This is a genomic window from Asticcacaulis sp. P2_C5, assembly GCF_056404555.1.
The window spans coordinates 57,672-173,014 of the sequence record NZ_JBFUDU010000003.1 but is presented as its reverse complement, the minus strand read 5'-3'; the positions used below and the strand labels follow the sequence as shown (position 1 = coordinate 173,014).

80 protein-coding genes and 1 tRNA gene (2 of these 81 cut by a window edge) are annotated in these 115,343 nt (G+C 60.5%); 35 read left to right on the top strand and 46 right to left on the bottom strand.

Features of this window, described 5'->3' with window-relative positions; all coding sequences use genetic code 11:
- Positions 1-240 carry the final stretch of a DUF1501 domain-containing protein gene (locus tag AC1DXO_RS06745; protein WP_476977349.1) on the top strand. 1,182 nt of this gene lie to the left of the window's left edge, so 240 of the gene's 1,422 nt are visible here — the last part of the coding sequence; its start codon lies off the left edge, out of view; it ends in the stop codon at positions 238-240.
- Positions 241-246: 6 nt separating this feature from the next.
- Here the strand turns inward: AC1DXO_RS06745 and AC1DXO_RS06740 are convergent, their stop codons facing one another.
- On the bottom strand, positions 247-1,884 hold the full coding sequence (locus tag AC1DXO_RS06740) for an ATP-binding protein (RefSeq protein WP_476977348.1): 1,638 nt from the start codon (positions 1,882-1,884) through the stop codon (positions 247-249).
- 118 nt (positions 1,885-2,002) lie between these two features.
- Here AC1DXO_RS06740 and AC1DXO_RS06735 point away from each other — a divergent pair, with 118 nt between their 5' ends.
- Positions 2,003-2,218, top strand: a complete 216-nt coding sequence (locus AC1DXO_RS06735; RefSeq protein ID WP_476977347.1) for a flagellar basal body rod C-terminal domain-containing protein — start codon at positions 2,003-2,005, stop codon at positions 2,216-2,218.
- A gap of 160 nt (positions 2,219-2,378) precedes the next feature.
- Here AC1DXO_RS06735 and AC1DXO_RS06730 read toward each other — a convergent pair whose 3' ends face one another.
- Positions 2,379-3,092 carry a DUF1013 domain-containing protein gene (locus tag AC1DXO_RS06730; RefSeq protein WP_476977346.1) on the bottom strand — a complete coding sequence of 238 codons (714 nt, stop codon included), beginning with the start codon at positions 3,090-3,092 and terminating at the stop codon, positions 2,379-2,381.
- A gap of 161 nt (positions 3,093-3,253) precedes the next feature.
- Between AC1DXO_RS06730 and AC1DXO_RS06725 the strand changes: the two genes are divergently transcribed.
- Positions 3,254-3,964: a DUF6348 family protein gene (locus AC1DXO_RS06725; protein WP_476977345.1), complete on the top strand. Its 711-nt coding sequence runs from the start codon at positions 3,254-3,256 to the stop codon at positions 3,962-3,964.
- 11 nt (positions 3,965-3,975) lie between these two features.
- Here AC1DXO_RS06725 and AC1DXO_RS06720 read toward each other — a convergent pair whose 3' ends face one another.
- From AC1DXO_RS06720 to AC1DXO_RS06695, 6 genes are all read right to left on the bottom strand, one after another.
- Complete coding sequence (locus AC1DXO_RS06720) at positions 3,976-4,353, bottom strand: hypothetical protein (RefSeq protein WP_476977344.1); 378 nt, start codon at positions 4,351-4,353, stop codon at positions 3,976-3,978.
- Positions 4,354-4,415: 62 nt separating this feature from the next.
- A complete protein-coding gene (locus tag AC1DXO_RS06715; protein ID WP_476977343.1) occupies positions 4,416-4,727 on the bottom strand; it encodes a type II toxin-antitoxin system RelE/ParE family toxin in 312 nt (103 codons plus the stop codon).
- Positions 4,724-4,978: an antitoxin gene (locus AC1DXO_RS06710; protein WP_476977342.1), complete on the bottom strand. Its 255-nt coding sequence runs from the start codon at positions 4,976-4,978 to the stop codon at positions 4,724-4,726. Before AC1DXO_RS06710 ends, AC1DXO_RS06715 begins: the two co-directional genes overlap by 4 nt.
- Before the next feature lie 95 nt (positions 4,979-5,073).
- Entirely contained in the window at positions 5,074-5,517 is a 444-nt protein-coding gene (locus AC1DXO_RS06705) for a zinc-binding dehydrogenase (RefSeq protein ID WP_476977341.1), read from the bottom strand.
- Between the two features lie 417 nt (positions 5,518-5,934).
- Positions 5,935-6,519, bottom strand: a complete 585-nt coding sequence (locus AC1DXO_RS06700) for a DUF1989 domain-containing protein (RefSeq protein ID WP_476977340.1) — start codon at positions 6,517-6,519, stop codon at positions 5,935-5,937.
- On the bottom strand, positions 6,516-7,493 hold the full coding sequence (locus tag AC1DXO_RS06695) for a hypothetical protein (RefSeq protein WP_476977339.1): 978 nt from the start codon (positions 7,491-7,493) through the stop codon (positions 6,516-6,518). The genes AC1DXO_RS06700 and AC1DXO_RS06695 overlap by 4 nt, the downstream gene beginning before the upstream one ends.
- Before the next feature lie 261 nt (positions 7,494-7,754).
- Here AC1DXO_RS06695 and gntA point away from each other — a divergent pair, with 261 nt between their 5' ends.
- Complete coding sequence (gene gntA / locus AC1DXO_RS06690; protein ID WP_476977338.1) at positions 7,755-8,453, top strand: guanitoxin biosynthesis heme-dependent pre-guanitoxin N-hydroxylase GntA; 699 nt, start codon at positions 7,755-7,757, stop codon at positions 8,451-8,453.
- Here the strand turns inward: gntA and ligD are convergent.
- Together ligD and ku are read right to left on the bottom strand one after the other, a co-directional pair.
- Positions 8,450-9,394: a non-homologous end-joining DNA ligase gene (ligD, locus tag AC1DXO_RS06685; RefSeq protein ID WP_476977337.1), complete on the bottom strand. Its 945-nt coding sequence runs from the start codon at positions 9,392-9,394 to the stop codon at positions 8,450-8,452. The two genes, gntA and ligD, sit on opposite strands and share 4 nt — an antisense overlap.
- Positions 9,395-9,407: 13 nt before the next feature.
- Positions 9,408-10,226 (bottom strand): non-homologous end joining protein Ku, encoded by an 819-nt coding sequence (gene ku / locus AC1DXO_RS06680; RefSeq protein ID WP_476977336.1) that lies wholly within the window; start codon positions 10,224-10,226, stop codon positions 9,408-9,410.
- Positions 10,227-10,432: 206 nt separating this feature from the next.
- Between ku and AC1DXO_RS06675 the strand changes: the two genes are divergently transcribed.
- The 5 genes from AC1DXO_RS06675 (at position 10,433) to AC1DXO_RS06655 (ending at position 23,211) form a co-directional block, all read left to right on the top strand.
- Positions 10,433-15,271: a beta strand repeat-containing protein gene (locus tag AC1DXO_RS06675; RefSeq protein WP_476977335.1), complete on the top strand. Its 4,839-nt coding sequence runs from the start codon at positions 10,433-10,435 to the stop codon at positions 15,269-15,271.
- A 177-nt stretch (positions 15,272-15,448) separates the two neighbouring features.
- Positions 15,449-19,165 (top strand): beta strand repeat-containing protein, encoded by a 3,717-nt coding sequence (locus AC1DXO_RS06670; RefSeq protein ID WP_476977334.1) that lies wholly within the window; start codon positions 15,449-15,451, stop codon positions 19,163-19,165.
- Between the two features lie 138 nt (positions 19,166-19,303).
- Positions 19,304-19,474, top strand: coding sequence for a hypothetical protein (locus AC1DXO_RS06665; protein ID WP_476977333.1), 171 nt, complete (start codon positions 19,304-19,306; stop codon positions 19,472-19,474).
- 185 nt (positions 19,475-19,659) lie between these two features.
- Positions 19,660-21,975 (top strand): TonB-dependent receptor, encoded by a 2,316-nt coding sequence (locus tag AC1DXO_RS06660; RefSeq protein ID WP_476977332.1) that lies wholly within the window; start codon positions 19,660-19,662, stop codon positions 21,973-21,975.
- A 147-nt stretch (positions 21,976-22,122) separates the two neighbouring features.
- Entirely contained in the window at positions 22,123-23,211 is a 1,089-nt protein-coding gene (locus AC1DXO_RS06655; RefSeq protein WP_476977331.1) for a glycerophosphodiester phosphodiesterase, read from the top strand.
- 15 nt (positions 23,212-23,226) lie between these two features.
- Here AC1DXO_RS06655 and AC1DXO_RS06650 read toward each other — a convergent pair whose 3' ends face one another.
- From AC1DXO_RS06650 to AC1DXO_RS06630, 5 genes are all read right to left on the bottom strand, one after another.
- Positions 23,227-23,817 (bottom strand): PIN domain-containing protein, encoded by a 591-nt coding sequence (locus AC1DXO_RS06650; protein ID WP_476977330.1) that lies wholly within the window; start codon positions 23,815-23,817, stop codon positions 23,227-23,229.
- Complete coding sequence (locus AC1DXO_RS06645) at positions 23,807-24,031, bottom strand: hypothetical protein (RefSeq protein ID WP_476977329.1); 225 nt, start codon at positions 24,029-24,031, stop codon at positions 23,807-23,809. Before AC1DXO_RS06645 ends, AC1DXO_RS06650 begins: the two co-directional genes overlap by 11 nt.
- Before the next feature lie 101 nt (positions 24,032-24,132).
- Positions 24,133-24,651, bottom strand: a complete 519-nt coding sequence (locus AC1DXO_RS06640; RefSeq protein WP_476977328.1) for a GNAT family N-acetyltransferase — start codon at positions 24,649-24,651, stop codon at positions 24,133-24,135.
- A 1-nt stretch (position 24,652) separates the two neighbouring features.
- Positions 24,653-25,414, bottom strand: coding sequence for an ABC transporter permease (locus AC1DXO_RS06635; protein ID WP_476977327.1), 762 nt, complete (start codon positions 25,412-25,414; stop codon positions 24,653-24,655).
- Entirely contained in the window at positions 25,411-26,349 is a 939-nt protein-coding gene (locus tag AC1DXO_RS06630) for an ABC transporter ATP-binding protein (RefSeq protein ID WP_476977326.1), read from the bottom strand. Before AC1DXO_RS06630 ends, AC1DXO_RS06635 begins: the two co-directional genes overlap by 4 nt.
- Before the next feature lie 197 nt (positions 26,350-26,546).
- On the opposite strand from AC1DXO_RS06630, the gene AC1DXO_RS06625 reads away from it, so the two are divergent.
- Together AC1DXO_RS06625 and AC1DXO_RS06620 are read left to right on the top strand one after the other, a co-directional pair.
- On the top strand, positions 26,547-28,253 hold the full coding sequence (locus AC1DXO_RS06625) for an alkaline phosphatase D family protein (RefSeq protein WP_476977325.1): 1,707 nt from the start codon (positions 26,547-26,549) through the stop codon (positions 28,251-28,253).
- 66 nt (positions 28,254-28,319) lie between these two features.
- The gene (locus tag AC1DXO_RS06620; RefSeq protein ID WP_476977324.1) at positions 28,320-29,840 is read left to right on the top strand and encodes a tryptophan halogenase family protein; all 1,521 of its coding nucleotides are present in this window, start codon (positions 28,320-28,322) and stop codon (positions 29,838-29,840) included.
- Between the two features lie 77 nt (positions 29,841-29,917).
- Here AC1DXO_RS06620 and AC1DXO_RS06615 read toward each other — a convergent pair whose 3' ends face one another.
- The 5 genes from AC1DXO_RS06615 to AC1DXO_RS06595 form a co-directional block, all read right to left on the bottom strand.
- Positions 29,918-31,342: an HlyD family type I secretion periplasmic adaptor subunit gene (locus tag AC1DXO_RS06615; RefSeq protein ID WP_476977323.1), complete on the bottom strand. Its 1,425-nt coding sequence runs from the start codon at positions 31,340-31,342 to the stop codon at positions 29,918-29,920.
- Between the two features lie 18 nt (positions 31,343-31,360).
- Complete coding sequence (locus tag AC1DXO_RS06610) at positions 31,361-33,118, bottom strand: type I secretion system permease/ATPase (protein WP_476977322.1); 1,758 nt, start codon at positions 33,116-33,118, stop codon at positions 31,361-31,363.
- A 121-nt stretch (positions 33,119-33,239) separates the two neighbouring features.
- Positions 33,240-36,512 (bottom strand): hypothetical protein, encoded by a 3,273-nt coding sequence (locus AC1DXO_RS06605; protein ID WP_476977321.1) that lies wholly within the window; start codon positions 36,510-36,512, stop codon positions 33,240-33,242.
- Between the two features lie 299 nt (positions 36,513-36,811).
- Positions 36,812-39,394, bottom strand: a complete 2,583-nt coding sequence (locus tag AC1DXO_RS06600; protein WP_476977320.1) for a calcium-binding protein — start codon at positions 39,392-39,394, stop codon at positions 36,812-36,814.
- A gap of 264 nt (positions 39,395-39,658) precedes the next feature.
- Positions 39,659-43,576 carry a beta strand repeat-containing protein gene (locus AC1DXO_RS06595; RefSeq protein ID WP_476977319.1) on the bottom strand — a complete coding sequence of 1,306 codons (3,918 nt, stop codon included), beginning with the start codon at positions 43,574-43,576 and terminating at the stop codon, positions 39,659-39,661.
- 255 nt (positions 43,577-43,831) lie between these two features.
- Between AC1DXO_RS06595 and AC1DXO_RS06590 the strand changes: the two genes are divergently transcribed.
- A complete protein-coding gene (locus AC1DXO_RS06590; protein ID WP_476977318.1) occupies positions 43,832-44,743 on the top strand; it encodes a peptidylprolyl isomerase in 912 nt (303 codons plus the stop codon).
- Between the two features lie 163 nt (positions 44,744-44,906).
- Positions 44,907-46,898, top strand: a complete 1,992-nt coding sequence (locus AC1DXO_RS06585; RefSeq protein WP_476977317.1) for a putative bifunctional diguanylate cyclase/phosphodiesterase — start codon at positions 44,907-44,909, stop codon at positions 46,896-46,898.
- Between the two features lie 273 nt (positions 46,899-47,171).
- Here the strand turns inward: AC1DXO_RS06585 and AC1DXO_RS06580 are convergent, their stop codons facing one another.
- Positions 47,172-48,806, bottom strand: coding sequence for a long-chain fatty acid--CoA ligase (locus tag AC1DXO_RS06580; protein ID WP_476977316.1), 1,635 nt, complete (start codon positions 48,804-48,806; stop codon positions 47,172-47,174).
- Between the two features lie 447 nt (positions 48,807-49,253).
- Complete coding sequence (locus tag AC1DXO_RS06575; RefSeq protein WP_476977315.1) at positions 49,254-49,928, bottom strand: DUF4197 domain-containing protein; 675 nt, start codon at positions 49,926-49,928, stop codon at positions 49,254-49,256.
- A gap of 152 nt (positions 49,929-50,080) precedes the next feature.
- Here AC1DXO_RS06575 and AC1DXO_RS06570 point away from each other — a divergent pair, with 152 nt between their 5' ends.
- The 4 genes from AC1DXO_RS06570 (at position 50,081) to AC1DXO_RS06555 (ending at position 53,192) form a co-directional block, all read left to right on the top strand.
- Complete coding sequence (locus AC1DXO_RS06570) at positions 50,081-50,893, top strand: OmpA family protein (RefSeq protein WP_476977314.1); 813 nt, start codon at positions 50,081-50,083, stop codon at positions 50,891-50,893.
- 96 nt (positions 50,894-50,989) lie between these two features.
- Positions 50,990-51,412 carry a hypothetical protein gene (locus AC1DXO_RS06565; RefSeq protein ID WP_476977313.1) on the top strand — a complete coding sequence of 141 codons (423 nt, stop codon included), beginning with the start codon at positions 50,990-50,992 and terminating at the stop codon, positions 51,410-51,412.
- A gap of 105 nt (positions 51,413-51,517) precedes the next feature.
- Positions 51,518-52,231, top strand: a complete 714-nt coding sequence (locus tag AC1DXO_RS06560; protein ID WP_476977312.1) for an OmpA family protein — start codon at positions 51,518-51,520, stop codon at positions 52,229-52,231.
- A 118-nt stretch (positions 52,232-52,349) separates the two neighbouring features.
- Positions 52,350-53,192 (top strand): hypothetical protein, encoded by an 843-nt coding sequence (locus AC1DXO_RS06555; protein ID WP_476977311.1) that lies wholly within the window; start codon positions 52,350-52,352, stop codon positions 53,190-53,192.
- Positions 53,193-53,537: 345 nt separating this feature from the next.
- Here the strand turns inward: AC1DXO_RS06555 and ilvD are convergent, their stop codons facing one another.
- On the bottom strand, positions 53,538-55,397 hold the full coding sequence (ilvD, locus tag AC1DXO_RS06550) for a dihydroxy-acid dehydratase (RefSeq protein WP_476977310.1): 1,860 nt from the start codon (positions 55,395-55,397) through the stop codon (positions 53,538-53,540).
- 461 nt (positions 55,398-55,858) lie between these two features.
- Positions 55,859-56,818 (bottom strand): alpha/beta hydrolase, encoded by a 960-nt coding sequence (locus AC1DXO_RS06545; protein WP_476977309.1) that lies wholly within the window; start codon positions 56,816-56,818, stop codon positions 55,859-55,861.
- A 331-nt stretch (positions 56,819-57,149) separates the two neighbouring features.
- Here AC1DXO_RS06545 and AC1DXO_RS06540 point away from each other — a divergent pair, with 331 nt between their 5' ends.
- From AC1DXO_RS06540 to leuB, 10 genes are all read left to right on the top strand, one after another.
- Positions 57,150-57,293, top strand: coding sequence for a hypothetical protein (locus tag AC1DXO_RS06540; RefSeq protein ID WP_476977308.1), 144 nt, complete (start codon positions 57,150-57,152; stop codon positions 57,291-57,293).
- A gap of 124 nt (positions 57,294-57,417) precedes the next feature.
- Positions 57,418-57,993, top strand: coding sequence for a hypothetical protein (locus AC1DXO_RS06535; RefSeq protein ID WP_476977307.1), 576 nt, complete (start codon positions 57,418-57,420; stop codon positions 57,991-57,993).
- Between the two features lie 101 nt (positions 57,994-58,094).
- Positions 58,095-59,102 (top strand): ketol-acid reductoisomerase, encoded by a 1,008-nt coding sequence (ilvC, locus tag AC1DXO_RS06530; protein WP_476977306.1) that lies wholly within the window; start codon positions 58,095-58,097, stop codon positions 59,100-59,102.
- A gap of 229 nt (positions 59,103-59,331) precedes the next feature.
- Positions 59,332-61,032 carry an acetolactate synthase 2 catalytic subunit gene (gene ilvG, locus AC1DXO_RS06525; RefSeq protein ID WP_476977305.1) on the top strand — a complete coding sequence of 567 codons (1,701 nt, stop codon included), beginning with the start codon at positions 59,332-59,334 and terminating at the stop codon, positions 61,030-61,032.
- A complete protein-coding gene (locus AC1DXO_RS06520) occupies positions 61,010-61,291 on the top strand; it encodes an ACT domain-containing protein (RefSeq protein ID WP_476977304.1) in 282 nt (93 codons plus the stop codon). Before ilvG ends, AC1DXO_RS06520 begins: the two co-directional genes overlap by 23 nt.
- Entirely contained in the window at positions 61,288-62,895 is a 1,608-nt protein-coding gene (locus AC1DXO_RS06515) for a 2-isopropylmalate synthase (RefSeq protein ID WP_476977303.1), read from the top strand. The genes AC1DXO_RS06520 and AC1DXO_RS06515 overlap by 4 nt, the downstream gene beginning before the upstream one ends.
- The gene (locus AC1DXO_RS06510; RefSeq protein ID WP_476977302.1) at positions 62,892-63,836 is read left to right on the top strand and encodes a branched-chain amino acid transaminase; all 945 of its coding nucleotides are present in this window, start codon (positions 62,892-62,894) and stop codon (positions 63,834-63,836) included. Before AC1DXO_RS06515 ends, AC1DXO_RS06510 begins: the two co-directional genes overlap by 4 nt.
- A gap of 218 nt (positions 63,837-64,054) precedes the next feature.
- Entirely contained in the window at positions 64,055-65,476 is a 1,422-nt protein-coding gene (gene leuC, locus AC1DXO_RS06505) for a 3-isopropylmalate dehydratase large subunit (protein ID WP_476977301.1), read from the top strand.
- Between the two features lies 1 nt (position 65,477).
- On the top strand, positions 65,478-66,068 hold the full coding sequence (gene leuD / locus AC1DXO_RS06500) for a 3-isopropylmalate dehydratase small subunit (protein ID WP_476977300.1): 591 nt from the start codon (positions 65,478-65,480) through the stop codon (positions 66,066-66,068).
- A 2-nt stretch (positions 66,069-66,070) separates the two neighbouring features.
- Positions 66,071-67,138 (top strand): 3-isopropylmalate dehydrogenase, encoded by a 1,068-nt coding sequence (leuB, locus tag AC1DXO_RS06495; protein WP_476977299.1) that lies wholly within the window; start codon positions 66,071-66,073, stop codon positions 67,136-67,138.
- Positions 67,139-67,199: 61 nt separating this feature from the next.
- Here the strand turns inward: leuB and AC1DXO_RS06490 are convergent, their stop codons facing one another.
- Together AC1DXO_RS06490 and AC1DXO_RS06485 are read right to left on the bottom strand one after the other, a co-directional pair.
- Entirely contained in the window at positions 67,200-67,469 is a 270-nt protein-coding gene (locus AC1DXO_RS06490; RefSeq protein WP_476977298.1) for a DUF167 domain-containing protein, read from the bottom strand.
- Positions 67,470-67,474: 5 nt separating this feature from the next.
- Positions 67,475-67,780, bottom strand: coding sequence for a YggT family protein (locus AC1DXO_RS06485; RefSeq protein WP_476977297.1), 306 nt, complete (start codon positions 67,778-67,780; stop codon positions 67,475-67,477).
- 122 nt (positions 67,781-67,902) lie between these two features.
- Here AC1DXO_RS06485 and AC1DXO_RS06480 point away from each other — a divergent pair.
- Positions 67,903-67,978: transfer RNA gene (locus AC1DXO_RS06480), tRNA-Ala, on the top strand.
- Positions 67,979-68,059: 81 nt separating this feature from the next.
- Here AC1DXO_RS06480 and AC1DXO_RS06475 read toward each other — a convergent pair.
- The 8 genes from AC1DXO_RS06475 to AC1DXO_RS06440 all read right to left on the bottom strand — a co-directional run bounded on the left by AC1DXO_RS06475 (position 68,060) and on the right by AC1DXO_RS06440 (position 81,145).
- Complete coding sequence (locus tag AC1DXO_RS06475; protein ID WP_476977296.1) at positions 68,060-69,568, bottom strand: tryptophan halogenase family protein; 1,509 nt, start codon at positions 69,566-69,568, stop codon at positions 68,060-68,062.
- A 3-nt stretch (positions 69,569-69,571) separates the two neighbouring features.
- Positions 69,572-71,032, bottom strand: a complete 1,461-nt coding sequence (locus tag AC1DXO_RS06470; protein WP_476977295.1) for a tryptophan 7-halogenase — start codon at positions 71,030-71,032, stop codon at positions 69,572-69,574.
- 4 nt (positions 71,033-71,036) lie between these two features.
- Positions 71,037-72,578, bottom strand: coding sequence for a tryptophan halogenase family protein (locus AC1DXO_RS06465; protein WP_476977294.1), 1,542 nt, complete (start codon positions 72,576-72,578; stop codon positions 71,037-71,039).
- A gap of 65 nt (positions 72,579-72,643) precedes the next feature.
- Positions 72,644-73,393, bottom strand: a complete 750-nt coding sequence (locus AC1DXO_RS06460) for a DUF6445 family protein (RefSeq protein ID WP_476977293.1) — start codon at positions 73,391-73,393, stop codon at positions 72,644-72,646.
- Between the two features lie 4 nt (positions 73,394-73,397).
- Positions 73,398-73,964 (bottom strand): CC0125/CC1285 family lipoprotein, encoded by a 567-nt coding sequence (locus AC1DXO_RS06455; RefSeq protein ID WP_476977292.1) that lies wholly within the window; start codon positions 73,962-73,964, stop codon positions 73,398-73,400.
- Positions 73,965-74,049: 85 nt separating this feature from the next.
- Positions 74,050-77,346: a TonB-dependent receptor gene (locus AC1DXO_RS06450; protein ID WP_476977291.1), complete on the bottom strand. Its 3,297-nt coding sequence runs from the start codon at positions 77,344-77,346 to the stop codon at positions 74,050-74,052.
- Between the two features lie 875 nt (positions 77,347-78,221).
- Positions 78,222-80,090 carry a glycoside hydrolase family 97 protein gene (locus AC1DXO_RS06445; protein WP_476977290.1) on the bottom strand — a complete coding sequence of 623 codons (1,869 nt, stop codon included), beginning with the start codon at positions 80,088-80,090 and terminating at the stop codon, positions 78,222-78,224.
- Positions 80,091-80,134: 44 nt separating this feature from the next.
- On the bottom strand, positions 80,135-81,145 hold the full coding sequence (locus tag AC1DXO_RS06440) for a zinc-binding alcohol dehydrogenase family protein (protein WP_476977289.1): 1,011 nt from the start codon (positions 81,143-81,145) through the stop codon (positions 80,135-80,137).
- Positions 81,146-81,328: 183 nt separating this feature from the next.
- Here AC1DXO_RS06440 and AC1DXO_RS06435 point away from each other — a divergent pair, with 183 nt between their 5' ends.
- On the top strand, positions 81,329-83,995 hold the full coding sequence (locus tag AC1DXO_RS06435; RefSeq protein WP_476977288.1) for a glycoside hydrolase family 31 protein: 2,667 nt from the start codon (positions 81,329-81,331) through the stop codon (positions 83,993-83,995).
- Positions 83,996-84,138: 143 nt separating this feature from the next.
- On the opposite strand, the gene AC1DXO_RS06430 is transcribed toward AC1DXO_RS06435, so the two are convergent.
- The 5 genes from AC1DXO_RS06430 to AC1DXO_RS06410 form a co-directional block, all read right to left on the bottom strand.
- The gene (locus AC1DXO_RS06430; protein ID WP_476977287.1) at positions 84,139-86,565 is read right to left on the bottom strand and encodes a glycoside hydrolase family 95 protein; all 2,427 of its coding nucleotides are present in this window, start codon (positions 86,563-86,565) and stop codon (positions 84,139-84,141) included.
- Between the two features lie 144 nt (positions 86,566-86,709).
- A complete protein-coding gene (locus tag AC1DXO_RS06425) occupies positions 86,710-89,373 on the bottom strand; it encodes a glycoside hydrolase family 3 protein (RefSeq protein ID WP_476977286.1) in 2,664 nt (887 codons plus the stop codon).
- Positions 89,374-89,399: 26 nt separating this feature from the next.
- Entirely contained in the window at positions 89,400-91,487 is a 2,088-nt protein-coding gene (locus tag AC1DXO_RS06420; RefSeq protein ID WP_476977285.1) for an alpha-L-arabinofuranosidase C-terminal domain-containing protein, read from the bottom strand.
- A gap of 92 nt (positions 91,488-91,579) precedes the next feature.
- Positions 91,580-92,143 (bottom strand): DUF3237 domain-containing protein, encoded by a 564-nt coding sequence (locus AC1DXO_RS06415; protein WP_476977284.1) that lies wholly within the window; start codon positions 92,141-92,143, stop codon positions 91,580-91,582.
- Complete coding sequence (locus AC1DXO_RS06410; RefSeq protein ID WP_476977283.1) at positions 92,143-93,168, bottom strand: alpha/beta hydrolase; 1,026 nt, start codon at positions 93,166-93,168, stop codon at positions 92,143-92,145. Before AC1DXO_RS06410 ends, AC1DXO_RS06415 begins: the two co-directional genes overlap by 1 nt.
- 512 nt (positions 93,169-93,680) lie before the next feature.
- Between AC1DXO_RS06410 and AC1DXO_RS06405 the strand changes: the two genes are divergently transcribed.
- From AC1DXO_RS06405 to AC1DXO_RS06395, 3 genes are all read left to right on the top strand, one after another.
- Complete coding sequence (locus AC1DXO_RS06405; RefSeq protein WP_476977282.1) at positions 93,681-94,652, top strand: alpha/beta hydrolase; 972 nt, start codon at positions 93,681-93,683, stop codon at positions 94,650-94,652.
- 530 nt (positions 94,653-95,182) lie between these two features.
- Positions 95,183-95,794 (top strand): YceI family protein, encoded by a 612-nt coding sequence (locus AC1DXO_RS06400; protein WP_476977281.1) that lies wholly within the window; start codon positions 95,183-95,185, stop codon positions 95,792-95,794.
- An 84-nt stretch (positions 95,795-95,878) separates the two neighbouring features.
- Positions 95,879-97,141 (top strand): cytochrome b/b6 domain-containing protein, encoded by a 1,263-nt coding sequence (locus tag AC1DXO_RS06395; RefSeq protein ID WP_476977280.1) that lies wholly within the window; start codon positions 95,879-95,881, stop codon positions 97,139-97,141.
- Positions 97,142-97,197: 56 nt separating this feature from the next.
- Here AC1DXO_RS06395 and AC1DXO_RS06390 read toward each other — a convergent pair whose 3' ends face one another.
- The 7 genes from AC1DXO_RS06390 to AC1DXO_RS06360 form a co-directional block, all read right to left on the bottom strand.
- Positions 97,198-97,344, bottom strand: a complete 147-nt coding sequence (locus AC1DXO_RS06390; RefSeq protein WP_476977279.1) for an SDR family NAD(P)-dependent oxidoreductase — start codon at positions 97,342-97,344, stop codon at positions 97,198-97,200.
- A gap of 2 nt (positions 97,345-97,346) precedes the next feature.
- The gene (locus tag AC1DXO_RS06385) at positions 97,347-98,183 is read right to left on the bottom strand and encodes an IclR family transcriptional regulator (RefSeq protein WP_476977278.1); all 837 of its coding nucleotides are present in this window, start codon (positions 98,181-98,183) and stop codon (positions 97,347-97,349) included.
- A 99-nt stretch (positions 98,184-98,282) separates the two neighbouring features.
- Positions 98,283-100,682 carry an alpha-L-rhamnosidase-related protein gene (locus AC1DXO_RS06380; protein ID WP_476977277.1) on the bottom strand — a complete coding sequence of 800 codons (2,400 nt, stop codon included), beginning with the start codon at positions 100,680-100,682 and terminating at the stop codon, positions 98,283-98,285.
- Positions 100,683-101,081: 399 nt separating this feature from the next.
- Entirely contained in the window at positions 101,082-103,373 is a 2,292-nt protein-coding gene (locus AC1DXO_RS06375; RefSeq protein WP_476977276.1) for a TonB-dependent receptor, read from the bottom strand.
- Between the two features lie 322 nt (positions 103,374-103,695).
- Positions 103,696-107,079 (bottom strand): glycosyl hydrolase, encoded by a 3,384-nt coding sequence (locus tag AC1DXO_RS06370; RefSeq protein WP_476977275.1) that lies wholly within the window; start codon positions 107,077-107,079, stop codon positions 103,696-103,698.
- Positions 107,080-107,240: 161 nt separating this feature from the next.
- Complete coding sequence (locus AC1DXO_RS06365; protein WP_476977274.1) at positions 107,241-108,926, bottom strand: carboxylesterase/lipase family protein; 1,686 nt, start codon at positions 108,924-108,926, stop codon at positions 107,241-107,243.
- Positions 108,927-109,325: 399 nt separating this feature from the next.
- Entirely contained in the window at positions 109,326-110,384 is a 1,059-nt protein-coding gene (locus AC1DXO_RS06360; RefSeq protein WP_476977273.1) for a LacI family DNA-binding transcriptional regulator, read from the bottom strand.
- Positions 110,385-110,823: 439 nt separating this feature from the next.
- Here AC1DXO_RS06360 and AC1DXO_RS06355 point away from each other — a divergent pair, with 439 nt between their 5' ends.
- The 3 genes from AC1DXO_RS06355 to AC1DXO_RS06345 all read left to right on the top strand — a co-directional run.
- Positions 110,824-113,043, top strand: a complete 2,220-nt coding sequence (locus AC1DXO_RS06355; RefSeq protein ID WP_476977272.1) for a beta-glucosidase — start codon at positions 110,824-110,826, stop codon at positions 113,041-113,043.
- Positions 113,044-113,112: 69 nt separating this feature from the next.
- Positions 113,113-113,670, top strand: coding sequence for a DUF3237 domain-containing protein (locus AC1DXO_RS06350; protein ID WP_476977271.1), 558 nt, complete (start codon positions 113,113-113,115; stop codon positions 113,668-113,670).
- A 507-nt stretch (positions 113,671-114,177) separates the two neighbouring features.
- Positions 114,178-115,343 carry the 5' portion of a glycosyltransferase family 2 protein gene (locus AC1DXO_RS06345; protein WP_476977270.1) on the top strand. Its footprint extends 1,549 nt past the window's final position, so only the first 1,166 of its 2,715 coding nucleotides appear in the window; its start codon is at positions 114,178-114,180; the stop codon falls past the right edge of the window.

The window sequence follows — 115,343 nt, the reverse complement described above, 5'->3', positions numbered from 1 at the left end:
GGCTCGCACCACTTCGTCGTCGGCGGCGCGGTCAAGGGCGGGCGCTTCTACGGCACGGCGCCGCATGTCTCCGTCGATACGGATGACCAGGTCGGCCAGGGCCGCCTGCTGCCGTCAACCTCGGTCGATCAGATGGCGGCGACCCTGGCGCGCTGGTTCGGCATGTCGAACTCGGACCTGCCGCTGATCCTGCCGCGGATCAACAACTTCGCGACGTCCGATCTGGGCTTTATGGTTTAGTCCACTTCAATCCGCCAGAACGCGGTGAAGCTTCCGCGCCAGTTGGTCCGGCGTAAACGGCTTCTGCAGCATCTCGACTCCGGGCGCCAGTTGGCCGTTCTGCACCACGGCGTCGTACGGGTAGCCCGATGTATACAGCACCTTGAGCTGCGGCCGCAGGGTGACGGCGCGTTGCGCCAATTCGCTGCCCATCATGCCCGGCATGACGACATCGGTGAACAACAGGCCGATATCAGGATGGCCGGCCAGCAGATCCAGCGCCGCTGCGCCGCTCGATGCCTCGATCACGGCATAGTTCAGGTCCTGCAGGGTTTGGACCGCGACCGCGCGGACGCCCTCCTCGTCCTCGACGACAAGCACCTTCTCAACAGGGGTATGGGCGGCGATGGCCGGCGCCTCCGTTGCCATGACGGGCTTGGCGGCATCCGCTCCCGTATAGCGCGGCAGGTACAGTTGGACGCGCGTGCCCTCGCCCGGCTTCGACGCGATATCGGCGTGCCCGCCCGACTGCTTCAGGTAGCCGTGAATCTGGCTGAGGCCCAGACCCGTACCCTGGCCCACCGTCTTGGTCGTGAAGAAGGGCTCGAAGGCGCGGCTGAGCACCTCTTCGGTCATGCCGGTGCCCGTATCGCTGACGACAATAACCGCATATTCGCCCGGGCTGACATCCGGCCCCGCATTCTCTGCGGCACTGAGGTCGGCATTGTGCGTGGCAATGGTCAGCCGGCCGCCCAGCGCCATGGCGTCACGACCGTTGATCGCCAGGTTGAGGATGGCATTTTCGAGTTGGCTGGGATCGATCCGCGACGTCCACAGGCCGTCCGAAAGCTGCAGGTCGACGGCAATATGTTCGCCGAGCGTCGAGCCCAGCATGTCCGCCATGTGGCTGATCAAGGCATTGATATCGGTGACGGCCGGTTGCAACGGTTGCTTGCGGGCAAAGGCCAGCAGGCGCCGGGTCAGGGTGGCGCCGCGCCGCGCACCATCAAAGGCCGCGTCGATATGCTGCCCGATCTGCGTATCGCCGCGCGCCACGCGACGTTGCGCCAGGTCGAGATTGCCGATGATGATGCTGAGGAGATTGTTGAAATCGTGCGAGATGCCACCGACCAATTGACCAACCGCTTCCAGCCGTTCGTACTGCGCGACTTTTTCTTCCGCCATGTGGCGCCCCGACATTTCCTCACGGAGTTTCGCATTGGCGGCGACCAGTTCGGCGGTGCGCGTCTCGACCCGCTGCTCCAGGCCGCGCAGCAGATCCTCGCGCGCCGCCTCGGCACGTGTCATGCGCCTATAGGCGCGGAAGAAGGCGTCGATCAGCCAAACCAGGGGAATGCCGACCAGGAAATAGACGAACAGCGCCACCGCGCTCGACGACCATGGAAATCCGAATTGTCCGGCCGCGGGAAACAGGAAGCGCCATGCCAGGATGCCCGACACCGCCATGGCCAGCAATCCGGGGCCGCGGCCGCCGATATAGGTCGTAATGAAAATGGCAGGGAGGAAGGTCAGAAAAGGCAGGCCGTGCTGATGCGGCAGGATGAGCAGCCGCAACCCAAGGCTACCACTGGCCAGCAGGACCGCTGCGGCATAGGCCCAGGCCGGTCGGGCCTCAATCCAGTCTTTCGCATCCCCGATCCGCATGAGCCAATGTTACCTCATGGTCCGGCCGAAATAAAGCGGGTTGCGTTAACCCTTTTCGTGCAACCGCTCTTAAACAATTCCATATAATCTGAAATTTGGATTTTTACGGAGTGCGTCCATGTCGATGCTCACCACGGCCATTTCCGGCGTCACCGCCGCCAGCGCACGCTTCGACAAGGCTGCGACCAGCATGGTGAACGACGCAGCCCAGGGCAAGGACATCGTCTCCGACCTGGTTGAACAGATCGACTCGCGCAACGCCTTTCACGCCAGCGTCAATGTCGTCAAGGCGGCCGACGAGATGATGGGCCGTCTTTTGGACATCAAAGCTTGATGCCGCTCAAGCGCCGCTAGGCTCGCGCAAACGTGCGCGACGGGCCTTGCCCTTGCCAAATTTCCAGGAAATTTGGAAAAGTTTCTCCCTGAAGCCTGTAAAAAGCCCGCCGGTTTGCACCGACGGGCTCTTTTTTTGACTTTGAGGTCCGGGTCCCGGATCAGTAGTCTTCATCTTCCTCGGGTTCGGAACGCTTGCCGCCACCGGCACCAAAGACGTCTTCCAGCGACAGTTCCTGCTTGCGGGCATAGGGGCTGTCGTCTTCGTCCTCGATCGCAGGTTGGACGGTCACCGCCGGCTTCAGCGACGGATCGTCCAGCGGGATGCCCAGCTTTTCGGCCTGCTTGCGCTTGGCGTCGGCGGCCTTCTTGACTGCGGCGTCGAGTTCGATCTGGCCGATCAGGCCGAGCGTCACCGGGTCGACCGGCTTGATATTGACGGCATTCCAGTGGCCGCGCGAACGGACTTGCTCGATGGTCGACTTGGTGGTGCCCAGCAGCTTGGAAATCTGCGCATCGGTGATTTCGGGGTGGTGCTTGACGAACCAGGCGATGGCGTCCGGACGATCCTGGCGGCGCGACACCGGTGTATAGCGCGGCGCCTTCTTGGCCGGCTTCAGCAGTTCGGCGTGACGGCTGACCAGGGCCTTCATCATATATTTGTCGTTCTTTTCCGCCTTGTCGAGCTCTTCACGGGTCAGCTGGCCATTGGCGATCGGGTCGGCGCCGCGGATATCACGCGCCACTTCGCCGTCGGCAATGCCCTTCACCTCAAGCAGGTGCAGGCCGCAGAAGGCCGCGATCTGTTCGAAGGCCAGCGAAGTATTGTCGACCAGCCACACGGCAGTGGCCTTGGGCATCAGGATGTCGGACATCGTCTTTTTTCCTTATAGGGCTGTCCAGAAATAGCTACGCCCGGCTTTTGCAGCCGGGCGTGTGGGTTGGCCAAGGGTATAAAGCGATTTTTCACCAAAGGGAAGAGGGTTGTGAAATGGCCTTGTCCGGCTATGAAAGTCGCGGTACGGGAGGGGACGCTATGTTCGGCTGGTTCAAGAAGAATCAAATCGAAACGCCACTGGTGGCTCCACCACAGGTATCAGCGCTGCAGGAAGGTTTGCTGGGTGTCATTACCGGCCATGGTCTGGATGTTCATGTCTATCACGACTGGTGCCTTGTCGACAACGCCATGCCAGGTCTGCGCGCCATTCAGGGACCTATCGTGCCGAATAGTGCGAAGATCACCAACAGGATCGACATCGAACTCAGATTGAAGGCCGATCGCGCCATCTACGAATGCTATGGAGGGGTAGGAGAAGACGAACACGCAGCGATGGGCGACGTTCTGTACACCTTCTGTTGTGGTACATTTCACGTATACCTTTCGGCTTTCTGGGATCACCACGAGCCCGGCCAGGTCGATATCGAAACCTGGTCGATCCATGGACAGGAATGGATTGTCTACGTGGGCAACGCGATCTTCAAGACCTATAACAACCAGGCGTTCGGGCTGGCTCCCGACTATGGCGAGACCATCAGGCGTCTTGCCAGCGGCCTGCCATTAGGCGAGGACTATCACTGGATATCGGTCTATATCCATGCGCTGAACGGACAGGTCGGCGCCGACACTTCTCTCGACAACCAGCCCTGGCCAGAGCTGAACGAGAGTCTGGCTCACCTTGCCTGGCCAGCGCCGGCGACTGGGTTCGCCAGCAGCCGCAACTTCATATTGTTGAAGCGGCAGGCTTAAGCGACTTCCTGTCACGTATCGACATTGATAGCGTCCGCGCGCCAACCGATGGCGATGCCCTTGCCGCCTTCAACAAAAACGAAGACATCGCCGTCGTACATAAATTTCTGAATGCGGTAGACCTCGGCCAAATCTCCGGGACGGCAGGCCACGCTCTCCCTGACATAGCGCTCGCACGCGAAGGGACCGTCATCACGCAGCCCCTTGTTGATAAGGCTCCGTTTTGCCTGTTCCCGACTGTCCCCTATGTGGACGCCGAACCTCGAGCCTGAACGGATATAACCGTTATATGTGCCGTTCGTGCCGAGCGGAATCGGAAATGTCGTCCCTGCAAGGGCTGGCGTTGCCAGCAAACCCAACAGAACGGCCGGCAAGCGCAGGAATATCATTGTCGCTTTACCTCCAGCACCACCTTGCCGCAGTGGCTGCGGTCCCCCCACCACTTGCGGCCTCAGGTTAAACGGCTCTTGAGCCGCGTGATGATGTCCATCCGATCATGCAATATCGCCAGAATAACCGGCACAGCGTCGGCACGCGGCAAACAGAATATGTAATGCCGTCCGCTCTTCGCCATGCGCAGTTGAGGATGTACCGCACTTAGGTCTCTAAACAGCCCTTCACCTCTGGCGACGGCCGATGCAGCATCTTCGAGTTGACGGATATAGGTCAGGCATTGCGCCTCGCCCCATGTCCTGTGGGTATCGCGCGCGATCCCTTTCAGATCGCCGGACGCCCCCTTCGCCAGCACATAATCCCGGCTCACGCGCCAGTGCCGGGATTCAACTCGGCTTCAGCAATCTCGGTGAAACTGCGCGTATCCACCTCGCCTCTGTCGGCTTCCGCGATACGCTGTTCAAGCAACCCTCTCAATGCCGCCAGCGCCGCCTGCTCACCGGTATCGGATGGAAAGAGCCGTTCAATGGCGTACTCGCGAATGGTCTTGCCTTGCAGAGCTGCCAAGGCCTTGAGGCTTTGGTGCTGCTGATCGGTTACATCGATGGTCAATCGGCTCATGATTATCAAGCCCTTGGTATACTAACGGCATGGACCATACCACAAATGTGAGTCTGCATATAAGCACATTTGTGATCCGATGTCATGGCCACGTTCTATCCCACCTCCAGCACGATCTTGCCGCAGTGGCTACCATCGGTCCATTCGTGCGCACGAGATGCATCGGCGAAGTCGAACACCTCCGCCAGGACAGGCTTGATTAACCCCTGCTCGATCAGCGGCCAGACCCGCTCGTGGACCTTAGCGGTCAGGCGCGCCTTTTCATCCGCCGAGCGTGGTCGCAGCATCGAGCCCGTAATCACCGCCTGCTTCTGCATGATGCGGCGTAGATCCAGCTCGACCACCGCCGAGCGGCCAACGCCGACCTGGACCATTCTGCCCTTCATATTGAGGCACAGGAGGTTTTTCGCCACAAAGTCGCCGGCGACGATATCGAGCACGACGTCGGCGCCTCCGAACGCCTTCACGCCGCCGACAAAATCCTCGTCCGCTTGCGTGTCGATGACCAAGTCGGCGCCAGGTCCCTTGCGAAGGCGCATTTGTCCGCTCCGCGCGCCGTGGCGATGACTTCGGCGCCGACTTGGTCATCTGGATGGTCATGGCCCCTGTTCCCGAATTGCCGCCGTGGACCAGAACGGTCTCACCCGCCTGCAGTGCCCCGTATTCGATCAGATTGGCGTAGACGGTGAGTGCGGCCTCTGGCAGGGGCGCCGCCTCTGCTAAACTCCAGCCCTTTGGCACCGGCAGCAGATGGCGCATGTCGACGGCGACAAATTCGGCATATCCACCGCCGTTGACCAGGGCGCAGACCTCATCACCGACCTACCAAGCCACCTCATCGCTCGATCCGCCCCGACACCTCGAACCCCAGGCCAGGCGCTGCGCCCGGCGGTGGCGGGTACAGGCCACGCCGTTCCAAGAAACGTCCGGGAGCCCAACTGCACCAGATCCTGATGCTATCCCTCGATCCGGTAGTGGATCGGCTTGAAGGCGTAGTTGTTCGATTGCAGCGCCGAGCACGCCGTCAGGGCAACAATCAGGTCCATCGCGGCTTCGAACAGGATATGGTCGCCCGCCTTGCTGAGTGGCGGATCGACCGTAAGCACGCCCGTCTCGCCATCGACCTGGACATTCATGAAGATGTTGAAGGCCACAGGTATCTGGTCCGGCTTGATACCATAGGGCGCCAGAGCGTTGGACAGGTTGCCGAAACAACCGTGGTGCGGATGTTCGTCACCATAGATGATGCGAAACGTATCCTTCGAGCACGGCGTCAGCAGGAAGTCATGGCGGCCGACCGTGTCCTCGACAATGCGCATCATGACGGTGCTGCGGTTGGAATAGAGCGGATCACCCGTGCTCAGGAACAGCTTGCTGGCATAGTCGAGCGTACGGCCCGACGAGATGACCTCATCCGTGTCGTGCGCGTTGAAAGCCAACATGTCCGACACCTGTTCGCCATTCGGATCGATGACGCGCAGGCGCTGGCCCTTATTGAGGCGGAAGGCGGCGCCCGAGCGCGCCGGAATCTCGGTGATCATTGGTTTTCCTCTATCAGTCGGCGCAAAGCCGCACCCAGGCGCGTCATGGAGCGGATCTTGTCGCGCCATGACAGGGCGATGACCGGGCCGACGTCGGTTTTGTTGACGTCAACGATATAGATGCGACCGTCGTTGCGATCGCGCAGAATATCCAATCCGCCGCAGTCCAGCCCCATACGGGCGTTGAAACGGCGGATCTGCTCGATTTCGGCCGGAGAAAACACCTCGGTCGGCTCCGCCAGACGGGCGCGGCGGTTGTTGATCGAAAACCGGCCTTCCGGCGTCTTGGTCTTGATCCATACCACGACGGGTTCACCACCGACGCACGGCGTGCGCAGGTCGTTGCAGCAGTCGTGGTCGTCCCGCGTATCGACCACGCGCTGATAGACCTTGTCGTTCAGGGGCGTCAGCGGCGCCATGACGATACGGCCGTCATGGACGCCATTTCTATCCGACTTTTCAACGATTTCGCCGTGAACAGCCGTCGGATCGACGGTCAACGGATAGCCGAAAACCTCTTCGAAAACCCGGGCAACACGACTTTTCGAAATGTCCGTGCAGCCGTGGTTGATGCGCAGCGGCAGCAGGGACGGCGCAGGTTCACCCTGGGTGACGTCCTCGAAATAGAAGGCGGCGTGAGCATCGCCGGGTGATGTCGCGAGGTCCATGCCGCCCCACATGGCGATGCCACGCGACATGTACCACGGCCCAGGACAGTCGGGTGCATACCAGATGCTCAGGCGTTTGGCGGATCGCGCACGGACGACGACGGTGCCCACCACCAAGATGGCGAGATAGACGGCCCAGCTGGCAATTTCGCTGATGACGGCGCGCGTCGGTTTAAGGTGGATGCCGGTCTTGCGGACATAGAAGCCGCCATCGCGCCAACTGAATTCTTCAAGCCAGCCGCCCTGGCGGACCGACTTTTGTGGCACGTCTTCGCGCAGAGGAAGGCTTTGCTCCGCTATCGCCATGGGCACTTGCCCCGTCTGCAGGTTTGCCCATTACAAGCTTGCATGTCACCGTCCCTGGCCAGCCCGATTGAAAGACAGTAGGAAGATACGTATAAGGACGGCGTCACGAAACTGCCGCAATATGTAAGCATCTTATAAACAGACGCAGCCGTTGTCACCCACCGTGTTCTTATCGCCTTCTTGCAAGCGTCCCAGTCGTTTCCGAGTTCCCTCTTACCGGTTGTCCACTAGGTTAAGCTTCCAGCAAAGGAAGGCGTATCTGTGTATTTTTCCTCGACTTCCCCGGAAGATTCCGTTGGCGCCGAAAGCGCTCTGGTGGAACGATTCGAAGCCTATATCCGTGACAAGGCCTTCCCCTGCGTAGGGGCCAAATCTGCCCTTTCCCGCCATCAGATGCAGTTCTTCGTCGCCGGCGATATGCGCTGTCCGCGCGACGACGTGGCTTTGTATGAGTCGCTTCGCGACTTTGCCCGTGCGTTCAAAAGCGATGGAAAACCTTTCCAGAGTTTTGTCGCCCTGTTCGAGACGGCGGAGACACTGGACGAAGCGGCGTTCGAGCAGGCCATGTGGCGGCGGTTGCAGGCCCTGGAAGCGATCGATGCATTACGTGGCGAGATTTACGATCCGAGGGTCAGCCCCGACGTCGACAATCCACATTTCTCGCTGAGTTTCGGTGGCGAAGCGTTCTTTGTCGTCGCTCTGCATCCGGGCGCCTCACGACCTGCCCGGCAGTTCGAAGTGCCGGCCCTGGTGTTCAATCCGCATGCCCAGTTCGAAACCCTGCGCTCAGAAGGCAAGTATGAAGTCTTGCGTGACAGCATTGTCGAGCGCGACATCGCCCTGGCGGGCAGCGCAAATCCGATGCTGGCGCGGCACGGCGAGGTGTCGGAGGCACGGCAATATAGCGGCAGGACGGTCGAGGACGGCTGGAAGTGTCCTATGCATCGCACACATTCTTAAACGTCGATGTTCAGCGCTTCGAGATAGGCACGCCTGATCGACTGACGGACCTTGAAGAATTCCGCCCACACATCCGCACGGCGCTCAAGAACGGTCTCCATGGTGAACTGCGACGGCTTCAGGGCCGGTGTCAGTTCATCCCAGGCGAGCGGCGTCGATACATGAGCGCCAGGCCGGGCGCGTACCGACCAGGCCGAGACGGCGGTCGCCGTGTGATCGTTGCGCAGATAGTCGACGAAAATCAGGCCCTTGCGCTTTTCCTTGCTCATGGTGGCAATAAAGGTCTCCGGCGCGTCGTGTGCCATGGACTGGGCGGTGGCGCGGGCAAAGGCCTTGACCGTCGCCCAGCTATAGTCGCGGTCCAGCGGCACACAGACGTGCAAGCCCTTGCCGCCCGTGGTCTTGAGAAAGCTGTGCAGACCCAGTTCGCTCATGCGGTCGCGAACCTCGAACGCGGCGTTCACCAGAGTATCCCAGGCGACCTCCGGATCCGGGTCGAGGTCGAAGATCATCCGGTCGGGACGGTCGGGGTGTGACGCCAGGCAACCCCAGGGGTGGAGCTCGATCACGCCCCACTGGATGAGGCTGATCAGGCCCTGCTCGTCCTTGATCATCAGATAGTCGTCATCGCGGCCTCTCACCGGAATGCCAGTGTCGTAGATATGTTCCGACGGACCCGTCGCCATGTGACGTTGGAAAAAGCAGGCCTCGCCTATACCTTCGGGACAGCGCAGCATCGATAATGGCCGGTTGACAAGGAAGGGCAGGATGCGGTCCGCGACCCTGTGGTAATAGTCCGCCAGGTCGAACTTGGTGATGTCGGTGTCCGGGAAGATAATCCGCTCGGGATGCGATATGCCTATGCCGGCGACCTCGGGCCGGTTGCGGGGTGACTTTGCTGCCGCAGGCTTGGCAGGTGTTTCGGCGTCCTTGACCTCCATATCGGCCTCCTGATCAACTTGCCTTCTTGTGGTGGACGGGCTTTTCCTTTGCGGTGGCCTCAGGCGCCTTCAGGCTGCGGCGGAGTGCATCCATCAGGTTGACCACCTTGGCCGGGGCGCGTTCTTCTTTCGGTGCTGCGGGTTCTCGGTGCTCGACCCGGGCATCGATCAATTCCTGAAGTGCCTCGCGATAGTGGTCATGGAACTTGCCGGGATCGAACTTCGCCGCCTTGCGTTTGATCAATTCCAGCGCCAGGTCCAGTTCCTCGGAATCGCTTTCCTTGTCCTTGATGCCTTCGAAATAGGGATCGGCGTCCTTGATCTCGTCCTCGTAGCGCAGGGTCTCGATCATCAGGCCGCTACCATGGGGCTTGATCGCGCACAGACGCTCGCGACCGCCGATGGCCAACTGCCCCACACCGACCTTGCCGGCCTTGCGCAGGGCGTCACGGATGACCCGGAATGTGGCCTCATCGCCCCTGGCGGCCGGGGCGACGAAATAGGGGGATTCGAAATAGACCGGATCGATGGCGGCGGCGTCGACAAACTGGGTTATGTCGAGCGTCTTGCTGGACGGGATCTTCAGTTCCTTGATCTCGTCCGGATCGATCAGGACATATTCGCCCTTCTCGACCTCATAGCCCTTGACGATATCGTCGCGCTCGATCGTCTTGTCGCCGGCCACCAAACGCTGGTGGACGCGCTCGCCGGTCGGCTTGTAGATTTCGTGAAAGGCGATCTGCTTGCTGCGGTTCAGCGCGGCATAGACATTGACCGACAATGTAACCAGCGACAGGCGGATATTGCCGCTCCAGTAAGGGCGCAGGGCCATGACGATCTCCCGATAGGTAAGGCCACAGTGTGCTGACTGCGCCGTAAGTTTTCAGTAGGAATTCGAAGCCTGCAGGCGGTCGGAAACCGTTCTGAAAATATTGTGAGGGGCAAGACGGGAAAACATATTGAAGCTGTCCGTAGCATGGGGCATTCAATAGCTACGGCCGGTGGGGATGCCTGTCCGTTTTTGAGGGGGACGACTCCATGACGACTTTTGTTGCCGGTCTTGGCAATGACACCTTTACCGGTTCCGCGGATAGCTCGGACACGGTAGACTATAGTGACCCGTCAGCTACCGATGCCGGCATTCTGGTCAATCTGCAATATGATCCGACCTATGTGGGACGTGGAGAAGGCAGCGACGAGCTGATTTCGATCGAAAACATTATTGGCACGGCTTTCAATGATACGGTGTTTGCCACAAATGGAGGTGTTCATACCTTGTCACTCGGGGGCGGCAATGACGAGTTCCTGACCGGCGGCGGGGGTATCTGGACGCTGGATGGTGGCGACGGCAACGACTTTTGGGGGGCGGACTATATAAGCGCCACGCAAAATCTGACCCTGGCCTATGACACGGCGACGGGCTCGGGCAGCCTGACCGGCGGCACAACCTTCAGCCATATGGAACGTATCGGCGTCACCTTCGGCAGCGGCAATGATACGATCGCCATTACCGGCAAACTCACCGGCTTCAACTCTATGGGCAGTACCCTGCAAACCTATGACGGGGACGACACCATTACGATGGGCGGCTTTAGCGGCCTCAACCATAGTCTCCGCGGCGGACGGGGTTTCGATACACTGAACCTGACTCTGACCGACGATATGAATGCGTCGAACACCTATGTCACCCGTGATGATGGCATGATGACGATCGATGTTATTGCCAGCACCGGAGCGCTCCGCGCTGAAGAATTCGAGTCGGTCAACTACGCTCTGGATAATGGCGATAACCGTGTGGTTTTCAACGGTACATCCGGGTCCGTGCACGTCGACGGACGCGGCGGAACGGACAAGCTGGAGCTGGATATCGCCTCGTCCGGCCGACTGGTCAATGATGTCGTGTGGACCATTACCGGCTCGGTGACCACGGCATCGAATATCGGCTTTTTCGATCATTTCGAGACCATCCAACTCCGCCTGGGCGGCGGCGTCAACGTCCTGCATATGGGCGATGAGGCCGACAAGATCTCGTCCGAAGCGGGCCGGGACACGATCTATGGCGGCGGTGGCAATGACGACCTGCGCGCCAATTTCCTGTTCAATCCGGCCAAGGCCGTCACCTATCATGGCGGAGACGACAACGACACCCTGACCGGCGGCGCCGTCGGCGACCAGTTGTATGGCGATGCCGGACTTGACCTGCTGATTGGCGATAACGGCAGCGACAGGCTGGATGGCGGCACGGGTAACGACACAATGGTCGGCGGCGCGGGCAACGATATCTACTATGTCGACAGCGCAAGCGACGTGGTCACAGAGCTGACGCGGGAAGGCGACGACCTCGTATTTTCGTCTGTTAATTATGCGCTGGGCGCCAATGTCGAACGGCTGGAACTAGGCGACGACGCTGGCAATATCAATGGCACCGGCGGCAACGGTAACGACACCATCTACGGCAATGCCGGTGATAATGTGCTGACGGGTGGTGCCGGCAACGATGCCCTTATGGGCCGGGCCAATTATTTTGGCAGCACCTCCTGGACCTCGGAGGCCGGTAACGACACGATCCATGGCGGAACTGGCAATGACGGGGTGTCCGGCGGCGGTACGGCCGGGCATCTGGCCAGCCTGTACGGCGACGCCGGCGATGACATCGTCGCTACCGCCACCTACGCCGACGTTGATGGTGGTGACGGCAAGGATCAGTTGCAATTCTATTTTTACGACTACGCGCAGGACATAGGGCACGGCGTTTGGCTCGACGTTTCCACGGTGCCCGACGGCGGCGTGGTCTATAGCCCGGGCGGCGGCACGGTCCGTAATTTCGAAACCTTCTACCTCACCGGTACGAATTTCGGCGACATCCTGATCTCAGCCAGCGGCGACGACACCGTACAGGGTCAGGGCGACAATGACCGGTTGGAGGGCGGTGGTGGCAACGACTCTCTCGAAGGCGGAACGGGCATCGACACCTTCGATGGCGGGCTGGGCGATGATACTTTTGTCGTCGACAACACCGCCGAAGTGGTGACGGAACTGCAAGACCAGGGCACGGATACCATCTTGTCGAGTGCGACCTATGTCCTGGACGCCAATGTCGAGGTCCTGACCCTGACCGGCGCATTCGTTATCAACGGCACGGGCAATGGGCTCGACAATCGGCTGAACGGAAATTTCAACGACAACCGGCTGGATGGCGGTCTGGGCGCTGACACCCTGACGGGCCGCTACGGCAATGATGCCTATGTCGTGGACAATGCCGGCGATGTCGTGGTGGAGGCCGTTGGCGAAGGTGTGGATACGATCCAGTCCCTGCTTACGACGACTCTGACGCCCAATATCGAAAACCTGCTCCTGACGGGGTCAGACGCACTAAATGGCACCGGCACAGCGACGGCGAATGCGCTGACCGGCAACAGCGGCGCTAACGCACTTTCGGGCTTGGGCGGCGACGATACCTTGACCGGCGGTTACGGGGACGATGTCCTCGACGGCGGAGACGGCAATGACATGCTGGACGGCGGCCAGGGGAACGATTCGCTCTATGCCGGAGCGGGTGACGATACTGTGCATGGCGGAGATGGCTATGACGTCATCTATGGCGGCACAGGCGTCAACAGGCTGTATGGCGATGCCGGCGACGACTACATCCAGACCCAGACCGACAGCTACGGTTCGACCTATGACGGCGGCGACGGACGCGACACCGTCGACTACAGCTGGAAGTTCGGCGCCCAGCTGGTGCGTATCGATCTGACGGACGGCACCTACAGCGACGATGGCGGCATCGAAACCGTCATCAATTTCGAAAGCGTGCTGGGAACTCAAGGATCAGATATGATCACCGGCAATGGCGAAGCTAATTCGCTTTACGGCTATGACGGCAACGACGTGCTCGGCGGCCTGGATGGTGATGACGTTCTCAATGGCGGCAATGGCAATGACACGATCTTCGGCGGTGCGACGGGCACGTCCGCCTTCGATACAGTCGATGGCGGTGAAGGCGAAGATCTGATCTACAGCTCGGGCTCCGGAACGTATCTCGGCGGGGCCGGCAACGACTATATCCGTGCGCAAGCCACCTATGGCATCGGCGAGACCCTGGACGGCGGCCTGGGCAACGATACGCTCGACACCACAGCCTATGCCGGGGATTACAAGATCGACCTGACCCTTGGAACGACCAATGTTAGTTCCGGCACCGAGTCTTTCATTCAGTTCGAGAACGTCCTGACCGGCGGTGGCAACGACTCGATCACCGGAACCGGCGGCGACAACCAGATCTGGACCGGTGCGGGCAATGACGTTCTCGAAGGCCTCGGCGGCAATGACTGGCTGGTTGGCGGAGCTGGCCTCGATACCCTGGTCGGCGGCCTGGGCGACGATACCTATATTGTCGAAGATACAGCGGCCTTCATCCAGGAATCGTCCGGCCAGGGTACGGATCTCGTTCAGGCCAATGTATCCTATACGCTGGGGGCAGGCGCCTATGTCGAGAACCTGATCTTGCTGGGGATGGCCAATATTGACGGCAAGGGCAATGGCCTCGGCAATGGTATCATAGGCAATTCAGGCAATAACCGGCTGGACGGCAGCGGCGGCGCCGACACCCTGACCGGCGGACTGGGCGACGATACCTATGTCCTCGATACGACCGGCGATCTTGTGGTGGAGGCGGTTGGCGAAGGCATGGACACGATCCAGGCGTCGTTCACGGTCACCCTGACGGCGGCCATCGAGAATCTGATCCTGACCGGAACCGCCACGGTCAACGGCATCGGCAATGCCGGCAATAACGGCATCACCGGCAATAGCGGCAATAACACCCTGACCGGACTGGGCGGCAGTGACTGGTTGTCCGGCGGTCTGGGCGCAGATACGCTGATCGGCGGCCTGGGCTATGACACCTATGTCGTCGACAATGCCGGCGACTTCGTGACGGAGATGAACGGTCAGGGAATGGATACAGTGCTGTCGTCCGTATCCTTCACCCTGAGTAACGCCCTGTCGATCGAGATCCTGACCCTGACCGGACCTCAGCATATTAATGCCACAGGCAATGCGTTCGCCAATACGCTGAACGGCAATTCCGGCAACAACACGCTGAACGGCGGATCGGGCGCGGATACGATGAACGGCGGTGCCGGTCACGATATCTATGTCGTCGAGAATGCAGGCGATGTCGTCGTCGAAGGGCTGAACGCCGGCATCGATACCGTGCAGTCGGCTGTGACCTATGTTTTGGGCGACAATGTCGAGAACCTGACCCTGGCCGGAAGTATGGCCATCAACGGTACCGGCAACGCGCTGAACAATACCATCTACGGCAATGCCGGGGCTAATCTCCTGACCGGCGGAGGTGGCACGGACAAGATCTATGGTCGCGGTGGAAATGACACCTACATAGTTGACAGCGTCAGCGTAGGGATTTCCGAACAGCTGGGCGGCGGCGATGCCGGGGGGATCGATGAAGTCCGCGCGTCGGTCTCCTACTCCCTGAAGGATTATTTCGAAAACCTGACCCTGACGGGTACGGGCAATATCAACGGCGTCGGCAACGGGCTGAACAATCAACTGACGGGCAATTCCGGCAACAATTTTTTGACCGGTGGTGCGGGGAATGACACTCTTGCCGGCGACCTGGGGGCGGATCAGTTCGTCTTCGGCGCCGGGTCGGGTGTCGATACGGTCAGCGATTTCAGCGTGGCGCAAAACGACCGGATCAATGTTCATGGCCTGACGCACGGCGTTGTCGGCGGCGGCGGCATCGTGCTTAGCCAGGTCGGCAGCGATACGGTGATCGATCTGGGTGGCGGGAACATCGTGACGGTCCTGAGCGCCCTGGCAGCCGATGTCGCCAGCCACATGGTGTGGTAGGCGGCGCCGGACAATCATATTGTTGACGAACGACGGTCGTGATACGCCTCTATGCCGCGTCAGGCCCAGCGCGGACGCGCTGCAACCTTGCGTGCCCCAGTCCGCGTTTGCGTAGCCGACCTTGTTCCGCGCTCCCCCATACACCCGCCACCCTGGCGCTTTATCAGGCAAATTTCCATGACTCGTTCCTTTGCAACGCTCGCCGACCTGAGCCAGGCCGACATGACCTCCGGCGCCCAGGCCTCCCCAGCAGCATCACCTGTTTCCGGGGGCGTCATGCAGGCCTTTATCGTCGGCGATGACAGCAGCGAAAACCTGTCGGGCACCAATAGCGACGATACGATCGTTGCCAATGGCGGCAATGATACGATTTCCGGCCTGGACGGCATGGACTTGATTTCCGGCGGTGACGGGGATGATGTGATCTCCGGCGGCGCCGGTGACGACAATGTCGACGGTGGCCAAGGTAACAACCTCATCGACGGCGGCGAGGGCAATGATGCGCTCGGAGGCATGGGGGATGACACCATGTCCGGCGACGGCGGCAACGACACCTATATTGTCGGCAGCCTGGGCGATGTGGTGACCGAGACGTCGGGCCAGGGTACGGATATTGTCCTGGCGGCCGTCGACTATCTCCTGGCTGACAATGTCGAAAACCTGACCTTCCAGACTGGCGGCGACCGGGTCGGCATCGGTAACGGGCTTGATAACATCATCGTCGGAAACGAAGGCCATAATCAGTTGCTGGGAATGGGCGGTCAAGACTCGATCAGCGGCGACAACGGCAACGATGCTCTGTCAGGCGGTAGTGGCGACGACACCCTGTCTGGCGGAGATGACGAGGACGGTCTGAACGGCGGCGACGGCAATGACAGCCTGACGGGCGGTTTAGGCAACGACACGATCGTCGCCGGGTCGCAGGGCGACACCGGGTATGACCTTGCCTATGGTGGCGACGGCAATGACTCGCTCACCGGCACCGGGACCGGCAGCTATTTCGGCGAGGGCGGCAATGATACCTTTTCCTCGGGCGTCACCTTTGGCAGCGGCGAGCAGGGCGACGGCGGCGACGGAGTCGACACGCTCGACAACAGTCTTATAACGGCCGACTACGGGGTCGATCTGGCCTCGGGCATGACCAACTATTCGGCGATCGTCAATGAGCATTTCACCAATTTCGAAAACGCCATAATGGGGTCCGGCTATGATACCGTCTCCGGTACGACCGGCGATAACAGCCTCCAGGGCGGAGACGGCAACGACCTGCTGACGGGGTTGGCCGGGAATGACCGGCTGGATGGTGAGAGCGGTGCCGATAGCCTGAACGGCGGTACGGGCAATGACACCTATGTGATCGACAATGACGGTGATGCCATAACCGAGCTGGCAGGCGAAGGCGTGGATGAAGTCGACAGTTCGGTCACTGTCACGCTGATCGCCACGATCGAAAACCTGACCCTTACCCGCACGGCCGCCATCGACGGCACCGGCAATGACAGTGACAATGTCATCTATGGCAATGGCGCTGACAATAGCCTGAGCGGCGGCTTGGGCACCGATTCCCTCTATGCCGGTGGCGGTAACGATACCGTTCACGGCGGCGTTGGCGACGACGTCATCTATGGCGGCAATGGCTTCAATGTCATCTATGGCGACGATGGGAACGACTATGTCCAAACCCAGAGCGATTCCTATAATTCCGCCTATGACGGCGGGGCCGGACGCGACACGATCGACTACAGCTGGGTGTTCGGCAACTACAATGCGGTCATCGACCTGACGCTGGGTTCCTATGTCGACAGTTTCGGCAACGAAACCATCCTTAATTTCGAGAACGTACTGGGGACGCAGGGCTCGGAAACGATTATCGGCAATGATTCCGCCAATGGGCTGAATGGCTATGACGGCAATGATAGCCTCAGCGGCCTGGCCGGAGATGACATCCTGAATGGTGGCAACGGCAACGACACGATCGACGCCGGCATAACGGGCAGCGACGCGTTCGATACGATCGACGGCGGCGACGGCAATGACGTTATCTACGGCTCAGGTACGGGCAGCTATCTGGGCGGAGCCGGTGACGACTATATGCGCGCAGACAATACGTTTGGCGTCAGCGAGACGCTGGATGGCGGACTGGGTAACGATACGCTCGACACCACGCAATGGAGTGGAGGCTATGCGGTCAATCTGGCGACGGGTGGCACCACATATGGCGGCGAGTCCTTCGTCAATTTTGAAAATATCAAAACCGGCGATGGCAACGATACGGTCACGGGCACCAGCGGCGCCAATCAGATGTGGACCGGTGCCGGCAACGACTCGATCAATGCAGGCAGTGGCAATGACTGGCTGGACGGCGGCAGCGGCGCCGATACGATGGCCGGCGGCTTGGGCGACGATACCTTCGTCGTCGACAACTCGGCGGACCTAGTCAACGAATCGAATGGCCAGGGCACGGATACCCTCCTGTCGAGCGCGACCCATACCCTGGGCGCGACCTATATCGAGGTCCTCACCCTGACAGGTTCAGCCAATATCGATGCCAAGGGCAATACGGTCAATAATGCGCTGAACGGCAACGCAGGTAACAACAAGCTGGATGGCGGTGTCGGCGCGGACACCCTGACCGGCGGGCTTGGCGATGACACCTATGTTGTCGACAATGCCGGCGATGTCGTCGTGGAGGTCGTCGGCCAGGGGACGGATACACTGCAGACCGTGTTTACGACGACCTTGACGGCGGCGCTGGAAAACCTGGTCCTGACCGGCCAGGTGGCGGTGAACGGTACCGGCAATGCGGGCGACAACAACTTGACCGGCAATTTCGGTTCTAACAGCCTGACCGGACTTGGCGGCAACGACCGGCTGGATGGCGGCGGCGGGACGGATACCCTGGTTGGCGGCCTGGGCAACGACACCTATGTCATCGACAATGCCGGTGATATCTTTACCGAACTGAACAATCAGGGCACGGACACCTTGCTGTCGTCGGTGACGATCGCCCTGACCAATTCCCAGTCGATCGAAACCCTGACCCTGACCGGCCCGGCCCACATCAATGCCAGCGGCAACGCCTCGGCCAATGTGCTGAACGGCAATAGCGGCAATAATGTCCTCAACGGTGGTTCGGGCGCGGATACGATGTCCGGCGGGGCTGGACACGATATCTATGTCGTCGAAAATGCCGGTGACATCGTTACCGAGGGGCTGAATGCCGGCACGGACACTGTACAGTCGGCCGTGGCCTATGTGCTGGGCAACAATGTCGAGAACCTGACCCTGGCCGGCAGTGCCGCCATCAACGGTACCGGCAATGCTTTGGCCAACACCATTTATGGCAATGCCGGCGCCAATCTCCTGACGGGCGGTGGCGGGGCGGACAAGATCTACGGTCGTGGCGGCAATGACACCTATATCGTCGATAATGCCGCCATGGGGATTTCGGAACTGCTGGGCGGAGCTGATGCCGGCGGGGTCGACGAAGTGCGCGCTTCGGTTTCTCATTCGCTGAAGGATTATTTCGAGACTCTTATCCTGACGGGCGTCGGCAATATCAACGGTGTCGGCAACGGACTGGCCAACCACTTGACCGGCAATTCCGGCAACAACCTGCTGACCGGCGGTGGCGGCAACGACACCCTGCTGGGCGGGTCGGGGGCGGATCAGTTCGTTTTTGACGCCGGGTCGGGCGTCGATACTGTGGGCGATTTCTCTGGCTTGCAAAACGACCGGATCAATGTCCATGCCCTGGCTCATGGCGTGGTCAATGGTGGCGGGATCACCTTCAGCCAGGTCGGGCTGGATACGTTGGTCAATCTGGGTAGTGGCAATACGGTGACGATCACTGGCGCGCTGGTTGCCGACGTGCAGAGCCATATGGTCTGGTAAATAGAGCGCCCTGGGCTGCATCTGTGAATATGCAGCCCACAGTCGCTTGACTCTTACACCCCAATGTTATTTTTGGAGAGAACAAAACAGGAACATTGGGCGCTGGAGTGAGAGACTATGTGTTGGAAATCCGAAACCATGCTGCGTGACTTGCCGCCGGACCGGCCGATTGAAATCTGGCGCGACGGCAGGCCGTGCCTGCGCACCACCGCGCGTCAGTTGATGGGTGACGGGCGCTTTCCCGGCTTCATGTTTGTCGATCAGGTCGAATTCGCCTTTGGGTCCGATACCATTCGGGGCAGAGTTTGACCGACAGCCACCTGTGATCACGAAAGCACAGGCGTTTATCCATAAAAAACAATATGTTGCAGTGCGTCATAAAAGCTTGCCGGATTTGACACCATCCCGTCGAAAAAGCTTGGCCAAACCGTCATCATCAGCCGTTAGGCGCTCTCCCCGATACGCCACTTGAGGCGTCAATCGGGGATACAGTCATGAAATTCGCTTTGCTCACATCGGTCGCCGCCTTCGCGCTGCTGACCGGCCAGGTCCACGCCCAAGAGGTCGTGAATGACGTCGCTGCCGACGCCGCCGCGGATACGACCGCCAGCTCAGAAACCATCGAGGTCGTCGTTCTCGGCCACGGCCAGAGCCGCCAGACCCAGACCGTCAAGATGCAAGACCTGCAACAGGTCGCGCCCGGCACCAGCCCGCTGAAGGTACTGAACAAGCTGCCGGGCGTATCGTTCCAGTCGTCCGATCCGTTCGGCGCCTACGAATGGTCGACCCGCATCTCGGTCCGCGGCTTCAACCAGAACCAGATGGGCTTCACCCTGGACGGCGTGACTCTCGGTGATATGAGCTACGGCAACTATAACGGCCTGCACGTTTCGCGCGCCATCATCAATGAAGACATCGCCCGCGCCGACATGGTCCAGGGCGCTGGTGCGCTGGATACCGCCTCCTCCTCCAATATGGGCGGTACGCTGAAGTTCACCTCGCGCGATCCTTCGCAAAAGCTGGGCGGCGAACTGGCCGGCACCCTGGGTTCGGATTCGATGCACCGCCTGTATGGCCGCGTCGAAACCGGTTCGATCGAAGCCCTGGCCGGCCTGCGCGGCTATGTCTCGGCCGTCGATCAGTCGACCGAGAAGTGGAAAGGCGCCGGCCAGCAAAAGGCGCAGCAGGTCGACACCAAGTGGGTGCTGCCCCTGGGCGACGACGGCTCTCTGACCGGCTGGATCAACCATTCGGACCGCAAGGAACAGGATTATCAGGACCTGTCGTTCGAAATGATCGACCGCCTGGGCTATGACTGGGACAATTTCCAGCCGAACTGGGCCCTGGCCAATACGATCGCCAAGGACTACCAGCAGGGCATCGCCTTCCCCGCCCCGATCACCTCGGTTGATGACGCCTATTATTACGGCGCCGGCGTCCGCAAGGACACCATCGGCGGCGTGAAGCTCGACTTCGCCATCTCTGACACCATCCGCCTGACCGGCAGCCTCTATCACCACGGCAATGTCGGACAGGGCCTGTGGGTCACGCCGTACCTGCCGTCGCCGGGCGTGTCGTACTCGCCGTTCTATAATGCGAGCGCGCCGTCATCCGACAACGCCTATGTGTCGATCCGCACCACGGAATACGACATCGATCGCACCGGTGCCACCGCCGGCATCACGGTCGACCTGGGCGATCACCAGGTCGCCGCCGGTATCTGGACCGAAGACAACCACTTCCACCAGGCGCGCCGTTTCTATGGCGAAACCCTGAGCGCCCCGCACCGCGACAGCCTGGGCTTCCAGCACAACCCCTTCTATACGCAGTGGGAATACGCCTTCAACACCAAGACGACCCAGGCCTATGTCCAGGACACCTGGCAGGTCAGCGAAGCCCTGAAGGTCAATTTCGGCTTCAAGTCGCTGGAGACGCGCAATACGGTCAATCAGATCGTCGGCGGCACCATCAAGGCTGAACTGAAATCGAAGGACAGCTTCCTGCCGCAGGTCGGTGCGGTCTACAAGCTGAACGGCAACTACGAACTGTTCGGTTCGTACAGCGAAAACATGGACGCCTATGTCTCCGCCGCGACGTCGGGCCCGTTCAGTTCGCAAAGCCAGGCCAATATCGATTATGTCCGCGACCACCTGAAGCCAGAAACCTCCAAGACCACGGAAGGCGGCATTCGCGTCCGCACCGGCAAGTTCCAGGGCGTCGCTGCCCTGTACAGCGTCAAGTTCAACGGCCGTATCCTGGCGGTTGCACAGGGTTCGGGCATCCAGGGCAATGCTCCGGTCCTGTCGAACGTCGGCGACGTCGACAGCAAGGGTCTGGAACTGGCCGGCACCTACCGCTTCCTGCCGGGCTGGTCGGTCTATGCCGCCTACAGCTATAACGACTCGACCTATGGCGAGGATGTTGTCGCCGCCGACGGTACGGTCAAGGCCCACACCAAGGGCAAGACGGTCGTCAATACGCCGAAGAGCCTGCTGAAAACCGAAGTCAGCTATGACAACGGCGCCCTGTTCGCTAATCTGGGTGTCAACTATACGGGCGACCGTTACTACACCTACGAAAACATCGGCGGCAAGGTCGACGCCAGCACCATCGCCGACCTGAGCCTCGGTTACCGCTTTGTCGGCATCGGGACGACTGTACAGCTCAACGTCACCAACCTGACCGACCAGGAATATATCTCGACCATCGGCTCGAACGGCTTCACCAACAATGACGCCGACAATAACGAACAGACCATCCTGACCAGCGCTCCGCGTCAGGTGTTTGTGACCGTGCGTAAGAGTTTCTAAGTGCTCATGCGCCGCAGAGCTCCTCGCAAAAGCTCGGGCGCACGGTCGTGCTTGCCAAGCCCTGAAAAGGGCTTGGAGTCTATCACTTTGCCAGACTGCCAGCCGTGCACCACCACGGCTGGCTTTTTTCCTTCAAAGGGTCCTATCATGTCCGCCATGAACCGCCGCCAGATTCTCGGAGCCGCTGCCGTCATGTCAGCCCTGCCCTCACTCGCCCGCGCCGATGCGCGGACGGCGCCTTTAATCACCGGCCATCGCGGCGCGCCGGGCTACCTGCCCGAACATACCATCCCCGGCTATGAACTGGCGATCAAGATGGGCGTCGATTTTATCGAACCCGATCTGGTGGCGACGAAGGACGGCCATCTGATCGTGCGCCACGAACCTCTGCTGTCGGTCACCACCGATGTCACGACCCGACCTGAATTCGCCGATCGCAAACGCATGCGTTTGCTCGACGGCATCGAGATGACCGACTTTTTTGCCTGCGACTTTACACTGGACGAGATCCGCACCCTGCGCGCGCGGCAGGCCTTTGCCGACCGCGATCACAGCCATGACGGATTGTACCCGGTCGTGACCTTGCAGGAGGTTGTCGACCTGGCGCAAAGCCAGTCGAAGACCGTCGGCCGGACGATCGGCGTCTATCCCGAGACCAAGCATCCGACCTTTCATGCCAGCCTGGGGCTGGCTCTGGAGGATCGACTGCTGGACGTGCTGAACCGCGCAGGCCTGACGTCGCGGACGTCGCCGGTCATCGTCCAGTCGTTCGAGACGGCCAATCTGAAAGCGCTGCGCAAGAAGACCGATGTGCGCCTGATGCAACTGGTTGACGGATCGGATATCGATACGGCCGGTGACATCGTTTTGAAGGCGCCGTCGGACAAGCCCTATGACTGGGTGGTGGCCGGGCGCATTGACGACAATCATGCGCAACTGACGCCGGAAGGCCTGGCGGAGATTGCGACCTATGCCGATATCGTGGCGCCCTGGAAACGCTGGCTGATTGGGGTCACCAACGGCCGGACCGTCCATCGTCAGGCCATTATCGACAACGCCCATGCGGTCGGGCTGAAGGTCCATACCTGGACGCTGCGCGACGACCGGCTGGATCCGCTCTACAAGGGCGATGCCGTGGCGGAATATCTCGAACTGTTCACCATGGGGGTCGACGGACTGTTCAGCGACTTCACCGATACGGCCGTAAGAGCGCGGGATATGTGGATGAAGGGCTGATATGGAACGGCGCAGTCAGCTGGGCTTGCGCACCAAGGCATGAACAGCTTCGCGCACGGCTTGCGACTGTTTGTCAATATGCTGCTTCTGACTGGCCTTGCGCCCTGCTTCCAGAGCCAATTGTAAGACGGCGTCCGAAGACTGAATTCTATGTTCGCTTTCCAGAATACGAAGAAAATCAATCGTACTGAGTTCAATTATCTTATCGCGATCCCGAACGGTAATGCGTCGAAGCACGGCGCTTTCTTCACACAACAATATGCCCTGCTCCTCAGCCGTAAGACGACCGGGTTGCTCGATGACTTCTACGGCCGCCTGCTCGCCAAGATTGGGCTGACGCAAGGTAGGATCGAACTGCCTGGCAGCATCGAAGATGCGGTAGGCCTGGGTGGGTGCGAATTCGACCTGGCCATGATGGCGTTGCGCCCAGTCCAGAATATCGTCGGCCCCTAGCCGGGCGGCATCATGTGTCGCTTCATACAGAACGGCGTCGGGAATAATGATGTCCGCAGTTTCGATATAGAGAAGGTAATCAAGTGACTTCGCCGCCGCGAGAGTTATCAACGGGCTTGTGTCAACGACAAACAGCTTGATCTTAGGCGGCACGGCTTTGCTTCGGGAATAGCCAAAGTCTTGCCTTTTCCAATTGTGCTTCCCGGCCAGCGACAGGCATTACGGGGAAGCTCAGGCCTTCCCCCGCCAGCATAATCAGTAACTCGCCGTAAGTTACACCACCCAAGGCGCGGCGTACGTCAATGGCACTGGCCCTTCCGGTGGAATATTCGGCAAGCAGGTTTCTTTGATCGGATGACAGGCTCATAACGTATATCTAGCACAAAATAGGAACATGAGTCACGAGATTTCACAGCACTACGGTAACTGTCGCATACGCAAGCGGTAGCCAGACGCGCGGACAAAATATCAGGCAGAGTCGCGTTCCAACGGCTTGACGAGGACCGTCATGAAGAAGGGCGGCGTCAAGACAATCGGGAAGTCGCGAATTTCGCCCGTCGCCACATAACCCCGGCGCTCATAATAGGCGATCAGCTCAAGCCGTTGCTGGATCACCGTCATCTCCATGGCGGTCGCCCCAAACGTCGCGGCCGCGTGGCGTTCGGCCGCCGCGATCAATTGCTTGCCGAGACCGCCGGCCTGCAGGACCGGATCAATGCACAACAGGCCGAGATAGGCCAGGCCGTCGCCCTTGTTGGTGATCTGGACGCAGCCAATGACGCGGTCGCCATCGCGGGCGATCAGCAACCGGCTGGCCGGATCGCGCAGGATATTTTCGAGCGTGGCCGTATCTGTGCGTTGACCTTCAAGCAGATCGGCTTCGTGGGTCCAGCCGGCACGCGCGGCATCGCCACGATAGGCGCGCTCGATGACGGGATGCAGTTGATCGAGATCGGCGATAACAGCGGGTTCTATGGAAAGCATCATCTCAGGTGCGCAGGCGGTAGCCGGTCTTGAAGATCCAGGCGACAATGCTCAGGCAGATGACCATAAAGGTGAAGGTCATGCCCAGGCTGATCCACACATTGACGTCGGCCTGGCCGTAGAAGGCCCAGCGGAAACCATTGACCAGATAAACCACCGGATTGAACAGGGTGATGGTCTGCCACAGCTGCGGCAGCATCTTGATCGAGTAGAAGGTGCCGCCCAGGAAGGCGAGCGGCGACAGGATCAACATCGGGACGGCCTGGAGTTTCTCGAAACCGTCGGCCCATACGCCCAGAACGAAACCGAACAGCGAGAAGGTCACGGCGATCAGCACCAGGAAGCCGAAGGTGGCGAGCGGGTGAACTATCTCATACGGCACGAACAGGCGCGCGGTCGCCAGGATAATACAACCCAGCACGACCGACTTGGTCGCCGCCGCGCCGACATAGCCGGCCAGGACTTCGACCACGGAAACCGGCGCGGACAGAACTTCGTAGATTGTCCCGGTAAAGCGCGGCAGATAGATGCCGAACGAGGCGTTGGACGTGCTTTCGGTCAGCAGGGTCAGCATGACTAGACCCGGGATGATGAAGGCGCCATACGAAACACCTCCGACCGCACCCATCTTGCTGCCGATGGCCGAACCGAAGACGATGAAATACAGCGAGGTCGAGATGACCGGCGTGGCCAGGCTCTGGAACAGGGTGCGGATACTGCGGCCCAGTTCGGCGGCGTAGATAACCTTGATAGCGTGCCAGTTCATAGCGACTTCCCTCCTACCAGGCTAACGAAGATGTCTTCGAGCGACGAACGGCTCATATCGACCGATTTGAAGTCGAGGTTCAGGGCGGCCATGGCCTTGATCAGGCCAGCGGCGTCGCTTTCGGTGTCGTCGCTTTCGCCCTTCAGCGTCAGGGACAGGGTCAGGCCGTCGTCGCTGAGCTTCAGCGGCCATTTCGCAAGACCAGGCGGCACGGCGTCCAGCGGTTGTTTCAGGCCGATCGTCACCTGGGTCTGGCCCAGCTTGCGCATAAGAGTGTGTTTCTCTTCGACCAGGATGATCTCGCCCTTATTGATGACGCCGATTCGGTCGGCCATTTCTTCGGCCTCTTCGATATAGTGGGTGGTTAAGATGATGGTCACGCCGCTCTCGCGCAACTTGCGGACCATCTCCCACATGTCGCGACGTAGTTCGACATCGACGCCGGCGGTCGGTTCGTCGAGAAACAGGATCTGGGGTTCGTGCGCCAGGGCCTTGGCGATCAGTACGCGACGCTTCATGCCGCCGGACAGGGTGGCGATCTTATTGTCCTTCTTGTCCCACAGCGACAGATCACGCAGGACCTTTTCGAGATGCTTGCGGTTTGGCGCCTTGCCGAACAGGCCGCGCGAAAAAGACACCGTGTCCCACACCGTGGTGAACATGTCGGTCGCCAGTTCCTGCGGCACCAGGCCGATGGCCGAACGCGCCTTGCGGAAGTCGTCGGCGATGTCGTGGCCGTCAGCCGTCACCTTGCCCGAGGTCGGCCGGACCAGGCCGCAGATAATGCCGATCAGGGTCGTCTTGCCGGCGCCATTCGGTCCGAGCAGGGCGAAGATCTCGCCGCGTTTGATCTCGAGGTCGACGCTTTTCAGGGCATGAAGGCCGCCCTTATAGGTCTTTTCGAGCTTCTCGATGGTGATGATCGAATCGTTCATTCCAACGTCCTTTGTACGGTGCGTTCTCTATGGCGCATGGGTGCCCAGGGTGCAAGGACGCGGCCGATGACTGCTGACGTGGAGTGTCAGGGTCGGATTATTAAGGTTTTCGCCGAAAAACCGTCACGTAGCTGTTAAACCCCTGTCGTGAAATCACCCTATCCGCCTAGCGTAACTGACACGGTTACGAGGTCGATATGGCTTTCAATCGCAGACGAGCCCTGCTGGGCTTCGGCATTGTGGCGGCCTCGCCCGCGCTCGGGGCCTCCGCTGTGGCGACCTCCCCACCGCAAGGCCTGCGCTTCGACCACGGCGTCGCCTCGGGCGATCCGCTGGTCGACCGGGTCATACTGTGGACCCGGATCAGCGGGGCTGAGATGCCGATCCATGTGACCTGGCAAATTGCCCACGATGACAGCTTTGCCGATATTGCCGCGAAAGGCAGCTTCACGACGGACTCGGGCCGCGACTATACGGTCAAGATCGACGCCGCCGACCTGGCACCCGGACAGGACTATGTCTACCGCTTCGCGGTCGGCGATGTCGTCTCCCCGATCGGGCGGACGCGCACACTGCCGCGCCAGGGAGACAAGATGGTAGCGGACAAGGTCGTTTTAGCCGTCGCCTCGTGCTCGCTGCACCCCAACGGCTTTTTCAACGCCTATCGCGCCATTGCCGACCTGGACCGGGTCGATGCCGTGGTTCACCTGGGCGACTATATCTACGAATACGGCGCCGGCCTGACCGATTACGGCATGGGCAATGGCCGCCTGCTGGATCGCAATCCCCAGCCGCCGCACGAGATCGTCTCGCTCGACGACTACCGCACGCGCCACGGCCAGTACAAGCGCGATCCCGATTTGCAGGCGGCCCATGCCCGGGCGCCGTGGATCTGTGTCTTCGACGACCACGAACTGTGCAACAATCCGTGGACCAGCGGGGCGGAGAACCATGACCCTGAAGCCGGCGAAGGCGACTTCATGGTCCGCAAGGCGGCGGCGCTAAAGGCCTATGGAGAATGGATGCCGATCCGCGATGCCGCGCCTGGCCGGCTGCCCGAGGCCATCTACCGCAGCTTCCGTTTCGGAGACCTGGCCGAACTGATCATGACCGAGACACGGCTGCTGGCACGGACGAAGCAACTCGACTACGGCGAGGATCTGGCCGGGGCGGACGGCACTCCGGATTTCGCCGCCATGCGGGCAAAACTCGACGATCCGCGACGCGAACTGCTGGGCGCTGAACAGCGGGCTTGGCTGGGCGCGACCCTGCAGTCGTCGGTCCAGGCCGGCGTGCGCTGGCAGGTCCTGGGCAATCAGGTGGTCATGGCCCGCACCGCCGGTCCCGATATAGCTGCGGCGCTGGGCGAAGGCGCGGTCGCCACGCTGCGAACAGTCTTGCCTGCCGGGCAGCGCAGCCAGATGGAGGCCATGCTGGCCCTGTTCGGACGTGCCGATGCCTTTCCGTGGAATCTCGATGCCTGGGACGGCTATCCGGCCGAGCGCGAGCGCCTGTATAGCCTGGTCAAGGCGGCCAGGGCACGCATGGTCGTTCTGTCCGGCGACAGCCATACAGCCTGGGCCAATCAACTGCACGACGCCGGCGGTGTCCAAGTGGCGGTCGAGATGGGCATCACCTCGGTCACCTCGCCGACGCGATGGCTGGACGCCTGGCTGCCCGACCTGAAACTGGCCGACGCCATGGCGACGCGCAATGACGAAGTGCTGGCGGCGGACGACGGCCACAACGGCTTTGTCCGCTTGACCCTGACGCGCGAAAAGATGACCGGTGAATGGATGGCCGTCGACACCATCACGTCACGGGATTTTCACTGCACGGTGCGCAAGCGTTTCGAAGCCCTGGCCGTGGACGGTGGCGTCGGGGCCTTGTCTGAGGTCGCCTAAGTTAGACTTCCCTTTCCCAGTGCTGCGATATATTGTCCGACATAACAATAGTATCGGGGAGGACGGATGGCGCCGGGGGCTGTCAAGAAGATCGTCATATTGGGCGGCGGCACGGCCGGCTGGATGACGGCGGCGGCGCTGATCAAGGCCATGTCGCAGACGTCGGTCGTGCTGGTCGAGTCAGAAGAGATCGGCATCATCGGCGTCGGCGAAGCTACCGTACCGTCGATCAGCATGTTCAATGCCATGCTGGACCTCGACGTCCCCGACTTCATGCGGGCGTGCGAAGCGACCTTCAAGCTGGGTATCCAGTTCGTCGACTGGGGCCGGCTTGGCGCGCGCTACATGCATCCCTTCACCAACTACGGCGCCGACGTTCAAAGCCCGGACTTCGGACCGCTGTGGATGCGCTATGCCAAGGGTCACGGTCAGGCGTTTCCGATCGACGACTATAACCTGGCCTGTGTGGCGTCGGTAGAAGGCCGCTTCATGCTGCCGCGGCGCGGCCAGGCCATGGCGGTCGGGCCGATGGGCTATGCTTTCCATTTCGATGCGGCCCTGTATGCCCGCTATCTGCGCAGCTATGCCGAGGCGCGCGGTGTCGTGAGAATCGAAGGCAAGGCCGTGGCGGTGGGCCAGGACGCCGACAGCGGCGATATCACGGATGTGACCTTGGCAGACGGCCGCGCGATCGAAGGCAGCTTCTTTGTCGATTGCAGCGGTTTTCAGGGTGTACTGATCGAACAGACGCTAAAGACCGGCTATGACGACTGGAGCCGGTGGCTGCCGTGCAATCGCGCCGTGGCGGTGCCCAGTGAACATGCCGGACCGCCGGCGCCCTATACGCGGTCAACAGCGGATGCGGCCGGGTGGAGGTGGCGCATTCCGTTGCAGCATCGCGTCGGCAATGGCCACGTCTATGCCAGCCGCTTCATGGACGACGACGAGGCCGAACGGCGGTTATTGGCGGGTTTGGAAGGACCAGCCCTGGCTGAGCCACGGCGATTGCGCTTTGTCACCGGCAAGCGGCGCCGGGTGTGGGTCAGAAACTGTACGGCGATCGGCTTGTCGTCGGGCTTTCTGGAACCGCTGGAATCGACCAGCATCTATATGATCCAGACGGCGATCCTGCGCTTGTTGGGGGCATTGCTGCATACGGGATTGGGACCGGACACTGTGTCGGCCTTGAATCAACAGGCTGACATTGAGTTCGAGAATATCCGCGACTTTATCATCCTGCATTACAAACGGTCGGTGCGCGATGATTCCGAATTCTGGCGCTATTGCCGTGATATGGACGTGCCCGACGCGGTGGCCGCCAATATGGCGCAGTTCGCCGCCAAGGGACGGGTGAGCATTCCGAAGGATCATCCCTTCCCGATGCAGGGCTGGCTCGCCGTCATGTTGGGCCAGGGCGGTTTGCCGGACGCGCTCGATCCGGACTTGCCCGATATGCCGGTTGCTGAGTTGGCGCGGTTTATGGAAGAGAGCCGGCAGGCTGTCATAGCCATGGTCGAGACCATGCCAACCCAAGGAGACTTTCTGAAGCTGTTGCTGAAGCCCAGAGCGAGCGTTCTAGCGGTGTAGTAATCAGAGTGTTTGTAGTCCCGATATCGTCGATATGACTCTGACCTTAAGTGCCCCGCCCGGCACTTCCTTAAAGATCAGCTCTCGCGGAAGGTCTTCCACAGAGACTGGTTCAGCGGTTCCAGGATATATTGCAGCACCGTGCGCTTGCGCAGCGGCACGACGATTTCCACCGGCAGGCCGGGTTTCAAGGCCGCCTCACGGATACGGTTCAGGGTCGCCAAGGTTTCCGGGCTAATCTGGACGCGCGCCGTGTAGAAGGAACGATTGTTTTCCTTGTCGACAAAGCTGTCGCCCGACACATCGAGCACCTTGCCCATCAGGATCGGGACATCGCGCTCATGCAGTGACGTAAAGCGGACCTGAGCTTCCTGACCGGGCTGGACGTCGTTGCCGTCCTTGGCCTCGACCATGGCCTGGATAACCAACGGCGTGGCGTCGGGAACGATATCCAGCAGCTTCTGGCCCGGCGCGATAACGCCGCCGACCGTCGACACCGATAACCCCATCACCTTGCCCGTCGCCGTGGCGCGGACATGCAGGCGGTCGTAGGACTGGCGTGCCGCAAACAGTTGCGGTTCCATAGTCTTCAGACGGCCCTGGGTGTCCTGGAGTTCGGACATGACCTGGTCGAGATATTGCTTGCGGACACCGGCGGCCTGCATCTGGGTTTCGCCAATCGACGCCTGGGCCGAGGCCACCTGGGCCTTCAGAGCGCCGTATTCGCCTTCGAGGCCGGCGATCGATTCCTGCAGGGCGCGCACGCGGGTCGTCGGCGCATAGCCCTTGGCATTGAGGTCTTCAACACCGGCCAGTTCTTCCTTGGTGAGCGACCGGCGCTGGGTGTTAGACGACATTTGTTCCTGGTTGCCGATGATCTGTTCGCGAGTCTGAGTCACGCGCTGGTCGAGGACCGAAAGCTGCGATGCCATGAAACTGCGGCTGGCCGCCATGGTCTTGCGTTGCAGGTCCATGGCGCTGTCGATGGTCGGACGCAGCTCCGGTCCGAGTTCGGCGAATTCAACAGGTTCGGCAAAACCGCCCTGTTGACGCTGTTCAGCCATGAGCCGTGCTTCACGCGTCTTCAGGTCGATATATTGCGCCAAAAGCGCATTGGCATTGGCTTCGGTCTCGTCCCCCGACAAGGTCATCAGGACCTGGCCCTTGTGGACCATGTCGCCTTCCTTGACGAACAGGCCGGTGACGATGCCGCCTTCCTTGTGCTGCACTTCCTGGCGATTGCCGATGACGGCGATGGTGCCATGGGCATAGACGGCCGAATCGACGCGCGCCCAGGCGGCCCAGCCGAGCAGGACAACGAAAAAGACAAAGACGATACCCAGGCCGAAGCGGATATCGGTAGTCGGATCATCGGCCCCGTCACCGCCGCGCGTGATGCCGAAAGTGTCGGTCAGCTTGCGCCACATCGGCTTGGCGCGCGGTTCAGGACGCGGCGCGTTCAATGCGTCACCCGTCGTACCATCGAGATTGCCGTGTGCCATGTTTTCGTTCACCTGAAATCAGCTCGTCTTGCCGCCGGCGATGGGCGCCAGGTTTGTGGCGGCCTGCTGGCCGGCCTGTTGTTTACGCAGCGCCTCGGCATATTGCGCCGGCGTGCCCAGGAAGGCGACGCGGCCATTGGCCAGCATCATCAGGCGCGTCACGCGGTCGAGCACCATGGCGCGGTGGGCGATGACGATCACGCAGCCGCCGCGGGCGCAGACGCCGCTCATGGCGCTGATCAGGGCGGCTTCACCGGCGCTATCCTGATAGGCATTGGGCTCGTCGAGCACGAGAATCGCCGGGTCGCGGTAAAGCGCCCGCGCCAGGGCGACACGCTGCGCCTGGCCACCCGACAGCCCCTGGCCGTTGATCGCCAGCATGGTGTTGTAGCCGTTGGACAGTTGCAGGATGATCTCATGCACGCCGGCCAGCTTGGCGGCAGCGATGACAGCTTCATCGATTTCGTCATTATCGCCGGTTTCGAAGCGACAGATATTGTCACGGACGCTGCCGGCGAACAGAGAGGCGTCCTGCGGCATGTAGCCGACATATTTCGCCAGCACTTCCGGATCCCAGTCCTTGCGCTCGGCGCCATCGATGCGGATCGTGCCGATATCGTAGCCGTCGCAGCCAACCAGGACCCGGGCCAGGGTCGACTTGCCGGCGCCCGAGACCCCGGCAATGCCCAGCATTTCGCCCGGATTGACCTGGAAGCTGATGTTCTGAAGGATATAGGCCTTCTGTTCCGGGTGAACGATGTTGAGGCCTTCGACGGTCAGCACCGAACGGGGACGCGGCAGTGACGTCAGGGTCTTTTCGGCCTGTTCGTTCAGCGCCTTGTCGACCAGGCGGAAGGCATTGTAGCCGCGGATCAGGCTGCGCCAATTGTTGATCACCTGCTCCATCGGCGTCAGGGCGCGCGACATCAGCAGCGAGGCGGCGAAGATGGCACCGGACGAGATTTCCTGGTGGATGGCCAGCCAGGCGCCGACGCCCAGGGCAATCGACTGCAGCAGTTGGCGGAGGAATTTCGAGGTGGTGGAGAAGCCGCCGACGCTGAGATTGGCGCGGATCTGGTCATCGAGCGCCGAGTGGCGTTCATTGAGCTGCAAATCGACCAGGGCCCGGCGCATGCCCAGGGCGCGGACGACATCGGCGCGCTGGCTGGTGGCTTCCTGGCGCTGATAGGCCTTGGACATGGCCTCGGCCGACTGGGTGATGTAGCGGTAGGAAGCGCGCTCCGACAACCAGGTGATAACGGCCAGGCAGGCGCCGCCGCCGACGGTCAGCCAGCCCAGGGTCGAGTGCAGATAGAAGCACAGACTGAGGAACAGCACGATCCACGGCAGGTCGAACAGGGCCACAATACCGGCGCCCGACAAGGTCTGCTTGAAAGCATCGAATTCGCGCAGCAGGGCCGAACCGGTAGTCTGACGCCCATTGCCGATTCGGGCATATAGGTGGTTCAGCACTTCACCGGCCAGGATCTTGTCGATTCGCACGCCCGAACGCATCAGCAGGCGCGAACGCACGCTGTCGAGGAAGGACATGGTGCCCAGCGACAGGACCAGGATCAGGGTCAGGTAGACCAGGGTCATCACCCCGCCGGTCGAGACGACGCGGCTGTAAACCTGAAGCATATACAGCGTCGGCGCCAGGCTGAGCAGGTTGATGAAGAAGCTGAAAATGGCGGCATTGACGAAGTGCGGTCGGCACTGTTTCAGTGCTGCGGCCATGACCGGGTTGATCTTGAAGCGTGTGAGAGCTGAAATCATGGCGGCCGTTATAACCGGAGGATATTACTGAAATAAGATAACGCGACTCATAAAGAATATGCCCGGCCTGCACAAGGGCAGGCCGGGCATTTTTACTCGCGCCGGTTACCAGTCTCGCCTGTTACCAGATGATATGCGACAGCAGGGCCGGGTTGGTAGCCGCAACGTTGTTCAGGGTTATGCTGTTACCGCCGCCGAGATCGACGATGGTGTCAGCGCCGGACTGGGTCAGGGTAATGCCGCCACCATAGGCGACGCCGCCGCTGAGGGCATGCAGGTCCAGGGTATCGCCATAGATGCCGAAGTCCGTAATGATATCGACGCCGGAGTTTTGACCAAAGACAAAGTTATCGTTTCCGCTGCCGCCGGTCAGGATGTCATTGCCAGCCCCGCCGTCCAGGGTGTCATTACCAGCGCTGGCATTGAGACTGTTAGCACCATCGTTTCCGGTCACGGTGTTGGCGATGGCATTGCCGGTTGCGTCGATATTCGCCGAACCCGTCAGGGCCAGGACTTCGACATAGGCGCTGCCCAAAGCATAGGACACACTGGACAGGATGGTATCGTTGCCCTCGCCGGCGAATTCGCGCACCAGATCGGCGCCGTCGTCGACCGTAAAGGTATCGTCGCCGAGATTCCCCAGCATCGTATCCGCGCCGGCGCCGCCATCGATCCTGTCGTCCCCGCCCCCGCCGTTCAACAGATTATTGCCACTGTTACCAAACAGGGCGTTGTCGAGCCCATTACCAGCGCCGGCAAGGCTGTCCACCCCGCCCAGGATCAGGTTTTCAACATTGGCCCCCAGGGTGAAATTCACCGACGACCAGACGACGTCGCTGCCCGCATCGCTGTTTTCGACCACGACATCGCCGCGGTGGTCGACGACATAGGTGTCATCGCCGGCGCCACCTTCCAGGTGGTTGCGGCCAGTGTTGCCGTTCAGAATATTCGCCAGGCCATTGCCGGTGCCGTCGACATCGGCTGTCCCGGTCAAGAGCAGGATTTCGACATTGGCCCCCAGGGTGAAACTCACCGACGACAGGACCAGGTCGATGCCCGCATTGCTGTTTTCGACCACCACGTCACCGCTGTTGTCGACGGAATAGGTGTCATTGCCAGCGCCACCTTCGAGGTGGTTGCTGCCAGTGTTCCCGTTCAGTGTATTGGCCAGGGCGTTGCCGGTGCCGTCTATATCGGCCGTGCCAGTCAGGGTCAGGGTTTCGACATAGGCACCGCCCAGAGCGTAGGAAACGCTGGACAATACGGTGTCGTTGCCTTCTCCGGAAAATTCACGCACCAGGTCATTGGCGTCGTCAATAGTATAGGTGTCATCGCCAAGGTTGCCCAGCAGGGTGTCGGCGCCCAGGCCGCCGTCCAGCACGTCGTTACCGTCGCCGCCGCGCAGGAGATTATTACCGGCATTGCCGGTCAGTGTGTTGTCAAGCGCGTTGCCGGTGCCGCCGACATTGTCGACGCCGGTCAAGATCAGGTTTTCAACATTGGCCGCAAGGGTCAGGTTGATCGAGGACAGGACCAGGTCGATGCCTGCATTATCGCCTTCGACGACAACACCACCGGCTCTGTCGACACTATAGGTATCGTTGCCGGCGCCACCAGCAAGGGTATCGGCGCCGCCGCCGCCGTCGAGGTGGTTGTTGCCGCTGTTGCCATTCAGCGTATTGGCCAGGCCGTTGCCGGTGGCGTCGATGTCGGCCACGCCCGTCAGGGTCAGGGTTTCGACATAGGCCCCGCCCAGGGCGAAGGAGACGTTGGACAGGACGGTGTCGGTGCCTTCGCCGGCAAATTCCCGGATCAGGTCATTGGCGTCGTTGACGATAAAGGTGTCGTCGCCGAGGTTACCGAGCAGGGTATCGGCCCCAAAGCTGCCGTCCAGCACGTCATTACCGTCGCCGCTGCGCAGCAGGTTGTCGCCGCTATTGCCGGTAATCGCGTTGTCGAGCGCATTCCCGGTGCCGCCGACGTTGTCGACGCCGGTCAAGATCAGGTTTTCGAGGTTGGCCGCCAGGGTCAGTGTAACGGAGGTGCGCACCGTGTCCGTACCTTCATCGGCCAGTTCGCTAACCAAGTCATGGGCCTCGTCGACCACATAGGTGTCATCGCCGGTGCTGCCGGTCAGGGTGTCAAAGCCGGCGCCACCGTCCAGCCAGTCATTGCCATCCAGGCCGTTCAGCACGTCTCGGCCGCCCAGGCTCTGCAGGACGTCGTCGCCGGCATCGCCGGTCATGGTATCGGCGCCATCGCTGCCCACATCGGCCAGGGCGAATTGACGCGTTTGGACGGTCGATTGGTCGCCGATCCAGGTGGCGACGAAGCCCCCGGCCGCGAGGGCTTCGATGTGGACACTGCTCTGGGCGTCGTCTGTACCGATGAGTGTTTCGCCGCCCACGCGGTTACCGTCGACGTCATATTGCTGGTAGAAAGTATGTGAGTAACCGTCATAGCTGCTCCAGGCGACAATCATGCTGCCGTCGCTCAGGATCGCCACCGACGGATTGGTCTGGAAGTAATCGATCGTCGTATTGACGAGAAATACATCGCCGACGCTTGTGCCGTCATTGGTGAAGCGCTGGGCCAGGATGCCCATGTAGCTGGTGTCATTGCCTTCCCACAGGACAAGATAGCCGCCATTGAAGGCGACGATCTTCGGATTGGCGGGATAAAAATCGTAGGCCTGCGAGACGATTTGGATGGGATCGCCGATAAGCGTGCCGTCAGCGGCATGATGTTCGACCAGAACGTCATAGTGGATATAGTTGTAAGTGGTATTCGACGCCATCAGATAGCTGCCGTCCGACAGGGCTGTCAGGACGCCGTTCAGATGATAGTAACCCGCTGTGGTGGACGCTTTGCTCTCAAGATACGTACCGTCGGCGGCGTAGTGGAGAAAGAACCGCGTGTCGGCAGAATAGCCGACGGCGGAGATAACGAAGCTGCCGTCGGTCAGGACGGTCGCTGCCGGCATATCGCCGGCTTCGACCAGTAAGGTCACGGGGCCAGTGTCGCTTCCGCCCTGAATGAAGCTGACGTGGTGTCCGGCGGAATCGAAACGCTGGGCGTTGATGGACGAGCTGTAATCGTAGTGCAGCCAGGTGACGACATAGCCGCCGTCGTCCATAGCCAGTACCTGCGCCCCGTCATCAAAGGCGTAGGCTCCGGCGCGGGGCGGGCTGATCAGTTCGGCTGCACTGACCGCGTTACCGACGGCGCTAAACACCTGGGCATAGAGGTTGGTCACGCCACTGCTATCGGATATCTGAACGTAATCCGTCCAGGTCACGACGTAGTTGCCGTCCTTGAGCTGGGTAATGTCTGAGGTGTAGTCGGCCGCAGGGCTGAGCTGCGTTTCGGGCATGGGGGTAAGAATATTGGTCACTAAAATTCCTGATCATATGGCGCGTTGAAGATGATTTTAGAGGCCGTTCCCCGGCCATAAAGCAATCGTTTGCAGCGGTGACCATAGAGGGTAAACGCGCCGGGTCAATGTATCAGTACGGGAAAATGCGGTAATAATTTGCCGCATAGGGAAAGCGCCGTCGTATTTCGGATAGCCTTGGCAGTCTTGGGTTTCAGACGTGTGTGATGTTCTGCTGGCCGCATATGACACTCAACATACAAAAACGCCCTCCGAATCTGTGGACCGGAGGGCGCTTATTCTGTTCTGTTATGCCTATATTACCAGACGATATGCGTCAGCAGAGCCGGGTTGGTCGCCAAAACGTTGTTCAGCGTGATGGTATTGCCACCGCCGAGATCGACGATGGTGTCGGCGCCGGACTGGGTCAGGGTAATGCCGCCACCATAGGCGACGCCGCCGCTGAGGGCGTGCAGGTCCAGAGTATCGCCATAGATGCCGAAGTCCGTAATGACATCGACGCCGGAGTTTTGACCAAAGACAAAGTTATCGTTTCCGCTGCCGCCGGTCAGGATGTCATTGCCGGCCCTGCCGTCCAGGGTATCATTACCCGCGCTGGCATTGAGGCTGTTGTTCCCGGCGTTGCCAGTCATAGTATTGGCGATGGCATTGCCGGTCGCGTCGATATCGCCCGAACCCGTCAGGGTCAGAACCTCGACATAGGCGCTACCCAGAGCGTAGGAAACGCTGGACAGGATGGTATCGTTGCCTTCGCCGGCGAATTCGCGCACAAGGTCATCGCTGTCGTCGACCATAAAGGTGTCGTCGCCGAGATTACCGAGCAAGGTGTCCGCGCCGGCGCCGCCATCGACCAGATCGTCGCCAGCGCCGCCATTGAACAGGTTGTTGCCGTCATTACCCGTCAGGATGTTGTCGAGCGCATTGCCTGCGCCGGCAATATCGCCTGTCGCGGTCAGGGTCAGGTTTTCGACATTGGCCGCCAGGATGACGTTGACCGACGACAGAACAAGGTCGATGCCCGCGGTATCGGCTTCGACGACGACGTCGCCACTGTTGTCAACAGAGTAGGTATCGTTACCGTCGTGGCCCGCCATCGTGTCGCTGCCGGCGCCGCCGTCGAGGTGGTTGCGGCCCGTGTTACCGTACAGCGCATTGGCCAGGCTACTGCCGGTACCATTGATATCGGCCGAGCCGGTCAGGGTAAGGGTTTCGACATAGGCCCCGCCCAGGACGAAGGAAACGCTGGACAGGACGGTGTCGGTGCCTTCGCCGGCAAATTCCCGGATCAGGTCGTCAGCATCGTTGATGATATAGGTGTCGTCGCCGAGATTGCCCAGCAGGGTGTCAGCGCCCAGGCCGCCGTCCAGCACGTCATTGCCATCGCCGCAGCGCAGGAGATTGTTACCCGCATTGCCGGTCAGTGTGTTGTTCAGCGCGTTGCCGGTGCCGCCGATGTTATCGACGCCGGTCAGGATCAGATTTTCGACATTGGCCGCCAGGGTCAGGGTGACCGAGGATTCCACCGTGTCTGCGCCCTCATCGAGCAGTTCGATAACGGAATCGTGGGCGTGGTCGACGACATAGGTATCGTCACCCGTGCCGCCGGTCAGGGTATCGAAACCCGTTCCGCCGTCCAGAATGTCATTGCCAGCCAGGCCATTCAGCAGGTCGCGGCCCGCCAGGCCGTGCAGGCCTTCATCGCCGGTGCCGCCGGTCAGGGTGTCGTTGCCGCCGGTACCGGCATCGGCCATGGCGAACTGACGGGCATATACGGCCGAATCGCCGCCCGCAGAGCCAAGCCAGGAGGCGACAAAGCCCCCGACCGCGAGGGCTTCGATATGGACATTTCCCTGATACATTTCTTCGCCGATTTGCGTCTGGCCGCCTATGCGGCCGCCGTCGCCGTCATACTGCTGGTAGTAGGTGCGGACGTGGCCGTCCTGGTCAGAGCTGGTCCAGGCAATGACCACGCTGCCATCGGCCAGGATCGCGACCGAAGCGCCGTATTGGGCGCCGTAGATCAGCCTATTGACCAGGAACTCATCGCCGAGGCGGGTGCCGTCATTGCTGAAGCGCTGGGCGTAGACGCCGTGGTAGTCGCCGTCACTGCCTGCCCACACGACGATATAGCCACTGTCGAAGGCCGCGATCGTCGGCATGGGGTCATTGAAATCGAGGGCCCGCGAGACGATAAGGATGGGATCGCCTATAAGGGTGCCGTCAGCGGCGTGATGTTCGACCAGGACGTCGCTGCGTACGCCGCTGGAGATGGTATTCGAGGTGAAGAGATAGCTGCCGTCCGACAGGGGCGTCAGGACTGCGCCTGAATTATAGTGCCCCTCCATGGCGAACACCTTGGTCTGTAGATGGTTGCCGTCGGCATCGTAACGGACCAGAGGCCGTGAATTATCAGACCCGTCGAGGGCGGAGATGACGAAGCTGCCGTCGGCCAGGACTGTCGCCGCGGGCAAATCGACGTTATCGGTCATCACGGTCACGGGACCGGTGTCGCTTCCGCCTTTGGTGAAGCTGACGTGGTGGCCGGCGGAATCGAAGCGCTGGGCCATGACGGATAGGTGGGAATCCTGGTGCCGCCAGGTGACGACATAACCGCCATCGTCCATCGCCAGGACCTGCGCCGCGTCATCGAATGTGTAGGCTTCGGTGTCGGGCGAGCCGATGAGCACGGCCGCACTTACCGCTTCACCGGCGGCGTTGAACACCTGGCTATAGAGCCTGGTCTCGTAACTGCTATCGGGCAGATAAACAAAATCCGACCAAGTCAGGACGTAGTTGCCGCCCTCGAGTTGGGTAATGTCACCCGTGGTGAAGGCCGTGGGGCTGACCTGCGTTTCCGGTGTGGGGATAAAGCTGGAGGTCACGGAAATTCCCTTGGGTTATAGTTATTGGATTATAGTTATATGAATGACTTTACGCGACGTCCGCGGCGGGTAATGCAACCCAGCTGCCATCGCCGAGTTCAAACAAGCGAAGGGAGCCCATGGCTAGAGCAAAATGACTTTAGGTAGAATCGTCATTTCGCTCTAACTTTTTGTTTTGTCGCGCAATTTAACCGAAAAGTGGCATCCACTTTATCGGATTGCGCTCTAGCGGATTGAAGCCCGGAGCCATGGACGTCACGTCTTTTACCAGGCGATATGCGCCAACAGGTACGGGCTTGTGGCCACCACATTGTTCAGCGTAATGGTGTTGCCGCCGCCGAGATCTACCACCGTCGCGGTGCCGACCTGTGTCAGGGTGATGCCGCCACCGAACGCCACACCGCCCGCATAGGCGTGCAGGTCCAGCGTATCCTGAGTGATGCCAAAGTCGGTGATGACGTCGGCGCCGGAAGCCAGGCCGAAGACAAAGCGGTCGGCGCCCGAACCACCGCTCAGGCTGTCATTGCCCGCACCGCCGTCCACTGTGTCGTTGCCGGCGCCGGCGCTGATGACATTGGCCCCGGCATTGCCGGTCAGGGTTTCAGCTACACTATTGCCGGTCAGGCTCAAGTCGGCCGAGCCGGTCAGGTTGACCGCTTCGACATACTGGCTGCCCGAGGCGAAATTGATCGAGGCATAGACCATGTCGGTGCCCTGGTCCTTCAACTCCGTCAACCGGTCGCCGAGATCGTCGACATAGTAGGTGTCGTTGCCGAGGCCACCGGCCATGTTGTCAATGCCCGCGCCGCCGTCGATGACGTCGTCGCCGTCCAGACCCACCAGGCTGTTGGCCCCTGCATTGCCGGTCAACCTGTTGTTCAGCGCATTGCCGGTGGTCGCAACACCGCCGCTGCCCAGCAGGACGATATTTTCGACATTGTTGCCGAGCGTCAGGCGCAGCGAGGTGTAGATGGTGTCGTTGCCGGAATCGGCCAGTTCGACGACACTGTCACCATAGCTGTCGACATAGTAGCTGTCATTGCCCACGCCGCCCGACATCGTATCAGAACCGGCGCCGCCATCCAGGCGATTGTTGCCGCCATTGCCGTTCAGAACATTGGCGATGGCGTTGCCTGTGACGTCGATATCGGCCTCACCGGTCAGGGTGATGGTTTCGATATACTGGGCGCCGGCAGCGAACGAGACGCTGGACATAACTGTGTCATTGCCCTGTCCGGCACCGTCGACCACCATATCACCGGTGTTGTCGACGACATAGGTATCGTCGCCCAGGCCGCCCGTCATTGTGTCGGCCCCTGCCCCGCCGTCGAGCAGATTGGCCGCGGCATTACCTGTCAGGGCGTTGTTCTGTTCATTACCCCAGCCCATCGTCGCGGTACCGGTCAGGGTCAGGTTTTCGAGCGACTCGCCCAGGGCGTAGTTGATGGCAGAGCGGACAAGGTCAGTACCGCCTTCGGTGCCCGAGGCTTCCACAATGAGGTCGCCGGCATTGTCGACGACATAGGTGTCGTTGCCCATGTCGCCCGTCATCGTGTCATTGCCCGTCCGGCCGTCGATCAGGTTGTTGCCGTAATTCCCGGTCAGGCCGTTGTTCAGGCTGTTGCCCGTGGCGTTCAGATTGTCGCTGCCCTGCAGCATCAGGTTTTCGACGGTTGCGGTCAGGGTGAAGGAAACCGCGGACCAAACCGTGTCGGTGCCGGCATTGGCAGCTTCGGTCACCACATCGCCTGCGTTATCGACGAAGTAGAGATCGTCACCGGTGCCGCCCAGCAAGGTATCGCTGCCCGCGCCGCCGATCAGTACGTCATTACCCGTACCGCCGTCGATGCGGTCATTGCCGCCCCAGCCTAGCAGCACGTCATTGCCGTCTTCGCCGGCAAGGGTGTCTGCGCCATCGTCGTTCTGGTCGTCCGCCGCCAGCAACTGGAAGTCGGTCAGGCTGGCCGGCATGGTGGGGATCACCGAGACGGGATTCTTGGACATCAGGAATTTGAAATAGCCCTCAAAGTTGCCGACCTGGTCGTCGCCCGCGCCGCCGCGGATGGTATCGGCACCCGCACCGCCGAACAGCCAGTCGCGACCTTCGCCGCCGTCCAGCGAATCGACGCCATTGCCGCCGATCAGTACGTCGTCGCCACCGAAGCCCTGGAGGCGGTCATTGCCGCCGGCGCCATACAGTTCGCCGTTCCAGGCGGCGTCGGCGATATTGTCGACGCCGTCCGTCGCCCAGATGGTCGCGCCTTCGAGACGGACAATGCTGCCACCGGTGACAAAATTGACCTGGCCGCCTGAGGCCCCCGCTGTCAGGTTCAGGGTGATACCGAGGTGCGCATTTGTATAATAGCTGTCGAAATCGACGCTGGCCCAATCGCTGCCTGCGCCACCGTCGATGCGCTCATAAGCGTCGGCATCGAAGCGGTCATTGCCATTGCCGCCATCGAGGACGTCGCGGCTGGTACTGCTACCGCCTTCGAAGTCGGCGATCATGTCGTCGCCGTCACCGCCCATTAGCGTATCGACGCCCATGCCACCCATAAGGGTGTCGTTGCCGACAGCGCCGGTCAGCAGGTTATTTCCATCATTCCCGGCAATACCATTGTTCTGTGCATTGCCGGTTCCGATGAGATTGGCGGTACCGAGCAAACCGAGGTTCTCGAGGTTATCACCCAGGGCGTAGGAAATCAGGGAAACGACCGTATCGGCCAGGCCGCTGTTCAGATGCTCGACGACCTTGTCACCCAGACTGTCCACGAGGTATCTATCGTCGCCGTCCCCGCCGAGCAGGGTGTCGTTGCCTGCACCGCCGTCCAGGACATCGTGGCCCGAACCGCCGATCAGCAGGTCGTTTCCGCCCGTGCCGATCAGAGTGTCATTGCCTTCATGGCCATAGAGAACATCGGCGGACGATGTGCCAATTATCTTGTTATCGCCTTCGTCACCATGCTGACCTTCGGCGAGGAAGGTCCGCCCATAAATCGTCTGGATACCGTTGACGTCGCTGCTGCTCCAGGTGATCGCGACGCCGCCATCCACCGCCACCATGTGCGACCGGCTCTGGTTACCGATAGTCTCGTCGGCGACGCGGATTTCGGAACCGATGCGCGTACCGTCGGCGGTGAAATGCTGGAAGTAGACGCCGCTGCCACTGCCGTCCTGCAGGGTGCTCTGCCACGCCACCGCGAAACTGCCGTCATCGAGCGCCTGCACTGTCGGCGAAGACTGATTGTTGTCGGTATAGGTATTGACCTGAAATTCCCCGCCAACCTTGGCGCCGGCGGCGTTGAAGGCTTGGCCATAGACGCCGTACAGCGAGCCGTCCTGCAGACGGCTCTGCCACACCACAACATAGCCGCCATCGGCCAGGACCGTGGTCGAAGGCAGACTCTGGACGTTGGCCGTATAGGTATTGACCTGGACCCTGGGCGCCAGCGCATTGCCGGACGCGTCGAAATGCTGGACGAAGATGTCCTGGCTGGTCCCCGGATTCAGGTAATCGCCCCAGGTCGTCAAATAGGTACCGTCATTCAGCGCCGTCAGCTTGAATGGCTGGGCATTAAAGGACGAGGCCGAAACCGTGGCGGTCAATTGGCCGCCAGCCGTGTAGCGTTGCGTCACCAGACTCGTGCCGGTATCGGTGCCGATGTACCAGGCGATAATCAGGCTGCCGTCACTGAGCGTGACCGCTGTCGGCAGGAAGTTGAAGGTGCCGAAAGGCCCGGTCGACAGGGTGACTTCGCCGGTATCCGGGGACGTCGTGTCGAAGGCGATCTTGTTGCCCCAGGCGTCGAAGCGCTGGGCGTGGATCGACTGATCGATGGTAACGAATTCGCCGGTGGGAATGGTGTCGAGGTCATACTGATCCGACTCCCAAACCACGATATAGCCGCCGTCGGCCGTGGCCAGGACCTGTGAACTGGCCTGGTCCTCGTCGGTCATGGTGTTTGCGACGTGCTGGTCGCCGATCTTGTTGCCTTCAGCATCGTACATCTGGGTATAGACGTCGGCCCAGTACCAGCCGGCAACCAGGCCGGGAACCAGATCGCCGCCGTTCCACGTGACGACATAGTTGCCATTGGCCAGCTTGGTGACGGTTTCAACGCCATTTTGGTCATGGCCGACACTGACCTGCGTCTCGACGCCGGCCTCAAGATTATAGTTCATTATGACGTTTCCCTATGCCGCCGCCATCTGTATAGACGCGTACCGACCCCTGTTATCTGGTGGGAACTTACCAGTTGAAAACCAACCGTCAAGCTAAACGCATATTGCCCCTGCGTCAGCTCGCGCGTTAGGGGAAAACGGGTTGCGCCTTCGCTTGTGGTTTTATTTTACCGCTTCGCACAGTGGAGTTCAGTTTTCGGTTGCAGGGTTCACGCCGTGGGTTAAGTTGCGTTCGCAACCAAAGGCGAGGCACAGATGAAACGGCATGAATTTCGGTTGGGCCTCCAGGCCATATCGCTGGCTTTCGCCCTGACGGCAGGTGGCGCCTGTGCCGCGGACACGCCCAAACCGGCGCCCGCACCCCAGGACATTCTCGACGCGTCCGGCCCATCGGCGTGGCGCGATGTCGCCGCCGAGGACCTGGTGATCATGACGCTGGAGGACGGCACGGTGGTTACCTATCAATTGGCCGGCGCGTTTGCCCCCGTGCATGTCGCAAATATCCGCCAACTTGTGCGCAGCGGCTATTTCGACGGCGCCATCGTGCTGCGTGTCCAGGACAACTATGTCGTCCAGTGGGGCCGGCCCGACGAGGACAAGACGGTCGCCCAAGGCATTACCGAGCACCCGCCGGCGGAGTACGAAATGCCGTTGAAAGGGCTTGGTTTCAAGACCATGCCGTATCGCGACGCCTATGCCGCGAAGGTCGGCCATGTCGGGTCGTGGCCGGTGGCCAGTGACGGCAAGGACGCCTGGCTGGTCCACTGCTACGGCATGATCGGTGTGGCGCGCGACCTGGCGCCCGACACCGGCAATTCAACCCAGCTCTACACCATTATCGGCCATGCGCCACGCCACCTCGACCGCAATCTCGCTGTCGTCGGCCGGATCCTGTCGGGCATGGATGGCCTGGCGGCACGGCCCCGCGGGACCGAGGCACTGGGCTTCTACAAGGAAGGTCCGGAACGCGTAAAGATCGTCTCAGCGCGAATGGCCGCCGACCTGCCCATCGCCGAACAGCCGCACTGGCAGATATTGAACAGCGACACGCCGACCTTCGACGCCTGGCTGTCGGCCCGGGCCAACCGCAGCGGAGCGTTTTTCGTTCGCCCGGCCGGAGCGCTGGATCTGTGCAACGCCTTGCCACCGGTTCGACTTCGCCCATAAAAGACAACCATGAGCTTTGAACCAGCGCCTTTTTCGTGGCAGGATGTTACCGTATCCTAAAATTGCACCGCCCACTAACAGATTAGTTACGCCGAATTGCTAAGGTCGACCAGACAGGGGACTGCGAACACGCAGCCATCCACCAGAACTGTGGTCATCGGGTTTGAAGCGCCTTCTCACTGCCTTTATAGATCTGTTTCGCGTGCCGACGGACAACATGGAGTTGGTCCGGGCGCAATATGCCGCCTTTTCCAAACAGATCCCGCTGCTCTATTTTATCCTGACGACCAATTCGCTGGCAGCGGCGTGGACCTTCACCAAATTCGCACCGCCGTGGCTGGCCGTCTATCTGCCGACCGCGCTCTGCACCCTGTGCGGCGTTCGGTGCATGTGGTGGTGGCATCACCGCAATACGTCCTTTAGCGACGCCTATGTCATCAAGCACATGCGCGCGACGTCGCGGCTGGCAGCCTTTCTCACCCTGGGCTTTACCATCTGGGGCTTGCTGCTGTACCCGTACGGCGATGCCTATGCCCGCGGCCAGGTCGTATTTTGCATGGCCCTGACCGTTATCGGCTGCGTCTTCTGCCTGATGCATCTGCGCCCGGCCGCCTTATCGGTCACGATATTCGCCAATACGCCATTCATCCTGTTTTTCTTCATCGAGGGCCACCCCAGCCTGAAGGCGGTGGCGATCAACCTGGCGCTGGTGTCGGTCGCCATGATCGTTATCCTGATGGTCTATTCGCGCGACTTCGCCAAACTGGTGGCGTCACAGGCGGAAACGCGGCGATTGTCCGATGAAAATTTCCGCATCGCCAATCTCGATAGCCTGACCGACCTGCCCAACCGGCGCTGGTTCTTCGCCGAACTGGAACGCCGGCATGCCGAGGCGTCAGGGGCAGGCGGCGGGTTTGCCGTCGGCATTATCGACCTCGACGGCTTCAAGCCCGTCAACGACACCTATGGCCACGTGACCGGTGATCGCGTCCTGGCCGAGGTCGGTCGCCGGCTGCAAAGCGCCGGCGGGCGCCAGATTGTGCTGTCGCGACTGGGTGGTGACGAGTTTGGCTTCATCATGGGCGATACGCCGTCCGACGCACCTGCCAACGCCCATTCCGATGCCCATACGAACGAACGCCTGAAGGCGCTGTGCCACGCCATGACCGCCGCGGTCCGCCTGCCCATCGCCATCGGCGGATCGCAGGCGATGATCGGCGCCTCGATCGGCGTGGCGCGCTTCCCGGAGTCTGCCAATGCACCGGAATCACTGTTCGAGCGCGCTGACTATGCGCTGTACTATGCCAAGCGCCATCAGCGCGGCCAGATGGTCCTGTTTTCGGCCAGCCATGAGGAACAGATCCGCAGCCACAGCGTGATCGAACAGGCGCTGCAGACCGCGGCCCTGGAATCGGAACTGTCGCTGGCCTTTCAGCCGATCATCGATATCCGGACCGGTCGCGCCACTGCTTTCGAGGCCCTGGCACGCTGGCAGAGCCCCGTTCTGGGATTGGTCAGCCCGGGCGAATTCATTCCCGTGGCCGAGCGCACCGGCATCATTCGCGACCTGACCCTGATCCTGCTGGGCAAGGCCCTGGCGGCGGCGGTGCAGTGGCCCGACACGGTGCGGATTTCCTTCAACCTGTCAGCCCATGATATCTCGGCCGCCGAGAGCGTCATCAAGATCATCGCCCTGATTAACCGCAGCGGCGTGGCGCCGCGACGGATCGATTTCGAAATCACCGAGACCTCTATCGCCTATGATTTCCAGCAGGCGCGCGCGGCGGTTATCGCGTTCCGGGCCTTGGGTGTGGGGATTTCACTGGACGATTTCGGCACCGGCTATTCGTCGCTCAGTCACGTTCACCGTTTGCCGCTCGACAAGCTGAAGGTCGACCGCAGCTTCGTCGCCGATGTGACGACCAATCCGGTCAGCCACAAGATCATCAAGTCGCTGGTCGCCCTGTGCGGCGATATGGGCCTGGCCTGTATCCTGGAAGGCGTCGAGACAATGGTACAGCTGGAAGTGCTGAGCGAATTGGGTTGCGTCTATGTCCAGGGCTACTATTTCGCCCTGCCGATGGTGGCGGAGGATGTGCTGCCGTATCTCGAGTCGGAAGATAAGCTGCCGTCGCGGCGGCGCATGGTGAAGTAAAGGTTTTTGGACCACGAACGTCACGAACAGACAGGAACTTTCGGGTAATTTCGACGGTATGTGTGGTGGCAGTGTTCGATAGATCTTGGCCACGGATGGCACGGATAGCCTGCGCGAAGGGCGCAGACTTGCACGGATATTCGAGCGCGTTGATGCGACAATGCCCGAAGGGCGACATTCGTCTCGACATATTGGATGGCACACCGCAAGCGGCAATCTTGACTCGGATATCCGTGTAAGGCGCAGCCTATCCGTGTCATCCGTGGCCAAATTCTATAACTTCTGCGCCAGGGGATGGTGCTCGGCGCCGTATTGTTCGCGCAGGACGGTCTTCAGGATCTTGCCTGTTGCACCGTGCGGGATCTCGTCGACCACGATATAGTCTTCCGGAATCCACCACCGCGCCACAAACGGCTCGATCGTCTTGCGCAGTTCCGCGCCGGTGATCGTCTTGCCCGGATGCAGGGCCAGTATATAACGCGGGCGCTCGCTCCACTTGCTGTCCATACGCGCGATCACCGCCGCTTCGCGGACGCTGGGATGCTGCATGGCCAGGCTTTCCAGTTCGATCGAGGATATCCATTCGCCGCCCGTCTTGATGACGTCCTTGGAGCGGTCGACGATGTTCATAAAACCTTCGCCATCGATAGTCGCGATGTCGCCCGTACGGAACCAGCCATCTTTCGTAAACTGCTCGCGGTCGGGATTGTTGAAATAGCCCGAAACGATCCACGGTCCGCGTACCTCCAGCTCACCGCGCGCCACGCCATCCCAGGGCAGGGCGGCGCCGTCAGGTCCGGTGACGCGCATTTCGACACCGAACGGCGCCCGGCCCTGTTTCAGCATCAATCTCATCCGCTCGGCCGGATCGAGGTCGGTGTGGTTGGATGACAGGGTGCTGACTGCCCCCAGCGGCGAGGTCTCGGTCATGCCCCAGGCGTGGACGGCCAAAGCCTTGTGCGCTGCCAGGGCTTCGATCAGCGCCTGCGGGCAGGCGGCACCACCGACCACGACGCGGCGCATCGGGGCGACCGACTGGCCTTCCTTGGCGCAGTGATTGAGCAGGTTCATCCAGATGGTCGGCACGCCGGCGCCGATGGTGACCCCTTCGGCCCGGATGATTTCGAGCAGGCCGGCGCCATCGAGGCGCGGCCCGGGCAGGACAAGGCGCGCTCCGGCCAGAGCCGCCTCATAGGGTACGCCCCAGGCATTGACGTGGAACATCGGTACCACCGGCATGACGGTCTCGTCCGGCGTGAAACCGAACATGCCGGGCTGGTTGACGGCCATGGCGTGCAGCACGGTTGAACGGTGGGAATAGAGCACGCCCTTGGGGTTGCCGGTCGTACCCGAGGTGTAGCACAGGGCGGCAGCCGTCTTTTCATCGAGCATCGGCCAGTCGAAGTGCTCGGGCATGTCGGCGATAAGGTCTTCGTAGCAGATGGCGCGATGCAGGATATTGCCGGGCATCTGAGCGCGCGCGCCCATGACGACGACGCCCTTGACGCTGGGCACCTTCATGATCATCGCCTCAACCAGCGGTGCAAAGCTGGGGTCGACGAAAATATACTGGTCCTGGGCGTCGTTGATGATGAATTCGATCTGTTCGAGGAACAGGCGCGGATTGATCGTATGGCACACGAACCCGGCGCCGGGCACGGCATAATATAGCTCGAAATGGCGGTAATTGTTCCACGCCAGGGTCGCTATCCGGTCGCCCCGTTTGAGACCAAGCCGTGTCAGGGCGTGGGCCAGCTTGGCTACCCGTTTTGCCGCGTCGGCATAGGTATAGCGATGCAGGCTCGAATCCTCGTTGCGCGAGACGATGTCCTTGGCGCCGTGATATCTGGCGGCATAGTCCAGTATGGCGGGGATGAGCAAAGGCCCATCCATCATCAAACCCTGCACGGCGTTTCCCTTTATCTCTGCATATGTCTGACGCCTCATGTTTATCCAAAAAGTGGCATCCACTTTTTGGCATGAGGCTTGTGGCCGGCTGTCGCGGCCTTGTAAGGCGGACTAAATCACAACTTGACGCGAACGGAAACTATTTTTGTGGGTCGTTGATCACATTTCGACGATGCAAAGGCAATTGAAGCCAGTCCTGCGGCACCATGCGGCCTGAAGCATCGCAAGGTTGGAACACAGATTTCGCAGATTAGCACAGATTTTTTCAGTGACTTACGCGACGGCATCGTGCGTTGGCCGAAGGCCATAAAGATCGTCACGCGACCAAAAACCACTGCAAACTCAGGATAAACTACTGAAAAATATGTGTTAATCTGCGGAATCTGTGTTCCAGCTTAACGTAAGTCGACCCGCACCGGCCCCGCCAGTTCGAACGCCGTCTATCATTCAGCCGAACAATTTTTTCAAAAGATCGGTCGTGCGCTTGGCTGGATCACGGCGGATGGCCGTTTCCTCGACACCGACATAGTGGAATAAACCCGTCAGGGCGAAGCCGACAGCGTGTTCGCCCAGATAGGTCTTGGCGTCGGTCTTGATGACGGTCTGCAGGTTGTTGCGGCGGATGGCGCGATCGAGATATTCGACGGCGCCGGTCGATTGCAGGGCATTTTCCATCGGTACCGTGAAGGCCGTGGTAAGGCGCGGCGTTGTCGTCTTCTGCAGATAGTCGGTGCCCGAGGTCGGTCCGCCCTTCACAATACCGAGCGCGTCTTTCACCGTCATCGAGGTGATGGCGTCGATGAACAACCCCTTGGCGATGGGCGCGGCACTTTCAGCAGCGCGGTTCATACGCAGATGCACATCGTCGAGCACCCCCGACATGCCGAGCGGCTTCAGCGTCCTTTGCAGCTTGCCCAGGGTTTTCGGCAAGGGAATGCGGATGGCGTCGTCGCCCCAGTAGCCGTTCGTCTTCGACACCCGCGTCACGGCCAATGTCGTACCGGTCTTCAACAGGTCGCGCAGGCCTGCATCGGCCTGGCTGCCGGTCAGCTTTATCCTGGCCAGGGCCTCGACAGGCACACCCAACGCCAGCAACCCAGCCAACAACACACGCCGATCCATAATCCGCTCCCCAGCCATGCCACTCACTCGTCCGATATGTGTAAAGCGGGCAAGCGCGCCACACAATCTTAATGATTTGTTAACCACGTTGTTTTTTCGGCATCCTCCTTGTACCCTTTTTCCCACTGAGACTCGTTGCGGGGCTGCACGGGGTGCCAAGGATTTGGATCTACTGTCTCGGCTGGCTGGTCTTCGGACTGTGCGTGGCCTTTTCCCTGCCCCATCGCGCCGCGGGGTTGCAGTCGATGTTGCGCGACCAGATCGAGCAACGCTTGCTGGCAAAAGGCCTCAGCGGCTTCGACGTTCATATGGACGGACAGTCGGCCACCCTGTCCTATCGCGATGATGCCTTGCCGCGCTTGCTGGCGTCAGGTGAAACGGCGCGCGAACGCATGCTGAAGGCGGTCGAAACGGCACGGGGCATCAGCGGTGGACTGGCCGATCGCGGCGCCTATGGCGGGCTGCTGATGGGACCCGTCACACGCGTTCATATGGATGACGTCTCGATCGACGGCATGCAGGCCAGGCTGGATGGCGCGGCCGCCGAAGCGACTTCCGTGGCGCAGACCGCACAGGCGGCGCGCACCTGCACCCAGGAAGTGACCCAGGCCGTGGCCAGCCGGCGCCTGCAATATGTGACGGGCAGTGCCGAACTGACCGGCGACAGCCAGGCCATCCTGAACGACATCGTCAGAACGGTGAAGTTCTGTCCCGGCGGCCTGGTGCTGCATGTCGACGGCTACACCGACAACAAGGGCAAGGACGCCGACAATCTGAAACTGTCGACCGCGCGGGCCGAAACGGCCGCCTTCGCCCTGATCGACCTGGGCCTGCCCCAGGCGGCGGTACGCGCCAAGGGCTTCGGCGCCCAGGATCCCATCGCCGACAATACGACAGACGAAGGCCGCGCCAAGAATCGCCGCGTCGACTTCGTGTTGCAGCCCCAGGACAATGAGGGGCCATAGGTGCTTTATCTCATATATGATCTGCGCTGGCTTCTGCTCGCCGCCCTGCTGCTCGGGGCGGTGTTCGGATTCGCTGCCCATCGCTGGGGGCGCTAGATGGCCTGGCTGTGGCTGCATTCCCTGATTCTGCTGGCGGTGACCTTCACCGGCGGGCTGTGGCTGGGTCGCGCCATATCGGCCCTGACGACGCAACGGGTGCCGGCGCCGCGCGCCGAGAGCTTGACGCTCGACGAGGAAACCGAAACCTATCCGGCCTATCATGGCACTGAACCCGTTCATCAGCCGGAGCCTGTTCCCGCAGTCGCCGAACCGATCGCGGTGCCGCCCGCCGCGGTCGAACCTGAACCGCTACCACCCGCGCCGCCTCCGCCCGTACAGGTCGTGCCGGAGCCGATCATCATGCCGGTCGCGGCACAGATCCGCGTCCGGGCGACAATGTTGTTTCCGGTCAATCAGTTCGGCGTCATTACCATTACCCAGGCACCGGATGCCCATATAGTCGCCCAAGGGCTAATGTAAGACTTGCCATGAAGCCGCCGCAAATTGTCCTGACAAGGACGATCGACATATCGCTGCGGCCGATTCCTGACCGCAACGGACAGATGGCCAGGGAGGATTTGTACCATGAAGACGGGCCTTATCTATGCCGCCGGATGGGCGGGGCTGGCGATCGTCGGCATACTTGCGCTGAGCCAGGTCAAGCCGGGACCTGAAGCCGCCGCGCCGGCGGCAAAGCCCTCCGTCGCAGCAGACCTGTCGGCCTTTGCCGGCGACGCCAGCCGGTCGGAAAGCGCCGTTAGCGGACAGTCGGCGTCTGCGTCCGTGGCGTCCTCGGCGTCGGTTTCCGTGGCGGCTGTTTCGTCGTCTTCCGTTTCGGCATCATCGGCTTCATCTTCATCCGCGTCATCGGTAGCCGTCGTGGCCACGACGCCGGAAGCGCCGCTCAAACCGCTGAACCGCGCCGGACGTCGCTGCCAGGACCGCGTCACCGCCATCATCGCCCGTAAGGGCGTGCAATATGGCTTCGACAGCTACGAACTGACGCCGCAGGGCCGCCGGACAATCCGCGACGTCTATCGCGTCCTGACCAGCTGCCCGACACCGGTGCGCCTGACCATCACCGGCTATACCGACAATGTCGGATCCGACGCCCAGAACAAGCTGGTCTCGGCCGGACGCGCCGTGGCGGCGATGAACGCCCTGACCGCCCTGGGCTGGCCCGACAGCAAGGTGTCGGCGCGTGGCCTCGGCAGTGCCGACCCGATCGCGACCAACAAGACCTTTGCCGGACGCAACAAGAACCGCCGTGTCGTCTTCACCCTCAATTCCGCGCGTTAGGAGTATTGCTCATGTACCTGCTTCATGAATTGCGCTGGTGGCTGCTGCTGGCCCTGGTTTTGGGCATCGTCACCGAATACGCCGCCCGCCGCTTCGGCAAATGAGGAGACTATAGACCATGTCCAGTTTTCTGCTGAAATCGGCCCTTCTGTTAATCCTGGCCTATCTCGCCGGGCGGGGTATCGGCTATCTGCTCAGTCGCAAACCGGCCGACAAGCCGCAACCACGCCCCGTGCCGCGCTTCCTCGATGAGCCTGCCGAACCGGCGGCCAATGAGTCCGGGCCTGAACTTACAGCCGCGCCTGTTGTCGACGAACCGGTCGCCGAAGCCGCACCCTTGCCGGTGACGGCCGCAGCACCCGTCACCAAGCCGAAGCCGGCTGCCAAGGCCAAGCCGCCCGTAGCGCCAAAGCCCGACCTGGCGGTTGCCGAGGCGGTCGTCGCTGCGCCCGTTATCGCCGAACCGATTGCCGCACCTCCGCCCAAATCCAAAACGACCGCAAAGGCGAAGCCTGTGGAACCGGTCGTGGTCAAGCCCCCCGTCCCAGAGCCGGTCGTGGCGCCGGTCGTTACCGCCCCTGCTCCCAAGGCTGAAACGCCCAAGGCCAAGCCGAAGACGGCAGCACGCGCACGATCTGAACTGGCTTTCAAGGTTTCGCCCCTGGCAGCCATGACGGTCGCCGAGGTCGAGCACGCTATCGAAAAAGCCGGAGCACCGGCGGAACCGGCCCGCCTGAAAGGCGCCGAGGGTGGCAAGCCCGACGCCCTGCTCGATATCACCGGCATCGGCCCGGTCAATGAGGTGCAACTTCATGCCCTGGGCATCTACCATTTCCGCCAGATCGCAGCCTGGACGCCGGAAAACATCAAATGGGTCGCCGAGCGGATCAAGTTCCCGACGCGGATCGTGCGCGAGAACTGGATGAAACAGGCGGCGGAGTTCGAAGCAGCGAAGAAGTAAGGTTTAACCATGAACCTCACCAACCTACACGACCTTCAAGTTAGTAGAATGGAACACGGATAAGGCTCGGATGCCGCTACGCGGACGCGGATAAGGCACTGATATTCAGGTGAGTTGGTTCAGACCGCGACAACACGTCAAGCACTGAAGAAGCGCTACGCGCTTCGAAAAGGGAATAGAGCGTCCAGTCCACAGGCTCAGCGATCCGTGCCTATCCGTGTCCGCGTAGCGGCATCCGTGCCTTATCCGTGTTCAATCCTTTTCTGCCTTCAAAGCAGAGCGCAGGAAAGGCCGACCAGACCACGGACATGTTCGTGTCGGTTCGTGTGGTTCGTGGTCAAAACCCTACAACTGGCTTACATCCCGCACCGCGCCGGTGTCGGCCGAGGTGACCATGGCGGCATAGGCCTTCAGCGCTGCCGAGACCACGCGGTCACGGTTGTGCGGCGTATAGGCCGCCTTGCCGCGGTGTTCCTCTGCGGCGCGGCGTTCGGCGATCTCGCGATCCGAAATCGCCAAATGGATCGAGCGGTTGGGGATATCGATCTCGATCGTGTCGCCATCGTTCACCAGGGCGATCAGACCGCCGGCGGCCGCTTCCGGCGAGGCATGGCCGATGCTAAGCCCCGAGGTGCCGCCCGAAAAACGTCCGTCGGTCAGCAGGGCGCAGGCCTTGCCCAGACCCTTCGATTTCAGATAGGTCGTCGGATACAGCATTTCCTGCATGCCCGGTCCACCCTTGGGGCCTTCGTAGCGGATGACCACCACATCGCCTTCGACAATCTTGTTGTTAAGGATCGCCGCCGTCGCCTCGTCCTGGGATTCGAAGACGCGCGCCGTACCGTTGAACTTCCAGATCGATTCATCGACCCCGGCCGTTTTCACGATACAGCCCTTCTCGGCGATATTGCCGTAGAGCACGGCCAAGCCGCCGTCGCGCGTAAAGGCGTTTTCCTTCGAGCGGATAACCCCGCCGATACGGTCGCGATCGAGTTCGTCCCAGCGCCGGTCCTGCGAGAAGGCCTGGGTGGTGCGCACGCCGCCCGGCGCCGCCTTGAAGAATTCCGTGACCTCTTCGTCATTGGTCTGGCGAATATCCCAGTAGCTGAGCGCATGGGCCATTGACGGACTATGAACCGTCTTGGCGTCGGTATGCAGCAAACCGCCGCGCGCCAGCTCGCCGAGGATTCCCATGATGCCGCCGGCACGGTGCACGTCCTCGACATGGACATCGGCCGAGGCCGGTGCGACCTTGCAGATGCACGGCGTCGAGCGCGAAATCCGGTCGATATCGGCCATCGTGAAGTCGACCCCGGCTTCCTGCGCCGCGGCCAGGATATGCAGCACGGTGTTGGTCGAGCCACCCATGGCGACATCGAGCGCCATGGCGTTCTCGAACGCATCCTTGGTGGCGATGCTGCGCGGCAGGACCGAAGCGTCGTCCTTTTCGTAATAGCGTTTGGTAATGTCAACGATGAGCCGGCCGGCCGTTTCGAACAGGCGCTTGCGATCAGCATGGGTGGCGAGGGTCGTGCCATTGCCGGGCAGGCTGAGGCCCAGGGCTTCGGTCAGGCAGTTCATCGAATTGGCGGTGAACATGCCGGAGCACGAGCCACAGGTCGGGCAGGCGGCCGCTTCGACAGCGGCGACCTGGGCGTCCGAGATGCGATCGTCGCCGGCCTGGATCATGGCGTCGATCAGGTCGAGCGAATGGGTCTTGGCATTGCCGTTCTCGTCCGCCCACACGACCTTGCCGGCCTCCATGGGCCCGCCCGAGACGAAGATGACCGGGATATTGATCCGCATGGCGGCCATCAGCATGCCCGGCGTGATCTTGTCGCAGTTGGAGATGCAGACCATGGCGTCGGCGCAGTGGGCATTGACCATATATTCGACGCTGTCTGCGATCAGATCGCGCGACGGCAGCGAATAGAGCATGCCGCCGTGGCCCATGGCGATGCCGTCATCGACCGCGATGGTGTTGAATTCCTTGGCGACGCCGCCGGACGCTTCGATCTCGCGCGCCACCAGCTGGCCCAGGTCCTTGAGATGGACGTGGCCCGGGACGAACTGGGTAAAGCTGTTGACCACGGCGATAATCGGCTTGGTGAAGTCGCCGTCTGTCATGCCGGTCGCCCGCCACAGCGCGCGTGCGCCTGCCATGTTGCGGCCGAAAGTGGTGGTGCGAGAACGATAGGCGGGCATGATGGTTACCAATGCAAGCAAATGGAGGCAGCGTAAGGCTTTGTCGGTGAGGCTTATATAGCAGTGACGCGTGCGGATGGAAGTGCGGAGTTAGATAATCCGCCCTTCCCCGTTGGTAAGACATGCAGATATATCGCTGCCGCATCTTCAAAAGCCAGTCCTCCACCGTAGCCCGCAGGGCGTTACGGGGGAGCGGGGCGCCCCGTGGCGTGCGCCGACGGCGGCGGAGGGGGGACTGGTTCAAAATTTAGCATTGCGGACTGGCGTTTGAAATGATTTCGCCGACAACAGTCATGACGCATAGGAGGCCGTAGAATCCCCCCTCCGTCAGCTTCGCTGACACCTCCCCCGCAAGCGGTGGAGGACTGACTGTATTTGGATAAGCATGCAGATTCAACAAGATAGCCAAGTCTGTGGACTGCAGTAGCGACTACATTCCGGCACAACAGTTGTTGTCGGCATTAATCTTTGCGGTCCATCCAGCGCAGGATGTCGGGCAGAAGTGAGCCGCCGTGCTGGTCAGAGTGGCCGCCGTCGCCCCAGACATATTTCAGATCGTAGCGCGGGCCTTTGTCACCGGTTTCATCGGCGTGGGCATTGGCCCATTTGATCGCCGCCACCATCTGCTGGTTGGCCAGGAACCAGTTGCCGTGCTCGTTGTCGAGGTCGTTGCTGCCGTCCTGCATAAAGATGCGGATGGGGCGCAGGGCCGACTTGCGGATCACGCCAGGATAGGTGTCGCCGCCGAAACGCGCCGGCTGGCCATTAGCAGCGGGTTTATAGGCGATCGAGGTGTAGGAGCCGATCATGCTGATGACGTTGCCGAACGCGTCGGGATGATTCCACGCCACGGTGAAGGCGGCAATGGCGCCGCTGGACGTGCCGCCGATCATGCGGCGGCGCGGGTCGGGGCTGACCGGATAGGTCTTAGTCACTTCGGGCAGCAGTTCGTCGAGCAGCAAGCTGCCATAGGCATCGTCGAGCACGTCGTATTCCTCGGCGCGATGGTTGGGATTCTTCATGCCGAGATCGGTTGGATAATGTTCGCTTAGATTCCCGGGGGTGACGAAGACGCCGAGCGTCAGGGGAATCTCGCCCTTGGCGATCAGATTATCGAGCACATTTTGAATGCGTAGCGAGCCTTGCGGATTGGTGGCGCGCTGGCCGTCCTGGAAGACCAGGAGATTAGGCGGGTCCTTTGCGTCGTAGCCTAAGGGCACATAGATCCAGTATTGCCGCACTGTGCCGGGAATGGCCTGGCCGTGGAATTCGTAGGGTCCGAGAAGCTTGCCTTTGGCGACGCTCGCCTGCTCCAGGGAATCGGGTGTCAAAGGGTAATCGCCGGGTTTGCGATCGGTGGTCTGAGCGAGAGCGGGTTGGGCCAGCAGCAGGCCTGCCGTGAGCAACAAGGCTCTGAACATGGTATCCTCCCTTATTGTTTTGCCCTCTCTTACCACGCCAGGTGATTTTCCGTCCTGCAAAATCCCTTTAGCCGGGCAGTGGTTGCGCACGATACCACGGCAAAATCGTTTCGCGTTTTCGCAGGGTCACGCCCCTTTTTAAGGCTAATTAGCCAGGAACGCGGAAAAATAATCCAATAAACGGCGTTATATGGGAAAATTCGTTTGCTGCATCGCCGTAATACGGACAAGTTGAGAAAAAATTTTCCAAATTTTCCTTTGCATTTCCGTCCTATCTGGGGTTATATGGCTTAACGCAGCCGCTACGGCTTGCGTAGGAGAGACGTTGACCATGGCCAAGGCCATCACCATCGCGAAGGACAAGGCGCAAGAGCTGACGGCTCTGGCGGTCTCCTTCCTTATGGCTGTCATCGTACTAGACCTGGTATCGCTTCTAATTGGGGGCGTAATTAGCCCCCTGCATGCGGAGTGGTAGCGAAGGTCTGAACCATCGCTTTGAGAGGATAAACCATCCTCCCGCTCCCACAAAGAGCGGGATTTTTAACATATGCCCGACGCCAAACGCCTGACACTCACCGATCATAACAAAGATTAGTCCCATGACCGCCCTGACCCAGTTCCAGCGCCAGAATTCCCCAGCCACCGCTTCGGGCTTCGCCATCCTGCATGGCACGCTCGCTCCGGAAGGCTGCGTGGTAAAGCTGGACGGCTTCGGCGCGGAGATTTTCGACGGTCCGGCGCGCGTCTTCGGATCGACGGATGAGGCGTTGGACGGCATTGCGCGCGGCCGGGTCCGCGCCTGCGACATCATGATCATCCGCCAGGACGGCGACGATATCACCGCCGAGGGCCTGCGCGCCGTCACCGCCGCCATCGAGGCCGCCGGTATCGATCGCGTCACCATCATCACCGACGGCCGCACGGGCGGCACCGACGGTGCGGCCATCATCGGCCATGTCGCCCCTTCGGCGGCCGCGCGCGGTCCGATCGCCTATATCAATGACGACGATATCATCCATATCGACATCGCCGGCCGGCATATCGACGTCTTCGCCGACATCGAACTGCGCCGCGCCGCCAAGGTGCAAAAGCCCGGCAAGACCACATTCGGCGCCGGCGCCCTGGAAAAATATGCCCGCATGGTCACATCCGTGACGAATGCCGGAGCATTTTAGCAAAAGTGGCCGCCACTTTTGCGTAAAAATGCGACCACTTAATAGACAGCCTTCTGATACACCCCCGACTTTACCTAACTTAAGAGACTACGGAGACCACTGTGAAGATCTATACCAATGACGACGTTTCGCCCGACAGCCTGAAGGGTGAACGTATCGCCATTATCGGCTACGGCAGCCAGGGCCGCGCCCACGCCTCGAACCTCAAGGATTCGGGCGCCGATGTCGTGGTCGGCCTGCGCGCCGGCGGCGCCGGTGAAGTCAAGGCCAAGGCCGACGGTCACACGGTCCTGTCGGTCGCCGACGCCGTCAAGGACGCGACCATCATCGCCTTCCTGACGCCGGACATGACCCATGCCGACCTGTACAAGGACGTCATCGAGCCCAACGCACCCCAGGGCTGCGCGGTTCTGTTCGCCCACGGCTTCTCGGTTCTCTACGGCCGCGTCATTCCCCGCGCCGACATGGACGTCATCCTGGTTGCCCCGAAGGGCCCGGGTGACCTGGTCCGCCGCGAATACCTGCGCGGCCGCGGCGTCCCGTCCCTGTTCGCCGTCGATCGCGACGTGTCGGGCAAGGCGGCGCAGAAGGCCCTGGGTTATGCCCGCGGCATCGGCGGCACGGTTGGCGGCGTCATCGAGACGACCTTCAAGGAAGAAACCGAAACCGACCTGTTCGGCGAACAGGCCGTCCTGTGCGGTGGCACGACCGAACTGGTCATGATGGGTTTCGAAACCCTGGTCGAAGCCGGCTACCGTCCGGAAATCGCCTATTTCGAATGCCTGCACGAACTGAAGCTGATCGTCGACCTGCTGTATGAAGGCGGTTTCGCCAAGATGCACAGCTTCGTGTCGGAAACCTGCAAGTATGGCGACCTGGTCTCGGGTCCGCGCATCATCAACGAAGAAACCCGCGAGCGCATGCGTGAAGTGCTCAACGACATTCAGTCGGGCGACTTTGCCCGCGACTGGATTCTCGAAAACATGGCCGGCCGTCCGCGCTACAACGCCCTGATGCGCCAGGATCTGGAACACGAGATCGAAACCGTCGGCAAGGACCTGCGTTCGCGCATGTCGTGGCTGCAGAACAAACAAAGCGTCGACGCGTAACTGCGGCGCTAAACGACGGCGGCAGGTGTAGGCGCGCCTGCCGCCAAAACTACTATCACGGAAAAGTCCCTCGGCTTCGCCTCGGTGTACTTTTCCGTGGTCCAATATCGAGAAAAATTTCCTCGGGCTCGCCGCCAGGCAGGACGGCCCTTCAGAAATTTTTCGAGTCTTTGCATGTCGCGAGCAGAGCTCGCGGTGTTTAGTCAATAATTCTGTCGAGACGGCTTTTATGAGCAACGAACCCACAGGCGCGCAACTGGTCATCTCCACGCTAAAGGCGTTGGGGGTCGAGACCCTGTTCGGCTATCCGGGCGGCGCCATCATGCCGATCTACGACGCCCTGGCCGGATCCGGCCTGCAGCATATCCTGGTCCGTCACGAACAGGGCGCAGCCTTCGCCGCCGACGCCTATGCCCGCGCCACCGGCAAGACCGGCGTCTGCATGGCGACCTCGGGTCCCGGCGCCACCAACCTGATCACCGGCATTGCCAATGCCTATATGGACAGCGTTCCCCTGGTCTGTATCACCGGCCAGGTCTCGACCCATCTGATGGGGACCGACGGCTTCCAGGAAGTCGACATCCTGGGCCTGACCCTGCCCATCGTCAAACATTCGTGGCTGGTCCGCGATCCCGGCGATATCCCGGCCATCCTGGCCCGCGCCTTTGCGATCGCCGCCGAAGGCCGCCCGGGCCCGGTCCTGGTCGACATCCCCAAGGACGTCGCCGCCGCCCGCACGGCCACCTCATCGCCCGCCAATTTCCCGACCTGGGTGGCCCCCGCCCCGGCCGCCGACGATATCGCCGCCGCCGTCAAGCTGATCGAAGCCGCCAAGAAGCCGTTGTTCTATATCGGCGGGGGCGTCGAAATGGCCGGCGCGTCCCAGGCCATGCGCGACCTGCTGGCCCGCACCGGCATCCCCGTCGTCTCGACCCTGAAGGGTTTGGGCACGATTCCGACCACGGACGATCTGTTCCTCGGCATGCTGGGCATGCATGGTACGCGCGCCGCCAATATCGCCGTCCAGGATACCGACCTGCTGATCGCCCTGGGTGCGCGCTTCGACGACCGCGCCACCGGCAAGCTCAATGCTTTTGCGCCGCACGCCAAGGTCGTCCATGCCGATATCGATCCGGCCGAGATCAGCAAGCTGCGCCACGCCGACGCCCCGATCGTCGGCGACCTGAAGCTGGCCATCGAAGGCCTGAAGCCAAAAGTCCAAAGTTCTGGGGTCTCCGGTATCCAGAAATGGGTCGAGAAGTGCAAGGCCGACAAGTGGGAGCATCGCTTCAAATATAACGCGCCGGGCAAGGGCGTCTATGCGCCGGGCCTGCTGAAAACCTTGTCGGAAAAGGCCGGAGAAGCGTTCATCGCCTGCTGCGACGTCGGACAGCACCAGATGTGGGTCGCCCAGCACTGCGAATTTTCCCACAACCGCGCCCACCTGACCTCGGGCGGGTCCGGCGCCATGGGTTATGGCCTGCCGGCTGGCGTCGGCGCCAAGCTGGCGCGCCCGGACGCCCACGTCGTCACCGTGTCGGGCGATGGCAGCTTCATGATGAACATCCAGGAAATGGCGACGTTGAACCGTTACCAGATCCCGCTGAAGATCGTCCTGCTCGACAATTCGTCGCTGGGCCTGGTTCGTCAGTGGCAGGAACTGTTCTATCAGGAAAATTACAGCGAAATCGACCTGTCCGACAATCCGGACTTCGTCGTTGTCGCCAAGGCGTTCGGGCTCGATGCCTTCCGCATCACCCATCGCCACGAAGTCGAGGGCGCCATCGACCGGCTGCTGGCCGCTGAAGGGCCAACCCTTTTGCATGTTTTGATTGATCCGCGCGAAAACGTCTGGCCGCTGGTGCCGCCGGGTGCGTCGAACGCGGAAATGATGGAGGAGCGTTGGGATGAACCACTTGATTCATATTGAGCTGGATCGTCTCGAAGGGACGCTGCTGCGAATTCTGGGCCTCGTCGAGAGACGTGGCTTCCACATCGACCAGATGGAACTCTACGATCTCGGCGAGGACCGGCGCGGGCTGACCATTACGGCCCGTCCGCGTGACGCTTCCCGCAGCCCGGACACCCTGGGCCTTCAGATCGACCGCCTGTACGGCATCAAGCGCCTCTCCGAAGATCCGAGGGGGGCTTCCGCGCCCGTTCCGGCCAGACAAGAGATACGCGCATGACCGTCAGCTCGCTGACAAAAGATACGAATAGAGTCCTCGTGTTCGACACGTCCTTAAGGGACGGCGAGCAGGCGCCCGGCTTTTCGCTGGGTGTTGCGGACAAGCTGATGATGGCCCACGCCCTGAAAGAACTGGGCGTCGACATCATCGAGGCCGGCTTTGCCGCCGCCTCCCCCGGCGACGAGGAAGCCATTCGCGCCATCGCCAGCGAAGTTATGGACGATGCCCGTGGCCCCGTGCTGTGCTCGCTGTCGCGCGCCCTGGTCAGCGATATCGACGCGGCGGCCCGCGCCCTGGAACCGGCGAAGCGACGCCGCGTCCATATCTTTCTCGCCACCTCGCCCATTCACCGCGCCGCCAAGCTGAAGAAGTCGCGCGACGAAGTGCTGGAGACCGCCGTTCGCGCCGTCACCTATGCCGCCGGTATCTTCGACGAGGTCGAGTTTTCGCCAGAAGACGCCATCCGCACCGAGCCCGATTTCCTGGCCGAGATCTGCCGGGCCACCGCTGCGGCCGGCGCCGGAACGCTGAACATCCCCGATACGGTCGGTTATGCGACCCCGGCCGAGATTCGCCAGGTCTTCACCGACCTCAAGGCGGCCCTGACGGACTATCCGGACGTCATCCTGTCGGCCCATTGCCACGACGACCTGGGCCTGGCCGTCGCCAACAGCCTGGCCGCTCTGGAAGGCGGCGCCCGTCAGGTCGAATGCACCATCAACGGTATCGGCGAACGCGCCGGCAACTGTTCGCTGGAAGAGATCGTCATGGCGCTGAAGGTCCGTCCGGACCTGTACGGCCTGCACACCGCCATCGATTCCCGCCGCCTGGCCGGAATTTCGCGCCGCCTGGCCCGCGCGACCGGCAGCGTGCTGATGCGCAACAAGGCGATCGTCGGCAAGAACGCCTTTGCCCATGAATCCGGCATTCACCAGCACGGCATGCTGAACGACGCCCGCACCTATGAGATCATGCGCCCGGAAGATGTTGGGGTCGAGAAGTCGAACCTGGTCCTGGGCAAGCATTCCGGCCGTCACGCCGTCGCCAAACAGGCCCTGGCCTTTGGGCACGCGCTCGACGACAGCGGGCTGAGCGAAGTCTTTGCCGCCTTCAAGCGCCGGGCCGACGAGATCGGCGAGATCGACGAAGCCGAACTGCGCGCCCTGCTCGGCCGCAACACGGCTAACGGCGACACAGCCAGAATCCAGGCCGTGCGCAGCCATGTCGGTCGCGACCGCACCGACATCGCGCTCGACCTGCTGCATGACGATCGCAGCGTGGAAACCGTGCGCGGCGAAGGCCGCAATGTCTTTGCCGCCGGGCTGGACGCCCTGGCCAAGGCCTATGGAATCGCGGCCAGCGTCGCCGATTGCGAAATCACCCAGACGGGTTTCGATTTCGACAGCGGGGCGTTTGCCGAAATCAGTCTAACCATCGAGGGAGAGGTTTATCGGGGCCGTGGTCGCGGCCCCGACCCGGTATGGGCCGGATTACGCGCCCTGTGCGCTGCCTTCGAAAAATCCGTCTTTCTGGCGCCGGTCAATGAGCGTAAGAAAGCGGTTTCCCCCGATACAAATCTTCGAATCAAAGAAACCTCACTATGAAAAAGCTCGCCGATAAAATCTGGATGAACGGCCAGATCATCAATTGGGAAGACGCGAACATTCACGTCATGACCCACGCCCTGCATTACGGCACGTCCGTTTTCGAGGGCATCCGTTGTTACGACACGCCGCACGGTCCCATGGGCTTCCGCCTGACCGACCACATGCGCCGCCTGGAGGATTCCGCCCGCATCTACGGCATCCGGATCCCGTTCACGCTCGATCAGATGATCGCCGCGGCCAAGGACATCATCGTCGCCAACAACCTGAAGGGCGCCTATTGGCGGCCGATCGCCTTCTTGGGCGAAAACGGTATGGGCGTCACGCCGAAGGGCGACAATATCAAGGTCGACCTGGCCATTGCCGCCTTCCCGTGGGGCGCCTATCTGGGCGAAGAAGGCCTGACCAAGGGCGTCGATGTCTGCGTTTCGTCGTGGCAGCGCGCTGCGCCCAATACCATTCCCAACGCGGCCAAGATGGGCGGCAACTACCTGTCGTCCTACCTGATCGGCAAGGAAGCACGGGGCCGCGGCTATGTCGAAGGCATTGGCCTGGGCACCGACGGCCGGCTGTCGGAAGGTGCGGGTGAAAACCTGTTCCTGATGATGGGTGGCAAGATCCACACCCCGCCGGTGGCTTCGTCCATCCTGGGCGGCATCACGCGCGACTCGATCATCCGCCTGGCCAAGGCCGACGGCATCGAGGTCATCGAGCAGGCCCTGCCGCGTGAAATGCTGTACCTGGCCGACGAGGTCTTCATGTGCGGCACGGCAGCGGAAATCACGCCGATCCGCAGCATCGACGATATTCCGACCCGCGTCGGCGGGCCGGGCAAGATCACCAAGCGGTTGCAGACCCTGTTCCATGGCCTGTTCAACGGCACCACCGAAGACCGGTTCGGCTGGCTGGAGCCTATCCACGCCACTGTCCCGGCCGAATGAAAACCCAAGTGAGCTAAGGTAAGGCCCCCACCACCGTCCCTTTGGGACGGTCCCCCTCCCCGCTCACGGGGAGGTATAAGACTAAGGAATACTTATACCTCCCCGCCACGTGGGGAGGGGGACCGCACGAACTCGAATTGGCGAACGCCAATGAGAGTGAGATGTGGTGGTGGGGGCCTTGCTCAGCATCCGGCTCAGCGCCAAGCGAGACAAAAATTATGACTGCGAAATCGTTGTTTGAAAAAGTGTGGGATGCCCACGTCGTGGAACCGGAAGCGGCCGACAAGCCCGCGGTCCTCTATATCGACCTGCATCTCGTCCATGAAGTGACCTCGCCCCAGGCGTTTTCCGAGCTGGATGCGCGCGGCATCAAGGTGCGCCGGCCCGACCGGACCTTCGCCACGCTGGATCACTCGATTCCGACCCTGCGTCCCGATGCCGACGGCAATCGCCCCTATGTCACGCCCCAGGCCAAGAAGCAGGTCGAGACACTGGAAGCCAATGCCGCCAAGAACGGTGTCCGCCTGTTCGGCTATGACGCCGAAAACCGCGGCGTCGTCCACGTCATCGGCCCGGAAATGGGCCTGACGCAGCCGGGCTATACCGTGGTTTGCGGCGACAGCCATACCTCGACCCATGGCGCCTTCGGCTGTATCGCGTTCGGCATCGGCACCTCGGAAGTCGGCCATGTCCTGGCGACCCAATGCCTGGCCCAGCGCAAGCCCAAGACCATGCGCATCACGGTCGACGGCAAGCTCCAGCCCGGCGTCACCGGCAAGGACGTCGCCCTGACCGTCATCGCCACGCTCGGCTTTTCCGGCGGCACCGGCTATGCGCTGGAATATGCCGGCGATGTCATTCGCGACCTCGACATGGAAGGCCGCATGACCGTGTGCAACCTGTCGATCGAAGCCGGCGCACGCTGCGGCATGATCGCACCCGACGCCAAGACCGTCGAATGGCTGCGCGGCCGCCAATATGTGCCGCAAGGTGCCGCCTACGACGAAGCTGCTTTAGCCTGGCTCGCCCTCGCCTCCGACGAAGGCGCTGTCTTCGACAAGGAAATCCGCATCGACGGCTCGGCCATCGAGCCGATGGCGACCTGGGGCACCTCGCCCGATATGGGCGCTCCCATCGTTCGTGGCGTCCCAGTGGCCACCACCGAAGACGAGGAACGCGCCCTGAAATATATGGGCCTGCATGGCGGCGACAGCCGCGATGTCGCCAAGGTCGACGTCGTCTTTATCGGTTCGTGCACCAATGGCCGCATGGCCGACCTGCGCGCCGCCGCCGAGATTTTCAAGGGCCGCAAGGTCGCCGCCGGTGTCCGCGCCCTGGTCGTTCCGGGTTCGGAATGGGTGCGGATCGAGGCCGAAAAGGAAGGGCTCGACAAGATCTTCCTCGAAGCCGGGGCCGAATGGCGCCTGCCGGGTTGTTCGATGTGCATCGCCATGAACGGCGATTTCGTCGCGCCGGGCCAATTGGCCGTCTCGACCTCCAACCGCAATTTCGAAGGCCGCCAGGGGCCGGGTTCGCGCACCGTGCTGGCTTCACCGGCCACGGCAGCCGCCTCGGCCATCGCCGGCCACGTCGCCGATCCGCGCCAGTTTATGGCGCTCGAAACTCTGGAAGAAGCGTAAGATGTCCAACGAGCAACCCAACAATACCGTATCGTCGCGCATCGTCGTCCTGCACGAAGCCAATATCGACACCGACCAGATCATCCCTGCCCGCTTCCTGACGACGACGACCAAGGCCGGCCTCGGCAAGGTCGCCTTCAACGACTGGCGCTACAATGCCGATGGCTCGGAGAAGGATTTCATCCTCAACACCATTGATCCGACCGAGCACCGCGTCCTGGTCGCCGGCAATAATCTGGGCTGCGGCTCGTCGCGCGAACACGCGCCGTGGGCGCTGATGGATTATGGCTTCAAGGCTGTCATCTCGACCGAGATCGCCGACATCTTCAAGTCGAACAGCCTGAAGAACGGCCTGCTGCCGGTCGTGGTCGACAAGGTGACCTATGACAAGCTGCTGGCCAATCCGCAGCAGCGCGTCACCATCGACCTCGAATCGTGCGAGCTGCGCCTCGAAGACGGCACTGTCTTCGTATTCCAGGTCGAAGCCTTCGCACGCCAGTGCCTGCTGGAAGGCGTCGACGCCATGGGCTGGCTGCTGAAGCGCATGCCCGAAATTGAACACTACGAACAAACTCACGGAAAGGCCGCCTGATCATGGCTAGCTTCAATATCGTCGTCCTGCCCGGCGACGGCATCGGTCCCGAAGTCGCCGCCGCCGGCGTATCGGCCCTGAAGACCATCGGCGAAGTCTATGGCCATAGCTTCACCTTCACCGAAAAACTGATCGGCGGCATCGCTATCGACACGGTTCAAAATCCGTACCCGGAAGACACCGACGCTGCCTGCCTGGCCGCCGATGCTGTTCTGCTGGGCGCCGTTGGCGGTCCGAAGTGGGATCTCGGCAAGATGCGCCCCGAGCAGGGCCTGCTGGCCGTGCGCAAGTCGCTGGGCCTGTTCGCCAATCTGCGTCCGATGGACGTCAAGGCGTCGCAGGTCCACCGCTCGCCGCTGAAGGCCGAGATCGTCGAAGGCGCCGATATGCTGATCGTCCGTGAACTGACGGGCGGCCTTTATTTCGGCAAGCGCACACGGACGGAAACGACCGCGACCGACGAATGCCTTTATACGGTGGCCGAGGTCGAGCGCGTTGCCCGCGTCGCCTTCGACGCCGCCCGCAAGCGCCGCAACAAGGTGACCAGCGTCGACAAGGCCAATGTCATCGAGACCAGCCGCCTGTGGCGCGAAACCGTCATCCGTCTGCACAAGGAAGACTATAGCGACGTCGAGCTCGAGCATGCCCTGGTCGATTCCATGGCTATGCACCTGGTCACCCGGCCGCGTTCGTTCGATGTCGTGCTGACCGAAAACATGTTCGGCGACATCCTGTCCGACCTGGCCTCGGTCCTGCCAGGCTCGATCGGCCTGCTGGGCTCGGCCTCCCTGGGCGCGACCGGTCAGGGCCTCTATGAACCGATCCACGGCTCGGCGCCGGATATCGCCGGCAAGGACCTCGCCAACCCGATCGGCACGCTGAAGTCGGTCGCCATGATGCTGCGCTTCTCGCTCAACCTGATGAAGGAAGCCGATGCGCTGGACGCTGCCATCGACGCCGTCGTCGAAAAGGGCGTCCTGACGCGCGACCTTGGCGGCACCGCTTCGGGTTCGCAGGTCGCCAAGGCCATCACCGACCAGATTCGCGAAGCTGCCCTGGCAGCCGCGTAAGTCGCCACCTCGCAAAGGTGTAAACTGGCCCCGTCCGGCGCAAGCTGGCGGGGCTTTCTTTTTAGGCCAGCGCCGCAAGAGCCTCATCCGTCACGCCATCGATTTCGACCTGTTTCAGGCGCGACGTATCACCGGCCACCAGCGACAGCCGCGACTTTGGCACATTCAGGCTTTTGGCCAGCAAGGCGATCAGGGCGTCATTGGCCCGGCCTTCGATGGGCGCGGCACGGACACGGATTTTCAGGTAGCGCCGCCCCTTGTCATCCTCAGCCCAACCGTCGATGCCGTCCTTGGCAGACTTGGGCGTCAGGCGGATGAAGAGGCGCGCCAAGACCGCTAGCCAAGCAGCCGCGTCAGGTTTTCCTGCGCAATCGGCAACAGAAAATACTGCATGCCACGAATGACCAGAAGGCAGAGAATGAAGCTGATATCAAAGCCACCCAGAGACGGGACAAGCCGGCGAAACGGCTCCAGAATAGGTGCCGTGAATTGATCGAGAGTCGCCACGATCCGATAAGCGGTGGGATTGCGTGTGTTGATGATCCCGAAATAGGTTAGCCAGCTAACGATGGCGCTGGCAATCAGCATGAAAGAGATAAAGCTCAATAAGCCATTCAATATGAAGAAAATGAACCCGATCATGCAACCTTTTCCCGAACAGACGTGACGAAGTGACTATAGGGGATTCCTTAAGCCAAACAAGTCAACGCATGCTTGACATGCGTCGAACTTGCCGTAATAAGACGGCACTTCGTGGAAGGCATGGGGCTATAGCTCAGTTGGTAGAGCGCCTCGTTCGCAATGAGGAGGCCAGCGGTTCGAATCCGCTTAGCTCCACCATTCCTTCACAGACCTCCGCCGACGATGACAATCTGTCGGATGCGCAGGTCGTGCATCACGGCGCCTTGCAAAGACCGGCGATCAACCAACCCCAACCTTACTGTATTTTCTCAGATATTCCTCATGCGACGGCATCATCTGCGCCGCCTTGATCATGGCGAGGCGCATGGACTCGACGCTTTCCGTGACTTCTGCCGGTGGCAGGTTGGCGACGACGGGATCGCACGCCTTGGGGACGATATTCTGCCCCAGGAAGACCGCCACCCAACTCGGGCGCGAAAACAGTTCGTCGTTAAGGCGAAAGGCGCGACCACCTTCGCGAAACAGAGCGATCTTGTGCTTCAGGCTGTCCGGTATGGACATGGTCCGGCAGTAGTCCCAAAAGGGACTGTCGGTCCTGTCCGTCGCCGAATAGTGCAGGATGATAAAATCACGCACCTGTTCGAACTCAACCCGCATGAAGCGGTTATATTCGTCGCGAAAGACGTCCGGCAGGGATGCATCCGGAAAGAGGGAAATAAAGCGGCTGATGCCTTCTTGGATCAAATAGATCGATGTCGATTCCAGAGGCTCGAGGAAGCCGGCCGACAGGCCGATGGCGATGCAGTTTTTCGACCAGAAGGATTGCCGATGGCCGGCGGTGAATCGGATGGTCCGGGGCGATCCCAGCAGTTCACCGTCCAGGCTGGCGAGCAGGACCGAGGTTGCCTCGTCATCGGAAATGAAGTCGCGGCAATAGATATGCCCGTTCCCGGTCCGCGCCTGGGTCGGTATTCGCCACTGCCACCCGGATGACTTGGCCGTGGCTCGCGTATAGGGCAGAAGCGGTCCGTCATGCTTCGAAGGCACCGCCTGGGCGGAGTTGCACGGCAGCCAGTGGCTCCAGTCAATATGCGGCACGCCCAGTGTCTGGCCCAGCAGCAGCGACCGGAAGCCGGAACAGTCAAAAAAGAACTCGCCCGTCACGGACACGCCATTTTCGAGCATGAGTCCGGCGATATGGCCGGTTTCAGGCGCCTGGACGACCGTCTGGATCTTGCCTTCGATGCGGTGCACGCCACGTTTTTCAGCGTAGGCGCGCAGGTACTTGGCATAGAGACTGGCGTCGAAATGATAGGCGTATCGGATATGCGAGCCTATGGAGCGCGGATTGGGATCGGGATGGACGAACTTACCGTGCCGCGCCGCAACAGCACACATACTGTAGTCATCGATAGGATGCGTGTTGCCTGCGGCCCGGCTGTGCAGCCAGAACTGATGAAAGTCGAAGCCGTTCATGTCCACGCCATGGCTGCTGAACGGATGGATATAGCGGTCGCCCTTGCGTCCCCAGTCGATAAACTCGATTCCGAGTTTGAAGGTCGCGTTCGTTTCCCGGATGAACTCGTCCTCGTCGATACCGAGCAACTTGTTGAAATTAATAATGTCCGGAATTGTGGCTTCACCGACGCCGATGATCCCGATGTCATCCGACTCGACCACCGTAATCGACACATCCTTGGGGGCAAGCAGACTGGACAGCGCGGCCGCCGTCATCCACCCCGCGGACCCGCCGCCGACAATAACAATCTCTTTTATGGGCGTCACCATGGATCAGGCACCTTCCCGCGCCAGGAAGTTTTTCAGCCCGCTCATATAGGCCTGGTGACCGGGAAGGGTTCGCGCCATCGTCGCGATGCTGCCTTGCATGTTCGCCAGATATTGCTTCACCTCGTTCTCGGGCAGCGGGTCCGCCAGACGATCGCTGCGGCGGGGGCGACGTCCCATGCCATAATGCAGGATTGTCCAGTCCTCTGGCGTGAACGGCTCCAGGTCGTAGGACACCAGAACACCGCGGCTCAGGAACTGTGTGAGTTTACGATCAAGCTTGGCGTTTGGCTGGGTATGGGCCGCTTCCCAGTACGACGATCCCGCCACGGGCGTGGTGGCAAACATAGCGCGATGAAACAGATCCGCATGTTCGTAATCGTTTTCGAACTGCCGATTATATTCTCGACGTTCCATGGACATGTCGCGAAACAAGGGGATGAGCGAAACCAGACGCTCGATATCGCGCTGAAGCAGCATGACGGGCGCCGGCGTCAAGGGCTCGACAACCGCCGCCGCCTGACCAATCGCGACGCAATTGCCAATCCAGGCCTCGGCCTGACGCCCCAAGACAGCGCTGGCCTTTACATCTGGATCGCCGCCGTGCGCCTCAAGGGCCAGGTCCTCGTCGTCTTCAGCAAACACCGTCAGCCTTGCCGTCGCGCCCTGTAACGGCGTGACGGACTGCCACCCGAAGGACCGGCCCGTCAGGGTGCGCATCGCGGGGCCGAGATGGTCGCATGGTGTCTGGTTCATGACGGCGCCCAGCCGTCTGTCTCCAAGACGCCTGGCGCCGAGCCGGCTCAACAGCGTGGCCTCGGGCCCCGTACAGTCGATGAATAGATCCGCCGAGATCGTCTGGCCGTCAGACAGGCGCAAGGCGTCTATACCATCCGGACCGAGCTCAATCCCGGTGATGCCGGCACGGATGACGCGCACGCGGGCCGCATCCATGACCGAAGCAAACACACTCAGATAGGAGGTCGCATCAATGTTATAGCCATATTCCGCCCGGCTCAACGGGTGAGTGGCCTGTTCAGGCGGATGGGCGAAAGCGCCACGTTTGGCCGCGGTCGCCGAAACCAGATAAGGCTCGAGATCATACTCGCCCTGACGGGTCAGATACTGGTGAAACTGGACGCCATTGAGAATGGGTAAGGGCAGTTGAAAGCCCTGAAACCAGGTTCGTTCTTCCCCTCCCCAGCTTTCGTATTGCGTGCCCAGGGAGAAGGCGGTGCTGCTCTGCCTGACCAGGGCGGGTTCGGTGACGCCCGCCGACAGATTAAAGTCGTAGGCCGACGGCGACGTGACATTGCCGTAAAAGATATCGGCCGCCGGCGAGTCTTCGATCGCAATAAAGCTGATCTGGTGCCTTGCCGGGAGATGACGGGATAATGCCGTAGCCGTCATGTAGCCGGCGAGTCCGCCACCACAGACGGCGATATGAACGATCGGTGTTTGAGACACGGAGCTACTCCACGCTTGCGATAAGGGGCGCCCGGTCCGACCCGGCGCCGATGCGGCGGATATAGGCGCTATGATCGGGCGTCTGGCGGACCGCGGCCGCCACGGCTTCGCGCGTGGCCCGGCCGTGGGCGATCAGTGTCTCTTCCGGAATGGCGAGGACACGCGGATCATAGCCTCGCGGCACCAGGTTCTGCCCCAGCAGCACGGCCAGCCAGCTCGGCGGCAGGAAGGTTCCGAACTCGTATTTGATGATATGGCCGCGCGCCATCCACGCCGCTATCTTCTCATCCAGGCTGTCCGGCAGTTTGAGGTTCTGGAAATGCAGCCACATCTCGCCGCTTTCGCGTTGATTAGCGACATAGTGGAGCAGCAGGAAGTCGCGTACGCGTTCGAACGCCAGTCCCATGCGCTGGTTATATTCATCGGCGTCGGAAGGCTGGAACGACTTGTCCGGAAACAGTTGCAGCAGTTCCGTGATGCCTTCCTGGATCAGGTGGATCGATGTCGATTCCAGCGGCTCAAGAAAGCCGGCCGCCAGACCGATCGCGACGACATTTTTATTCCAGAACCTGCGGCGGCGCCCCGTCGTGAAAAAGAGCTGGCGCGGCGCGGCCAAGGTCGGCCCCTCGAGATTGGCCAGCAGTTGGTCGGCGGCCTGTTCGTCCGAAATGAAGCTGCTGCAATAGACGTGGCCATTGCCGACGCGATGCTGCAGCGGGATGCGCCACTGCCATCCGGCCTCGCGCGCCGTCGCGCGGGTGAACGGGGTCAGGGGGCCTCGCGACTCACAGGGCACGGCGATCGCCCGGTTGCACGGCAGCCAGCAGCTCCAGTCGTCATAGCCGGTCTCAAGCGCCTGTTCGATCAGGACGCCGCGAAATCCGGAGCAATCGACAAAAAGGTCGGCCGCAACCCTGCGCTCTCCGTTCAGTTCCAGGGATTCAACGAAACCCGTTTCCGAATGGCAGAAGGTCTCGCGGACCTTTCCCTCCGTCCTGACGACGCCGTTGGCTTCGGCGTATCGCCGCAGGAACAGGGCGTACTGCGATGCGTCGAACTGATAGGCCCAACCGAAACTCGACTCGACCGTACCGTAGTCCGTCGTCGGATACTGGAATCGTCCCTGTTCGGCCGCCAGGATGGGATAGGACCATTCGTCCAGCCGGGCGGTTTCGCCCAGTTCCCGCAATCTCAGCCACGCCAGGTAGAACGGAATGCCGTTGATGGGCTGCCCGTAGTCGCCGAATGGATGGATATACCGGTCGCCCTCCCGGCCCCAGTCGCAGAATTCGATGCCCAGCTTGAAGGTCGCTTCGGTCGCCTTCATGAAGATCGCTTCATCGATACCGAGCGCTTCATTGAATTTCCGGATCAGCGGTATCGTAGCTTCGCCGACACCGACCGTGCCGATTTCATCGGACTCGACCAGTTCGATCCGGATCGGCAAGCCTTTCAGCTTGTGGGAGAGGGCGGCCGCCGTCATCCACCCCGCGGTGCCCCCGCCCAGAATGCAGATCTTTTCAATATTGTTTGAACGCTGCGGCATCTCAAAATTCCAACCTAACCGAAACCGATATCGGCTTCAAACTTGATAGTAATGTCTCGCGTGCGTCAAACGCCGCCTCTGGACGTCTGGATAAAAACGTTTGCCGTCAGTCGTCCCGTTCGAGGATCGCTACTGTAATTGAAGTCCGGCGAAAAGTAGCCTGAGTGAAGCAGACATCCCTGGTAGATTACGAGGCGATTAAAATGCCCCTCAACCTGGAATACATTTTCGTAGTGCGCGTTCGAGTGCCCTCCGGAACTTATTGGCATGGGACTATATTCAGCAAGCTCCGCCTGTACAAGACTTCGTAATTCAGAGACATTATCGATGCTTACCTGTTCCACTTCGCTTGCGACATGGCGGTAGAATGCCGTGCCGGTGTCAGGAACGCGATGCAGATGAAGCAGAATGGCCAGATAGTCCGGGTCAACCAAGTCATAATGGGGAACGCGCTGTCTCGGACTCATTTCCTCCGGCAGCGTCGTGGCCAGCGAAAAACTGGCTTCGAACACCCTGAAATTGTCTGCATTATAATGGCTTTGAATGAGAGGGCCAGCCGTTCTCAATATATCAACGACACAAGACGAAGCCTTGTCCCCCGGCCCAATTTGGTGACGCCTGCCCGGATAGGCCGTCCTGCCTTCAGGCGGAAAGTCGGGCAGCGCTGCGGCGGCATCTACGGCGTCCTGGGCATGGCTCAGAAAGTCGTCAATAACGATAATTTTTGATTTCGAACGCCCGACTTCATGTACCGCAACTTCCATAGCCGACCCTGCCATCCGATCCGCACTGAAGGCAGGCTCGTCTATCGTCATTATACTATTTTGCCGGTGTTGCGGGCGTAGCCGGGAAAATTTCCGGTGTGTGATCCAGCCCCGGAAACGATTTATCATCGCCTGACCCCAGTTCGATCACCAGGAGCGTCTGACGCACCTTGCGGGGCTGCCAGGTTTCCAGCACTTCGTTCGGCACAGAAGCGCCACCAAAGGTGCCCTCGTTACCACGCGAACCCGTACTCGGCGCACCTGCGACGGGAGCCCCCGTCGTCCCGCCTGCGCCCGAGCCCATAAAATTACCAGCGCGGTTTTGCAGGTCGTCAGCGACACCAAGTTGCACCATCCGGTTAGTGGTCTGCAACACGGCGAACCATTCCTGATGTTGCTCGGCGGCAAGATCACCGGCGCGCCTCAAGGCATATTCGGCAATCTCACGATTGGATTGCCCGGGCTCACCGGTATAGCCGACCGTCCAGAAACCGCCTTCTTCAAGTACATTGAAATAACCAGGGTTTCCTGGCTTTGCGGCGACCTTATAGTCCTTAGCCTCGGCGCCCGAGACAGCGATCACGGCGACAAAGGCCGCAACGACAAGGGAAAACTTCTTCATTGGTAACCTCACGGACCAGATAACACGCGTAGGTAAAGAAGGGGCGGGACAGAAAACCATCCCGCCCCCACACTTTCAGACGAATTTAGTACAGGTAGCGCAGGCCAACCACGATCCGGCGATCATTTTTGATCGCGAAGCGAGGCCGGGTATTGCCCGCCTGATCAACCTGCATGACCGCTTTCGTGGTCGTATCGAGCAGGTTTTCAACTGAGGTACGGAATTGCAGGTGCCTGTTCATGTTGTACTTCAACGATGCATCCAGGAAACCCGCCGGCTCGTTATAGGTCGGGTTGCCTGTCATGTAGTCGCCCTTGACGATCAGGTACCGGCTGCGCCACGAATAGGCCAGGCGGGCTTCGAACGTATCATCCTGATAGATGCCGACCAGGTTTGCCAGATACTTGGACTGCTGGAACAGGTCGGTGATGTTGTAACGGCAGGGCTCGCCGTTATTCGCGCAAGACAGATCCGGGTCCGTACTTGCGTCGATATAGGTGAAGTTGGCCTGGGCGCCAAGGTGGGAGAACCAGCCCGGCAGGAAGTCGTAGAACTGCTGGTAGGCGAGTTCGACACCGTTCACACCCACTTCCTTGGTATTAACCTGGCCGCCATAGACGATGGGCACGGTCTTTCCGTCCAGCGTAACGTTGCCTATGGTTTCGGAGCCGCCCTGGATAACGTCGTGCAACTTCTTCGAGAACACCGCCGTCGTTATATTTCCGCTTGGGAAATACCATTCGTAGGAGAGGTCGAAGTTGTCCGAAGTCGTCGGCCGCAGACGCGGGTTGCCGCCCCCGGCGCTGATCGCATTCAGGGTTACGTTCTGGTTACCGTCATTGCAGGTCGTCGGCAGGCCGAGGGAGGCGCAGTGTCCGGCCGGCCAGTTCACCGTTGTCGTGTTGGCGCCGTAAGTGTTGTAGGCACGCAGATCGGCAATATTGGCGCGCGTCAGGTTTTGACTGGCGCCAAAACGAATCAGCATGTCCTCGTTCAGGTTCCACTTGATGTTAAACGACGGCAGCCAGTGATCGTCGCTCGTGCCGTAGCTTATGGAGTGCGGAGCCCCCTGGAGATAGGCGGCCGTTCCCGGCAGGAAGTCCTGCGGGGCGTTGTGCGAGCAGGCATAGGTCGTGGTGACCACACCATTGGCGTCCGTGCCAGGCGTACAGGTCGACTTCGCGGCAAACGGGACAAAGACCTGATTACCCGCCGATTCCAGATCGGTCTTCGAATAGCGGACGCCGAAATTGCCTTCGATCGACTGGCCATTGCCGAGATCATGATCGAAATCGAACTGAACATAGAAGTTGGTCGTCTTCTCGGTGATCTCCGAATGGTTGGCATCCGGGAACAGCGGGGTGCGCGGCTGCCAGAACGAGCCTTGGACCAGGCCGCCGGTCCCGCTTTGGGCCGTGATGAACGCCGCCATCTTGTCGTAGTTCAGCAAATAGTCGCGGTTGAGATAGACAAAGCCGGTGTTCTTGCCCTGGACGAGACCGCCGCGGAAGAAGTCCGCATAGTCGTCGACTTCGGTCATACCCGCCGGCAGAGCACTCAACGGTGTTGCGCCGCCGCCGATCCAGGACGGTGCCACGCCCGACCAGTTCTGGTTGGCGGTATCATTGGTCTGGTTACGTTCGGAATAGCGAGCACCGAACTTGACATCCTTGAACCAGCTATTGTCGGCGAATTCATAGGCAAGGTCGCCGCGCAGCGCGAAGAGATCGCCATCGCCCTTTTGATGGTTGTCGGCGTTGTAGAGCCACCAATAGACGCTGGGATCGGCGGTATTGTCTTTTGCGGTGGTCGGTGTCATGCCGGCCTTCACAGCGGTGATCTGGTTGCCGCGCGGATCCATGACGAATTCAACGGAACCATGATCGAGGTCGGCCACTTCATTAATCATAAAGTGCGTTTGACCGCCCGCCCAAACTTCGGTCTGAGCCGCTGTTGCCTTGGTATATTGCGCATCGAGGTTCAGCTTCAGTCGGTCGCTGAAACTGTGCTTCAGATTGATGCTGAAATCCTCGGTCTTCGACTGATCAACCACGCCACGGCCCAGGGTATTGATGCCGTAGCCGTAAGCGCCACCGTCAGGACCCGTTCCCGTGATCCAGCCCTGCGTCATGATCTTGCCGATACCGATGGGCTGGCTGCAGCCGCCGGCGCCCGAGTAGCCGATATTGCAGAGTGCAACCGTGCCGTTGTAGGGTTCCGAAGCAGGCTGCGTAAGACCCGTCAGGACCACATCACCGTTAGGCATGGTCGTGAACGTCGTCGGCTTGGTGCCGGAGATCAGCGTATTGGTCGGCGTGCCGGCATCCGGCAGGTGTTCGACCGTATGCTCGACAGTGTTCGTGCCGTTCTCAACGTTGATATACTTGATCGTAATGCTGGTGGTATCGTTGCGCCATTGCCCAGCGAGATAATAGCTGGTGCGCTCGCGGTCCTGCTCGTTGTGACGCAGCTGGAATACCGGAATGGTGCCGATGACGCTGCTTTGCGGAACACCTGTGAATTGGCCAGGCCCTTGTGTCTCCTGAACCGTCGGATCGACGCGCGGAATCGGCGCACCGATCTGCCAGTCATTGATGTTCGATTTCAGCTCGGAATGGGAATAGGAGCCCAGCAAGCCAAATTCGCCTGCACTATTGCTCCAGCGCTTGCTTCCCATGACACTGTAGGTCGGCGCCCATTCCTTGCGCAGGTCGGCATAGGTGCCGTCCACACTGACGGAGAAGGTCGAACCCTTGCGGTCGAACGGAGCCAGGGTGCGCAGGTTGATGGTACCGCCGGCGCCACCTTCGATCAGTTCGGCCGAGGCGTTCTTGTAGACATCCACCCCGCCGACGAGTTCAGGCGGGATGGAGGACCAGTCGAGCGCGCGCCCGCCGTTGGCGGTAAACTGGTCGCGACCATTGAATTCGGAGCGAACGAACGACAGACCACGGATCAGGTTGCCCGAACCTTCAGCCGACGGGAAGTCGCCGCTCGCGCCGCCGGCGCCGCCGGTGTTGTACTGCGGCAGGATCGAATAACGCGTCACAGACACGCCCGGAATACGCCCCAGGGCCTCAGCTACGCTGGCATCCGGTAGCGCCGACACGTCCGATGCCGTGATGGAATCGACGAAGGTGTCAGCCTTGCGCTTGATCTGTGAAGCCGTTTCCAGCGACTTGCGGATACCGGTAACGACGACAACCGTCTCGTCGCCCGTAGCGGCAGCGCCAGTATCGCCCGCGGGTGCGTCTTGCGCAAAAGCAGACGTCGCCAGCATCGCAGCCGCCAGGGCTGTCGAGCCGAGCAGCATCCTGCCGATGCGGGAACGGCGGCGTGCGACGCTCTGGTTTTGGCCAAAATTATCTCGTGAAGTTTTCATGCTTGTAGTCTCCCTGCCTCGTTTGGCTTCTTTGGCCCCGAGGAAATTTTGTGTCGCTCGCTAAGATACGAGCCGTCTGGCTAGACATTTTTATCGATATTGCTCACAGGCCGGACGCCGTTTTTCGTACGTCAGAACATCCCCGAACGCCCCGCGCACCGTGATGGAACAAGGTTATGATAGCGCTCACATTATTTCAAGCGTAAAGTCAGACAATATTTGGAAAAATGTCGGGGCGTTGCGTGATTGCGACACCTAGCCACTACCATTTAATATATTTACTTTCATATATGGCATCGCAATATGGACCGCCACCCCCGGCCGAGCACACAGAATTCCAAATTATTTTGTTGTTTTTATTTAATTTAATAGGAATAGCGGAAACTATTCAGCCATTTATGTCGACTGCGAAATACAATCTGCTGAATTTTCAGCATTTATTTTTCCTGGTGAAACGATGACAGCGCTCGTCAATTGTCTGGGTTATGAGCCAATTATGTCTGGCTTATCTGGTCATTTCCACGCGAATCGCACCCGCCGCGCAGCGCACGGCAGGGTCAAAAGTCGACTTTAATCCTGGTTCAGGCCCGCCCGCGCGGGCACCTTTCCTTAAGGTTTGTTGGAAATAACCGCTTCATAATGTCGACTTCGATCGCAAACTTAGTTGAAGGTCGCCACACGAACCGATTCAGTTATTTTCCAGCGGGCCTTATACCAAGTTGCAATGACGTTGACTCATTGCAACTTGGCAAGGGCGACCGCCCGCCCGAGCCTATGCGAGGAGCCATCGGGGGCGCCCGTGCGACGGCGTTTGATCTGAAATAAATGCGAATACCAACCAGCACTTTATGTGTCAGTATCTGTGCCGGTTGGTATTAGTTCGCGATCTCAATCGCAGCCCCGCCGCCGCGCGCCAGGCTCAGCCTGAGAACGTCGCTGCGCGTGACCGATTTCTCCGTTCGGTTAACGTCGTTGGCATTGGCGCCATCCTGCCAGATCACCGCGTCATGCGAACCGCCTGCGAGGAATGCCAGCGGGACATCGACAACCCGCGCCACCTCATTGTTCAGGGCGCCGATATACCATTTGGCTCCCTTGCGCCGGGCCACGATGACGTAGCTGTCTGGCGTTCCGGCAATAAAGCGCGTCTCGTCCCACGCTGTCGGCACAGCCTTGATGAAGTCAAATCCCGCCGCATTTTCGTAGGCTGACGGATCGTCGGACACCATCTGGAGCGGGCTGTCGTAAACGACATATTGCGCCAGGGCCTGGCCGCGGGTGTAGCGCGTCGACGGGAAGACCTCGGTTTGCACATAGGTGTCCGGATAAGAATTGCGGAATCCGCCCGGCGTGTAATCCATCGGCCCCAGCAGCATGCGCGTATAGGCCAGCTTGACATTGTGCGAAGGCGTCACCTTGCCCCAGGGAAACTTGTTATACTCAGCTCCCAGCACGCCTTCCTGCGTTATGTAGTTCGGATAGGTCCTGGACAGTCCCATGGGCGGAAAGGCGCCGTGCATGTCCAGCAACAGGTGGCGTTTGGCCGTTGCGGCGGCGAGACGCTCATAAAATGCGACCATCCCCTGGTCGTCCCGCTCCATGAAGTCGACCTTGATGCCTTTGATTCCCCAAGCCTGGTAAGTGTCGAGCACTTCATCCATCCGGGGCTCGACGTGCTTCCAGTGCGCCCATAAAATCAGGCCAACACCCTTTGACGCGGCATATTTCGCCAACGCCGGCATGTCTATGCCGGCCTCTCCCTGGGTGATGTCGGTCCGCGGGTCGGCCGCGCAGCATGGGCCGGTATTCAGCGCCCAGCCAGCATCGATAAGAAAATAGGGAAAGCCGGACTCTGCCGCAAAGTCGATAAAGCGGCGGTACCGCTCCATCGTAGGCTTGTCCCCCACTGTCGGTCCGGACCACCAGTCCCAGGCGACCTTTCCAGGCTTGACCCAGCTATAATCGCCGGTCGCTTGAGCGGAAAGGTTTCCGATCAAATTCGACTCGATCAGGTCCCCTGCCCGGTCGGCCATCATGATAACGCGCCAGCCGCTTTGCAGGCCGTTCGCTGATTCGACCGCAACCTCCTTGCGATCGATGCCGTGGAACAGCTGGACTTGCAGCCCCCCGTCGGCGGGCTTCAGCGCGGAACCGGTGTAACCCGACAGCCCCGCCTGGACGATGGCAAAATAGGTCTGACCGCTCGCGGACGGGCACAGGATGGGATAGTCGTACAGCTTGGTTGCGTCGAGCTGCGTTATTGCGACGGGATTCCAGTCGTTTTCATGCGACGCGCTGTATTCCGAGACGAGGCAGGTCGGATCTCCCGCCGGTCGAAACTCCGTCGTTTCGTCCGAGAGGGAAACGGCCTGACCTTCGGGAAGCACGTAACGCCAGGCGACGCCGTCGTTATAGGCGCGAATCTCGATCGAGATTTCACGATGCAGTCCCTGCGCTTCTGCGAAGGTAAGACGCTCGCCGTTGAAATTGTCCTGAGCGGAGTCGGCCTTGGTCGCCGTCAGTTGATAGGTGCGGTGCCCATCTTGCCGGGTACGCTTTACAAGCACGAGGTTCGAAAAATCCGCCGCCCCCGACAGGTGCACGCCCAGATGCGAGCCGGAAACAACCTCCTCCCTCTTGCGGTAGGCGGTGTAAGCAGAACCATCATTAGCGATCCGAAATTCGACGCTGCCGTCCGGAGACGATAGCAAAATTTGGGCCGCCGCGGCCATGACTTCCAGCATATGTTCGTTCCCTGTATTTTTTTATTTTAGCCAGTATTTTTTGTTTAGATCGTAACGATGGCCTTGAGCAGATCTTCGGGCGCCTTGAGAAGCTCAGGTACCCGCGTCGGCAGGTCGGTCGCGTTCAACGAATGGGTGTGAAGCCTGTCCATCGGTATGACCCCGTTTCGGATCATGTCGATTACCACGGCGAAATCGTGCCTTGTCGCATTGCGGCTTCCGATCAACTGCATCTCGCGCTTGTGAAATTCGGGATCGGAGAAGGTAATGTCCTTGTTGACGATGCTGACCAGGACATACCTGCCGCCGTGCGCGACATAGGCGAATCCCTGCTGCATAGCGGCGGCATTGCCGGAGGCGTCGAAAACCACGTCGAAGAAATCGCCGTCGGTCTTGTCTTCCATCCAGGCGCGAACATCGCCGTCCGCCAGGGCAGTTTCGATATCCGGACATATGGTCTGCGCCCGCTGGAGGCGGCCGGCATTGGTATCGATCAGGAAGACATCGGCGCCTGCCATTTGAGCAAACAGCGCAACCCCCATGCCGATGGCCCCGGCGCCCACCACCAGTACCCTGTCTTCCGATGTAATCGCCCCGCGCCGGACAGCGTGCATGCCGATCGACAGGAATTCCACCATGGCGGCGTGGTCGAAGCTGAGGCCTTCGACATCGATCACCGCCTCCGCCGGCACGGACACGTACTCCGCCATGCCACCATCGATATGGACCCCCATGACACGGATGTTCATGCAGCAATTCGGCTTGCCACGCCGGCAGGCATGACACGTTCTGCAGTGCAGATAGGGATTGATCGTCACGGTCGATCCAATCCGGATATCCGAGTCAAGATCGGCATCCAGCACCTCGCCGGACAATTCATGACCCATGACCCGCGGATAGGAGAGGTATGGCTGGTTTCCGGAAAAAATATGGAAATCCGTACCGCACATACCAATGCGCCGAATTCGCACCAGGACTTCACCGTCGCGTCGGACCGGAATTGGCCGTTCGTCGAGCGTCAGTTCGTGAGGCTTATTGCAGGAAATCGTCAACATTCGGCGCACCCGTTACCTTATATGGAATTTATTTTTATATAAGAAAGTTGCAAATTGCAAACGGGATGCGTGATATGGTGGGAAAATTATGATACCTGCATGTCCCTGACGACCTCTGGGTAAGGGGCGCCAGGGCAAGATTATCGAAATGCGTCACCTGGTTTTGTGAATAAAAGGTCTCGAATGAAACTCGCTGATGTATCCGCCTCCCCCATGACGCGCCGCCATGTCCTGACGGCTGGTGCGGCCCTGGCGGGACTGGCCGTCATCAGCGCCAAGGCGGCGACCCTGTCGGCCCACCATCCCGACTATATCGTCGTGACACCTGATGGGACGCTGCAAATCTTCGCCCTGACCGAGTCTGCTTTTCGCATCCGCTTCGTTTCGGCCGATGCCGGACTTGCCGCTGCGCCTGATAGCATAGTCCTGCCCCAGCAAAATCGCCCCAAGGTGCGGCAACGCACCTCGGGCGACACAGTCCGCCTCATCCTGCCGGGTATCTGTTGCGAGGTAGACTCGTCGGACCAGGGCCTGCGATTTTTTGATAAGGACGGAAATCTGCTCCTGTGCGAAGCCCGCCACGGGCGCCGACTTACGTCTTCGACTCTGGGGTCAACTCTGGGAGAGGACAAGGTGTTCATTGCCGAACAGGCTTTCGACTCTCCGGCCGACGAACATATCTACGGTACCGGCTGCTTCCAGGACGGCGCGCTTGACCTGCGGCAACTGCCGCGCCGCCTGACCCAGGTCAATACCCAGATCAGCCTGCCCTTCACACTGTCGAGCCGCGGCTACGGGCTTATCTGGCTCAACGAAGGCAAAAGCGACCTCAATCCCCCGTCCCGTCAGACACAACTCAGCCGCGTCGCCGTCGACGCCCAGGGGCAGGTTGTCGACGTCACGACGGATGCCGGAAATGCCAAGCTGGCCCGGACGGAAGCGGTTTTCCAAAAGGAGATCGTCCTCGACGAGCCCGGCCGCTACGCCTTCCAGCTCGATATCGGACGCAAGATGGCCTCGCGCCACCATGTCGAGATCGACGGTAAGGTCTGTTGCGACCTGACCAATCTGTGGCTGCCGCCGACCACGAGCTTTATGGCCGACCTGTCGGCGGGGCCACATACAGTCCGCGTCATAGCGAATGCCGAGGATGCCCCGTCAATCGGCTACGACAAGGTGCGTGACCAAACCGTCTGGCGTTCCGATGTCGCCGAGGCCATCGACTATGTGGTCATGGCCGGTCCCGACGCCGAGCGGATCCTGGCCACCTATCGCCAATTGACCGGCGAAACGCCGATTCTACCCAAATGGGCCTATGGCTACATCCACTGCCGCGAGCGCTTCAAGTCGTCGCATGAGATCCTCGACAACGCGCGCGAGTTCCGCCAGCGGCAACTTCCCGTCGATGTCATGGTCCAGGACTGGCAGTACTGGGGCAAGCATGGCTGGAACGCCATGAAGTTCGATGAGACCCAATATCCCGACCCGGCCGGTCTGGTTAGCGACCTGCACGGCCTGAATATGCGGCTGATGCTGTCCGTATGGTCCAAGGTGGACCGTAAGGCCGAGCTGGGCCAGGCCATGGCGGAGAAGGGCTATTACATCCCCGACTCGGACTGGATCGACTTCTTCAATCCTGAGGCGGCGGCCTTTTACTGGCAAAACCAGAGCACGCGACTGGCAGCGCTGGGCATAGACGCCTGGTGGCAGGACGCGACGGAACCGGAAAATGATGACCTTGTCGGACGCCAGACCTTCGTCGGACGGGGCGAGCGACATCGGCTGACCTATCCTCTCCAGGTTTCCCGGACGGTTTATGAAGGCCAGCGGCGAGACTTCCCCGATCGCCGCGTCTTCACACTGACGCGGTCGGCTTTTCTGGGTCAGCAGCGCTACGCGGCGGTCACCTGGTCCGGAGACATCGGCAATGACTGGGAAACCCTCAAACGGCAGATTCCGGCGGGTTTGAACATGGCGGCGGCGGGCTACCCGTACTGGACCGTAGATGCCGGTGGGTTTTTCCGGCCCGGCCCGTCGCAATATACCGACACCGCCTACCACGAACGCTTCATCCGCTGGTTCCAGTACGCGACCTTCCTGCCGTTGCAGCGCGTCCATGGCTATATGACGGATACGGAGTTCTGGCGCTACGGCAAGACGGTTGAAGCCGTGGCACGCGATTACCTTAACCTGCGCTACCGGCTGTTCCATTACATCTACGGTCTCGCCGCCATTACCCATCGCAAGGGCACGCCCTTGCTGCGGCCCCTTGTTTTCGACTTTCGCACCGACGCGCAGGCCCTGGCCCAGACGCACAGCTTCATGTTCGGGCCCGCGCTGCTGGTGGCGCCGGTTCTTGAGCCGAACGTCACCACGTGGCCGGTCTATCTGCCCCGGACGCCGGGCGGCTGGTTCGACCTGTGGAGCGGCGTTCATCGCGCCGGGGGCGAAATCCACCAGGTCCCCTCCCCTCTTTCGCAGATACCCGTTCACGTGCGGGCAGGTACTGTGCTGCCGCTGGGCCCGATCGTTCAGTCGACCGCGGACATTACCGGCCATGCTATCGACATCCTGGTGTTTTCCGGGTGCGACGGCGCCTTCGAACTCTATGAAGATGACGGCCTGACCTACGCCTATGAAAACGGTGCCTGCACGACGATACCTTTCCATTGGTCGGAGCATAGCGGAGAGCTGGCCCTGGGCGGCAGGATCGGTGGGTTCAACGGCATGCCCGAGCAGCGGCTATTCCGCCTGCATCTTGTCTCACAGGACAACCCGCCGCTAAACCTCGGCCAGGGGGTGGAGGTTAGCTATACCGGCCGGCCCATTCGCGTCCGTCTTCGTCGCTAGCTTACCAGGATGTCGCCCGACTCGGCGGTGTTCGCGGTCCTGGCTATCTGCACCATGTCCCCGGCCCACCCCTCTACCGTCACCGGCCGACCAGCTTGGAACGCGTTGACACCGCTGCGGCCGGCCGCGGCGGTGCATCATGTTCAGACCTTCATCTCGTAAACGCCATTAGAATCGAGACGGATCGACCGTAATTCGCCTTTGTAACGCAGAGCAATGTCTTGCGCCGGGCGGCCCGTCAGCTTCAATGAGGTCAGGCTGCCTCCGCCCCAGGCGATGTCAGCGGTAATATTGCCACGAGCGCGCAGGCCGCTGATCCGGCCGGTGGGCCAGGCCGACGGCAGGGCCGGCAGCACATGTATCTCGCCACCCCACGATTGCAGGATCATCTCCATCAAGCCCATGGCGCCGCCGAAATTGCCGTCGATCTGGAACGGCGGGTGGGCATCGAACATGTTTGGATAGGTGCGCTGCGGACTCAGCAAGGACTTCAGGATCGCGTGAGCATGATCGCCTTCACCGGTTCGCGCCCAGCAACAAATCCGCCAGGCGGTAGCCCAGCCGGTCGACAGGTCCCCTCTACGGTTGAGCGTCACCTGTGCAGCTTTCACGAAATCGGGCGTGTCCCGGACATTGACCTGTGAACTTGGAAAAAGCGCATAAAGATGGGAAATATGGCGATGCTGCTGTTCCGGCGCCGCATCGTCCCAGTCATCGAGCCATTCCTGTAACTGTCCGGACTTACCGATGCGATCCGGCGCCAGGCGCCGCGACGTATCGGCGATCTGGCCCAGCAGATCGCTGTCAAGACCCAGCGCCTGACCGGCCGCGACCGTATGGCTGAAAAGGTCGCGGACAATCTGGCGATCCATGGCGGGTCCGGCGCATACCGACGAGCCGAAGGGATGCTGGTTTTCCGGCGATACCGACGGCGAGGTGATCAGTCCGCGTCCCTTTGGATCTTCGGTCAGGGTGTCCAGGAAGAACAGCGACGCGCCCTTCATCAGGGGATACAGCCGGGCCAGCATGGCTTCGTCGCGGCTGTAGTCATACTGGTCCCACAAGGTGTTGCACAGCCAGGCGCCGCCGCACGGCCACAACCCCCACATCGGCCCATCGATCGGCGCCGCCGCCCGCCACAGATCGGTATTGTGGTGAGCGACCCAGCCGCGCGCATTGTACATGGTTTTGGCCGTGCCGGCGCCGGTGACCGAAAGCTCCTCGGTCAGGCGCAAAAGAGGCTCGACGCACGGCGCCAATCCGGCCGCGCCCGCCAGCCAATAGTTCATCTCGGTATTGATGTTGATCGTGTATTTGCTGCCCCAGGGCGGGTTGGTCGCTTCGTTCCAGATCCCCTGCAGGTTGGCGGGCTGCGTGCCGGGCCGCGACGACGATATCAGAAGATATCGGGCGTACTGCAGGTACAGCGCCGCCAGGGCGGGATCGTCGGCGGTTTCCGAGGCGGCGATCCTCTGGTCTGTCGGCAATCCTGAACTGCCCTGCCCGAGATTGACCATGAAACCATTGAATAACGCCTGGTAGTCCGCGATATGGTCGGCACGAAGCCGCCGGTAGGACTTGTCCGCAGCCGCATCGCTGCGTCGGCGCACGATGGCCACCGGATCACCTGTCGTATCGCGAAAATTCACGAAACTGGTCGCGGCCGAAATCACCAGGGTAACAGTCCTCGCGCTGCGGACCGAAAAGGCGGAGTCGGAAACCGACAACTCGCCATTGGTGACAGCCTTTACGCGTATGGCAAAGGTCAGGGCCGGCGAAAGGTTCGGGCCGCTTTTATTCTTCCCCGTTATCAGCCAGGCCCCGGGGCCGTCCTGCCGGATAAGGATATCCGCGCTGTTTTCCCCCGTCTCCTCGCGCCGCGTCCAATCCGGTGCCTGTGCCGCCACCAGGGGGGTCGCCGACCCGCTGTAGTTGGCCGCTGTGTATTTGACGTCGCGAGGCCCTCGGTAAGCCAGGTCGAAACCGAACCGCCGGCCTTTCGCTTCCAGCCGAAGCACAATCACCTGATCCGGGGCGGAGACAAAGGCTTCCCGGCATATCGTGCCCGAAGCTGTTGCGTACATTACGCCGGCGATGGCCGTCGCCAGGTCGAGATCGCGTTGGTACGACGCCGGCGTATCCCGTCCGTCGAAGGTCAACAAGAGGTCGCCGAGCGTGCCATAGGCCATTTGCGACAGCGGGCGCGCCATCATCTTTGCGCCGGCGAGGTCCGTCGCTTCCTTGTAGCTTCCTTCGGCAATCAATTTCCGGACTTCGGGCAGCGCGGAGAGGGCCTCCGGACTGTCCGGCGTATAGGGGCCGCCCGACCACAGAGTGTCCTCGTTGAGTTGCAGCCGTTCCTGGCCGACGCGGCCGAACACCATGGCGCCCAGTCGGCCATTGCCGATCGGAAGGGCCTCCTCCCAGCGCACGGCCGGCTGCCGGTACCACAGCCGGTTTGACGCCGATGGTCCCGTTGTCCCGGCCATGGCCGGAACCGTCGACGCCACGGACAGCGCCGTCACGCCTGCGAGAACCCGGCGCCGGGATGGCCCGTCTGAAATGGACATGCTTCCTCCTCCGATACCTGACAGGACGAGACCGTCAGAAGTTCTTGTGCCCGTAGGTGATAACCATATCAACGCAGTCGTCGCAGCCGCCGGTCAGGGCCAGTCCCAATATAAGTCCGGCTGCGCTTTTCAGGGTGATCATGATCAGGGCTCCAGGGTCTGGCTGGAGGTTACGGTCAAGGATGCCGCGACGCCGGACGCCTTGACCAGCCCCGGCCGGCCTTCCGGCTGTCCGCCGCCAAGCCAGATATTGACCTTGCCCGGCTTGACCGTGCGCGATCCATCGGCATTCACCGTGCTGAGCGCGCGGCTGTCGAGCGTAAAGCTGACCGTCTTGGTTTCACCGGCCTTCAGATGAACGCGATCGAACCGTGCCAGGGCGCGGATCGGCGCGTCTTTTTCACCGGGATGACTGAGATACAGTTGCACAACCTCGTCGCCGTCTACGCTGCCGCTGTTGGTGACGTTTACCGAGACCGTCACCTGCCCATCGCCCTTCACCTTTGCGGCCGAAACCTTCGCCGGCGCATAGGTGAAATGGGTGTAGGACAGGCCGTAACCGAAGGGATAAAGCGCCTCGCCCTTGAAGTAGCGATAGGTTCGGCCCTTCATGCTGTAGTCAGTAAACGCTGGAAGTTGGTCCGCCGAGCGATAAAAGGTCATCGGCAGCCGGCCTGCCGGGCTGAAGTCACCCGCAATCAGGCGGGCGACCGCCGCCCCGCCCTGCCCGCCGGGGTACCAGGCCTCGACGATTGCCGGAACGTTTTTATCGGCCCAGTTGACGCCCAGCGCGCTGCCATTGACCAGGACCAGGACGACGGGCTTGCCGGTCGCGCTGACCTGTTCCAGCACCTTTTGCTGGACGGGTGGCAGGTCAAGACTGGTACGATCGCCGCCCGAGAAGCCGGGAGTCTCGACCCGCATTTCCTCGCCTTCGACGCGTTGCGACAGGCCGGCGGCGAAAACCACCAGATCGGAGGCCTTCGCGGCGGCGACGGCGTCCTGGGCGCCTTTATCCGATGGCAGGCTCCACAACAGTTTTTCATCGCCCTTGTCCTGGCGCTGGAAGGATTCGACTCGAATGGCGTTGCGGCTGCCGGCCTCCAGGTGGACTGTCCCTGTGGCGATCGATGAACGCCAGTCGACCCACCAGGCATCGACGACCAGCTTGTCGTTGACCCAGATGCGATAGCCGCCGTTGGCGTCGTAGCGGAAGCGATACTCGCCGGTTTCCGGCGCCGTCAGGTAGCCCTCGAAGCGCACCGATCCGCTGCGTTGCTCGCCGCTCCAGGCCTGTCGGGCATTGGCGGCTGCGGCAGACTGCGGCGTTCCCGACAGGTCGGAAGCGGCAAACTGGCTGGCCGTCACACCCTTTTCGTGACAGTCCTTGTCACGGCAGAAGGCGTCGTCGGGCACGGGCGCCAGGACGGGATCGATCAGGCCGGAACCCTGGGCATAACGTATCTCCGCATTGGGAAAGCGGGCGCGCAGACCGTTAAGGATGGTTACCGGATGCGACGGGTCGCCGCTATAGTTGCCGACCAGAGAGTCGGGCGAGTCGGCATTGGGCCCGATCACGGCAATGGTGCGCGGTTCGGCCTTCAAGGGCAGCAGATTGCCGTCGTTCTTCAGCAGGACCATGGCGGATTCCGCCACATGCTGCGCCAGGTCGCGATTGGCCGGGGTGTCGTAGTCGGCGGCGGTAATGCCCGGGAAGACCTTGGCGGGCGGGTCGAACTGGCCCAGCTTGAAGCGCGCGGTAAACAGCCGGACCAGGGCTGTATCGATGGTGCTTTGCGGCAGCAGGCCCTGGCGGACGGCGGCGGTCAGGTGGTCGGCCTCGTTGGCATTGCCGCAGATCAGGTCCGTCCCCATCTGGTAGGCCGCGGTGACGCCCTCCTCCGGTGTCGCCTTGTAGTGGTGCGAGGTCTTGTAATAGATGTCGCCGACGGCGTCGCAGTCCGAGACCACGAATCCCTTGAAGCCCCAGTCCTTGCGCAGATGGGTGACCAGCAGGTCCTCGTTGGCGCAGGCCGGCTGGCCGTCGATGGCGTTGTAGGCGCACATGATCGAGTCCGCCTTGCCTTCGGCAATCGTCGCCCGGAAAGCCGGCAGGTAGGTGTCTTCCAGGTCATGGCGCGACGGATCGACATTGTCGCGGTGGCGTCCGGCTTCGGGACCGCTATGGACCGCGAAGTGCTTGGGCGTGGCGACGACCCGGTAATAGACCGGATCATCCCCTTGCAGGCCCTTGACATAGGCTACCCCCATGCGGGACGTGAGATATGGGTCTTCGCCATAGGTTTCCTGGCCCCGCCCCCAGCGCGGATCGCGGAAGATATTGATGTTCGGCGACCAGACAGTCAAACCACGAAACCAGTCCGAGCCGCCGAAACGATGCCGGCTTTCAACATATTTGGCCCGGAATTCGACGCTGACGGTGTCGGCGACCTGGCGAATCAACGGCTCATCCCACGTCGCGGCCAGGCCGACCGACTGCGGAAAAACGGTGGCGTGTCCGGCGGCTGCGACGCCATGCAGGCCTTCGTTCCACCAGTTGTATTCGCGGACACCCAGTCGCGGAATACCCGGGGCATCGTTGATCAGCTGGGAGGTCTTTTCCTCCAGCGTCATACGCGACACCAGGTCGGCGGCACGCTGTTCGGGCGTACGCGTTACGTCCTGGTAGGGTGCGCGTTCGAGCGGATTTTGCGCGAACGCGCCGGGTGCAGCGCTAAGCGCGGCCAGCAGGGCTAATGCCGAGACGGCCCAGCGTGCGCGGCGTGGAATATATTGCTTCATGGTCATTTCCTGTTTCCTGTCTGCCCAACCGTTCAGGCGCGGGCGAATTCGTACAGCTCTACGCTGGTCGGCGCGATTTTCAGTGGCGAAGCGGTGCCGAAGGTGCCTTCGGTCACCACCACCTCCGCCGGCTTGCCGACCTGGTTCTGCGCATCGAGCGAAGCGCCGGTCAGCTTCCAGCTACGTCCGGCCTTTCGCACCTTGAAGCCGTCCAGTCCCAGTTGCAGGGTCTGAGCCTGCTCCGTGGCGTTGACGATCGCCACGACCAGGGCCTTGCGGTCCGCTGTCAGGGCGGCCGAAATATCCAGCGGATAGGTCGGGCTGCCGGCATTGACGCGCGGCTGGTCACCGCCGGCCGGGTATTCCGGCGCCGGCACGGGAGAATTGCCGGTCACGGCGACGGGGATGGTGCCGAAATGCTGGTTGTACATCTGGTACATCCGGCCGGTGGCGCTGATCACCGAACGTGTGCGGTCGAAATCGATCCAGCCGGTCGCCATGGTGTAGCCCGCCATGTCGATGAAGTCGGAATGGCGGAAAAACTCATGCAGGCACATGCCCAGGGCCAGGCAGGTCTTCAGTGTCTGGCGGAAGCTGTAGGCATATTCGTCGAAGAAGACCTTGACCTTGCCGTCGTTCAGCGCCGGGAAGCGGCGCTTATACTCTTCCCAGCATTCCACCATGGTCAGGACGCGGTTGGCCGGCTGACGCGCCCATTCGACCAGGGGCCGCTGGACGTCGAAAAGCTTGCCCGTCTTGACGTCGAACTTCTTGTTTTCGGGTGGATAGGCGTGGGTGGCCAGGGCGTCGAACTTGCCCCAGGCATTTTTGAACATACCGTAGGCCCAGTCGCGCTCCGATCCGAATTCGACCTGGGGCTGGCCTTCGATGAAGATGCCCTGGCCCGTCGTCATTTCGTCGGCGAAACCGCCCGGCGCGATGATGTAAATCGACGGATCGACCTTGCGCATGGCGTCGGCGAATTGCGCGTGCTTGACGGCGTACTGCTTCATCGGGATATGCCCCATCTGCCAGTGGCCGTACATCTCGTTGCCGATGTTCCAGTACTTGACGCGATACGGTTCCGGATGACCGTTGGCGGCGCGTTTCGCACCCCACTCGGTATCGGCCGCGCCATTGATATATTCGACCTGCTCGGCGCCCGAGCGCGGGCTGTCGAAGCCGGTGCTGACCGACCAGCTCGGTTCGGCCCTGATCAACTGGCACATCTGCAGCAGCTCATCGACCCCGACGTCGTTCGGTTGAGCGAAGTTCCACACCGGGTCGAGAATCGGCGGGCGTTTGTCCGGGTCACCGATCGTATACTTCCAGTCATAGCTGGAAATGAAGTTGCCGCCCGGAATACGCAGGATCTTGCAATCCACCTCCTTCATCAGGGCGATGGTGTCGGCGCGGAACCCCTTGATATTGTCCGCGGGCATCAGGGAGACGGCGCCAATGCGGAAGGTCCCCGTGCCCGTACCGGTGATTTCAAGCCTGGCCTCCGCCGTGTCGGCCTCGGGCGAAAAGCGTACTGGCACCGTGCTCCAGGCCGGCCCTGCCGGCACCTTGACCGTTTGCCGGTCCGTTGCTGCCATACCCCAGATCAGGGTTGCCGTAATATCGGCCGCACCGTCGGCCGCGATGACGACGCGCCCGACATAGTCTTTCTTCCCGGCCAGGACCAGGCCGGACTGGGCGATGCCGCGCGGCTCAGGCCTGGCCAGCGTCACCATTGGCGACTGCTCGCCGACCCAGGGCGTGTTGCGATCCATGGCCACGGCCGCGTCGGGCCCGACCGGGACCCATTTGTTGACGGCGCGCATCCGCGCCACGGCACCTTCCGCCTTGGGCGCCGGTGTTGAGTCGACCGCGTGATAGAATTTGCGATCGTCCAGAACCTCGCTCCACAGGCTGTGATTAATCAGGTCGCCGATATGTTCGAGAAAGCCACCATAGATGAACGGATTAAGTGGGGCGCCCTCACGCCCGGCCTGGATGGTCGAGGCGATCGGCGACTTGGTCTCGGCCATTGCTGGCGTAGTGGCCAGGACACTGGCGACCACGCCCGTCATAAGGGCCTGCCTGCGCGACAGTATGGCGCCGTTTTCGTTTTGCATGGTAACCTCGTAGTTCAAAGGAGAAGACACATTGATAATGGCGTCAACAAATCCCGGCCTTAGATAGCGGCCACAAACCTGCTTCCAGGCGGCTAATGCACTCGATAGAAACGAATGCGGACGGCGGGTCTGCCTTCGTCGGTGATGATGTCCAGGCGCGCCACGAACGCCGATTGGTTCAGCCATTGATAGCGGCCCAGAGGCGCTTCGAAGACCGGGGTCAAGAGGATAGGCTTTGCGGGATCCGTTCCCATCTGCGGACACATGGGTCCCTGGTTGCGCACATTGATGATGGCGCCGTCGCTGGTCTGCAGCATGTAGTCGGCCGTAGCCCAGACACAGCCGTCGGCGCGTTTCAGCTGCCAGTCCCATCCGCCGGGCCTGACCTCGCCTTTGATCCCCGTCCCGTCGCCCGGTCCGTCAAACCTGCCGCCGGTTATGGGAATGATGTAACGCTCGCCCATCGGCGTCGCGCCGGGATTGACGCCTTCACCCAGCAGAACCACCTCTTCGAAGGCATATTCCAGATGAGGAGTGGGCTCCTGGTGCGGTGCAACCGGGTCGGGCTCGAGCGCCAGGGCCGGCGCCGACCACAGCGCGCCCGCCATGGCGAGCACACCCAAAACACCGCCCGGGACAGACGCCAAAGCTTTCATCACCGCGCCTCTGGTGCGAACGACAGATGTGCGGCGAAGTATGGCAGGACATGGTTCTGAAACCGGTCAGCAACGCCGCTTACGTGGTCGCCGTCATACAGTTCGAAGCTGTTGGCGACATGATAGGCTGTCAATGTGGCGCTGAGCGCTTCGGTGTCGGTCTTGAGCCCGTCGCGGTCGCCGACATCAAAGGCGATCGCCGCGTATTGGCGCATGTTCGGGATATACTGATGCACCATCGACAGCGGCGCATTGGCCGCCCAGCGCGCCAGGACGTCGGGTTGCGCCACGCCATCCTTGGTCGGCAAGTCGAGATAGAACGGAGGCTTGTTAGGATTGGGCGACCACGCCGACGCAACCGCCAGGGTCGCACGGACGAAAAAGCCCAGGGATTGCGCTTCCTCCGGTGTCTTCAAGGCTTCCAGCTTGAGCCCCTCCTCGGCCGAAGGCGCGCCGCGCGCGGACAGGCAACAGGGGCTCATGACATAGAGAGCGCTGAAGACTTCCGGATGTTTCATACCGATGCGAACCGTACCGTAGCCACCCATCGAATGACCCGCCAGCCCCCGGCTTTCGCGCCGTGCCAGGGTTCTGTAGTGACTGTCGATATAGGCAACCAGGTCCTTCGAGATGAAGGTTTCCCAGTCTCCCGTCGTTGCGGAACTGGAATACATGGAGCCGTTGTGAAGGGTCTGGGAATTGGGCAGCACGATGATCATGCCCTTCACGCCGGCCGAATAGGCGGCGTCGATCGTCTGGGGCGTTTTGATCTCTTTCGACCAGATCTCGTTATTGATCGAATAGCCGTGCAGCGCATACACAACCGGATAACGCTTTTGTGCGGCGGAATCATAGTCGGGCGGCAGATACACCGTGACCTTCCGATCGGACGCGTTACCTTCGAGATTGCCTTCCAGCGCCTGGCTATGAACGGTAATTTGCTCCGTGCGAACGGACTGCGCCGCTGCGGAGTTTACAGCACTGACGGCAAGCATGGCGCATAGGCCAAAAAGCACCTGGCGCATTAAGTCTCCCTTATAATTATTGGTTTCCCCATTCCTCTGACAATATGTCTCAAAAATCAAGGCCGGAATTGAGTGTCAAGGCAATATTTTGGCAACTTCTTTCATTAGCGAAATTTAAGAATCTATTTTTCTTTCTATTTATATTAATAATATCAATATATTATTATATTATTTTCAACCGTGCACGCGTTTTTTGGAATAAAATTGTGATTTTCCAGCGTCGAAGTGGCCGCGGGACGATTGACGAGAATTGTCTGATATAATACGCTGTGTGACCGCTAACATTTGTTGGTCGGGTCCTTGCCTTTAACCGAGAGGGCAAGGAGTGGTGTTGTATTTTTTAGCTCCTGAACTCGCTGCCTGGTCCTCCTAAGCAGCAGATGGGCGCATTTTCGGATGCGCCCTTTTTTCTTAGTCTTGCATACCCAAGCACCTGGCCTGGTTCCCGCCGGATGCTCTGGGGCCGGCCGAAGCCCGTAGCCCCCCAAAAAAAAGAAATCAGAGGAAATGCCATGAAATCGAAGCTCCAGCTGAAGATCGCCCATTGCCTTTTTCGGCATTTACAAGTGGGCGTCACCACGGGCGTCATCGCCCTGGCCTGCGTTCTCGCCTCCCCGGCCAGCGCACTCGACGACAAGATGACCCCCATCGCCATTCCGGCGCAGCCCAATGCCATTGAATTGAACACCGGACACCTGCCCGGCGCCACGGCCCAAGAGGCCTGGCACAGCCAGTACGGCAGTGTCTTCGCGCGCAATGTCACGGTTGCCACACTGACGCCCTTCCTTCCCGACCCCGCCAAGGCGACCGGCGCTGCCGTCATCGTCGCCCCGGGCGGCGGCTTCCGTACCCTGTCGATGGAGAACGAGGGCTGGGACGTCGCCCAGGCGCTGGCCGACAGGGGTGTCGCGGCCTTCGTGCTGAAATACCGCCTCAACCCGACGCCGGAAGACATGGGTGATTTCGAAAAGTCGATGACCGCCATGTTCACGCCCGGCGCCGCGCCCCCGCGCCCGCCGATGCAGCAGGATCCGTCGGTCGCCCTGGCGCCGCAGATCGCTGACGCACGCGCCGCCTTCGCGCTCGTCCGCTCGCGCGCCGGTGAATGGCATATCGATCAGGACCGTATCGGCATGGTCGGCTTCTCCGCCGGCGCCATGCTGACCCTGTCGACGGCGCTGTACGGCCAAGACGCCAAGCCGGCCTTTATCGGCGACATCTACGGCCCGCTGATGCCGGTCACCGTCCCGGCCGATGCGCCGCCCCTGTTCATCGCCCTGGCCGCCGACGATCCCTTCTTCGCCAATGGTGGATACGGCCTGATCGACAGTTGGAAGGGCGCCAAGCGGCCGGTGGAATTCCACCTGTACGAACAGGGTGGCCATGGCTTCGGCATGTACCCGAAGGAAACGACAAGCACCGGATGGTTCGACGCGTTCGCGCGCTGGCTGGGCATGCACGGCTATCTGAAGCCCAAGGCCTGACCATTGCGATACCCTCGTGGCGTGGCGCTTGTGACGCGCGCCATGCCACGAGTGGATCTGGGCCAGGCCCTCTCCGCCAAAAATGGCAAGCTTCCCGTTGTGTGGCGGCGCGGACAAGGGCTGAATTTAAAAGCTGTCCCCCAGATCCAGGCAAGGTTGTTGCTATTTGCAAAATACTATTAAATTTCAATAGTATATTAGCTCAGACGATTTACCACACTCCATAATGTTATGGCAAATATGGGCATTTACCTTGCCCAGTCAGGTGGAGCCTTCGACGATGCGTGTCCTCTAAACACTTATGTTGAGTGCCATCAGCCGACAAATCGACCATTTCGGACACAGCCGCTCGCGCCAAGGCCTTTTTCCGATTCTGCGTAATGTGACGACCTCGATCCCGATATGCTCCGGGAGTGATTGATTAGTTTCATATTTTACCTGCCTTAATAGCTACAAAGGCCACAATATTGCCATGATCAATATGTTATAAAACATAATAGATATGTTTCATCCCTATTGGAAGGTACGTCGTGTCCAGGACCAATTTCGCCATCACAATATTTGCCCTATCGATCGCCGCGATGCCAGTCGCGGCTGGCGCCGGCGTTACATCAAAAGAGCCCGCCGCCGTTCCAGCCGGACACTACGAGGTGGACCCGACCCACACCAGCGTTCAGGCGCGCGTCGACCATATGGGCTTTTCGACAACGACCGTCGCTTTCGACAAGGTTTCGGGAGGCTTTGACCTGGACCCGTCGAAGCCGGAAGAGGCGACCCTTTCGATCACGATTGATCCTTCGGTCATGAACTCCGGCTTTGCGAAACGCGATGATGATCTTAAAGGACCTGGGTTCTTCGACGTCGCGAATTTCAAGTCGATCACCTACAGGTCGTCGAAATTGACCCGCATCGATGCGACCCATGCGACGATTGAGGGAGAGTTGACGCTCCACGGTGTGACAAAGCCCGTTACGCTGAATTTGACGTTCAACGGCACCGGAAATGGCATGATGGGTGACACGCGCGCGGGCTTTCTTGCCACGGCCACGCTTCTGCGCTCCGATTTCGGGATGAAGACCTTCCTGCCGGCCGTCGGCGATGAAGTGGATATCCTGATCGACGCGGAATTCACGAAGAAATAGCCGCGGGCATCTCTTCCGAACGTTTTCCCGACAGCAATTGTGACGCCGGGCACCCTGTGCCCGGCGCCTCTCCATGGATTTTCAATGCAGCCCGAGACCTACAACCGCTACAGCCGCTGGCTGCACTGGACAATTGCGTTTCTCATGCTCTTCATGGTTTTCCTGGGCTGGCGCCTTGGTGATCACGACTCCCTGCGACTGAGCCGGATCAATCTGCACAAGTCCGTAGGTATCCTGGTGCTGGCCTTGAGCGTCGTGCGAATTTTTGTGCGCCTGGCCTATAAGGCGCCCCCAGAACTACCCCCAGAACGACGCTGGGCTAAATGGCAAGCCGCAAGCGCCAGGGCGCTGCATATTGGCTTTTACGTCGCCATGATGGCGATGCCCCTTACGGGTTGGGCGATGGTCTCGACCAGCATCCGGCCAATTCCGTTCTTTGGCTTGCTGACTATCCCTCACCTGCCCCTGCCCCATTCAGTGCCTCTTCACGACACCTTCGAACTGAGCCACGAGCTTATTGCCAGACTGCTCATCTTCGGCATGATTCCGCTTCATGTGGCGGCTGCCCTCAAACATCATTTCCTCGACCGGGACCGTACAATCGAACGCATGGTGCCTGGTCTGAAAGCGGAGCGGCTAGCCAACTGGCGCTGGATCGTGCCGCTAGGCAGTGTCGGCCTTGCTACTATTCTGGGCTTTTGCCTTCTTCGCGGTACCCCGGAAAGTCAAAATGCAGCGCCACCCCGTCTTGGCTCAGATGCCGCGATCTCACCGATCGCGAACAACCCTTCGGTCTCCGCGGATGACGGGCCATCGGCACCTGCAAGCAGCACGGCCTCCGGGAAAATCCCGACATGGACGATCGACAACAGCCGGACGAAGATCGCTTTTGAGACGAGCTTCCAGGGTGAAGCGGTCAGCGGCGAGTTTCGCACCTACGCCGCCACAATCAACTTTGACCCGGATCAAGTGGACCGATCCAACATAAGGGTCTCAATAGACCTGAGCTCCGTCGAATCCAGCGACGCCGATCGCGACACGACTTTGAAAAGCCCGGTATTCTTCGATATCGCCGTGACGCCAAGGGCTGTGTATTCTGCCGAGGTCTTCACGCGGAAGGACAGCACGCATTTCGTTGCCCACGGCCGTCTTAACATGCGTGGCGTGGACAAGCCTCTCGACCTGCCTTTTACGCTGGTCATAAAGGACAAGGTCGCCACCATGACGGCGCAGGCGACCATAGATCGTACAGTCTACGGCGTTGGGACTGGCGACTACGCCTCTACCGATGTGATCCCCGCCAAGGTCAAGGTGGACATAAAGCTGGCAGCCAGAAGGGCAGGATAGGCCGGCTCATGGAACAGGCCACCGTGAGCCGGCAATTCGGGCTCTAGGATCGGATTTTACTTTGTGGTGTATGCGGTCGCTTCCGGATCTTTGAACGCGTTCAGTCCGATATCGGCGCCGTGTCGGGCGCATTCAAGCGCGGTTGCCCGGCCGATACCGCGCGAGGCTCCTGTCACCAGAACTCTTTGATTGCTGAGTAGCATGTCTATCGTCCCTGCACTGTCCGGGTGCTGTTCGCCGGGTAAGCCTTCCAGCCAAATTCCGCGGAAATCTCGTCCGCTGCCGCCTTGACGTAACTGGGCAGTAATTCCATGCGCTCATCGTCCATATATTGAGCGGCCGAACTGATGCTGATCGCGCCTATGATCCGCTGGGTCGCGTCACGTATGGGCGCCGCGACGCAGCGAATATTGTCTTCGTTCTCCGCCAAATCGAGCGCAAATCCGTTCGTCGCATAGAGTTTCATGCGATAAAGCCATTCTTCCAGTGTCGCGCTGTAGTGCGGATATTCCTTAGCCTCGCGTTCGTAGGTCTTGATGAGGACGCGAGGCGCCTGATCGAGGAGCAACGCCTTTCCCAGTCCCGTTGAACGCAGTGGCTGCCGCTCGCCGATCCGCGAACTCACTTCGATCCGTCTGGACCCGGCTACCTTGTCCAGATAGAGGACGCGGTCGTCATCGAGGATGCCGAGGTGGACGGTATCGCCTGTTGCAGCTGCCAGTTCGACGAGGAAATCATGGGCCACGCGCGGAAGGCTCATCTGCCGGGAAGCGAGAAATCCGAACTCCATCAGCCGCGGCCCCAGACTGTAACCGACCCTGGGCACAAAATTCAGTAGACGGTTTTCGACAAGGGTTGTCGCCAGACGGTAAGTTGTGGTCTTGGTCAGGCCCACAGCCTCCGCCAGTTCGGGCAGGTTACGGCTACCCATGGCGATGACGGCGAGGATTTCAATTCCACGCACCAGTGTCTGGGAACTCACCAGTGTTCGCCCGGGACCTGAATCGTCAGTTGGCGCCGGCATCATCAGATTCGAATTCATAGATTCACCGTCCTCACGTCGAGGCGTATTGCGCCTGCAAATAAGATTATGCAGATGCGAAATCCTGCATTGTTAGAATGGAATTACTGATAGACTGGGCTATTGCGGCAGGTGAAACTCGGATTTCGTGCCGGAGAGCGGATAGATCTTACCCTTCCAAACGAGTTGGCCCTGAAGATCCGCCGGTTTGGTGATAACGGCGTCTACGGCGCCCGACGATGTTCTGCGGTAGGAGACCGAGACCAGGCCCTTGGGAGTCATGGCGGCAGCATCCACAATCGTTAGCTTGCCGAGATGCGGCGCGATTTCGACCGCACCGTAGCCCGGCGCTGAGGGCTGAATGCCGGCGACAATGCCAATCAGATCAGCGGTCGGGTGGGACGACCATGCGTGGGTGTCGGAGCGCGATTCGCCTCTCGTTTCCGGCCAGGTCGTATAGTTCAGCTTTACGAGATCGCGCCAGGTATCAATGAGTTGAAGATAGCGGTTGCTCAGTCCCGCATGCTTATAGGCCTTGATCAGGTACCAGGAAAAATAATAGCTCGTGGTCACGAGGCCGTCGGGCGCGTCTATACCGTCTGACTTTGTAATCCTGTTCAGAATCTCCCCCGCGCGATCCTTAGGCGCGACATCGTAAAGTACGGCCAGGGCATTTGTGTGCTGACTGAAGACTTTCTTTGTCGGTGAGTCGGCGAACAAGCCGCGTTGTTCATCCCAGCACTGGGCCCGGATGGATGCTGTCAGATCAGCCGCCTTGTTCTGGTCGCGTTCGGCCAGGGCCGGGTCGCCTGCGGCCGTCTCAACCGCCGCCATGTCCCTCAGGCCGCCAAGATAGGCCAGCGAGACAAGGCACGACGTCTTTGTTGCCGGGTCGAACGACGGGAACCGGTCAAACTCTGTCGGCGCGTAAGGGGCCTGCGCCTCCCCCGCCCAGTCCATGTAATTCCATTTCGGCGTTATGGTGACCAGCCCATTGGCCGCAATATATTGCCCGTACCAATCGAGAATTTTGCGTCCCCCGACAATGTTTCGCGTTATGACGCTTTGGTCGGGCTGGTATGTCACATAGTCATGCATCATGCCGAGCCAAAGCAGGCCGAAAGGCGGGATGACATTGTCGGTGCTTGACGGATAAGCCGATTGAATCATTCCGTCTTCGCCTTGCGAATGCCCGTAAGCGTCTATCGCCTGGACCGCCAGACGCGGATCGCCTGTCACGACATAGGAGATGACATTGTCGATGCGCGTATCGCCGACATACTGCAGTTGCTCCCAATAGGAGCTGTCCATGAAGGTCTCATGGGCGTCGACCCTGACCGTGCGCCAGCCGATATCCCAGATCTGGTTCAGTTGCGCGTCGTTGGACTTGAAATATCCCTTTGGCTCGAAAGGATAGCCCGTCTCAAACAGTTTGACGTCGTCGAGCGTCACCGGTTCGGCGCCCGTCTTGACCTGCACCTGCATAAAGCGCCAGGTGCGCCACCACAAAGGTCTGTAGTTGCGCGCCTTGCCTCCATCCAGATGGAAAGTGTCCTCAACGCCGATTGCCTGTCTGTTGCCGACCTCGGCGCGATCGCCCTTGCGCTTGTCGGCGTCATAAAGGGCCTCGGAATAGGTGACTTGGATGGTCGCCCCCTTTCCGCCCGAAACCCGTAACTCCGGATAGGCCGACTGTACGACCTTTTGGTCGAGCAGCAAGGTGACGGTCGTGTTAGCCGGGATCATGACAGGTTTTGCCGGGAAGGCCTCTGCGGGCTTGTAATCCGTACGGACGACCGGCCCGGCGGACTGAGATGTGTGCGACATCTGCGGCAAGGCATCGGCCACCAGTGTCCATGGGCTGGTTTCACCCTTCGCCAAGGCCGGAACGGCCTGCACCCAGCCGGCAGTCGTTAAGCGGTCGCCGTTCCAGTTCCAATCGGCTTTGGAACCGTCAATGTCTTCGGAGCTGCCCGCTGCGTAAAACACGAATCCCAATTCCTTTATCAGGTTGGGAAAGGGCGAAGCGAATCTATGTCCCGGCTGTACTGCAACCTGCCAGGGCTGGCCGGTATCGAGAGCCTCGGCTGCCCCCTCCCCTTCTACCCAGAAGGCAGTTCGGTCGCTCAATTGGGCCAACGGTTCTGTATGAAACCGGCTTCCCGTGTCTTCGACCGCATTCCAAACCTCGGCAGCCACCACATTATGGCCAGGCTTCAGATAGGGACGCAGATCTATGGTCTCAAACCGCCAGTGTTTCAGATCCCCGCGGGACGGCCCTTCGGCGACACGTTGGCCGTTGACATAAAGGATAAAGCGATTATCTGCGCTTACCTTGATGCGAAAGGACGGCGGTATGGCCGCCAGCGTCAGATCCTTGCGAAAATGAAGAACGACCTGAGTTTTGGGTACAAGGTTCGGGACAGTGATCCACTTACCTTCGGCGTGGGAGCCGCTCGCTGCCAACAGGCCAACGACCGAAATCAAAGCAGCCAACACAGGGAATTTTACGTACCGCATTCCTGAAGCTTTCCTCGTTTTGGATCAGCAGCATTAACGTGGCCGCCAATCTCAGTTGTCGGCCCCTTCCGTAGACAGAAGTGACCGTTATTCCAACATGTCCCGGACGCGGCGGGTCATGCGGATGGACATTCAACGCTCCGGTTCACCCACCGAATGCGATCGTACCCGTTGAGCAGAATTTCTACCTTTACAGAAGAACCTCGGTTCAGGCCATGAAGGCCGGAACCGAGGCGACTTGTATATTCGGCGGTATCCCGCCCATCACCGAACTCTCCAGGAAAAAAGGGGCCGGATGGTGTGAGAGTTATCTCATATGCCCGTAGGGCTCAGGTCATGGCTGGGATACCACGATCTGTTCACCACCCAGCTCCAGTCTACCTCGGAGGAGGAGTCAAATCAGAAGTCCTTGCGCAGAGTGACGCCCATCTCCCGACGATTTGTGACCGTGCCAATATTCAGGCCGGACTGGACGCCGTAAACCGTCCACGGACCGCCGTCGGTATCCTGAACGACTTCATCCAACAGGTTCTTCGCCCAGAAGCTGAGTTCCCAGTTGTCGTCCTTGCCCTTGATGCCGACATAGGCGTTAACCTGCGTGTAAGCCGGCATATAGTTGGCCGTCTGCGGGAAATAGGCCTTGTCGCGATAGATCGCGTTGGCGCGAGCGTAGGAATTGAGGCCAAACAGCTTGAAGTCCACGTTCGTGTTGGCGCTGACGCTGGTGGCCGGCAGTTGCCCCAGAACCTGACTGGACACGCAGTGGCTGATATAGCTGTTCTGCTGTACCCTCGGCGTGCCCGTCACGTCGGGCGTACCGTCACCATTGTAGTCGTTACAGGGCAGCAAAGCATTGACGAAGTGCGCGTCCGTATTGGTGTAGAGGATCCCGGCGGACCAATCCGGCGTGATCTTGTAGCGCAGTTCGAGCTCGAGCCCCTTGCTGACGGCATTGCCGTTGGCAAACATCGTTCCGAAGCAGGTCGGTCCGGCCGCGGTGCCGTCATTGGTCGCATAGGACATGCCGGTCGTATTCGGCACGCCCGTACAGGCCACGTTGAACATCGACGCGATATAGCCGTCGTACTTCTGGTCGAAGAGCGAGATATTGGCCGTCAGGCGACGCTCGAACCATTGGGACTTGAGGCCGATTTCGGTTGATTGCGAATGTTCGGAATCGAAGTTCGCATTGCTGTTGGGGATCGGGTTTCTGATGGTATTGGCGCCGCCGGACCCCGGGCGGAAGGACGTGCCGTAGGACACGTAGCCCATGACATCCTTGCTGAACTCGTGCTGGTAGCTCGCATTGCCGGTGATGGCCTGGTAGGTGGTGTTGGGACCGGAGCCCAGGCGATCGACCACGGAGTGTGAGTAACGGATGCCGAGCGACAGTTTATCCTTTTCGCTCAAATTGAAGCGCTGGTTGGTGAAGACACCGTAATCGCGATTTTCGGACGCCGACGGAGCGCTCGTAAAGAACGGAATGAAGGCGAAATCGCCAGTGTTCTTGGACTGGCTGGAGAAGACACCGTAGGTGAAGTTGTAGAACTCGCCGGCTGTCGACTCAAAACGCAGTTCGTGGGTCGTGACCTTGGAGGTGTTAGTGCCGCGCAGCCAGGTCGGGATCTGATTGGTCTGGCCGATGCCGGCGAAATCGAAGTCCAGACCATTGACGAAGGTCGAGTCATTATAGCCGCCGACATAGTTGATCTGGTAGTCGCCCAGGTCGTAGCGGGCGCTGAGGGTTGTCAGGTGCCCCTGGTATTCCACAGGACTGGGGCCTGTGTTCAGGGAGACGCGGTCCGCGTAGGTATAACTATGGCCGCAACCGACCGAGCTCACGAGGATCGGACCGCCGGCGCAGGGCGCCGTGCCCTGAATCGAACGATAGAAGTCACGATCTTCATTGATGTACTGGTGCATCAGATTGACTTCGAGACTGTCGGTCGGTTTCCAGGTCAGGCTGCCGCGCAGACCGGTGGTCTCGTGGTGAGAGTGCTTGCCATTACCAAGGCTCTTGACTTCGTTGTCGTCGCTGGCGTCGTACAGGCCGGCAAGGCGGAATGCGAGCTTGTCATTGATCGGACCGCCAAAGGCGGCTTGAACGTTCTGACCATTGTGGTCCGTTACCGATCCCTCGATGAAGCCGTTATAGGAGATAAAGCTCCCGCGCTGCGTAACGATGGTCATGGCGCCGGAAGGCGATGGCCGACCACGAAGCGTGCCCTGTGGACCGCGAAGGACTTCGATCTGACCGATATCGAACAGCGCGTTAAACGCGTCGGTCGTGCTGATCGGCACTTCGTTCTGGTAGACTTCGACCGTATTCGTTGCGCCGCCCGTGCCGCCGTTGTTCGGCATCTTGATGCCGCGCATCGAGATGGATTGCTCGCCGCCGCTGGTCCGCGTCAAGGAGACGCCGCCGACGAGCGTCGCAACCTCCTGGAACGAGCGAATTTGCAGGTCCTGCAATTGCTGTCCGCTGACCACGTTAACGGTCTGCGCCACCTTCTGAACCGGCTCGCGACGCTTGTTGGCGGTAACGATGACGACCGTCGTGTCTTCTTTCGCCGCCGCTGCCCCCGCGGGTGCATCCTGCGCCGAGGCGGCGCCGGCGACTGCGAAGAAGCTCACACCGACCATGAGTGCGACGACCCTTTGGGGCAGCGCTGACGTAATTGATTTGACCACTTGTTTCTCCTTTTCCCTGCACCCCGAATTCGAGGTCCTGACGTATTTGCTTGGTTTTGGGTTATGTCGGAATCAGGCAAGCCGCCCGTTCCGTCTCATATTCCCCGCGTTTCCATGCATGGGCCGATTGGCTCGACTCTATGCTGCCTCATCAGGAAACGACAATTTGACGAATGCGTCAAATCCAAAACAATGACCCCACGATATTGTTATAGATTAGAACTATTCTGTGCCATATTTGGCGCACCTGATTTCACATGTCGGAATTCTGCGAGGTTTCCCACGGGCAGTATCGTTAGCCATTCCTGCCCGCGGACCTATTCTAATCCTCCTGCGTCCATAGAGTAACGGGGCCGATCAGGCCTGATGGGCGCAAAGGCGCGTCAGGCTTGTAGGTGGGCGCGGCCGTATAGGTGACCTTCTCCGCATCGGGCTGCTGGTCCCCGATCAGGCGGTTGACCCAAAGATTGGCGACCTTGATTTCGATCGTATTTTCCCCGGGCCGCAGCGCCTTGGCAATGTCGATGGAATAGGGCGAACGCCACACCTCTCCGACGTCCTGACCGTTCACCGAGACGGTGGCCACGTCGCCAATTGTACCGAGATTGACGATTACCGATTTTTTCTTCGTCGCCGCGGCAGGCAAGGTGAAGGCTTGCCGATAGGTCGTTACGCCGGAGAAATACCTGACTTTCGGATCGGACAATTCGGAAAGAGATTGCAGCTTTTCGATGCGCATGGGCCCGGGTGCCGCCAGGCCCTGGAAGGAAACCTCCCATGGACCATTGAGTTGGCCGACCTGGCTCCGGGTCGGATTTGCGACAGTCTCGCCCGCTGAATTCGACGGCTTGCGGAAGACGACAAAAAAGGAATCACGCGACGCGATGTCGATCGGGACGACGACCCGGTCGCCTTCAATCCTATAGGAAACGGCCGTGACAGCGCCGGTATCCGCACGCCAGATTTCGGGCTTCTTGCCGGATACGCGGAACAGCGCTTCCGAAACCTGCCTGTCGGCCGAGCGGTTGGACAAGAAATAGACGTCTGCGTCATCGAGGCGACGATGGACGAAGAGCAGTTGAGCGCCGACCGCCGGGTCTTTCAGTTCGACGTCGGGGGCGATGCCGAGCGATTTTAGAGCTGGCTCAATCTCGACACTATCGATCACCCGGCCCTTGCCAAGGCTGGCCGAGGCGCCGCCGGCCCAGAGCGTGCGAACGAGGCGCTGAAACTCTTCGGGGCTATCCGCGCCACTCGGCGTCGCGACCGGCGGGCGACCGATTACGATGGCACCGGCCGTAACAAGCTCGGTCAACCGGCGAAGGGTGCCGACGGTCATCTCCTGCGAACTGCCGCCAAGGTACAGCACACGATAGCGGGCGCCACCACGGGCGACGATTTCACCGTTTTCAACAGAAACCTGGGATTTGAGAGACTCGGCATCGATGAAATCGTAGGCATATTGCTTCGGCGCGTCCTTGACCGGCTCACGCTGATAGAGCGCCACAAGCGGCGCTTCCTCGCCGTAAAAGTAGGCGACGTCGGCAAGGTTCCGGCCCTGCTGGAGCATGAAACTGTTCCGCGACATATAGTCGACCCAGGGCTTCGCCATTTCCGCCCAGGTTTCATGCCGATTGAAATACTGTCCGAATATCATCAGGGACAGCCCGGGCAGCTTATCGTCGGTAGGTTGGTGCACCGAGGTATGGATGACGGGACGGTTTATGCCGCTGGCGAACTCCAGATCGATCATCGGCTGCAAATCGGCAGGACTATAGGCCCAGGGATTAAACGCCGCCGTAAGGGACTCTGCCGCCGCGAGATTCTGGCCGTAGATGTGAGCAACCGACGATGCGCCCTTCATATCCGCCAGATAGACGGGCGAGACACCCTTGTTGATATTGAAGGCCCACATGGCCGACATCGGTATGTCCGTATAACGCCGCATGAGCATGTCGTCTCCCAGCGTGACACGAGATCCTTCAAGGGCTTCGCCATAGGTGGTCAGTCCGCGCGCATGGGCGACTTCGGCGACGGTTCCATAGTGCTGTGTGGCCACCAAATCCCCAAGTGTGAGGCGGAAGTCGTAGAGAAAGGCGTCGCTGGCCTTGCGCGATCCAACGATTTCGCCGGACAAGACTGGCAGCCAGGGTCGCGCATCATAGCCCCGGAGTTTCTGAAACTGCGCGAGGATGTCAGGTGTCCAGTTCGACGGTCCGACCTCGGTGCTGTCGTTCACCATCGCCTGGACGCCTTTTCGTCCCATCAAGCCCTTACCGACCGTGTCTGCGTACATTTCGAGATAGGTATTCATGTAATTGCGGACGGCCGTTCCGTCGTATTTGTCGACTTCAAGACCTGTAGCTTCAGCTGTCGCCGGGTGGTTTTCGGTGCCTGTCAGCGAATAGCCATAACGGATAACCCGCCAGCGCCCCGGAGGCGGAGTCCAATCAAGGGTCCCATCCTTGTTCATCTTGCCGGTCAGGTCGATGACTCGTCCCAGATCGACACCGGCCTCATCAATTGTGCTGTCGAGCTTGTAGTAGTCGCCGGCGATCGTAAAGCCGGCCTTGGCTTCATAGCGATGAACCTTCGCCTCGGCGGAAAGTCTGAGCTCCGCGACTGGGATGGTTTTGGCGGGCGCGCCGCCAAACAGGTTCATTGCTATGGCCCCGGGCGCGGGCTCCCAAATCGACGATATGTCGAAACCGGCAGTCGGCTCGAACACCAGGCGGAAATATCTTGCCGTCGTAGCTGGAAAGCTCACGGTCGTGGGCACCGAGCCCAACGGTATCCGCGTTACTTCTCTCCATGCACTGCCATCATCGCTGACCTCAAATGTCGGCGACGACGATTCGGATTCAAAAACCGATCCCATGCCTTTTACGAATACGGTCACCGACCGGATCGTTTGCGGCGTAGTGTAGGTGATATTCAAATATTGTGGCTGGGTCGCGGTGGAATCCATGGGGACATCGGTCGAAGTCCTGTAGTCGCCGTCTGTCAGTGCGCCAGCCTGAAGGACCCTGTCCCCGACTGAAAAGCTTGGTGTGGAAAGCGGCTTCGTGTCCATGACAGGTACAGCGACGACGGCCGCATCGCCGTAATAGGTCGGATCGGCCTTTTTCTGTTCGCCGGGTCTGTCAAAGATCGAGAGGCCTGGAACTAGGTCCTGGAATGGACCGGTTGCCGTGGGCGGTGCGGCTAACTGCCCATGGAAGGGCTTGCCCCCTTCGATAAGGGTCGTGCTCCAGACAAGCTTTTTCATCCCGTCGGCTGGCTTCACCCAGGGGCCGCCGGTTTCACTCCAGCCCGGCGACGCGGCGATACCCAGCTCAAGATGCAGTTGATCGGCCAGCTCGGCCGTATATTTGAAAGCGTCCTTCCATTCCGGCGACATATAGACGAGGCGCTTATCGACGATGGGTGGGGTTTCGAGCGCCGCGTCAAAATTCTGCATGCCGCCAATGCCGACGCGTGACATCCATTTCAGGTCGGCCTCGATGCCCGGTTTGGTGACATTGCCATTCATCCAATGCCACCAGACACGCGGGCGAGCGGATTGAGGCGGATTTTCAAATCCAGTCGAGAGCGGATCCGGCTCGGCTGCGCCTGAAACGGCCGGCATGAGAGCAAGGCAAGCCGCCGTCATGAGCAGGGCAATGGGTTGACTATGTCCGCACTTCGACCTTTTCGCAGACCCCATGATGTCCTCCTGCCTGTTTATTCAAGACTGGTATTTTTACCGGTCCTGCACGCCATTTCCGCTAACTGTTAAGGCAGCGCTGACGTAGTGTTTGAAGGGTTATTACACCCATTTTGGTCAAAGTAAAAGCCGGTCTGCGCAACGCTGGCCGGCCTTGTGGACTATACGCTTGGTCCGATGCTTTCCCAGAGACGCCGGGCGTCCCCCTCCAGGTCCCGCTTGACATGACATTCCACGTCTATGACCATGGTCGAGCGCGTGCTCTGGTCGTATCTCGGCCATTCCGGCTGTCCGGCGGCCCCGGGCTTTGATGTTCGGGCAAAGGTCGCCCACATCTCGCTCATATTGCGCGACGCCTTCGCCACCCCGGGCCCCGAACCCTGCAGGCCCCGAAGATCGAAGTTGAAAAACTTCATGTTGATTTCGGATGCGTGGCCGGCGCCGAACTTGAAGTTCGTGCCCGGGATGATGAAGTCCGACGGGTAGTCATAGCGATATCGATAAACCGGTGCGGGCTGGAGAGATTTACGTTCGGCCGCTGTCACCGAGTCGTTTCCGAACCAGACATCGCTGGCGATCGCAATATAGAGTTCGCTCGGCGATCTATCCGGATAAAGGCCGCGATATGTCGTTTCAATGCGATCGGAATACTCGCCAAACTCCCGGGATAGTCGCGCCTTCAGGGCGTCGCCGTCCATGGAGAACGTATCGGGACGTCCCATATTGAAGAAGGTGGCTTCGTCGCGGTTATGGCCGACCATCATCGGAATGTTGGCGGAGATGGGGGTTGCCACCGGGTCGAAAGGATTTCCAGGCAGTACCGTACCGTCAACAACAGGCCCCCACGAACCGGGCCGATTGAAATTCGCCCGATGGAGCCGATCGCTTTTCGGATCATGGGGATCAACAAGCGCCCCCTTGCCCTGGTCCGCTGCAATCTGAATGTCGATAAAAGCCTGGGCTGGAACGTCTTCCAGTCGGTGCAATTCGTTGAGCGCGATACCGAGGCCTTTAAGAACGCGTCTGGCCGTATCCGTCGCCTGGTCCCGCGTCAAGCGGGTCAGTGCTGCGCCACTCTCAACGCTCGCCTTGTGGAACAGGCCGTGTGCCGCTGGCATCGCCAGGAGCGTTCCGGTTTTAAAGCCGCCGCCGGACTCGCCAAAGATCATCACATTGCCCGGGTCGCCGCCAAAGGTCTCGATATTGTCCTTAACCCAACGCAGTGCCGCTACCAGATCGAGCATCGACTGGTTTCCGGACGTGGCATATTTTGCGCCGCCCAGGTCACCCAGATACATGTAGCCCAGCAAGCCGAGGCGATGGTTGCACGCGACGACGACGACATCATAAGCGGCCGCCAGATGGGCGCCGTCCTGAGACGGAGCGCCGGCCGACCCGGTGTGGTAGCCTCCACCGTGAATGTAGAACATGACGGGCCTTTTCTTGCCGTCGTTGACGGCAGGGGTCCAGACATTCAGAATCAGGCAGTCCTCGCTGCCAGCCGGCTCATTTTCACCGAAAGAACCGCCTGGCTTCTGCAAGGTTGGAGGCCCCAAGGTCAGGGCGTCCCGGACCCCAGACCAGTTCGGCGCATCCGGGGCTTCGATGAACCTGTTCTTTCCGGTAACGGGGCCGGCATAGGGAATGCCCTTGAAAGCGATCGCACCGCGGCTATGCCCCCCACGGAGCGATCCCTGGGCAAGTTTCACGGTTACATAGGGCTCTGAGGTCGCGGTCGTTCCGGCCGGCGCGCCTTGCGCCGACGCCGACCTGGGCAGCAGTCCTAGGGCGCCCAGAGCAACAGCTCCGTTCAGTAGAAAGCGCCGGTTGAGCAATACCCGCTCCATCTGAAATCCTTCCTGTTTGACAATTTTCGCCCGAGCAAACGGGTGCGATTTTCCCGAAGACTCTCCGATGCCCAGGCCGAAGTCAATTGCGCTACCCAGGCGGCCATGCCCTCCGGACGTCCGTATACTGGCGTCTCACGGCGTCACCGCGGCTGGGATGAATATTTAACCAGACAACGGAACAAATTGTTTTTACGGATATTTTCGTTCGCAATCCGCGTCATTCGGCAAAACCTTGCGACTGGCCGCCACGCAAGTCCGGCGCAAATGTTATTTTGAATATTTGATATGTAACATACCTTTTTATCCGCAGGTATTAAATATACAACAGTTGGTTCCGCATGTTGGAACTTCGCGACCCGGGCTGGAGAGAATGGCCCAGACAGGCACTATACCTGATCAGGTTTCAGCGTTTGCCGCCTTGCTTCTTCGCCTGGGCGTACGGGGACCGGCGGACATGCGATAGACGATTGAGTAGTCGACCTTCTGCCGTATCAGACTGGAGAGCGGCTGATCGCGGTCGAGGTGCCGGAACAGGATTTCAGTGGCCCTCTCGCCGATCGTGCTGATCGGCTGATGGACGGTGGTGAGCGGAGGCCAGCAACTTTCCGAGCCTGGACTGTCATCGAAGCCGACAATACTGACATCCTTTGGGACGACAAGGCCGGCCCGCTGGGCCGCCGCTATGCTGGCAAGGGCAACCGAATCGTTCCCGCAGACGATCGCTGTCGGAGGGTTGGGCAAGCTCAGAAGGCGAAAGGCGTCTTCGTGCCCACTGCCTGGCATTTCGGGGGGGACCAACGCGTATTCAGGACGCGACGCGATCCCCGCGTCTTGCAAGGCTCTCAGGAAGCCGGCCTCGCGCAGACCCATCGAAGCCAGGTGTCTGGAAACCGATATCCACGCGAGGTCGCGATGGCCCAAACCGATCAGATAGTTGGTAATTTCATAGACGGCCTGCTCGTCGTCCATTTCGACGAACGAACTCATGGTCTTGTGGCCGACCGGCGCCACCCTGACGAACGGCAATTTCAGTTCCCGCAAAGCCTCAATGAACGGCATCGATTCCGAGACGGGCGGAACAATAATAAACCCATCCGGACGAAAGCCGCTGAACCTTGCGTCTATCGCCTCGACGCCCTTGTCAATCACATCCCTCACCGGTTCGACGATCAGATGGTAGCCGTTCGCGATGCAGGCTCGCGATATTCCCACCTGAAGTTCAGAAAAGTAATAGTGCGAGGTCTGATCTTCAACAACCATGCATATGATGTAGCTTCGCGAACTCGCGAGCACCCGCGCCCCGAAATTAGGCCTGAAACCCGTCTCACGAATCAGGGTTTCGATCTCGGCGCGCTTCTTCGGACCGACTCCGGGAAGCTTGTTCACGACCCGCGAGATCGTCTTCGCAGATACGTTCGCCCGCTTAGCAAGATCGTCGAGTGTAAGATTAGCCAACTGCACTGCCTGTGATTTTCTTAGCACCAAGTTGCAATGACGTTGTCTCATTGCAACTTGGCAAGGGCGACCGCCCGCCCGAGCTTTTGCGAGGAGCCATGCGGCGCTTGAGCTGAAATAAATGCGAATACCAACCTGCACCTCATGGCTCAGTATCTGTGCAGGTTGGTATAAGTATCAATCATAACTGTCGCTTGTCCAGTGGGTAGTGCCAACATTCGCCGTCACCCATCGCCCCACGGGCTACAGGTTCAGCGGGGAACTTGACGGCAGCGCTGACGTAGTGCAGTTTACGTCAGCGCTGCCTGTTCATCCCAGAAGCACTCTCGCTTCATTGCGGCGCGGAACTTGGCGCCTTAAGTGCTGGCTCACTTAAGGCGCCCCTCTTTCAAAAAACGAAGCGCGCCGGGTTATGGCGCCGCACTCAGGGTGGGTAAAAATGAATTCGTTAATTCACAGGCTGGGCCTGAAGCAACTCGCAATGGCAGGTACAGCCCTGCTGGCGGTCAGCACGCACGACGTTCAGGCCCAAACGACGTCGCCATGGATGAACACAAAACTGTCCGCCGACGAGCGAGCCACCCTGCTCGAAAAAGCAATGACGCCGGACGAGCGCATTGGTCTGGTTCATGGGCCGATGGCTCTGACCTTGTTCCTCAAGGATGGCAAGCTACCCGAAGGGGCGGTTTCCTCGGCCGGCTTTATCCCCGGCATTCCTCGCCTGGGCGTTCCTGCCCTGCAGGAAAGCGACGCTTCGCTCGGCGTGACCAATCCGTTGATGTCGCGGCCCAATGACGTCGCCACGGCATTGCCGGCGTCGATCTTGCTGGCCGCCACTTTCAATACCCGGATCGCCTATGACGGCGGCGCCGTAGTAGGAACGGAGGCAAGCGCCAAGGGCATGAACGTCCAATTGGCGGGCGGCGTCAATCTGGCGCGCGATCCGCGAAATGGGAGAAACTTCGAATATGCGGGTGAAGATCCCTGGCTGGCCGGCAATATCGCGGGTGAGTCGATCCGGGGCATACAGGATCAGCACATCGTCTCGACCATAAAACACTTTGCGGTCAATGATCAGGAAACCGGCCGTTTCTTTGCCAATAGCGTGATCGACGAACAGGCCATGCGCGAATCGGATCTGCTCGCCTTCCAAATTGCCATCGAGACGGGCAAGCCCGGCTCCGTGATGTGCGCCTATAATCTGGTCAATGGTGAATATTCGTGCGGCAACAGCCATTTGTTGAACGACATCCTGAAGGGGGACTGGGCTTACAAGGGCTGGGTCATGTCCGACTGGGGCGCTGTCAAAGCGACCGATTTCGCGGTCAGGGGACTGGACCAACAATCCGGCGAGCAGATCGACAAGGCTATCTGGTTTGGCGAGCCGCTGAAGGCCGCCGTCGACAGCGGCCAGATCCCGGCGTCACGGCTCTCCGACATGGTGCATCGGATTCTTCGTTCCATGTTTGCCGCGGGCCTCTTCGACGTACAGGCACCCAAGTCCTATGACGCCGCGGCCCATGCCGAAGTCGCGAAGCGCGAAGCCTCCGAAGGCATTGTCCTGCTGAAGAATGAAGGCGGCATGCTGCCGCTCCCGTCTACGGTAAAATCGATCCTGATTGTCGGTGGACACGCAGACGGCGGAGTTCTGTCAGGCGGCGGGTCGTCACAGGTTGTCGCCGATATGAACCAGATGACATTGTCGCGAGGGGGCGAAGGTGTGTTTGCAGCCTTCAACAAGACGCATTTCCATCCCTCCTCACCGGTCAAAGCCCTGCGCGCCGCTCTGCCGGACACGAAAATCGCCTTCGATTTCGGGGATTACCCGGATGAAGTCGCCCGCAAGGCCAAAAATTATGATCTGGTGATTGTCTTCGCGACGCAATGGATGAGCGAAGGCCTCGACGCGCCAAACCTCGACCTGCCGTCAGGCCAGAACGACGTCATAGCGGCCGCGGTCGGGGCCAATCCCAACACCATCGTTGTCCTGGAAACCGGCGGGGCGGTGAACATGCCTTGGCTGGACAAGGTGCCCGCCGTCGTCGAGGCCTGGTATCCCGGCCAAAAGGGCGGCGAAGCCATTGCCGACATATTGACCGGCACGACCAATCCGTCAGGCCATCTCCCTGTCACCTTCCCCGCCTCGATCGAACAATATCCCCGATCCGGTGCGCTGGTCGGAATCGATGTTCCGGAAGGCGAGGTTTTCGACGTAACACACCCGGAAGGCGCCGATGTCGGCTACAGGCGCTTCGCCAAACTCGGCATGAAGCCCTTGTTTCCGTTCGGCCACGGGCTCAGCTACACCACCTTCGGCTATTCCAACCTGAAAGCAACCGGCGGAGACAACCTCTCCTTCAGCTTCACCGTCACCAATACCGGTAAACTGGCAGGCAAGGCGGCCCCGCAGGTCTACCTGAATGGAACGCCGTCGGGGCCTGTGAAGCGGTTGATCGGTTTTGCCAAGGTCGACCTGGCGCCGGGCGAGAGCAAGACCGTTACCCTGTCGGCCGATCCCAGGCTCCTCGGAAACTTCGATGTCGCTGCCAAGGGCTGGATGGTCCCCGGTGGAACCTATTCTATAGCCGTGGCGAGGGACGCTATGGATGCCGGACTGGCGACCGAAACCCAGCTCAAGGCGCGTCAGTTGAAGCCGTAAGGATTTTGGCGGCCTGCGCGATAAGCTTGGGAAAACGCCGCCTCCCCCCCCCCTTTTCTGGAGAGAACCATGCGACCCAATACGACCCTGCGAGCGGAAAGCGCTGCGAAAGCCGTGGCAGCCCTTTGTCTTGCCGGCACCCTGTTTACAGCGTCAGGTGCCCGCGCTCAACCGGCGCCCGAGCCCCCTGGCCTGACTTTCGTTTTCGAGGAGACGGTCACCCTGGACGCAGACATGAAGCCCTGGAAAACCGGGATGGGCGAGCGTAACATCATGACGATTACCGGCGGGACCTTCGAAGGTCCGGGTAACGGTGCCGGTATCAAAGGGACGATCATTTCGGGTGGCTGGGACTGGCAACTGACGCGCGCTGACGGCTGTACCGTCATCAACGCCAACTATATGCTGAAAACGGACGACGGCGCCATTATCAACATCGTCAACCAGGGCCCTGTTTGCCCACCCGAAACCGGAAAGCCTTTCGCCCCCATGCGCACGGTCCCTGTCTTTGAACCGCCCCTCGGCAAGTACCAATGGCTCGCCCAGTCCAGCTTCATCAGCACGATCGACCCCATAGCGTCCGCGTCAGGGCCCGCCGTACGTATCCGCTTTTACCGCGTCAACTAAGGTCCTCCAATGCACGGGGGAACCGGCACCGCGAGCCTGGCCAGTGCTTTGGCCCTGGCCGCATTAGGCGGACCCGTTTATCGGATTGCACTCTAGACTTCGATTGCAACGCGGAAACCTCGTCACTCGTTTGTGACACTTCAATCTCGTTGGCTGAAAAGTGACATTCCTAACTGGGTTGAAGGCGACATTCTCGTACGGGAGGACGGTGTCCAGGCCGATCAGAGATGTTGCGGTTTCGCGGAGTGCCGTTCCGGTAGCGCAAAATCAAAACATGCCTTCCTGGAAATTCGAGGTTCAGACATCCTGCTGTACCTCTTATAGTGCTGCGGGATAGCTGCATTCCTGTCCGCAAACACAGTGCCATATTTCCGCTTCAAACGGCATATTGCGGATGACTCGGCTTTAAAAGCTGGTTAGTGTTTGCGACGCAACACACCTGGACGGCTTTTGTGACAGATTTGTCAGTATTGGGCCGTCAATTGGAGGGGCCAGGGGCCGTCATACATGCCGAGCGTAAAAAGAGCCAAGAAAAGCGAAACCCGTCCCAAAGTCGTCCCGGAAGTCATCGCAGACGTTATCGCAGAAATCGTCCCGGAAGTGGTCGCGGAAGTCGTCAGTGAAGAGATTGTTGAAGAGAAGGGCTTTATTCTCGCCGGCGAAAAGGTCGCGCTTGAGCTTTACAAGAGCAAGGCCACGCTCAATAGCCGGATCTTCTTCGAAACACGGCTGCTCGATCCCAAAATGCCCCTGTCACCGCGTGATGTTGAAACGCGGACCAGCGATAACGGTGGCGACTGCCTGAAAATACGCAATTCCGGCATTGCGACCTGGGTAAGACTGGGCATCAACCTGCCCGCCTACGATACCCACAGCCCCCTGGCAACGTTTCGGATATTGGCCAGGTTCCGCCATATCGCACCTGTCGACGAACTCCTGACGGTCACCCTAAAGCTGGCCCAAATCAGCCCCGAAACCGGAGCACGGGTCGGGCTTAAATATTGCACCCAGGCGATTGTCGTACCTTCGGACACCCTGGTTGAACTCAGTACCGCCTATGCCTGCATTAGCGGCAGTTCTACCGACCTTTATTCCTTCCTGCTGGACCTCCACCCCAGCGTCGAAGCCGAGATCTACCTGATCGAGGCCGACTGGCTGGCGGCTGAAACGAAACCGTCTGAGTCGCCCGCCAAGCCGCGCCATATGATCGTCAGCAATATCCGCGCGGCCGAAGCGACAAGGGAACAGGCTTTGGCGGGAACGATCTTTGCCGGCGACCCGATCCTGACCTCGTCCGGGCATGTCGAAGGCTGGGCGCTTGCCGCGGACGGGACGTCCGTGGCCGTGGCGATGGCGGTAGTCGGCCAATCCGGTCAAACCGGTTCGGTGCAAAAGACGTTTGAAATTGTCGAAGATCTCTACACGGGTGCGGGCTTCAGCATCGATGTCAACAGCCTGCTCGCCAATCCGATCGATACGGAAATCGAACTTGTCTTGTCGAAAGGCCTCTCGAAGGTCGCGAAGGGCCTGACCTTACCGGCCCAAACCTCTGACGATGTGATCGTCGATGCAACCTTTGACGCCTTGAGCGAAGAAGAGCTCAATGCTGAACTGATTACCAACTCTCTGCTGGACAAATGGCCTGCCGGTTTGAAGGTCGATGCCGCAACACG

What these genes read in the sequence shown, in the direction of transcription:
- AC1DXO_RS06740 (WP_476977348.1), bottom strand. Translation starts at nt 1,884, where the DNA reads ATGCGGATCGGGGATGCGAAAGACTGGATTGAGGCCCGACCGGCCTGG.
- AC1DXO_RS06735 (WP_476977347.1), top strand. Translation starts at nt 2,003, where the DNA reads ATGTCGATGCTCACCACGGCCATTTCCGGCGTCACCGCCGCCAGCGCA.
- AC1DXO_RS06730 (WP_476977346.1), bottom strand. Translation starts at nt 3,092, where the DNA reads ATGTCCGACATCCTGATGCCCAAGGCCACTGCCGTGTGGCTGGTCGAC.
- AC1DXO_RS06725 (WP_476977345.1), top strand. Translation starts at nt 3,254, where the DNA reads ATGTTCGGCTGGTTCAAGAAGAATCAAATCGAAACGCCACTGGTGGCT.
- AC1DXO_RS06720 (WP_476977344.1), bottom strand. Translation starts at nt 4,353, where the DNA reads ATGATATTCCTGCGCTTGCCGGCCGTTCTGTTGGGTTTGCTGGCAACG.
- AC1DXO_RS06710 (WP_476977342.1), bottom strand. Translation starts at nt 4,978, where the DNA reads ATGAGCCGATTGACCATCGATGTAACCGATCAGCAGCACCAAAGCCTC.
- AC1DXO_RS06705 (WP_476977341.1), bottom strand. Translation starts at nt 5,517, where the DNA reads ATGCGCCTTCGCAAGGGACCTGGCGCCGACTTGGTCATCGACACGCAA.
- AC1DXO_RS06700 (WP_476977340.1), bottom strand. Translation starts at nt 6,519, where the DNA reads ATGATCACCGAGATTCCGGCGCGCTCGGGCGCCGCCTTCCGCCTCAAT.
- AC1DXO_RS06695 (WP_476977339.1), bottom strand. Translation starts at nt 7,493, where the DNA reads ATGGCGATAGCGGAGCAAAGCCTTCCTCTGCGCGAAGACGTGCCACAA.
- ligD (WP_476977337.1), bottom strand. Translation starts at nt 9,394, where the DNA reads ATGGAGGTCAAGGACGCCGAAACACCTGCCAAGCCTGCGGCAGCAAAG.
- ku (WP_476977336.1), bottom strand. Translation starts at nt 10,226, where the DNA reads ATGGCCCTGCGCCCTTACTGGAGCGGCAATATCCGCCTGTCGCTGGTT.
- AC1DXO_RS06675 (WP_476977335.1), top strand. Translation starts at nt 10,433, where the DNA reads ATGACGACTTTTGTTGCCGGTCTTGGCAATGACACCTTTACCGGTTCC.
- AC1DXO_RS06670 (WP_476977334.1), top strand. Translation starts at nt 15,449, where the DNA reads ATGACTCGTTCCTTTGCAACGCTCGCCGACCTGAGCCAGGCCGACATG.
- AC1DXO_RS06665 (WP_476977333.1), top strand. Translation starts at nt 19,304, where the DNA reads ATGCTGCGTGACTTGCCGCCGGACCGGCCGATTGAAATCTGGCGCGAC.
- AC1DXO_RS06660 (WP_476977332.1), top strand. Translation starts at nt 19,660, where the DNA reads ATGAAATTCGCTTTGCTCACATCGGTCGCCGCCTTCGCGCTGCTGACC.
- AC1DXO_RS06655 (WP_476977331.1), top strand. Translation starts at nt 22,123, where the DNA reads ATGTCCGCCATGAACCGCCGCCAGATTCTCGGAGCCGCTGCCGTCATG.
- AC1DXO_RS06645 (WP_476977329.1), bottom strand. Translation starts at nt 24,031, where the DNA reads ATGAGCCTGTCATCCGATCAAAGAAACCTGCTTGCCGAATATTCCACC.
- AC1DXO_RS06640 (WP_476977328.1), bottom strand. Translation starts at nt 24,651, where the DNA reads ATGATGCTTTCCATAGAACCCGCTGTTATCGCCGATCTCGATCAACTG.
- AC1DXO_RS06635 (WP_476977327.1), bottom strand. Translation starts at nt 25,414, where the DNA reads ATGAACTGGCACGCTATCAAGGTTATCTACGCCGCCGAACTGGGCCGC.
- AC1DXO_RS06630 (WP_476977326.1), bottom strand. Translation starts at nt 26,349, where the DNA reads ATGAACGATTCGATCATCACCATCGAGAAGCTCGAAAAGACCTATAAG.
- AC1DXO_RS06625 (WP_476977325.1), top strand. Translation starts at nt 26,547, where the DNA reads ATGGCTTTCAATCGCAGACGAGCCCTGCTGGGCTTCGGCATTGTGGCG.
- AC1DXO_RS06620 (WP_476977324.1), top strand. Translation starts at nt 28,320, where the DNA reads ATGGCGCCGGGGGCTGTCAAGAAGATCGTCATATTGGGCGGCGGCACG.
- AC1DXO_RS06615 (WP_476977323.1), bottom strand. Translation starts at nt 31,342, where the DNA reads ATGGCACACGGCAATCTCGATGGTACGACGGGTGACGCATTGAACGCG.
- AC1DXO_RS06610 (WP_476977322.1), bottom strand. Translation starts at nt 33,118, where the DNA reads ATGATTTCAGCTCTCACACGCTTCAAGATCAACCCGGTCATGGCCGCA.
- AC1DXO_RS06595 (WP_476977319.1), bottom strand. Translation starts at nt 43,576, where the DNA reads ATGAACTATAATCTTGAGGCCGGCGTCGAGACGCAGGTCAGTGTCGGC.
- AC1DXO_RS06590 (WP_476977318.1), top strand. Translation starts at nt 43,832, where the DNA reads ATGAAACGGCATGAATTTCGGTTGGGCCTCCAGGCCATATCGCTGGCT.
- AC1DXO_RS06575 (WP_476977315.1), bottom strand. Translation starts at nt 49,928, where the DNA reads ATGGATCGGCGTGTGTTGTTGGCTGGGTTGCTGGCGTTGGGTGTGCCT.
- AC1DXO_RS06565 (WP_476977313.1), top strand. Translation starts at nt 50,990, where the DNA reads ATGGCCTGGCTGTGGCTGCATTCCCTGATTCTGCTGGCGGTGACCTTC.
- AC1DXO_RS06560 (WP_476977312.1), top strand. Translation starts at nt 51,518, where the DNA reads ATGAAGACGGGCCTTATCTATGCCGCCGGATGGGCGGGGCTGGCGATC.
- AC1DXO_RS06555 (WP_476977311.1), top strand. Translation starts at nt 52,350, where the DNA reads ATGTCCAGTTTTCTGCTGAAATCGGCCCTTCTGTTAATCCTGGCCTAT.
- ilvD (WP_476977310.1), bottom strand. Translation starts at nt 55,397, where the DNA reads ATGCCCGCCTATCGTTCTCGCACCACCACTTTCGGCCGCAACATGGCA.
- AC1DXO_RS06545 (WP_476977309.1), bottom strand. Translation starts at nt 56,818, where the DNA reads ATGTTCAGAGCCTTGTTGCTCACGGCAGGCCTGCTGCTGGCCCAACCC.
- AC1DXO_RS06540 (WP_476977308.1), top strand. Translation starts at nt 57,150, where the DNA reads ATGGCCAAGGCCATCACCATCGCGAAGGACAAGGCGCAAGAGCTGACG.
- AC1DXO_RS06535 (WP_476977307.1), top strand. Translation starts at nt 57,418, where the DNA reads ATGACCGCCCTGACCCAGTTCCAGCGCCAGAATTCCCCAGCCACCGCT.
- ilvG (WP_476977305.1), top strand. Translation starts at nt 59,332, where the DNA reads ATGAGCAACGAACCCACAGGCGCGCAACTGGTCATCTCCACGCTAAAG.
- AC1DXO_RS06520 (WP_476977304.1), top strand. Translation starts at nt 61,010, where the DNA reads ATGAACCACTTGATTCATATTGAGCTGGATCGTCTCGAAGGGACGCTG.
- AC1DXO_RS06515 (WP_476977303.1), top strand. Translation starts at nt 61,288, where the DNA reads ATGACCGTCAGCTCGCTGACAAAAGATACGAATAGAGTCCTCGTGTTC.
- AC1DXO_RS06510 (WP_476977302.1), top strand. Translation starts at nt 62,892, where the DNA reads ATGAAAAAGCTCGCCGATAAAATCTGGATGAACGGCCAGATCATCAAT.
- leuC (WP_476977301.1), top strand. Translation starts at nt 64,055, where the DNA reads ATGACTGCGAAATCGTTGTTTGAAAAAGTGTGGGATGCCCACGTCGTG.
- leuD (WP_476977300.1), top strand. Translation starts at nt 65,478, where the DNA reads ATGTCCAACGAGCAACCCAACAATACCGTATCGTCGCGCATCGTCGTC.
- leuB (WP_476977299.1), top strand. Translation starts at nt 66,071, where the DNA reads ATGGCTAGCTTCAATATCGTCGTCCTGCCCGGCGACGGCATCGGTCCC.
- AC1DXO_RS06485 (WP_476977297.1), bottom strand. Translation starts at nt 67,780, where the DNA reads ATGATCGGGTTCATTTTCTTCATATTGAATGGCTTATTGAGCTTTATC.
- AC1DXO_RS06475 (WP_476977296.1), bottom strand. Translation starts at nt 69,568, where the DNA reads ATGGTGACGCCCATAAAAGAGATTGTTATTGTCGGCGGCGGGTCCGCG.
- AC1DXO_RS06465 (WP_476977294.1), bottom strand. Translation starts at nt 72,578, where the DNA reads ATGCCGCAGCGTTCAAACAATATTGAAAAGATCTGCATTCTGGGCGGG.
- AC1DXO_RS06460 (WP_476977293.1), bottom strand. Translation starts at nt 73,393, where the DNA reads ATGACGATAGACGAGCCTGCCTTCAGTGCGGATCGGATGGCAGGGTCG.
- AC1DXO_RS06455 (WP_476977292.1), bottom strand. Translation starts at nt 73,964, where the DNA reads ATGAAGAAGTTTTCCCTTGTCGTTGCGGCCTTTGTCGCCGTGATCGCT.
- AC1DXO_RS06450 (WP_476977291.1), bottom strand. Translation starts at nt 77,346, where the DNA reads ATGAAAACTTCACGAGATAATTTTGGCCAAAACCAGAGCGTCGCACGC.
- AC1DXO_RS06445 (WP_476977290.1), bottom strand. Translation starts at nt 80,090, where the DNA reads ATGCTGGAAGTCATGGCCGCGGCGGCCCAAATTTTGCTATCGTCTCCG.
- AC1DXO_RS06440 (WP_476977289.1), bottom strand. Translation starts at nt 81,145, where the DNA reads ATGTTGACGATTTCCTGCAATAAGCCTCACGAACTGACGCTCGACGAA.
- AC1DXO_RS06435 (WP_476977288.1), top strand. Translation starts at nt 81,329, where the DNA reads ATGAAACTCGCTGATGTATCCGCCTCCCCCATGACGCGCCGCCATGTC.
- AC1DXO_RS06430 (WP_476977287.1), bottom strand. Translation starts at nt 86,565, where the DNA reads ATGTCCATTTCAGACGGGCCATCCCGGCGCCGGGTTCTCGCAGGCGTG.
- AC1DXO_RS06425 (WP_476977286.1), bottom strand. Translation starts at nt 89,373, where the DNA reads ATGACCATGAAGCAATATATTCCACGCCGCGCACGCTGGGCCGTCTCG.
- AC1DXO_RS06420 (WP_476977285.1), bottom strand. Translation starts at nt 91,487, where the DNA reads ATGCAAAACGAAAACGGCGCCATACTGTCGCGCAGGCAGGCCCTTATG.
- AC1DXO_RS06415 (WP_476977284.1), bottom strand. Translation starts at nt 92,143, where the DNA reads ATGAAAGCTTTGGCGTCTGTCCCGGGCGGTGTTTTGGGTGTGCTCGCC.
- AC1DXO_RS06410 (WP_476977283.1), bottom strand. Translation starts at nt 93,168, where the DNA reads ATGCGCCAGGTGCTTTTTGGCCTATGCGCCATGCTTGCCGTCAGTGCT.
- AC1DXO_RS06405 (WP_476977282.1), top strand. Translation starts at nt 93,681, where the DNA reads ATGAAATCGAAGCTCCAGCTGAAGATCGCCCATTGCCTTTTTCGGCAT.
- AC1DXO_RS06395 (WP_476977280.1), top strand. Translation starts at nt 95,879, where the DNA reads ATGCAGCCCGAGACCTACAACCGCTACAGCCGCTGGCTGCACTGGACA.
- AC1DXO_RS06390 (WP_476977279.1), bottom strand. Translation starts at nt 97,344, where the DNA reads ATGCTACTCAGCAATCAAAGAGTTCTGGTGACAGGAGCCTCGCGCGGT.
- AC1DXO_RS06385 (WP_476977278.1), bottom strand. Translation starts at nt 98,183, where the DNA reads ATGAATTCGAATCTGATGATGCCGGCGCCAACTGACGATTCAGGTCCC.
- AC1DXO_RS06380 (WP_476977277.1), bottom strand. Translation starts at nt 100,682, where the DNA reads ATGCGGTACGTAAAATTCCCTGTGTTGGCTGCTTTGATTTCGGTCGTT.
- AC1DXO_RS06370 (WP_476977275.1), bottom strand. Translation starts at nt 107,079, where the DNA reads ATGGGGTCTGCGAAAAGGTCGAAGTGCGGACATAGTCAACCCATTGCC.
- AC1DXO_RS06365 (WP_476977274.1), bottom strand. Translation starts at nt 108,926, where the DNA reads ATGGAGCGGGTATTGCTCAACCGGCGCTTTCTACTGAACGGAGCTGTT.
- AC1DXO_RS06355 (WP_476977272.1), top strand. Translation starts at nt 110,824, where the DNA reads ATGAATTCGTTAATTCACAGGCTGGGCCTGAAGCAACTCGCAATGGCA.
- AC1DXO_RS06350 (WP_476977271.1), top strand. Translation starts at nt 113,113, where the DNA reads ATGCGACCCAATACGACCCTGCGAGCGGAAAGCGCTGCGAAAGCCGTG.